The organism is Paenibacillus sp. J31P190 (assembly GCF_059692075.1).
The window spans coordinates 288,358-403,700 of sequence record NZ_JCAUAS010000003.1 but is presented as its reverse complement, the minus strand read 5'-3'; the positions used below and the strand labels follow the sequence as shown (position 1 = coordinate 403,700).

General features: G+C 44.3%; 99 protein-coding genes, 1 pseudogene and 1 other annotated feature (2 of these 101 only partly in view). Of the genes and pseudogenes, 71 read left to right on the top strand and 29 right to left on the bottom strand.

Translation table 11 applies throughout. The features are described 5' to 3' along the window. On the bottom strand, nucleotides 1–494 hold the 5' portion of the coding sequence (locus tag AC58U0_RS08915) for a MerR family transcriptional regulator (RefSeq protein WP_497378652.1). Its footprint begins 607 nt before the window's first position; only the first 494 of its 1,101 coding nucleotides appear in the window; it begins with the start codon at nucleotides 492–494; its stop codon lies off the left edge, out of view. A gap of 148 nt (nucleotides 495–642) precedes the next feature. On the opposite strand from AC58U0_RS08915, the gene AC58U0_RS08910 reads away from it, so the two are divergent. Then, nucleotides 643–1,725 carry a Gfo/Idh/MocA family protein gene (locus tag AC58U0_RS08910; protein WP_057307299.1) on the top strand — a complete coding sequence of 361 codons (1,083 nt, stop codon included), beginning with the start codon at nucleotides 643–645 and terminating at the stop codon, nucleotides 1,723–1,725. A 185-nt stretch (nucleotides 1,726–1,910) separates the two neighbouring features. On the opposite strand, the gene AC58U0_RS08905 is transcribed toward AC58U0_RS08910, so the two are convergent. Continuing rightward, nucleotides 1,911–2,783 (bottom strand): helix-turn-helix domain-containing protein, encoded by an 873-nt coding sequence (locus AC58U0_RS08905; RefSeq protein WP_497378650.1) that lies wholly within the window; start codon nucleotides 2,781–2,783, stop codon nucleotides 1,911–1,913. Nucleotides 2,784–2,950: 167 nt separating this feature from the next. Between AC58U0_RS08905 and AC58U0_RS08900 the strand changes: the two genes are divergently transcribed. Next, nucleotides 2,951–3,802, top strand: coding sequence for a phytanoyl-CoA dioxygenase family protein (locus AC58U0_RS08900; protein WP_497378648.1), 852 nt, complete (start codon nucleotides 2,951–2,953; stop codon nucleotides 3,800–3,802). Nucleotides 3,803–3,859: 57 nt separating this feature from the next. On the opposite strand, the gene AC58U0_RS08895 is transcribed toward AC58U0_RS08900, so the two are convergent. The 4 genes from AC58U0_RS08895 to AC58U0_RS08880 form a co-directional block, all read right to left on the bottom strand. Continuing rightward, nucleotides 3,860–4,138, bottom strand: a complete 279-nt coding sequence (locus AC58U0_RS08895; protein ID WP_497378647.1) for a DUF6171 family protein — start codon at nucleotides 4,136–4,138, stop codon at nucleotides 3,860–3,862. A gap of 14 nt (nucleotides 4,139–4,152) precedes the next feature. Continuing rightward, complete coding sequence (locus tag AC58U0_RS08890) at nucleotides 4,153–5,631, bottom strand: alpha-N-arabinofuranosidase (RefSeq protein WP_497378646.1); 1,479 nt, start codon at nucleotides 5,629–5,631, stop codon at nucleotides 4,153–4,155. A gap of 9 nt (nucleotides 5,632–5,640) precedes the next feature. Next, on the bottom strand, nucleotides 5,641–6,669 hold the full coding sequence (locus tag AC58U0_RS08885) for a GntR family transcriptional regulator (RefSeq protein ID WP_497378645.1): 1,029 nt from the start codon (nucleotides 6,667–6,669) through the stop codon (nucleotides 5,641–5,643). A gap of 428 nt (nucleotides 6,670–7,097) precedes the next feature. Continuing rightward, a complete protein-coding gene (locus AC58U0_RS08880; protein ID WP_497378644.1) occupies nucleotides 7,098–7,967 on the bottom strand; it encodes a helix-turn-helix domain-containing protein in 870 nt (289 codons plus the stop codon). 138 nt (nucleotides 7,968–8,105) lie between these two features. Here AC58U0_RS08880 and AC58U0_RS08875 point away from each other — a divergent pair, with 138 nt between their 5' ends. From AC58U0_RS08875 to AC58U0_RS08865, 3 genes are all read left to right on the top strand, one after another. Beyond that, on the top strand, nucleotides 8,106–8,879 hold the full coding sequence (locus AC58U0_RS08875; protein ID WP_497378642.1) for a phytanoyl-CoA dioxygenase family protein: 774 nt from the start codon (nucleotides 8,106–8,108) through the stop codon (nucleotides 8,877–8,879). Between the two features lie 389 nt (nucleotides 8,880–9,268). Next, nucleotides 9,269–10,843 (top strand): phytoene desaturase family protein, encoded by a 1,575-nt coding sequence (locus AC58U0_RS08870; protein ID WP_497378641.1) that lies wholly within the window; start codon nucleotides 9,269–9,271, stop codon nucleotides 10,841–10,843. Nucleotides 10,844–10,938: 95 nt separating this feature from the next. After that, nucleotides 10,939–11,694, top strand: coding sequence for a DUF975 family protein (locus AC58U0_RS08865; protein WP_497378640.1), 756 nt, complete (start codon nucleotides 10,939–10,941; stop codon nucleotides 11,692–11,694). Between the two features lie 626 nt (nucleotides 11,695–12,320). On the opposite strand, the gene AC58U0_RS08860 is transcribed toward AC58U0_RS08865, so the two are convergent. Beyond that, nucleotides 12,321–13,115: an HAD family hydrolase gene (locus AC58U0_RS08860; RefSeq protein ID WP_497378638.1), complete on the bottom strand. Its 795-nt coding sequence runs from the start codon at nucleotides 13,113–13,115 to the stop codon at nucleotides 12,321–12,323. Nucleotides 13,116–13,390: 275 nt separating this feature from the next. Between AC58U0_RS08860 and AC58U0_RS08855 the strand changes: the two genes are divergently transcribed. The 7 genes from AC58U0_RS08855 to AC58U0_RS08825 all read left to right on the top strand — a co-directional run bounded on the left by AC58U0_RS08855 (nucleotide 13,391) and on the right by AC58U0_RS08825 (nucleotide 19,729). Beyond that, nucleotides 13,391–14,407: a hypothetical protein gene (locus tag AC58U0_RS08855; protein ID WP_497378636.1), complete on the top strand. Its 1,017-nt coding sequence runs from the start codon at nucleotides 13,391–13,393 to the stop codon at nucleotides 14,405–14,407. A 92-nt stretch (nucleotides 14,408–14,499) separates the two neighbouring features. Next, complete coding sequence (locus AC58U0_RS08850; protein ID WP_497378634.1) at nucleotides 14,500–15,222, top strand: DUF8832 domain-containing protein; 723 nt, start codon at nucleotides 14,500–14,502, stop codon at nucleotides 15,220–15,222. Between the two features lie 275 nt (nucleotides 15,223–15,497). After that, on the top strand, nucleotides 15,498–16,163 hold the full coding sequence (locus AC58U0_RS08845; protein ID WP_497378632.1) for a Crp/Fnr family transcriptional regulator: 666 nt from the start codon (nucleotides 15,498–15,500) through the stop codon (nucleotides 16,161–16,163). A 26-nt stretch (nucleotides 16,164–16,189) separates the two neighbouring features. Then, nucleotides 16,190–17,029, top strand: coding sequence for an ABC transporter ATP-binding protein (locus tag AC58U0_RS08840; protein WP_497378630.1), 840 nt, complete (start codon nucleotides 16,190–16,192; stop codon nucleotides 17,027–17,029). Next, nucleotides 16,962–17,717 (top strand): ABC transporter permease, encoded by a 756-nt coding sequence (locus AC58U0_RS08835; protein WP_063870883.1) that lies wholly within the window; start codon nucleotides 16,962–16,964, stop codon nucleotides 17,715–17,717. The genes AC58U0_RS08840 and AC58U0_RS08835 overlap by 68 nt, the downstream gene beginning before the upstream one ends. Before the next feature lie 35 nt (nucleotides 17,718–17,752). Then, nucleotides 17,753–18,781 carry an ABC transporter substrate-binding protein gene (locus tag AC58U0_RS08830; RefSeq protein WP_497378629.1) on the top strand — a complete coding sequence of 343 codons (1,029 nt, stop codon included), beginning with the start codon at nucleotides 17,753–17,755 and terminating at the stop codon, nucleotides 18,779–18,781. Between the two features lie 27 nt (nucleotides 18,782–18,808). Continuing rightward, entirely contained in the window at nucleotides 18,809–19,729 is a 921-nt protein-coding gene (locus tag AC58U0_RS08825; protein ID WP_497378628.1) for an MBL fold metallo-hydrolase, read from the top strand. Between the two features lie 570 nt (nucleotides 19,730–20,299). Here AC58U0_RS08825 and AC58U0_RS08820 read toward each other — a convergent pair. Beyond that, nucleotides 20,300–21,982 (bottom strand): DUF2339 domain-containing protein, encoded by a 1,683-nt coding sequence (locus AC58U0_RS08820; protein WP_497378627.1) that lies wholly within the window; start codon nucleotides 21,980–21,982, stop codon nucleotides 20,300–20,302. A 132-nt stretch (nucleotides 21,983–22,114) separates the two neighbouring features. Between AC58U0_RS08820 and AC58U0_RS08815 the strand changes: the two genes are divergently transcribed. The 7 genes from AC58U0_RS08815 (at nucleotide 22,115) to AC58U0_RS08785 (ending at nucleotide 30,110) form a co-directional block, all read left to right on the top strand. After that, nucleotides 22,115–23,224, top strand: a complete 1,110-nt coding sequence (locus AC58U0_RS08815) for a GerAB/ArcD/ProY family transporter (RefSeq protein ID WP_497378626.1) — start codon at nucleotides 22,115–22,117, stop codon at nucleotides 23,222–23,224. Nucleotides 23,225–23,239: 15 nt separating this feature from the next. Beyond that, complete coding sequence (locus tag AC58U0_RS08810; RefSeq protein ID WP_497378625.1) at nucleotides 23,240–24,808, top strand: spore germination protein; 1,569 nt, start codon at nucleotides 23,240–23,242, stop codon at nucleotides 24,806–24,808. Nucleotides 24,809–24,826: 18 nt separating this feature from the next. Further along, nucleotides 24,827–26,026 carry a Ger(x)C family spore germination protein gene (locus AC58U0_RS08805; RefSeq protein WP_497378624.1) on the top strand — a complete coding sequence of 400 codons (1,200 nt, stop codon included), beginning with the start codon at nucleotides 24,827–24,829 and terminating at the stop codon, nucleotides 26,024–26,026. A 287-nt stretch (nucleotides 26,027–26,313) separates the two neighbouring features. After that, nucleotides 26,314–26,592 carry a hypothetical protein gene (locus tag AC58U0_RS08800; RefSeq protein ID WP_497378623.1) on the top strand — a complete coding sequence of 93 codons (279 nt, stop codon included), beginning with the start codon at nucleotides 26,314–26,316 and terminating at the stop codon, nucleotides 26,590–26,592. A 178-nt stretch (nucleotides 26,593–26,770) separates the two neighbouring features. Then, nucleotides 26,771–28,528: a glycoside hydrolase family 2 protein gene (locus AC58U0_RS08795; RefSeq protein ID WP_497378622.1), complete on the top strand. Its 1,758-nt coding sequence runs from the start codon at nucleotides 26,771–26,773 to the stop codon at nucleotides 28,526–28,528. 173 nt (nucleotides 28,529–28,701) lie between these two features. Then, on the top strand, nucleotides 28,702–29,256 hold the full coding sequence (locus tag AC58U0_RS08790; RefSeq protein WP_497378620.1) for a PadR family transcriptional regulator: 555 nt from the start codon (nucleotides 28,702–28,704) through the stop codon (nucleotides 29,254–29,256). Between the two features lie 2 nt (nucleotides 29,257–29,258). Then, entirely contained in the window at nucleotides 29,259–30,110 is an 852-nt protein-coding gene (locus AC58U0_RS08785) for a CPBP family glutamic-type intramembrane protease (protein ID WP_497378846.1), read from the top strand. Nucleotides 30,111–30,160: 50 nt separating this feature from the next. Here AC58U0_RS08785 and AC58U0_RS08780 read toward each other — a convergent pair whose 3' ends face one another. The 5 genes from AC58U0_RS08780 to AC58U0_RS08760 form a co-directional block, all read right to left on the bottom strand. Beyond that, nucleotides 30,161–31,036, bottom strand: coding sequence for a carbohydrate ABC transporter permease (locus tag AC58U0_RS08780; RefSeq protein WP_497378619.1), 876 nt, complete (start codon nucleotides 31,034–31,036; stop codon nucleotides 30,161–30,163). A gap of 16 nt (nucleotides 31,037–31,052) precedes the next feature. Continuing rightward, nucleotides 31,053–31,982: an ABC transporter permease gene (locus tag AC58U0_RS08775; protein WP_497378618.1), complete on the bottom strand. Its 930-nt coding sequence runs from the start codon at nucleotides 31,980–31,982 to the stop codon at nucleotides 31,053–31,055. 69 nt (nucleotides 31,983–32,051) lie between these two features. Beyond that, a complete protein-coding gene (locus tag AC58U0_RS08770; RefSeq protein WP_497378617.1) occupies nucleotides 32,052–33,704 on the bottom strand; it encodes an extracellular solute-binding protein in 1,653 nt (550 codons plus the stop codon). A gap of 531 nt (nucleotides 33,705–34,235) precedes the next feature. Further along, complete coding sequence (locus AC58U0_RS08765) at nucleotides 34,236–36,605, bottom strand: AraC family transcriptional regulator (RefSeq protein WP_497378616.1); 2,370 nt, start codon at nucleotides 36,603–36,605, stop codon at nucleotides 34,236–34,238. 123 nt (nucleotides 36,606–36,728) lie between these two features. After that, complete coding sequence (locus AC58U0_RS08760; RefSeq protein WP_057307369.1) at nucleotides 36,729–37,994, bottom strand: MFS transporter; 1,266 nt, start codon at nucleotides 37,992–37,994, stop codon at nucleotides 36,729–36,731. 155 nt (nucleotides 37,995–38,149) lie between these two features. Between AC58U0_RS08760 and AC58U0_RS08755 the strand changes: the two genes are divergently transcribed. From AC58U0_RS08755 to AC58U0_RS08745, 3 genes are all read left to right on the top strand, one after another. Next, nucleotides 38,150–38,383: a cold-inducible protein YdjO-related protein gene (locus AC58U0_RS08755; RefSeq protein ID WP_052229221.1), complete on the top strand. Its 234-nt coding sequence runs from the start codon at nucleotides 38,150–38,152 to the stop codon at nucleotides 38,381–38,383. Between the two features lie 120 nt (nucleotides 38,384–38,503). Beyond that, nucleotides 38,504–38,950 carry a DUF2663 family protein gene (locus tag AC58U0_RS08750; RefSeq protein ID WP_497378615.1) on the top strand — a complete coding sequence of 149 codons (447 nt, stop codon included), beginning with the start codon at nucleotides 38,504–38,506 and terminating at the stop codon, nucleotides 38,948–38,950. A 21-nt stretch (nucleotides 38,951–38,971) separates the two neighbouring features. After that, nucleotides 38,972–39,595: a carbohydrate-binding family 9-like protein gene (locus AC58U0_RS08745; RefSeq protein WP_497378614.1), complete on the top strand. Its 624-nt coding sequence runs from the start codon at nucleotides 38,972–38,974 to the stop codon at nucleotides 39,593–39,595. 159 nt (nucleotides 39,596–39,754) lie between these two features. Here AC58U0_RS08745 and AC58U0_RS08740 read toward each other — a convergent pair whose 3' ends face one another. After that, nucleotides 39,755–40,954 carry an ornithine--oxo-acid transaminase gene (locus AC58U0_RS08740; protein ID WP_497378612.1) on the bottom strand — a complete coding sequence of 400 codons (1,200 nt, stop codon included), beginning with the start codon at nucleotides 40,952–40,954 and terminating at the stop codon, nucleotides 39,755–39,757. 523 nt (nucleotides 40,955–41,477) lie between these two features. Here AC58U0_RS08740 and AC58U0_RS08735 point away from each other — a divergent pair. Together AC58U0_RS08735 and AC58U0_RS08730 are read left to right on the top strand one after the other, a co-directional pair. Further along, nucleotides 41,478–42,896 (top strand): aspartate ammonia-lyase, encoded by a 1,419-nt coding sequence (locus tag AC58U0_RS08735; RefSeq protein ID WP_497378611.1) that lies wholly within the window; start codon nucleotides 41,478–41,480, stop codon nucleotides 42,894–42,896. Between the two features lie 208 nt (nucleotides 42,897–43,104). Continuing rightward, on the top strand, nucleotides 43,105–43,542 hold the full coding sequence (locus AC58U0_RS08730) for a hypothetical protein (protein ID WP_497378609.1): 438 nt from the start codon (nucleotides 43,105–43,107) through the stop codon (nucleotides 43,540–43,542). 130 nt (nucleotides 43,543–43,672) lie between these two features. Here the strand turns inward: AC58U0_RS08730 and AC58U0_RS08725 are convergent, their stop codons facing one another. The 3 genes from AC58U0_RS08725 to rocF form a co-directional block, all read right to left on the bottom strand. Continuing rightward, a complete protein-coding gene (locus tag AC58U0_RS08725; protein ID WP_497378607.1) occupies nucleotides 43,673–44,050 on the bottom strand; it encodes a glyoxalase superfamily protein in 378 nt (125 codons plus the stop codon). Next, complete coding sequence (locus tag AC58U0_RS08720; protein ID WP_497378606.1) at nucleotides 44,047–44,754, bottom strand: DUF1361 domain-containing protein; 708 nt, start codon at nucleotides 44,752–44,754, stop codon at nucleotides 44,047–44,049. Before AC58U0_RS08720 ends, AC58U0_RS08725 begins: the two co-directional genes overlap by 4 nt. Before the next feature lie 195 nt (nucleotides 44,755–44,949). Beyond that, entirely contained in the window at nucleotides 44,950–45,867 is a 918-nt protein-coding gene (gene rocF / locus AC58U0_RS08715) for an arginase (protein WP_497378604.1), read from the bottom strand. Between the two features lie 360 nt (nucleotides 45,868–46,227). Between rocF and AC58U0_RS08710 the strand changes: the two genes are divergently transcribed. The 5 genes from AC58U0_RS08710 to AC58U0_RS08690 all read left to right on the top strand — a co-directional run bounded on the left by AC58U0_RS08710 (nucleotide 46,228) and on the right by AC58U0_RS08690 (nucleotide 51,294). Beyond that, the gene (locus AC58U0_RS08710) at nucleotides 46,228–46,917 is read left to right on the top strand and encodes a GntR family transcriptional regulator (protein ID WP_497378603.1); all 690 of its coding nucleotides are present in this window, start codon (nucleotides 46,228–46,230) and stop codon (nucleotides 46,915–46,917) included. Nucleotides 46,918–47,040: 123 nt separating this feature from the next. After that, a complete protein-coding gene (locus tag AC58U0_RS08705) occupies nucleotides 47,041–47,787 on the top strand; it encodes an ABC transporter ATP-binding protein (RefSeq protein ID WP_497378601.1) in 747 nt (248 codons plus the stop codon). Then, nucleotides 47,784–48,665 (top strand): ABC transporter permease, encoded by an 882-nt coding sequence (locus tag AC58U0_RS08700; protein WP_497378600.1) that lies wholly within the window; start codon nucleotides 47,784–47,786, stop codon nucleotides 48,663–48,665. The genes AC58U0_RS08705 and AC58U0_RS08700 overlap by 4 nt, the downstream gene beginning before the upstream one ends. 47 nt (nucleotides 48,666–48,712) lie before the next feature. Then, on the top strand, nucleotides 48,713–49,840 hold the full coding sequence (locus tag AC58U0_RS08695) for an ABC transporter substrate-binding protein (protein ID WP_497378598.1): 1,128 nt from the start codon (nucleotides 48,713–48,715) through the stop codon (nucleotides 49,838–49,840). A gap of 83 nt (nucleotides 49,841–49,923) precedes the next feature. Further along, on the top strand, nucleotides 49,924–51,294 hold the full coding sequence (locus AC58U0_RS08690; RefSeq protein ID WP_497378597.1) for an allantoinase: 1,371 nt from the start codon (nucleotides 49,924–49,926) through the stop codon (nucleotides 51,292–51,294). 67 nt (nucleotides 51,295–51,361) lie between these two features. Here the strand turns inward: AC58U0_RS08690 and AC58U0_RS08685 are convergent, their stop codons facing one another. Further along, nucleotides 51,362–51,796, bottom strand: coding sequence for a hypothetical protein (locus AC58U0_RS08685; protein ID WP_497378595.1), 435 nt, complete (start codon nucleotides 51,794–51,796; stop codon nucleotides 51,362–51,364). Nucleotides 51,797–52,023: 227 nt separating this feature from the next. Then, nucleotides 52,024–52,284 (top strand) — a binding site (T-box leader). A gap of 78 nt (nucleotides 52,285–52,362) precedes the next feature. Here AC58U0_RS08685 and ileS point away from each other — a divergent pair. Continuing rightward, nucleotides 52,363–55,443: an isoleucine--tRNA ligase gene (ileS, locus tag AC58U0_RS08680; protein WP_497378594.1), complete on the top strand. Its 3,081-nt coding sequence runs from the start codon at nucleotides 52,363–52,365 to the stop codon at nucleotides 55,441–55,443. Nucleotides 55,444–55,508: 65 nt separating this feature from the next. Here the strand turns inward: ileS and AC58U0_RS08675 are convergent, their stop codons facing one another. Together AC58U0_RS08675 and AC58U0_RS08670 are read right to left on the bottom strand one after the other, a co-directional pair. After that, on the bottom strand, nucleotides 55,509–56,741 hold the full coding sequence (locus tag AC58U0_RS08675) for an aminopeptidase (RefSeq protein WP_497378593.1): 1,233 nt from the start codon (nucleotides 56,739–56,741) through the stop codon (nucleotides 55,509–55,511). Between the two features lie 68 nt (nucleotides 56,742–56,809). Next, on the bottom strand, nucleotides 56,810–57,583 hold the full coding sequence (locus AC58U0_RS08670) for a helix-turn-helix domain-containing protein (protein ID WP_497378592.1): 774 nt from the start codon (nucleotides 57,581–57,583) through the stop codon (nucleotides 56,810–56,812). Nucleotides 57,584–57,751: 168 nt separating this feature from the next. Here AC58U0_RS08670 and AC58U0_RS08665 point away from each other — a divergent pair, with 168 nt between their 5' ends. The 3 genes from AC58U0_RS08665 (at nucleotide 57,752) to uxaC (ending at nucleotide 61,203) form a co-directional block, all read left to right on the top strand. Further along, nucleotides 57,752–58,561 carry a phytanoyl-CoA dioxygenase family protein gene (locus AC58U0_RS08665; RefSeq protein ID WP_497378591.1) on the top strand — a complete coding sequence of 270 codons (810 nt, stop codon included), beginning with the start codon at nucleotides 57,752–57,754 and terminating at the stop codon, nucleotides 58,559–58,561. 115 nt (nucleotides 58,562–58,676) lie between these two features. After that, nucleotides 58,677–59,609 (top strand): VanW family protein, encoded by a 933-nt coding sequence (locus tag AC58U0_RS08660; RefSeq protein ID WP_497378590.1) that lies wholly within the window; start codon nucleotides 58,677–58,679, stop codon nucleotides 59,607–59,609. A 193-nt stretch (nucleotides 59,610–59,802) separates the two neighbouring features. Further along, nucleotides 59,803–61,203 carry a glucuronate isomerase gene (uxaC, locus tag AC58U0_RS08655; RefSeq protein WP_497378589.1) on the top strand — a complete coding sequence of 467 codons (1,401 nt, stop codon included), beginning with the start codon at nucleotides 59,803–59,805 and terminating at the stop codon, nucleotides 61,201–61,203. A 60-nt stretch (nucleotides 61,204–61,263) separates the two neighbouring features. Here the strand turns inward: uxaC and AC58U0_RS08650 are convergent, their stop codons facing one another. Then, the gene (locus tag AC58U0_RS08650) at nucleotides 61,264–62,085 is read right to left on the bottom strand and encodes a helix-turn-helix transcriptional regulator (protein ID WP_497378588.1); all 822 of its coding nucleotides are present in this window, start codon (nucleotides 62,083–62,085) and stop codon (nucleotides 61,264–61,266) included. A gap of 169 nt (nucleotides 62,086–62,254) precedes the next feature. On the opposite strand from AC58U0_RS08650, the gene AC58U0_RS08645 reads away from it, so the two are divergent. The 3 genes from AC58U0_RS08645 to AC58U0_RS08635 all read left to right on the top strand — a co-directional run bounded on the left by AC58U0_RS08645 (nucleotide 62,255) and on the right by AC58U0_RS08635 (nucleotide 65,426). Beyond that, entirely contained in the window at nucleotides 62,255–63,538 is a 1,284-nt protein-coding gene (locus AC58U0_RS08645) for a Gfo/Idh/MocA family protein (protein WP_497378587.1), read from the top strand. A 25-nt stretch (nucleotides 63,539–63,563) separates the two neighbouring features. Further along, entirely contained in the window at nucleotides 63,564–64,589 is a 1,026-nt protein-coding gene (locus AC58U0_RS08640) for a dienelactone hydrolase family protein (protein ID WP_497378586.1), read from the top strand. Between the two features lie 219 nt (nucleotides 64,590–64,808). Next, nucleotides 64,809–65,426: an SLOG family protein gene (locus tag AC58U0_RS08635; RefSeq protein ID WP_497378585.1), complete on the top strand. Its 618-nt coding sequence runs from the start codon at nucleotides 64,809–64,811 to the stop codon at nucleotides 65,424–65,426. Nucleotides 65,427–65,495: 69 nt separating this feature from the next. Here AC58U0_RS08635 and AC58U0_RS08630 read toward each other — a convergent pair whose 3' ends face one another. Next, nucleotides 65,496–66,086: a TetR/AcrR family transcriptional regulator gene (locus tag AC58U0_RS08630; RefSeq protein ID WP_497378583.1), complete on the bottom strand. Its 591-nt coding sequence runs from the start codon at nucleotides 66,084–66,086 to the stop codon at nucleotides 65,496–65,498. A 159-nt stretch (nucleotides 66,087–66,245) separates the two neighbouring features. Here AC58U0_RS08630 and AC58U0_RS08625 point away from each other — a divergent pair. Then, nucleotides 66,246–66,907: pseudogene (locus AC58U0_RS08625) on the top strand (DUF2306 domain-containing protein). 353 nt (nucleotides 66,908–67,260) lie between these two features. Then, the gene (locus AC58U0_RS08620; RefSeq protein WP_497378582.1) at nucleotides 67,261–68,466 is read left to right on the top strand and encodes an MFS transporter; all 1,206 of its coding nucleotides are present in this window, start codon (nucleotides 67,261–67,263) and stop codon (nucleotides 68,464–68,466) included. A gap of 7 nt (nucleotides 68,467–68,473) precedes the next feature. On the opposite strand, the gene AC58U0_RS08615 is transcribed toward AC58U0_RS08620, so the two are convergent. From AC58U0_RS08615 to AC58U0_RS08605, 3 genes are read right to left on the bottom strand one after another with little or no spacing between them, the layout of a single operon-like run. Next, the gene (locus AC58U0_RS08615) at nucleotides 68,474–69,553 is read right to left on the bottom strand and encodes a mannose-1-phosphate guanylyltransferase (RefSeq protein ID WP_057307390.1); all 1,080 of its coding nucleotides are present in this window, start codon (nucleotides 69,551–69,553) and stop codon (nucleotides 68,474–68,476) included. Further along, a complete protein-coding gene (locus AC58U0_RS08610) occupies nucleotides 69,546–70,652 on the bottom strand; it encodes a glycoside hydrolase family protein (protein ID WP_497378580.1) in 1,107 nt (368 codons plus the stop codon). Before AC58U0_RS08610 ends, AC58U0_RS08615 begins: the two co-directional genes overlap by 8 nt. Beyond that, nucleotides 70,652–71,872, bottom strand: a complete 1,221-nt coding sequence (locus tag AC58U0_RS08605) for a glycosyltransferase family 4 protein (protein ID WP_497378579.1) — start codon at nucleotides 71,870–71,872, stop codon at nucleotides 70,652–70,654. Before AC58U0_RS08605 ends, AC58U0_RS08610 begins: the two co-directional genes overlap by 1 nt. A gap of 207 nt (nucleotides 71,873–72,079) precedes the next feature. Between AC58U0_RS08605 and AC58U0_RS08600 the strand changes: the two genes are divergently transcribed. The 16 genes from AC58U0_RS08600 to AC58U0_RS08525 all read left to right on the top strand — a co-directional run bounded on the left by AC58U0_RS08600 (nucleotide 72,080) and on the right by AC58U0_RS08525 (nucleotide 91,390). Further along, the gene (locus tag AC58U0_RS08600) at nucleotides 72,080–72,379 is read left to right on the top strand and encodes a helix-turn-helix domain-containing protein (RefSeq protein ID WP_497378578.1); all 300 of its coding nucleotides are present in this window, start codon (nucleotides 72,080–72,082) and stop codon (nucleotides 72,377–72,379) included. Then, nucleotides 72,345–73,286 carry a DUF1861 family protein gene (locus AC58U0_RS08595; RefSeq protein WP_497378577.1) on the top strand — a complete coding sequence of 314 codons (942 nt, stop codon included), beginning with the start codon at nucleotides 72,345–72,347 and terminating at the stop codon, nucleotides 73,284–73,286. The genes AC58U0_RS08600 and AC58U0_RS08595 overlap by 35 nt, the downstream gene beginning before the upstream one ends. A 98-nt stretch (nucleotides 73,287–73,384) precedes the next feature. Then, nucleotides 73,385–73,954, top strand: a complete 570-nt coding sequence (locus tag AC58U0_RS08590; RefSeq protein WP_497378576.1) for a 50S ribosomal protein L25 — start codon at nucleotides 73,385–73,387, stop codon at nucleotides 73,952–73,954. Nucleotides 73,955–74,671: 717 nt separating this feature from the next. Continuing rightward, a complete protein-coding gene (locus AC58U0_RS08585) occupies nucleotides 74,672–76,741 on the top strand; it encodes a bifunctional aldolase/short-chain dehydrogenase (RefSeq protein ID WP_497378575.1) in 2,070 nt (689 codons plus the stop codon). A gap of 32 nt (nucleotides 76,742–76,773) precedes the next feature. Next, on the top strand, nucleotides 76,774–77,994 hold the full coding sequence (rhaI, locus tag AC58U0_RS08580; RefSeq protein WP_497378573.1) for an L-rhamnose isomerase: 1,221 nt from the start codon (nucleotides 76,774–76,776) through the stop codon (nucleotides 77,992–77,994). Continuing rightward, nucleotides 77,991–79,490, top strand: coding sequence for a rhamnulokinase (rhaB, locus tag AC58U0_RS08575; RefSeq protein ID WP_497378572.1), 1,500 nt, complete (start codon nucleotides 77,991–77,993; stop codon nucleotides 79,488–79,490). The genes rhaI and rhaB overlap by 4 nt, the downstream gene beginning before the upstream one ends. Nucleotides 79,491–79,499: 9 nt before the next feature. Continuing rightward, nucleotides 79,500–80,267, top strand: coding sequence for a DeoR/GlpR family DNA-binding transcription regulator (locus tag AC58U0_RS08570; RefSeq protein WP_307440221.1), 768 nt, complete (start codon nucleotides 79,500–79,502; stop codon nucleotides 80,265–80,267). Nucleotides 80,268–80,379: 112 nt separating this feature from the next. Then, nucleotides 80,380–81,123 (top strand): (Fe-S)-binding protein, encoded by a 744-nt coding sequence (locus AC58U0_RS08565; RefSeq protein WP_497378571.1) that lies wholly within the window; start codon nucleotides 80,380–80,382, stop codon nucleotides 81,121–81,123. After that, nucleotides 81,110–82,627, top strand: coding sequence for a LutB/LldF family L-lactate oxidation iron-sulfur protein (locus AC58U0_RS08560; protein ID WP_497378570.1), 1,518 nt, complete (start codon nucleotides 81,110–81,112; stop codon nucleotides 82,625–82,627). The genes AC58U0_RS08565 and AC58U0_RS08560 overlap by 14 nt, the downstream gene beginning before the upstream one ends. Continuing rightward, nucleotides 82,620–83,363: a LutC/YkgG family protein gene (locus AC58U0_RS08555; RefSeq protein ID WP_497378568.1), complete on the top strand. Its 744-nt coding sequence runs from the start codon at nucleotides 82,620–82,622 to the stop codon at nucleotides 83,361–83,363. Before AC58U0_RS08560 ends, AC58U0_RS08555 begins: the two co-directional genes overlap by 8 nt. A gap of 853 nt (nucleotides 83,364–84,216) precedes the next feature. Beyond that, nucleotides 84,217–85,650, top strand: coding sequence for a PTS mannitol transporter subunit IIBC (locus AC58U0_RS08550; RefSeq protein WP_497378566.1), 1,434 nt, complete (start codon nucleotides 84,217–84,219; stop codon nucleotides 85,648–85,650). A 64-nt stretch (nucleotides 85,651–85,714) separates the two neighbouring features. Then, nucleotides 85,715–87,754, top strand: coding sequence for a BglG family transcription antiterminator (locus tag AC58U0_RS08545; RefSeq protein ID WP_497378565.1), 2,040 nt, complete (start codon nucleotides 85,715–85,717; stop codon nucleotides 87,752–87,754). Nucleotides 87,755–87,781: 27 nt separating this feature from the next. Further along, the gene (locus tag AC58U0_RS08540; RefSeq protein ID WP_497378563.1) at nucleotides 87,782–88,219 is read left to right on the top strand and encodes a PTS mannitol transporter subunit IIA; all 438 of its coding nucleotides are present in this window, start codon (nucleotides 87,782–87,784) and stop codon (nucleotides 88,217–88,219) included. After that, a complete protein-coding gene (locus AC58U0_RS08535) occupies nucleotides 88,216–89,373 on the top strand; it encodes a mannitol-1-phosphate 5-dehydrogenase (RefSeq protein ID WP_497378562.1) in 1,158 nt (385 codons plus the stop codon). Before AC58U0_RS08540 ends, AC58U0_RS08535 begins: the two co-directional genes overlap by 4 nt. A 29-nt stretch (nucleotides 89,374–89,402) precedes the next feature. After that, nucleotides 89,403–91,130: a phosphoenolpyruvate--protein phosphotransferase gene (ptsP, locus tag AC58U0_RS08530; RefSeq protein WP_497378845.1), complete on the top strand. Its 1,728-nt coding sequence runs from the start codon at nucleotides 89,403–89,405 to the stop codon at nucleotides 91,128–91,130. Next, nucleotides 91,127–91,390 (top strand): HPr family phosphocarrier protein, encoded by a 264-nt coding sequence (locus tag AC58U0_RS08525; protein WP_497378561.1) that lies wholly within the window; start codon nucleotides 91,127–91,129, stop codon nucleotides 91,388–91,390. The genes ptsP and AC58U0_RS08525 overlap by 4 nt, the downstream gene beginning before the upstream one ends. Before the next feature lie 201 nt (nucleotides 91,391–91,591). Here the strand turns inward: AC58U0_RS08525 and AC58U0_RS08520 are convergent, their stop codons facing one another. Beyond that, nucleotides 91,592–92,458 (bottom strand): aldo/keto reductase, encoded by an 867-nt coding sequence (locus tag AC58U0_RS08520; protein WP_497378560.1) that lies wholly within the window; start codon nucleotides 92,456–92,458, stop codon nucleotides 91,592–91,594. Nucleotides 92,459–92,766: 308 nt separating this feature from the next. Between AC58U0_RS08520 and AC58U0_RS08515 the strand changes: the two genes are divergently transcribed. The 9 genes from AC58U0_RS08515 (at nucleotide 92,767) to AC58U0_RS08475 (ending at nucleotide 101,093) form a co-directional block, all read left to right on the top strand. Then, nucleotides 92,767–93,225: a MarR family winged helix-turn-helix transcriptional regulator gene (locus tag AC58U0_RS08515; RefSeq protein ID WP_497378558.1), complete on the top strand. Its 459-nt coding sequence runs from the start codon at nucleotides 92,767–92,769 to the stop codon at nucleotides 93,223–93,225. A gap of 24 nt (nucleotides 93,226–93,249) precedes the next feature. Beyond that, nucleotides 93,250–94,044 (top strand): flagellar motor stator protein MotA, encoded by a 795-nt coding sequence (gene motA, locus AC58U0_RS08510; RefSeq protein ID WP_497378557.1) that lies wholly within the window; start codon nucleotides 93,250–93,252, stop codon nucleotides 94,042–94,044. After that, nucleotides 94,041–94,847 carry a flagellar motor protein MotB gene (gene motB, locus AC58U0_RS08505; protein WP_497312225.1) on the top strand — a complete coding sequence of 269 codons (807 nt, stop codon included), beginning with the start codon at nucleotides 94,041–94,043 and terminating at the stop codon, nucleotides 94,845–94,847. Before motA ends, motB begins: the two co-directional genes overlap by 4 nt. A 154-nt stretch (nucleotides 94,848–95,001) precedes the next feature. Further along, nucleotides 95,002–95,850, top strand: a complete 849-nt coding sequence (locus AC58U0_RS08500; RefSeq protein WP_497378556.1) for an MBL fold metallo-hydrolase — start codon at nucleotides 95,002–95,004, stop codon at nucleotides 95,848–95,850. A 161-nt stretch (nucleotides 95,851–96,011) separates the two neighbouring features. After that, nucleotides 96,012–96,344 (top strand): metal-sensitive transcriptional regulator, encoded by a 333-nt coding sequence (locus tag AC58U0_RS08495; protein WP_235549480.1) that lies wholly within the window; start codon nucleotides 96,012–96,014, stop codon nucleotides 96,342–96,344. Nucleotides 96,345–96,361: 17 nt separating this feature from the next. Next, nucleotides 96,362–96,565: a copper chaperone CopZ gene (copZ, locus tag AC58U0_RS08490; protein WP_497378554.1), complete on the top strand. Its 204-nt coding sequence runs from the start codon at nucleotides 96,362–96,364 to the stop codon at nucleotides 96,563–96,565. 96 nt (nucleotides 96,566–96,661) lie between these two features. Beyond that, nucleotides 96,662–99,091 (top strand): heavy metal translocating P-type ATPase, encoded by a 2,430-nt coding sequence (locus AC58U0_RS08485; RefSeq protein WP_497378553.1) that lies wholly within the window; start codon nucleotides 96,662–96,664, stop codon nucleotides 99,089–99,091. A 217-nt stretch (nucleotides 99,092–99,308) separates the two neighbouring features. After that, nucleotides 99,309–99,623: an ArsR/SmtB family transcription factor gene (locus tag AC58U0_RS08480; RefSeq protein ID WP_497378844.1), complete on the top strand. Its 315-nt coding sequence runs from the start codon at nucleotides 99,309–99,311 to the stop codon at nucleotides 99,621–99,623. A gap of 96 nt (nucleotides 99,624–99,719) precedes the next feature. Continuing rightward, nucleotides 99,720–101,093: an NAD(P)-binding domain-containing protein gene (locus AC58U0_RS08475; RefSeq protein WP_497378552.1), complete on the top strand. Its 1,374-nt coding sequence runs from the start codon at nucleotides 99,720–99,722 to the stop codon at nucleotides 101,091–101,093. 119 nt (nucleotides 101,094–101,212) lie between these two features. Here the strand turns inward: AC58U0_RS08475 and AC58U0_RS08470 are convergent, their stop codons facing one another. Continuing rightward, nucleotides 101,213–103,231, bottom strand: coding sequence for a methyl-accepting chemotaxis protein (locus AC58U0_RS08470; protein WP_497378551.1), 2,019 nt, complete (start codon nucleotides 103,229–103,231; stop codon nucleotides 101,213–101,215). A 296-nt stretch (nucleotides 103,232–103,527) separates the two neighbouring features. Here AC58U0_RS08470 and AC58U0_RS08465 point away from each other — a divergent pair, with 296 nt between their 5' ends. The 5 genes from AC58U0_RS08465 to phoU all read left to right on the top strand — a co-directional run bounded on the left by AC58U0_RS08465 (nucleotide 103,528) and on the right by phoU (nucleotide 107,835). Then, the gene (locus tag AC58U0_RS08465; RefSeq protein WP_497378549.1) at nucleotides 103,528–104,439 is read left to right on the top strand and encodes a phosphate ABC transporter substrate-binding protein; all 912 of its coding nucleotides are present in this window, start codon (nucleotides 103,528–103,530) and stop codon (nucleotides 104,437–104,439) included. Between the two features lie 156 nt (nucleotides 104,440–104,595). Then, nucleotides 104,596–105,531, top strand: a complete 936-nt coding sequence (gene pstC / locus AC58U0_RS08460; RefSeq protein ID WP_057307417.1) for a phosphate ABC transporter permease subunit PstC — start codon at nucleotides 104,596–104,598, stop codon at nucleotides 105,529–105,531. Continuing rightward, nucleotides 105,528–106,385, top strand: coding sequence for a phosphate ABC transporter permease PstA (gene pstA, locus AC58U0_RS08455; RefSeq protein WP_057307418.1), 858 nt, complete (start codon nucleotides 105,528–105,530; stop codon nucleotides 106,383–106,385). The genes pstC and pstA overlap by 4 nt, the downstream gene beginning before the upstream one ends. Then, entirely contained in the window at nucleotides 106,386–107,150 is a 765-nt protein-coding gene (gene pstB / locus AC58U0_RS08450; protein ID WP_156390264.1) for a phosphate ABC transporter ATP-binding protein PstB, read from the top strand. A 25-nt stretch (nucleotides 107,151–107,175) separates the two neighbouring features. Then, nucleotides 107,176–107,835 (top strand): phosphate signaling complex protein PhoU, encoded by a 660-nt coding sequence (gene phoU / locus AC58U0_RS08445; protein ID WP_057307420.1) that lies wholly within the window; start codon nucleotides 107,176–107,178, stop codon nucleotides 107,833–107,835. A 53-nt stretch (nucleotides 107,836–107,888) separates the two neighbouring features. Here the strand turns inward: phoU and AC58U0_RS08440 are convergent, their stop codons facing one another. Then, nucleotides 107,889–109,466: a response regulator gene (locus AC58U0_RS08440; RefSeq protein WP_497378548.1), complete on the bottom strand. Its 1,578-nt coding sequence runs from the start codon at nucleotides 109,464–109,466 to the stop codon at nucleotides 107,889–107,891. 190 nt (nucleotides 109,467–109,656) lie between these two features. Here AC58U0_RS08440 and AC58U0_RS08435 point away from each other — a divergent pair, with 190 nt between their 5' ends. Further along, nucleotides 109,657–111,399: a GGDEF domain-containing protein gene (locus tag AC58U0_RS08435; protein ID WP_497378546.1), complete on the top strand. Its 1,743-nt coding sequence runs from the start codon at nucleotides 109,657–109,659 to the stop codon at nucleotides 111,397–111,399. A gap of 11 nt (nucleotides 111,400–111,410) precedes the next feature. Here AC58U0_RS08435 and AC58U0_RS08430 read toward each other — a convergent pair whose 3' ends face one another. After that, complete coding sequence (locus AC58U0_RS08430; protein WP_060647770.1) at nucleotides 111,411–112,160, bottom strand: HAD family hydrolase; 750 nt, start codon at nucleotides 112,158–112,160, stop codon at nucleotides 111,411–111,413. 133 nt (nucleotides 112,161–112,293) lie between these two features. On the opposite strand from AC58U0_RS08430, the gene polA reads away from it, so the two are divergent. Together polA and mutM are read left to right on the top strand one after the other, a co-directional pair. Next, nucleotides 112,294–114,954: a DNA polymerase I gene (polA, locus tag AC58U0_RS08425; RefSeq protein ID WP_060647782.1), complete on the top strand. Its 2,661-nt coding sequence runs from the start codon at nucleotides 112,294–112,296 to the stop codon at nucleotides 114,952–114,954. A 189-nt stretch (nucleotides 114,955–115,143) separates the two neighbouring features. Then, nucleotides 115,144–115,343 carry the 5' end (the start) of a DNA-formamidopyrimidine glycosylase gene (gene mutM / locus AC58U0_RS08420; protein WP_497378544.1) on the top strand. Its footprint extends 661 nt past the window's final position, so 200 of the gene's 861 nt are visible here — the first part of the coding sequence; its start codon is at nucleotides 115,144–115,146; its stop codon lies beyond the right edge, outside the window.

Genomic DNA, 115,343 nt, shown 5'->3' with positions numbered 1-115,343 from the left:
GCGACATCTACAAACGAGGAAGCAGGATGCAGCAGCTCGTCAAACTGTAGGGCCTTTCGATCGAAATCCCAATGGTCGCGCCAGCTTCCCCTTAGGTCGCGCAGCTCCTTGCTTTGCTGGGCTAGCTCGTAAAGCAGTTCAGTCGGCAGTTTGCTGCTTCCTTGAGCGGCTTGGATCATCTGATCCATGGTTCCGATAATTTGTTTCATTTCTGTCCACTGTTGAAATAGCATCGAACGCTGCATTTGCAGAGCGCTTAGCACTTCCTCTTGTTGATTTAAATCAGTTTGTGCTAAGGTCTGACGAATATCTTCAAGTGTCATTCCGACTTCCCTTAGAGAAATAATCGTTTGTAGTCTCCACGCATCTTGTTCCGTATAGGTTCGGTAGCCATTCTCTTTCTGCTTTGCAGGAGTTAATAGTCCTTTCTGCTCATAGAAGCGAATTGCTCTGGCTGTGATGCCAAGTTTGCGGGAAATTTCGTTAATAAGCATATATGGTCCTCCATCATGGCACAATTGCATACAATTTTCGCCAGATCAGAAATTTTATTTTTGTGGGTTTTTGTTATACTCTTATATAGTACTAGCTATGAGCAATTGTGAGAAGCCTAACGGTTATACATATCTAAGGAGGATTATCATGTCAAAAACGTATCGTATAGCAATTATTGGATGTGGCGGTATTGCCAATGGCAAGCACATGCCAAGTTTGAACAAATTAAAGAATGTAGAGATGGTTGCTTTCTGTGACATAATTTCTGAAAAAGCGCAGGAAGCTGCTGCTAAGTATGGCAAAGAAGACGCTCGCGTTTATGAAGATTACCGCGAGGTTCTGAAAGACAGTTCCATTGACATCGTTCATGTCTGTACGCCAAATGATTCACATGCGGAAATCACGATTGCTGCATTAGAAGCAGGCAAGCACGTGATGTCAGAGAAGCCGATGGCCAAAACAGCTGCAGATGCACGCCGTATGGTGGAAGCAGCTAAGCGTACAGGTAAGAAGCTGACAGTTGGTTACAACAATCGCTTCCGTGGCGATAGCCAGCATTTGCACCATTTGTGCTCGGAAGGCGAGCTGGGTGAGATTTATTTCGCTAAGGCTCATGCGATTCGTCGCCGCGCAGTACCTACTTGGGGCGTTTTCCTTGATGAGGAGAAGCAAGGCGGTGGCCCGCTGATCGATATCGGTACGCATGCACTTGATTTAACGATGTGGATGATGAACAACTATGAGCCGAAGGTCGTACTGGGTACTTCTTATCATAAATTATCCCAACGAGAAAATGCAGCTAATGCTTGGGGACCTTGGGATCCTTCGAAGTTCACTGTTGAGGATTCCGCGTTTGGTATGATTACAATGAAAAATGGTGCTACGATTATTCTAGAATCGAGCTGGGCGCTGAATACACTTGAAGTGGATGAAGCGAAATGTACACTTAGCGGAACTGAGGGCGGCGCTGATATGAAAGGCGGTCTTCGCATTAATGGTGAGAAGCACAGCCGTTTGTACACGACCGAAGTTGAATTGAATGCTGGCGGCGTAGCCTTCTACGATGGTGAAACAGAAAGTGCGCCGGATTTAGAAATGCGCTTATGGATTCAAGCGATCGAGAATGATACAGATCCGGTTGTAACTCCTGAGCAAGCATGTGTCGTATCCGAAATCTTAGAAGCCATTTATGAATCAGCCAAAACAGGGAAAGCCGTTTATTTCGACTAGTTTCGACTATTTCCTGGGAAATGAAGGATCCCCTTCTTCGATATGTTATCGGAGGAAGGGGATTTTCTTGTGCTACCATATAGGAAAGTATAAGTTTTCTATTCCGGAAAATGACTTTCCTATTGGCGATAAAAACTACATCTAAACGCGGTCGCTCATCTTAAATGGCTTCGATAGAGGTTTTCTCATAAAATGCTCTTGTTAGCTTTCCGATATTCACCAGGTGTAGAGCCCGTTCTTTTCTTGAACATTTTAGAAAAATGGTGTAAATCAGCGAAACCGCAATAGAGTGCTATAGATTCGAGACTAAGATCTGTGTTTGTGAGCAGTTCCTTGGCGTGATTAACCCGCATGTTGATTAAATACTGGTGAGGCGAGATGCCATATCGCTGCTTGAACATGAAACTGAATCTGGAAACAGAAAGGCTGGCTCGATTCGCCATGTCCTCTAATGAAATGGGTTCGCTTAGATGATTGGAAAAGTAAGAAGTAATCCAGTTGAACGAATGTACAGGTGTCTGTGTCGCCTGATAGTAAGTCTCAAGTAGAGAAATGATAATTTCCGTAACGAGATGTTGGGTTTTCAGCTGTATGAGCAGATCCTGTTGCTGGGCATACTCAATAACCTGAAAAAGCGTTTCTTTCAATTTAGAAGGGTTAGACGGATGGACATGCACCGGCATTTGAATCCCATACAGATCGTTGATTGTTGGCTGCATCAGGTTCATATAAGCTGATAAATCAATCTGACCGGGTCGGGTGGGGAAGCTTTTTTCACGTTCGGAATTATAACATAAATCAAAATGAATAAAAGGCGTAACTGTGTTAGTCAGTCCTTCGAGTGTTAGTAAGCTTCCCGGCTGTACGAGGCAGAATTGACCAGATTGAAACATATACTTCTTATGATCTACCCAAAAACAGCAAGTGCCCTCTTGAACATAAACGAATAGGTAATCAAGCAGCCTTCGCTCCGGATATGACCACGGCTTACGAACAGCAAACTCACTTTGCCTAACAAAAGGAACAATCGCATGTTGTTTCAATAATTCGGTGAGCATGCAGAATCCTTTCTTGTACCAATAATTCTTTCTTATGTCTTATTGTAGTACTTCATGGAACATCAAATCCAGTTGTTTTTGACAATAATAAAACCTTGTTTGACAAAGATTTTGCACCATTTGCCTCCTATAATAAAGCTATAATTATACAATGAGGTGAGCAGAGAATGAGCCTTCCGGAAACCAATAATAGTCATGAATTACCCTCCATGGAAGACAACTATGAATTGTCTGAGCAGCAGAAAGAAAGTTATCAGAAAAAAGGACATATTGCTCTTAGACAGGTGGCAATTAAGTCAGAAATCGCTTCTTACGAGCCTATTATTAGTCACTTGGTGAAAGAGTTGAATAAGCATGATAAGCCGCTAGAGCAGCGAGATACGTATGGTAAAGCCTTTATCCAGATTTCAAATCTGTGGGAGAAAAGTGAAGCGATAAGGAGATTCGTGCTAGCAAAACGATTTGCCAAAATCGCAGCTGATTTAATGGGGGTGGATGGGGTACGAATTTATCATGATCAAGCCCTGTTTAAAGAACCTCACGGTGGCCATACACCGTGGCATCAAGATCAAATTTATTGGCCGCTAGATACAGATAAGACGATTACCATGTGGATGCCGTTAGTTCCCATTTCCCAAGAGGTGGGATCTATGACCTTTGCATCGGAGTCTCATCTTATGGGCTACATTAATAAAATGGTCATCTCCGACGAATCTCACCGAACACTTGCCGGATACATTGAAGGCAAAGGCTTCGAAACGATGTCTCATGGCGCCATGGAGGCAGGCGATGCAACGTTCCACTCCGGGTGGACACTGCACAGCGCGCCTGGCAACCCTACGGACACCATGCGTAAAGTGATGACCGTGATTTATTATGCCGACGGAACGAGAGTAGCCGAGCCAGATAGTAAAGCGCGTGAGAACGATTTGAAAGCGTGGTTTCCTGGCATTCAACCAGGCGATGTGGCGGCAACTGCGTTAAATCCTTTGGTTTACAGCCGTAGTAGCGCAAATTAAGAAGGCTCGCTCCCCCTTATATTTTGAGAAGGGGAGCGAGCTTTGTTATGAAATGAGCTACCATTTGCTCCCTTGCGGAGCCGGGCAACGGGCAGCCGTTAGTTTGGCCTTGATGGCCATGAGACAACCACACCAACGGCATGTTGTACCGAATTGATAGTCTTTACAGCCATTGCATATCGCGATCCGCCGATCATACTCTTCTTCCGTAGTCAGCTTTAGATTACGTACTTTGAGCGTTTCGCCGAAAAGCTTAGCGATCTCTTCAGGTGTCACATGTACCGTTGCGGAACAACCTTTGCATGCAGGTGCATCTTCCATTTTATGGATTACCATATTGGATATGCTCCTTAAGAAAGACGAAGCGTGACAACAGATTTGGCAGGAAGTGTAACGATAAGCTGATCATTTTCAAACCTGAAATTGGTGAAATCCGTTAGGTTTACTGTTTCAGGCTCGTCGAAGGTATTATGAGATTGTATGGTATCCGAAGTTAGAATTTGACCCGCGACTGATCCCACCGTACGTCCGCGAACGTCACAGTTTACTTCGAGTTGGTCGGAATGGTGCAGATTACATAGCGAAATATGTAATTGGTTAGCCGTATCTAAGGAGGCGGATACGCTGAGTTGATCGATTTTTTTACCATCCATCTCATATGATGGGCTCTCTGCATGAGTGCTAATGAGGCTAGCACCTTGATGAACCTTGTACATATCAAAGACATGATAAGTAGGTGTAAGAAGCATGTCGGCGCCTTCGGTTAATATGACAGATTGCAAGACATTGACGACCTGAGCAATGTTTGCCATGCGAACACGATCACTATGCTTATGGAAAATGTTTAAATTAATTCCAGCGACGAGCGCATCACGCATCGTATTTTGTTGATATAAGAAGCCAGGATTCGTTCCAGGCTCTACATTGAACCATGTTCCCCACTCATCGACAATGAGGGCAACTCGTTTCTCAGGATCATATTTGGTCATAATGGTATCATGGCGTGTGATGAGTTCGTCCATAAATAAGGTTTTCTCAAGGGTTTGGAACCATTCTAGTTCCCCGAAGTCGGTAGCGGAGCCTTTATCCTTCCAATTCCCAGTAGGAAGGGTATAGTAATGAAGACTTAAGCCATCCATATGCTTAGCAGCTTCTCTCATTAATACTTCCGTCCAGTTGTAGTCGGCACTGTTTGCACCACATGCTATTTTGAAAATACGGTTATCCCCATAATTTCGTACATAACACGCATATCGGCGATAAAGATCAGCGTAATATTCCGGACGCATGTCACCGCCGCAACCCCAGTTTTCATTACCTACGCCAAAATAGGTAAGTTTCCACGGTTTTTCACGCCCATTTTCTTGACGCCAGTTCGCCATGGGTGACTCGCCATCGAAAGTCATATACTCAACCCATTCGGACATTTCAGCTACGGTACCGCTTCCAACATTTCCACTAATGTAAGGCTCCGCTTCAATTAGCTCGCATAAACGCAAAAATTCATGTGTCCCGAAATGATTGTTTTCCAAGACACCACCCCAGTGTGTGTTAATCATCCGCTTACGTTTCTCAGCTGGACCTACGCCGTCTTTCCAGTGATACTCATCGGCAAAACACCCGCCTGGCCAACGCAAAACAGGAATTTGCAGTTTTTTCAAAGCTCCGATCACATCGTTACGCATACCTTCCGTGTTCGGAATCGGAGAATCCAGACCTACCCAGATTCCCTCATAAATACAGCGTCCCAGGTGCTCAGAGAAATGACCATAAATATTGCGATCGATCGTGCCTTTCGGTGAATCCGCGTTTATAATCAGCTTGGCCATAGTGAGTATCTACTCCCTTAACTGTTTAATATTGGCAACCGACTCGCGACTAACGTAAGCAGCCGAAAGTACGATTTGTTCCCTAGAATCAGTCTGATTGGAAAGGTTCCGATGAATCGCTGAAAGCAGCTCTTCAACTAAATGCTTAGCATCCAAACTAAAAGTCGTAAGTCGTGGAGAAATTTGCGCAGCGAGTGGAATATCATCACATCCGATAACGGAAACATCCGCTGGGACTTGGTAACCATTTTCGCGCAAGCCTTGAATAAATCCAGCAGCCATCCAATCGTTGACGGCAAAGACGGCATCTGTAAGACCGCTTGAAAGCAAAGTGTCAGCTGCTCGCCGCCCGCCTTCCCAATTCATTTTCTCGGTAAAGACCTCTACATGGACACCTTGCTGCTGGCAATACTCTAGAAAGCCTTGTTTCCTTAAGCGCGACGAGTCGTATTTATCAGGTCCTCCAAGAAGGGTGAAGGTACGGTGACCGCTATCATAAAGTGTTTTGGCTGCTTTGCTGCCGATGCGATAGTCATCAAAATAAATTTGGATGATATCATCACGATGTGCATAACGTTGAATGGCAAATAACTGCCCGGATGCTGACTTGATCTCATCCAATGTCTCGTCATCGATTTGACCGATGATAACAAGCGGACTAGGAATAGAAGATTCCATAGGATGCTCAGGATTAACCATAGAGATCTTAATGGCTTGTTTGGCAGCCAAGTTGGTAATCTCAACAAGGAAATTCGTAAAGAAGGGGTCATTTCCTTTAATATCCCGAGAGCACAATAGATATAATGTGTCTAAGAGGACAGAAGGGACAATATAAGTTCCTTTGCCGCGCAGTTGGACCAATAAGCCCTCGTTAGCGAGAATTTTAATCGCAGCACGTACGCTGACTCGGCTAGCATCAAAGCTTTCGGCCAAATCACGCTCAGAAGGAATCTTAACAAGTTGATCGGTTTGTAAGGATTGAATCTGATGGCGCAGCTGTTCGATCAGTTTTTCTTTGACAAGCGGAGATTTTTCCATGCAAGCAGGACCACCATTCAATACCAGATTCGAAACTATTTAATACCAATAAGATACCACGTGGAGTGTGGGTAGTCCATCTTTATTTTTTTTCTTTCTCTTCTTCTTTCTTCTTCGAATCTATTTGTTTTGCTTATCAATGAATCCGTACTCACGGTAGAATGTTGTTGCAGAAAGTGCAACAATTGCTGCCAAGTTCCCACCGCTTCCCCTTTGTTGTTGCATAAAGTACAACAATCGGAGCTTAAACAGGCTATTTTGCAACAAATGGGCTCGAAATGTTGCACGAACTACAACTTCAAGTTGCAAAATAGCCTTTGGGAGTGCGAATTGTTATAGTAATTACAACAATGGTAAACATGTTAGCCCATAACCCTTTAGCAATGTTGCTGGAAGGTACTCATTCAAATTTTGGAGCTGTTCAAAGCTTACAAACGATTCTTTTCCTGCTGGCGGAACTTGCCTGGCGGCAGTTTCTTCTCTTCCATAAAAGTACGAGAAAAATAATGGACAGAAGAAAAGCCGGTGACTTCGGCAATTTCTTTAATTGAAAGCTCACTTGTCAGAAGCAAGTGGGCTGCTTGACGTATGCGTTCACTTCGAATGAAGTCAGTAAAAGTCTCATGTATGCCCTCAGAGAACAAGCGGGATAGATGACGTTCTGAGACGTTGAGATAACCAGCAACATGTCCAAGATGAAGCGGCTGGGATAAGTTATCACGGATATAAAGCTTGGCGCGCTGCAGCAGAATATGTGTATTTTTACGGTGAAAGTAAGGTTTAGTCATGTCTTTTCCGAATAATGAAAGAAAGGATACTAGAAGTGCGTAAGCAAGCGAGGGAATCGCAGCAGGCGGCAAGCTCCCTTTCCCTTCTTGGATCAAAAGTGACTTCCACAAGTGAGCAGTAGGGTGATTGTCAGCTTCATGAATGCAAACCTCGGCATGCTCAGCTAGATCGTTGAAGGCTTCACGCATCGTATCGTCGCTCAGTGTTTCATCTAATTCGAATGCGACATAAACTATAAATAAGCCCTCTTTCGTACGAATTTGATGATTAATCCCCGGTCTCGAACAAAAGTGTGTACCTGCCCTGAGTGGATAGACAACACCTTTTTCCGTATACTCACCCTCACCACTAATAATAAAACAAACCTCAAAGAAAGAATGCTTATGGGGCTGATTATCGAACAGGCAAGGGTTAACTCCCCAATATTGAATTTTGAAGCAAGCAGCGGGTCCGTGAATGACGTTTAGGACTTCATTAAGCATGGAATCGGTTTCTTTACATAGATACATAGGCTTCATCCTTATATTTAAATGTCCTTATTCTGCAAAAAGGTGTCCTTTAGAGAAAAAGACAGAATCCATTGGTTTTCCTATAATTATAAATAAGAAAGCGAATAAATATCAATGAGACAAATGGAGGAATGGCCTGTGATCGAACAAAAAGATGTAGATTTTTATAAAGAAAATGGGTATTTGCTCGTTAAGGGAGTTTTCAATCAACAGGAAGTTGAAGAAATGAGACAAGGTGTAGAGGGGATCATTAGCCGTGCTGCACAATCAAAGGCTGATCATAATTCACAATGGCAGGGGGACTTTCTTCCGGCAGCGGAGCTGAAAAAGCTTGTCTTAAAAGGCTTTCATGATGTGCATTATCACGATGCTGCGTTTATGCGAGCTGTGATTCATCCGAATATGACTGCTGTGCTGACGCAAATTATTGGTCCAAACGTGCAGCTGCACCATTCCAAAATGCTTGTTAAACCGCCAGAGAATGGCGCAGCTTTCCCGATGCATCAAGATTACCCTTATTTTCCGCACGAAAAGCATTCCATGCTAGCTGCAAGTGTGCATCTGGATCACGCCGATGAGGAGAACGGCTGCCTGCGTGTCATTCCGGGTTCGCACCGCACTGGCTCCTTGCCACATGTAGGCTCTTATTATTTGAATCATAAGGAATATCCGATTAATGAGGGGACGCCTTGCGTAGCAGAAGCGGGGGATGTTCTGTTCTTCAATTACTTGACCATTCACGGCTCAGAGTCGAATAAGAGCTCTAGAACAAGAAGGAATGTATTGTTCCAATACCGTGATGCCAGTGATTTTCCGACCGAAAATACACATTTTGACTGGGGAATGGGTCTGATGGTTAGCGGGAAGAATCCGAATTTCACGAAGGTGAAACCTGATTATAAAATCATCTAATAGAAGGAAGTAAGAGGCGCCCTAGGGTGGCCTCTTTTTTTCTCATTGCTGCTGTTTGGAGTCCGCTTTAGGTTCAAAGTTCATACAGGGCTTGCCAGAAGAAGAAAGTACACGAAGACTGGGCATTGTCTGTGTTTTGAAGCCGTATGCTTTGCAACCTCTAGGGAAATTGGCATCCCATGTAATGTAGAAATGTTGGCATTTTATGCAGTTGATACGTTGTGATTCCGTCATATTTGTCCCTCTTATTTTAAGATAAATCTATTATAACGTATTAAAATAGCGAATGGATAATAGGATTGAATCTGTCGACAAGAAGAGGCAAACCTTTCACAGCCATTCGGTTAGTATTATCCATGATGGAAGTCAATGTGAGGAGGGATTGGGAGTTGAAAACGTTCGATGTCATCCTAATTGGGAGTGGCCACAATGCTTTAATTACGGCTGCCTATTTAATACGCGCTGGGAGGAGTGTGCTCGTTCTGGAGAAAAATGATCGTCCAGGCGGTTTCCTGCGTACGGAGGAGCTCACTTTACCGGGTTTCAAGCATGATGTCTATGCTGCGGCACATCCTCTTCTATTGACAGGTCCGGCCTATGCCGATCTTGGCGAAGCTCTTGAGGCCCGCGGGTTACGCTATTTAAACACGGACCTGCCAACTGGAGTCTCCATGGAGGACGGGCAAACGGCTGTATTCTCACGATCGTTCGAGGCGTTAATTGCAGAGGCCGAACGACTTGCTCCTGGCGATGGAGCTGCTTTAGCGGCCATGTTCGAGGCATTTAATCCTTATGCAGCGGATGTTTTTGCTTTATTTAATTTGGATCTATCACGCTCCAAAGCCTCAACTATCATCGAGAAACTTTTACATAATAAGGGAAGTAAAGGATACTCCGAATTTGCGGCATCCATCTTCTCAACCGCTCGCAATACCGTAAGTTCCTTTCAATCACCTGTACTTCGAGCTATGTTGGCACCGTGGGTATCTCATCTTGGGCGTACGCCTGATGAAGTCGGCAGCGGGATTTGGGTGCCTCTTACAGCAATGGCTTTAATGGGAGGGGGAATGCCAATTCCCGAAGGTGGAAGCGAAAAGCTTGCCCAAGCACTTGCCCTGCTCATTCAGGACCAAGGCGGTATCATCCTCACGGAACAGGAGGCGGAGCGAATTGTAGTGAAAAACGGACGCGCAGTTGGTGTGCAGACTTCAAGGGGAGAGGAGTATCGGGCGAAGCATGCCGTCGTTGCATCAACAAGTCCAGATCGGCTATATCTCTCACTTTTGGCTGATGCTGAGATTAGTACTCCGCTGCGTGAACAAGCGAAGCGGTTCCGCTATGGCAGGGGTTGTGTGCAGATCCATCTTGCTCTGAGTGAACCGCCGCAATGGCCAGATGCTCGCTTTACTAAGGTCGGCCAGCCGCATCTAACGGATGGGCTCGATGGATTCACACAAGCCATTGCACAAGGAATGGCGGACTTGCTTCCAGCCAAGCCTACTTTCACTGTGGATTGTTCCACGAATCTGGATCCGTCTCGTGCTCCTGAAGGAAAGGCTATCATGCGTATTCAGGTGCTCGAGGTACCTTGCCGTCCTCGCGGCGATGCCGCTGGTCTTATTGATGTCGGTGATGGCAGTTGGACACCAGAGCTTACAGAGCGTTTCACTGAGCGAGTACTTTCGATAGTAAGCAAGCATATCCCTAATATCCCGAGTGCCATTATTGGCCATGCCGTTGTCACGCCAGACACGATTGCCAAATTTAATCCTAATTCCGGCCCAGGTGATCCGTATGGCGGGGCGCATGATTTGGCGCAAAGCTACCTGTTTCGCCCCCTACCGGGGCAGCCGAGTCATCAAACAGAAATTCCAAACGTATATATGTTGGGTGCGGCTACCTGGCCAGGGCACGGGATCAATGGAGGATCGGGTTATATCGTCGCGCAAAAGCTGTTGAAATAAAAAGGAATAGCGAAGTGTCCTGAGGGTATATCGCTTTTCTGATTTATGCTGTACGATGGGTAGTGGTAAATATAGTAAGTTTAGGGGGAAATAATTTGTATTGGACGCGTAGAGATTTAAAGACCAGAGCCAAGAACGTTCTGCGGACATCGTATTGGAAAGCTTTTCTGGTTAGTTTGGTATTGGCCGTGGTTAGTGGCGGGGTATCAAGCTGCTCATATAATTCGGGTGGAAGTACATCGATGAGTCTTCCCGGGTTTAGCGGCGGAATGGGTGATGTCTCCGACGGAGCAGGTCTTGCTATTATCCTTATCATTGCCTTTTTGGCAGCCGTGATTGGACTAGTGGCGTTAGCTTTTAATATCTTCGTTGTATCTCCGCTAAAAGTGAGCGTACAGCAATATTTTAAACAAGCTGCACAAGATGATGTAAACATGAACTATCTCGTGTATTCGTTTACGAAAGGCAATTACATTGCAATTGTTAAAGGTATGTTTTGGAGCGGCCTGCTTAACTTCTTATGGTTTTTGCTGCTCATTATTCCAGGTATCGTGAAGTCGTATGCATACAGCATGACGCCTTATATTTTGGCGGACAATCCTGGGATTGGGATGAAGAGAGCTGTTGATCTCAGTAATCAAATGACACGCGGGCAGAAGTGGAAGATGTTTGTGTTGGATCTTTCCTTTATTGGTTGGTTTATTCTAGGAACGATAGCACTGGGAATAGGTGTTTTATTCGTACTGCCTTACTATAACTCAACGAAAGCGGAGCTTTACTTGGTCCTTCGCGGGCAGGCGTTGCATGATGGGATCAGCAGCAGCGCGGAGTTGAATTTGCCTTATGTTTAAAAAGAGACACTTATGAGAGAGATAGCAAAAAGGAGCCTGTCGATGAAATCGATAGGCTCTTTTTGTGTATCTCCAAAAATAAAATTCCTCTTCAAGAGCCTCTAAAGTACTTAGCTGGGAGAGAAATATGTGTTCCAAGAGCAGCACTTAGCTTGAGCGGTTGGGGTTAATAGGATTAAATCCATTGGAGGAAATCCAATGAAATTCAACATGCTATTCGTGAATACATGATTCCATTGGACAATATGCAATGGGATTTTCTCTTAAGCCTACTCACGAGCCATTTTCGGAAAAAACATTGTATTTCCTCCAATGGAATTGCTTATGAACACTTCCTTTATGGTATTCCATTGGATATTGTCCAACAGAATAAGTTTGGACATCTATTCTTCTTATGCAAAACAAACTCACAAACTAAAAACAAACTCAATATCACCCTAATAAACACACAAACCCAAAACAAACTTCTTCTGTAGTCGACGGAATTCCTGAGTCAGCCGTAGCACGACCCTAAACGGGTTATTTGGCGGAAAATCAGTGCTTTAGAAGAACGTGAGTGAGGTATTTGCTCCAATTAGTGGGTGTAGCACATGAAGCGGCATACCTCAGCTCATCCTTCGTTAACACTATTCAGGTTTCAAAATACCCAGCAGTTCAGGTAATGTAGCGATCTCATAACTTGGGCGATTGTGAATCGGCGCCGTGCGGTTATGATGATTGATCCAAACATTCCGCATGCCAACCCCTATCGCCCCTCTAATATCCGTATCTAAATTATCGCCAACCATGATAGTTTCTTCCACAGTGGTACCAAGCAAATTCAAGGCATACTCAAAAATAGTCGGATCAGGTTTCCCTTTGCCGAAGGAGCCGGATATAAGAATATGATCAAAGTAAGCCGCTAAACCAGGAATGCTGTCTACTTTCTCCTGCTGCAGGTCTGGAGCGCCGTTCGTCATTAGCAGTAGTTGATAATTGTGATGCAAAGCATTCAAGACCTCGAAAGTTGTCTCATAAACCAAGGGACGCTCTCTTCGCTCACGAGCAAATCGCTCGGCAAGCTTCTCCCCTAATAAGGGATCATCGATACCTAATTTGAGCAAGCCCTGTGTCCACGATTCCTTCTGATAAATAGGGGCGAACTGTTCCAGTTCCAGAAAGGATGGATGCTCTTTCGAATCGAAGCGTCCCCAGAGTGCTTCCAAATGAGTAACCTCAATCATTTTGGCAAATTCATAACAAGCAATTGTACGAAATAGGTGTTCAGATGACTCTCGTACCGCACTTTCAAGTGATTTAGGATCAACGTTGGCTGATTCAGAGGCTGCTTGGCAGGTTGCTTGAAAGGCTTCATTTATACTTTGTTCATCCCACAGCAACGTATTGTCTAAATCAAAAATAATCGCTTTGATAGGTTTCATTGTCCACAATCCTCCCTATGTCCTATACATAATTTGCTTCATAAATAAAAGGAAGTCAACCGTAAAGTAAGGGGAAATCATTTAATAAATTGTAAACAAACAACTAAACCAAACGTATTGTGCTGGGTTTTCTCCATAGCGATCTTGATGCCATTATTCCGTTAAAGTGTTGCCGTAGATCCTGCCTTGCATGGTCTCATATCCATTATCCTGTCTATGTCATTAGCTATGACATATAATATGTGTAAAGAGACAAATTTGAGGAGATGATGGGTTTGTCAGTCCTGGTACCAATGCCGCAATCGAAAGCGAATATCGGTAATTTCAAGCATACGATCACGATGTTGATGGGGATGTGGCTTATCATTGGTTTGTTTATTGACGGCTTTGCTCATAACCATGGTGCGGTTGAAACCTTTTTCACGCCTTGGCATGCCATTTTGTATTCGGGATATCTGGCTTGCGCAGTGTGGATTTTCTATCTGACTTATCAGAACAAATCTAAGGCTAATCATGTAACTTGGGTGCAGGCGATCCCGACTGGTTACGAGCTTGGCGTAGCAGGAGTCATCATCTTTTTCTTAGGCGGCCTTGGTGATATGTATTGGCATACGGTGTTTGGAATTGAGAAGAATATCGAAGCATTGCTAAGCCCAACACATTTGATCTTGTTGACAGGTGCACTTATGATCCTGACCAGTCCGTACCGTGCGATTAGTCACGCTGAAGATAAGGTCTCACCTACCTTTCGCCAATTGCTGCCTGCTTTGACCTCGATTGCGTTAACCTTTGCTGTCATGGCCTTCTTTCTCATGTATGCTTGGTCATTCCGTCAAAATCTATGGATGGCTAGGGAAGAAGATGCGGTCGCAAGAGCCGTCGTGGATTTCCTGATTACAACGATGCTGTTAGTCTTACCTGTCATGCTGGTTATAAGGAGATGGAAGCTACCATTCGGTACCGTCACTTATTTCTTTGTTTTCCAAGCGGTGCTAATGGCGATACTGGATGGCTTTTCTCAATACGGATCTATTGTGATTTTATTGATTAGCGGGATTGCTGCTGATTTGATGTTTAGGTCTATTAAACAGAGGGAAGCGAGCGATTGGCGATATAAGGTTGTTTTCTTTCTTATTCCTGTTTTAATCTGGGGCTTATACTTTGCGGATTTGAGCATTTATCATACATTGGATTGGGCGCCGGAGCTTTGGGGAGGGACGATGTTCATCTGCGGACTCTGTTCACTGGGGTTAAGCATTCTCGCGGCTCCAATTGTGCATAGAAAAAGCTAATGAAAACAACGCAAATTGTCCTTATAAGTATGACACTCCTTTTAACCGCATGCGGTACGCAGCCCTCAAAACATGACATGATGGGGATGCCGATGCCGACTACATCTCCTGCAACACATGTCCATCCAAATGACGCGATTGCTCATTTTTCAGTCGCGTCGAAGCAATATTTGCCTAATGAGGATGCATCTGTGACGATTCTCATCCAAAATAAATGGAATAAACCGATTGATCAATTCGACATCATGCATGAAAAGCTGCTGCACTTGATTGTTGTCAGCAAGGATCTCACCTATTTTGACCATCTTCATCCCGAATACGTCGGTGAAGGACGATTTGAAATCAAGACAAAGTTCCCGGCAGGTGGCCACTATCAGCTGATCGCCGATTTTACGCCGCAAGGCATGGGGGAGACGATTCAAACCCACTGGGTCACGATTAACGGGCAGCAAAAGAAAGAAGAAAAACTTCTACCTGATACGAATCTTACGAAAAGAGTCGGCGACAAAGAAGTCAATCTTTCCTTCGACCATTTGATGGCTGGGATGGATTTAAAAATGAACTTTGCCATTAGAAGTGCTGTGACGAAAGAGCCTGTAACTGATTTGCAGCCTTATCTAGGCAGTCTTGGTCATGTGGTGGCTATAAGTTCAGATGCGAAGGAGTTCGTCCATGTGCATCCGAATGATTCGAATGCTTCCGGGCCCGATGCAGCTTTCACTATCCACTTTCCCAAGAGTGGCATATACAAAATCTGGGGTCAATTTCAGCATCATAATGAAGTGTTCATTGTCCCTTTTATCATAAAAGTATAATTTGTAATCAAAAAGAAATGTGTTATTCATCTGGGCTTAATGAAACAGGCTTATAATAGAACTCGACCCCCTTTAAAATATATATACCTTAAGACCCACGGCCCGTTGCTGTGGGTCTCTTTTTGCGTTTAGACGTGCATAGTCTAAGAATTTTTTGTATTTGTCGGGAATCCGACATTCTAACATGTTATCATGTGGTAATATAACTATAACACATCGGAATACTCAACATTAAAACATAGCGTAAAAGGAACTTGGCAAAGGGGTTTTCACATATGGACCAATTGAATGAACTTGCTGATCTTCAGGAGAAGGACCCTACCAAGGAAGTCATGATTGAAGCATTTCGTAAACATGGGGTTATCCAAACCTACAGGAAAAACGAGTTTGTTTTTCAAGAGAATGATCAACCGAGCGGTGCTTATTATGTCGAGTCGGGATTAATTAAGATTTCCCAGTCCTCTGAAGAGGGGCAAGGGATTACCTTATTTCTACGCTATGAGGGAGAAGTATTCGGAAATGCGGAAATTTTGACGAACATTACCAGGAAACGTTACGCCAAGTGTTTGGTAGACAGCCAAATCATTACGCTAGACAGGCGTAAATTTCTCGAATTGGCCAAGGAGAATGCCGAGTTTTCTTATTCTGTAGCCGTTCTAGGAGCTCGCCGACTTCTGCAAACACAGAAGATGGTTGAAACGCTCATTTCCCGCCCCGTAGCTTGGAGGCTAGCCTGGTTCCTCATGCAGCTGGGCAAACAGACGGACGCTAAGCTTGAAGTTCAGGTGCCGCTCAGTCATGAAGAAATCTCTTATGTCATTGGCTGCAGCAGACAAACGGTCACAGAAACACTCAATAAATGGCGCGATAAAGGGCTCATCGACTACGCCAAAAAGAAGATCGTTATATTTAACCCGAACCGTTTCTTCACAGACATATGACGGACAGAGGTCTGGAGGGTATTCAAATGATTACGATAAACAATGTGAATAAATCCTTTTCGCAGCGGAAAGGCACTACCTATACGGCGTTGGATCACGTTTCGCTCACGATTAAGAAAGGGGAATTCGTCTCCGTGGTAGGCCCCTCAGGCTGTGGGAAGTCAACGCTTTTGAACCTGATAGCTGGGTTTGAAAAAGTAAGTGGCGGCACCATTACCGTGGGTGGGCAAAAGGTTACGGCACCCGGGGCTGATCGGATCGTTGTTTTCCAAGAGCACGGCCTATTTCCCTGGCTTACGGTGCTCGATAATGTCGCCTTTGGTTTGAAGCAAAAGGGGTTATCGAAGAAAGAACGCTATGCACTCGCTTTTGAGCAGATTAAAGCTGTTCACTTGAGCAAGTTTGTCGATCGTTATCCACACGAGCTATCCGGGGGAATGAAACAAAGAGTAGCCATTGCCAGGGCACTCGTTATGGATCCCGACATCTTGTTGATGGATGAACCTTTTGCCGCCTTGGATGAACAAACGCGGTTTATTTTACTGAAGGATTTGGAAGAAATTTGGCTGAAAACAGGTAAAACGATTTTATTTATTACACATAACATTCGCGAAGCTGTCATTTTGTCAGATCGGGTTATCGTGATGGCGACGCAGCCAGGCAGGGTCAAGAAGGAATTTGCCGTACAAGCAGCAAGGCCTCATCAAAGCGGCGATCCGCTCATTCATGCCTTGGAAAATAAAATTATGGAAGCTCTGACGGATGAGCTCGAGAAGGTAGTCAGAGAGGAGCTCGGCCATGAATACAGCCTTAAGAAGAACCCTATTTCTAATTCTTCTGCTGATCATATGGGAGTTGGGATTTAGGGTTTTTCAGTGGGGGTGGAAGTTTCCTTCACCTCTGCAAACCTTTCAAGCCTTTTATGATGGCTTTACCCAGGGGCATCTCCTTAACGCGATTGCAGCTAGTCTACGTCGCTTGCTCATTTCATTCGCGATTTCAATTGGACTTGGTACGATTTTAGGCTATTTATTTGCCCGTTATCGGTATTTTGACGAAACCTTCGGCTTTGTGGTTGTTGCCCTTCAGACGGTTCCGAGTATAGCGTGGCTTCCTTTCGCGATTATTTGGTTTGGACTTAATGATACTTCCGTCATTTTCATTACAACGATTGGTGCGACTTGGACGATGTCCATGGCGAGCAGGACGGGGATTTTGAACATTTCACCGATTCATCTAAGAGCTGCGCAAATGCTAGGAACAGGCAGCGGATATCGTTTGTTCTTTCAAGTTCAGCTGCCGGCGGCATTTCCCCATTGGATCACAGGAATCCGAGTGGCTTGGGCCTTTGCTTGGCGGGCACTTGTAGCTGGGGAGCTTATTGCTAAGGGAGTGGGTCTCGGGCAAATGCTGCAGGATGGACGCGGGCTTGGGGATACGGCATCCATTCTGTGCGTGGTCATTATTATCGCCGTTATAGGTACAATTTCGGATCATTTTTGTTTCAAACAGTTAGAAGATAAAATCGTGCTTCGCTTTCAGCTTAAGAAATAAATAGCATTTCATAGAACAAATAAGGGGGAATTAATTTGAAAAAATTAGGATGGGTCATGAGTTTGATATTAACCGGAGCACTGCTGTTGTCAGCTTGCGGACAGAGTAAAGAAGCCGTTTCAAGTGCTTCGAGTACAACCGTGAAAATTGGTATTTTGAAAAATGTTACACATGCTCCGGGATTTGTAGCACTGCAAAATAACTACTTCCAACAAGGCTTTGGCCAAAATGCCAAGATTGAAGTCACGGCTTTTGACAATGGAGCGGACTTCGCAACGGCGATTGCGACCGATCAGATTGATCTTGGTTATGTAGGCCCGGGACCGGTCATTAATCAATATTTGAAAAGTAAAAATATCAAGGTGATCTCTGGCGCGAATAATGGTGGAGCGGTATTGGTGGCTCGTAAGGATGCTGGCATCCAGTCGGTTAAGGATCTCGTAGGTAAAACTGTGGCTGTTGCGGCCAAAGGCGGCACACCTGATCTATCACTTCGCTTGCTGCTGAAACAGGAAGGATTAAAAGTATCCACAGATACTTCCGGTGTACAAATCGTTACACGAGCTCCAGCAGATACATTAGTTGCGATACGGCAGAAAGAAGTGGATGCCACATTAATTGCAGAACCTTGGGGGACACAAATCATTCAAGAAGGTTCCGGAACGATTTTAGTCGATTGGAATAAAATCCCGCCAAAAGACGGGAATTACCCGTTAACGATTCTCGTAGCGAGCGATAAATTTCTCAAAGAACACCGTGATTTGGCCAAAAAAGCCGTGAAAGCCAACAAACAAGGTATCGAATTCATTCAGCAAAACCCGAGTAAAGCCTATGGTCTGATTAGCGATGAATTAAAGCAGTTAACCGGAAAAGGGATGGATCCGGCGCTCATTAAAGCGGCCATCGATCATTTGAAACTAACGGAAGATATCACCTTAGAGGATATTAACGAGCAGGCTAAAGCCTCATTTGATGCTGGATATTTAAAAGTGAAAGCGGAAGAACTGGACTTCAGCAAATTTCTGGATCTAACGCTTTTGAATGAAGTGAAAAAAGAAAAATAATTATAGTTTACTTAGGAGGTCATTCATTTGCATATACAACCGCAGGAAAACCTATTGCCTGATTTTCATGAGCATATCAAAGTAGTGATACTAGGCACGGGTACACCGAGAGCCTTCTATGGTAGAGCCAAAGCAGGCGTCGCCATTCTTGCAGGGGATAAAACCTTCCTGTTCGATTGCGGCGGTGCGACCGTTGATCAACTGATTAAGGCGGGTATCATGCCGCAGCGGATCTCGGATGTCTTTTTCACCCATCATCATAGCGATCATAATTCCGGATTTTTCGATGTATTCATTACTAGCTGGCGAACACACGTAATTGCGGATCGGGTATTTGAAGGGCGTAAAGGTCCAATGAATGTGTATGGACCAACGACGACGAAAGCGATCATAAGTAAAATGAGAGAGTCTTTTGATTTCGACGTGAATCTACGGGTGAATTATAATTTCTCAGCCGGGGCAGGGGCGGACATTCAATACTTTGAAAGCAATGAGGGTATTGTTTACGACCAGGGTGGTGTTAAAATTTCCGCTTTCGAAGTGGATCATAAGCCTGTTTATCCAGCTATTGCTTATAAATTCGAATACAACGGCAAATCGGTTGTCATTTCGGGGGATACGATTCCTGTTGAAAATATGGTCAAACATAGTCAAGGTGTCGATTTACTTGTACATGAATCTTACAACAAAACGTGGCTGGACGCGCTTATTGCCAAATTTCCCGAGCAGACGATTGGCTTGTCCAATCCTGCAAAGTATCATTCAACTACGCTGGAGGTCGCTGAAATCGCTCGTGCAGCTGGGGTTGCCCATCTGGTGCTCACCCACCATATCCCTGCGCCTGCGGCTAATTATGAAGCCGAGGCCGATTATACCGAAGGTATGCGAGATATCTACTCGGGTCGGATCACGATGGCTAGAGATTTAATGGCATTTGATCTTTCATAGTTTTGTTGAAAAGCCGCCTCGAGTATTGGCTCGAGGCGGCTTTTTTTTGTTGTATAGGAAATAATGATAGATGCCGATCTTTGGATAAGTGTTGTAAAATGAAAACGGAAATGGAAGGGGATCCCAAACTCAACACGCACCCGGCATCACCAGATTTTAGCGGAACGTAGAAGCTTTATTTTTCTCAAAACCGCGTAATTCACGTTTTCACGGAACGAGGAGCCTCTATTTCCCGCTTTCGAGGTGGAAAAACTGGTAAAACGGCAAAATAAGGCTCCTACGTTCCGCGTGCGGGTCCCGCATCGACTTAATCACCGAAATAACGCCTCCTCGTTCCCCTCGATCCTCAGATTTGCAATCTAAATGTTCGAAATCACTCCACAGAGCTTCGCTTTCAAGCAGACCTATAATCCAGTGGATTTGCCCACCTTTTTATATGTATTTGAACAAATTTGTTCTATTACCTGCCCTCGCACCAAACTTTACACTACCCTCCAATAAAGGAGCACGTCACATGGTTTCCCACCTATCAAACAATGAATGTTCCCACCTGGCAACCATTTTAGCCCATCATTCCTTACGCTTATAAAACAATCTTGAAATACCAACGCCAATGGCTCCAAGTCCAATGAACAGGATGGCGCGAACAGCCGTTGATACATCAGGTAAATCGATGAAAATAATTTTGAGTAAGGTTACGAATAAGAAGATGATACCTACAAGCCTGGCTTTAGGCTTTTGGACAATGAGTCCAAAGACAATGAGCAGAATGGCGTAAACAACCCACACAGCTGAAAGTATCAAATGCTGGTAATCGTAAGTGATCGATCGTGTTAGTGAATTGGTCAGTTGTGAGAGATAGACAAGTAAGAGAATTAACTCCATCCATAACAGGATAAGACTAATTTCAGTTCGAGCGCGGCCTTCTTCAAGTGTAGCACGGTAGAAAGCATACAGGCCGCCAATTGTTGCCACGAGTACAAGCCACGCAAAGGATTCGTCTGATACTAGATGACGTATCGGATGAGTGAGGACGAATAACATCCCAATGAAATAAGTGATTACCCCGCTAATTTGCTGCAGCTTGCTTTTGAATTTAGCCCCTAAACATAGCGCAATTGCACCCTCTACAAGAATGGCGGAGCCGGCTTGATCCGCGTGCAGCACGTAAATGAGCCAAAGGAAAATGCTAAATGTTGCAATGGATAGCTGAGCGGAAAAAGCTCTCTTTTGACGAAACAGCCAGAAAGAAGTACCGCTATAGAGAAGCGACCATATCGCTAGCATCCATTCATAGAAGATACGATCTTTGGAACCGCCATATAGGCCGTACGTCCACGCTGCGAGCAGGCCGAAACTTAGGAATAATGTGATTCGCTGCCCAATCAGGCTGTCTTTGGAACGGAGAATTGAAATCGCAAAAAGGAGCAAATGCTGCAAAATAACGACGGTAAGGATCGCGGGTCGGCTGCCGGTGTCATCTGTAAACAGAGTTGAAAAGAGTAATGGCAGATGAAGGACTCCAAACGCAGTAAAATAAGCGCCACGAAAGGAATAATGTAACGATAAAACGATCATGACCATTGAAAATAACCCTTCATAGCCTGCAAATACCCAAATATTTGGTTTGGCTGAGTCGACTAGAAAAGGCACAAGATAACCGGCGAGCAGGGTAATGATCATGAGTGCTTGTGAGCGATGACGGACTGCAGTAAATACGCTTGCAGCAATAGAAACGACATATAGAACGAACGCAAGTGTGGGCGGAATCAATGTGAATAGCATATGCGCTGCGAAAAGAGATAAAATAAGGACCCCGCTGGATCCGCCGAGCAGCACTTGCCCCAAAGCCATGCGTTTGCGGCGAATTTGGACTTCTCCTTGCCAATACATGAAGCCAGCGACGATGACGCCCAGTATGCAGCGAACTGGTTCGGTGATAATTCCCGCATTAACGGCAGCTGTAAAGCCCCATAGGACACCTAACAGAAAGACGACAATGAAAATCCGCGGCAGCCAGACGCGAGCGATCAAATGCTCCCAATCCCTTGGTGGCGCCGGTTGCTTGATGGGTATTGTCACCTCATGCTGACGGTGCTGCTGCGTAGATGGAAATTTTTGACCAAATGTCGGTTGCGTCGTATGTACTTGCTGATCTTGTGACTTGGTGGTTTTTTCAATCAGGATGCTCAGTTGTTCTTCGAGTTCTTTGACCTTCATTTCCAGTGCTTCAACGCGTAAATCCAAATTCATACAAGCCCCCCTTTTATTTATACTTTAATGCTAATCAGGATGTGAAACAATTAGAAAATCCATATCTTGCTAATGATTTATGGGAATATGGGAATAGTATCAATAAATGGAATCGCTAGGTGAGGGAATTATATGTTGAAAGACGTTAAAATATCCGTACGCCAATTTGCTGTACTTGTGATGATATACACGATTGGGACTACAATCTTAGTTATTCCATCGGGACTTGCAGCTGATGCTAAACAAGATGCCTGGCTCGCAGCAGTTATTGGGGTTAGCTTAAGTTTGTTAATCGTATGCTTATACAACAAGGTTGGTAGTTATTTCCCAAACATGACCTTAACTGAATATAATGAAAAACTGTTTGGAAAATGGTTAGGGAAGTTACTGTCCCTATTCTTTGTTAGCTTTTCTTTTATCGGAGCTGCCACGGTCTTGTTTTATATGGGGAATTTTGTGAACACACAAGTCATGCCTGAGACACCCATTCAATACATCAATATTATTTTCGCCATTGTGGTTGTAATGGGTATACGACTTGGACTCGAAACTTTAATACGAGCGGCAGAGATTTTTTTCCCATGGATCATACTACTTTTTATTATTCTGGTCGTAACGTTATTGCCAGAGATTCAATTTGAAAAATTGCAGCCTATATTTTCAGTGGGAAGTAAACCTTTGATCAAGGCAGCCCTATCCTTTATTGGGACTTCTGCACTTCCCTTTATCGTGCTGCTCATGGTATTCCCGGCACATGTCAATCACTTTCAAAAAGGAAAAAAAGCGTTCCTGATTGCTACATTATTAGGTGGAGCTTGTATAGTAATTATTACCTTTTTGTGTATATCGGTATTGGGAACTAAAACGACCTTAAGACAAATGTTTCCAAGCTATGCATTAGCCAAACAGATAAGCATTGGTGATTTTTTTGAAAGAATTGAAATTCTTATCGCGGGAATATGGTTTCTAACCGTTTATTTCAAGACAACCTTTTATTTTTATGGTTTCGTTATGGGACTAGCTCAAATTTTGAATGTAAAAGATTATCGCCCGCTTGTTCTTCCTTCAGGAATGATTCTGGTTGTTTATTCGCTCGTTGTATATCCGAATGTTGCTTATATGGCAGAATTTGATAGCAAATCTTATATCCCTTACGCTCTAACGATTGGACTTCTGTACCCTCTCCTCATCTTAGGGGTTTCAGCAATTCGAAAGTCAATGACAAAAACGAAGATCACTTGAATAGGTTGGGATACCGTGGAGTTCATCAAGAAAATTTTTCGGAGTAACGATAACCGATCAACGGACACAAGGCTCTACCAAAGTGGCTCAACGATCTCAAAGGAATCACTTGAGGAGTCAATAAAACTTAACTTTGACAAGATCAAGAAAGATTTTGGAAATAGTAACGATATTGTTATGCAGACCATGCTTCTGAATGGAGCAGATCCGATTCATATTGGCGTCATTTACATCAATGGACTGATTAGTCCAACTTCCATTCAAACCCTGCTCACCGAAAATCTAAAAGTGGATTCAAGTGAGTTCCCGCTTAATGCTTTAAGAAATGCCATGAGCACACTCGGTCAAGTTCACGAAATTCCCAATTTTGAATCCTTATATCAGTCTATTTTATCGGGGTCAACGGTTATTTTGCTGGATGGCAGTGTACGGGGGTTGGCAGCGAATACACAAGGCGGGGAGCATCGATCCGTCGAAGAACCAACCACCCAATCGGTTGTGAGGGGACCGCGGGAAGGGTTTACCGAGCTAATAAGCACCAACACCGCACTTATCAGACGTAAAATAAAAGACCCTAACTTATGGATGGAATCCATGACAATCGGACGTGTGAGCAAGACGGAGGTCGCCGTCATGTATATGAATGGCATTGTGAATGACAAGCTAGTGGAGGAAGCAAGAATTCGGCTCGGACGCATCGATATTGATGCGATTTTTGAAAGCAACAATATCGAAGAGTTGATCCAGGACGAAACATACACCCCTTTTCCTACTTTGTACAATACGGAACGCCCCGATGTTATCGCAGCCGGCTTAATGGAAGGGCGTATTGCTATTCTTGTCGATGGCACTCCCTTTGTTCTTATGGCACCTGCTTTATTCACTCAATTTTATCAATCTGCAGAGGATTATTACCAACGAGCGGATTTTGCAACACTTCTTCGTTTTCTACGTTACATATGTTTTTTTATATCTTTGTTGGCTCCCTCCTTATACATAGCCATAACCACCTTTCACCAAGAACTGCTGCCATCCACTCTTCTGATCAGTTTAGCCGCTCAAAGAGAAGGGATCCCTTTCCCCGCTTTTATCGAAGCGGTCGTCATGGAAATAACGTTCGAAATTCTTCGAGAAGCGGGTGTGAGGTTACCGAAGACGGTCGGACAAGCCGTTTCAATTGTAGGGGCGCTAGTCATCGGCCAAGCGGCAGTAGAAGCTGGTTTGGTGTCTCCTGCGATGGTGATTATAGTTGCCATTACGGCCATTTCTAATTTTGTCATTCCCTCATTTAATATGGGGATTACGATTCGGATTTTAAGATTTCTTTTAATGCTTATTGCAGCTTCCTTCGGTTTGTATGGCGTTACTGTGGGGGTTATCGCAATCGTTCTTCATTTGTGCAGTTTAAGGTCCTTCGGTGTTCCTTATATGTCTCCAGTGGCACCGTTTATTTCTGCGGATCAGAAAGATACGATATTTCGCTTACCGCAATGGGCGTTAACTACTAGGCCTCGACTCATCAGTCAGAAAAATAACATTCGAGAAAACAATGCTTCCTCGAATAAGCCTGAAACCAGGCCCTAGATAAAGGAGTCATCTATAATGCGGAGATGTGTCATACCGTTTGTTGTTTTGCTCCTCATGATTGTATTACTCACGGGATGCTGGAGTCGGAGTGAACTTAATGATCTTGCCATATCGGTTGGTATGGGTTTTGACAAAAAAGATGATCAAGTGCAGGTGACGATTCAAATAGTTAACCCTGGTGCAGTCGCTTCAAAAAGGGGCGGAACGGGAGTGACAATACCTGTAAGCACCTTTAAAGCTACATCCCAGACCATCTTTGAAGCTTTAAGAAAAATAGCCACACAAAGTCCGAGGAAGGTATATTCATCTCATCTTCGGATTCTTGTGATCAGCGAAGAATTGGCAAGGGAAGGCATTACGCCTATTCTGGATGGGATTTCTAGAAATCATGAAATGCGAACTGATTTCTATATTGTCGTAGCCAAAGGAACAACGGCTGAGAATATATTAAAAACGCTTACCCCCCTCGAGAAAATTCCCTCAAATAATTTGTTCACTACGTTAGAGGTGTCAGAAAAGACTTGGGCGCCTACGGTAAAAGTAAGATTAGATAATTTAATTTCTGATCTGCAGACAGAGGGAAAAGATCCTGTGTTAACAGGCATACAAATCAAGGGTGATCCTAGAAAAGGTCATACATTGAGTCATGTGAACCGAACAGACCCTACTACTTACCTTCAATATTCAGGTGTAGCAATTTTTAAAAATGATAAGCTTGTCGGCTGGCTTAATGAACAAGAAAGTAAAGGATACAATTACATTTTAAACAACGTTAAAAGCACAATCGGACATATTACTTGCCCAAAAGGCGGTATTTTAGCAGTAGAAGTGGTGCGAACTAAGTCGAAAATGAAAGGGAAAGTGGAGAATGGCAAACCGCAAATTGATGTTGATATTTCCCTTGAGGAGAATGTGGGCGAAGTCCAATGCAAAATCGATCTTATGGATCCCAAACGTGTAGAGGAACTGGAGAAAATAGAGGGAAAAGAGGTGGAAAAGATTGTTGATTCCGCTATTCAAAAAGCTAAAAAATATGATGTGGATATTTTCGGCTTTGGCGAAGCGATGTATCGCGCGGATCCTAAATATTGGGACAAAAACAAAGGCAACTGGAAGGAGACATTTCTTGATTTACCCGTACATTTGAATACAAAAGTGAAGATTCGTCGTGTGGGCACCGTGAATGATTCACTGGTACAAAAAACAAAGGAATGAGCTAAATGTGGAATATTGCTGCGATACTTTCGATAACTACAGTTATCGCGATACTGGAAATTCCATCGCTTCTGAAGAAAAGGAAGGTTAAAGAGTTCGTAATTGTTTGTTGTTTATTATTATTAGGTACAGTACTAAGTATTGCCCAAAGTTTACATATGAAGTTGCCTAACCCCTTAGATTTCATTACTTTTGTTTTTCAACCTTTTAGCAAGTTAATACTCAGGCTTCTGCAATAAGGTTTTGTGCTACAATAGTCATAAACAACCATTAGGAGATGACATCATATGACGGAGCAATTAAACGAACAAGAGCTATTACAATTCATCGTAGACAAAACGAAGGCTGATCCTAAGCAAATTCAATTGGTATTGAAGTATGAGAAGGATTTTATTGTCAAAGCAGAAGAAAATACCAAAGGGGAAGTTGATATTGATAGCGATGAACTGATCGATCATATTCTGGGCAGACCCGATGTGAAATTGACAGAACTGGCGGTAGATAGCATTTTGGAAGCTGAGATGGACTATTTAATGAAAAAGGGATTTGCCGGATACATCGATTAACTATGTAATAAAAAGGAACAGATCACCTCTGAGAAGAGGTGTTCTTTTTTTTATTAACTTAAAAGTTAATTGAATAACGCATATTGACAATGTGGAAGCTTGATTAGATAATAATCTAAGAGTTATTCACGTTATTTAGTTAACTTTTAAATTAATTATATGGAGGCAATGATGAACGATGACGAACCAACCACGAGCTGAATATCCTAGACCTCAATTTGTAAGAGATAGCTGGATCAATCTGAATGGCGAATGGGAGTTTGAATTTGATGATGATCGTGTGGGCAGTAAAGAGAAGTGGCATTTAGGGAATAGAAAGTTATCCAAGACCATTCAAGTGCCATTCGCTTTTCAAAGTAAATTGAGCGGCATCGGGAGTAATGAGTTTCACGATGTTGTATGGTACCGCCGAGATCTAACTCTGCCCGAAGCATTCCAGAATAAACGGATTCTGCTTCACTTTGGAGCGGTGGATTACGAAGCTTCGGTTTGGGTAAATGGGGTGCTGGTTGCTAAGCACGAGGGCGGGCATACCCCTTTCCATGCGGACATCACGGATGCGCTTCAGGCTGGAACGAACAAGCTGGTTATCAAAGCAGTTGATTATAGCAAAGATGTTACACTGCCGAGAGGGAAGCAATATTGGCATACGGATTCGGCAAGTATTTTCTATACTAGAACAACAGGTATCTGGCAAACCGTATGGATGGAAGCGGTATCTGCCGACGGCTACTTGGATAAAGTGAAAATTACCCCGGATATCGATGAGAAACAAGTGGAATTCCAATTCTTTATCCAGGGTTCTGACGCAAATGCCAAGCAACAGCTGAAAGTAGAGATTTCATTTAATGGAGAACTCGTTTCTGAAGATACGTATGGGATGAGAAGCAGCTCTGGGGCGAGAAAAATTCGTCTGAATGATTTCAACGATCATGGACTTGGTGCCTGGTGGACACCGGAGCATCCAAATCTATATGACGTCACGTTCACGCTGCTGGTTGATAATCAAGCTGTAGATGTGGTAACGAGTTATTTCGGCATGCGTAAGGTATCCATCGAAGACGGTAAATTATGCTTGAACAACCGCCCTTATTTTTTGAAAATGGTTCTGGATCAGGGTTATTTCCCAGATGGCAATTTGACGCCGCCTAGTGATGAAGCGATCAAGCAAGATGTCGAGTTAACGAAGGCAATGGGCTTTAACGGCGCGCGGAAACATCAAAAGCTGGAGGATCCAAGATTTCTCTACTGGTGCGATAAGCTCGGACTTGTCGTTTGGAGTGAGGCGGCTAATGCGTACGAATATACAGAGAAGTATGTGAGTCGATTTACGAATGAGTGGATAGCTTCTATGGATCGCGATTACAACCATCCTTCCATTATTGCTTGGGTTCCTTTGAATGAGAGTTGGGGGGTGCCTAATATTCAAATCGATAAATTGCAGCAGCAGCATGCGCTGACCATGTATCATTTGACCAAATCGCTTGATCCGATGCGTCCAGTTGTGTCTAACGATGGGTGGGAGCTAGTGAAAACGGATCTGTTCACCATTCATGATTATGAGTGGCGTGAAGATGTGTTGGAAGAGCGCTACAGTTCTAGCGATAAAGCCGTTCATGCGATGCCAGCGAATCGCCGCTTATTTGTTGAAGGCTTCCCTTACGAAGGACAACCGATTCTTGTTACCGAATTTGGCGGTATTGCGTACAAGAAAAGCGAATGGGAAGGTTGGGGATATTCCGGGGCGGATAATGACGAGGATTATGAGAAAAAGCTGCGCGCTGTCATACGTCCTCTGCTAAACTCCGGTGTTGTACAGGGATACTGTTACACGCAGTTAACTGACGTTGAGCAGGAAATTAATGGCCTTCTAACCTATGATAGAAAGCCGAAAATTCCTGTAGAAATCATTAAAGCTATTAATGATCGTAAGTAATCTGGCTTACATGATTGAATACAAGGGAATCCTCAGGGGTTCCCTTGTTTGCTTGTGTGATGGTGTAGGGTTTAAAAGTGTAACTATGTTGACAGAAGCGAAAAAAGGGAATAATATCTATTTTATATATGTCTAGTAGACATGTCTGTTAGAAATAAAAGGAGGTGTCCATCATGCAGGATAAAATCATTCTGGGTTTGCTGCTGGACGGGGATAAGTCGTCCTATGATCTTAAGAAAAGCATGGAGGCAAGCACCGGATTTTTCTATAATTCCAGCCAAGGAAGCATACAACCAGCATTAAAGAAACTCGTTCAGAATGGGCATGTTCATCTTACGGAGGTGCGTCAGGGGGGGAGGAACAAGAAGGTTTACTCGATCACAGAAGAAGGAGAAAAGGAATTCCTAAGTTGGGCTGGTGAGCCGATTGCTTTAGACAAACCAAGGGATCCGGCACTTGTCAAAATGTTCTTCTTCAACTACGTCGAAGATTCCAGAAAACTAGAACTCATCGAAGCGTACTTGAATGAGATCGAAACAGTCCGGTCCACATTGAAGATGTTTCAGCAAATGAATCGGGAACAACTCGGGAAAAACCAAGAGCTTCTCAACAACCCGAAGGTGAAAAGCAGGCTGGATACTTTGGAGTTCGGAAGTGATTATTATGAATTCTTGAAGGCGTGGTACGAGAAGTATGCGCAGAAAATAAAAGAGGAGCTGGGATCTTGAAAATGAAAGATAACAGGACGCTGAGGAACGTGATTATTTTCTCGCTTGTTGCGTTATGCTGCGGTTGGGTCGGACGACTGGTTGATTTGCAGGCTGGAACGGATGAGAATGGGAGTCTGGGGCAATTGATTTGGATTGTGTCTCCCCTCCTAATCATGGTCATTTTGCGCTGTTGGATGGGAGACGGGTGGAAAGATTTCGGCATCAAACCTCGAGTCAAAGGAAACGTATTTCTCTATGTATTCAGCCTGTTATTCTTTCCTTTAATGACAATGGTGATTGTCGGAATCAGTTCAAGCTTGGGGTGGACGGATGTGTCGCCGATGTCTTCTCATTATTTAACGGCAGTCGGCTTAGCTCTTGTACCAAGCCTCATCAAAAACATTTTTGAGGAATTAGCATGGAGGGGCTATTTGGCTCCAAAGCTATATTCGCTTGGTTATCATCGTTTTATCGTTCATATTGCCGTGGGGTTAATTTGGGGCGTATGGCATTTTCCTTATTTATTTCTATTCGTGGATACCACGGAAAGCATGATCACCTATATCCCTCGCATGATGCTTGGCGTAATCGTTATGGCGGTTCTATACGGTGAGATTCTGCTGATGACTCGAAGCGTTTGGCCTGCCGTCTTCATGCACATGGCTGGAAATGCCTTCATTGATACGTTGATTCTGAAAAAGTTCATACTCGTGCAAGCAGAATTTAGTTATTTGGCTATGCCTAGTCCGGAAGGAATCATCGCCATTGTCTTAACGGCACTTGCCGGTCTATGGATGTATAAAAGAAGAAAAAGAGCAACGCATCGGCAAGGACCTCATGGCTTCCCAACACAGCCGCAGCTGCCGGTCTAGAATAAAAGAAATCGCCGTCACCTCATTTAAGAGGCGAACGGCGTTTTGTTTTACCCTTTGACAGCGCCAATCATGACGCCTTTGACGAAATACTTTTGCACGAAGGGATACAAGATTAGAATAGGCACCGAGGCTATCATGATAGTTGCATATTTGATCGTTTCCCCTATTTGAAATTGCTCGGCCGCATTAGCCCCTGATGACATGGAATCGGTATTATTCGCTATTAATATTTCTCGCAAAGTGAGCTGGAGCGGGTAGAGGTCACGATCCTTCAAGAAGATAGAGGCATAGAACCACCCGTTCCACTTCTCAACGGCATAGTACAAGATCATCACGGCAATGACAGGCATGGAGAGTGGGATGATGATACGAAAAAGAATCACGAAATGATTGGCCCCATCCATTTTAGCAGATTCCTCCAAGCTTTCTGGGACTGCCATGAAGGCCGTGCGCATGATGATCAGATTAAATGTGTTGACGGCAAAGGGCAAAATGGTCGCCCAAAGCGAGTCAATTAAACCAACGCCTTTTACAACCAGATAGAGCGGTATAAGTCCACCGCTGAAAAACATCGTTAATACAACAACGAAGATGAAGACACGATTCCACATCACATTTTTACGGGAGAGCACATAAGCGCCTAGAGCAGTAACAATAAGGTTTGTAATGACGCCGAAGAAAAGGATAAACAACGTATTTTGATAGCCTTTTAGAATAGCAGGGTTATGAAAAACACTTTTGTAAGCTTCTAAACTGAAGCCCAGAGGCTTAAACAGGAACCCTTTATGCGTGATCAATTGACCAGCGTTGCTAAACGAAGCAAAGGTGACATAAAGAAGAGGATACAGGGTAACAACAACAAGCATAAGCAACAAGATGTGGATTAACGTGACGAATAATCTGTCCGAATAGCTCGTTTTCATCTCAACACCACCTCCATCACCATAAGCTGTTTTCACTTATCTTTTTACTTATTTTGTTTGCTGCAATGAGTAAGGCTAGATTAATCACAGAGTTGAATAAACCAACCGCTGAGCTGTAGCTCCAACCAAACTCTATGAGCCCTTTGCGATAAACGAAAGAAGAGATAACGTCCGCCGTATCGTAGGTGCTGGGGTTATAGAGCAAAATGATTTTCTCAAAGCCTACGTTCAATAAATTCCCCATGCGTAGAATGAACATGATCGCAATAGTTGGTAGAATGCCCGGTAAGGTAATATGCCAAATTTGCTTGATTCTGTTGGCTCCGTCCATTTTCGCCGCTTCGTATTGCTCCTGGTCAATGCCCATGAGTGCGGCTAGATAAATAATGGATTCCCATCCGATTTTTTGCCATATTTCTGATAAAATATAGATCGTTCGGAACAATTCGGGTTTCTGCAGCATTGCCGTATCATTGAAGCCAAAGTAAGTCAGAAAGTTATTAATTAAACCGCCGTTATTTGTAAAATCTTTGATCATCCCGACAATAACGATGAGTGAAATAAAATACGGCATGTAGGTGACCGTCTGAACGAAGCGTTGAAACTTTTTATTCGTAAGCTCATTAATAAGAATCGCCAAAATAATCGGAGCTGGGAATTCAAAACATAGCGAGTAAAGGGAAATAATAACAGTATTCTTGAGAATTCGCCAGAAATAATAGCTGCTGAAGAAATCATTAAAGTGTTGGAAGCCAACCCAGCTACTACCCAGAATGCCTTTATTAGGGGTATACTCTTTAAACGCAATCAAGGCTCCATACATCGGCGCATAATGGAAGATAATATAGTAAGCCAGAACGGGAACCATCATCAGGTATAAATATTTATTCAGCAGAAAATCGCGCTTGAAGCGTATTTGGAAGGTTGCTTCCCCTGCTTTACGCATGATATCTCTCCTTTCGCCGTGAGATTCTAGTAAAGTGGGGAGAGCCGCTGCCCTCCCCCTGGCTGTCATCTACCTTTTGTTATAACGATCTAAGGATGCCTTTTTAATTTCGAGAGCACGGCTTAGCTTAACGGATTTGAATTTTTCCATGTATTTATCAAAGCTATCCACTGGCTCTGTTCCTAAAATAATTTTGAGCGTCATTTCATCGACTAGTGTATTGAGGTCAGTCATGATTTTGGCAAGCTCTGTGCTTTCTTCCGGTGTAGCTGTAATAGGAGGCAATTTGTGTTTATCAACATCCGTTTTTTGCCAAGTGGTAACAGCATCGCGTTGTGTTTGCAAAGCCAGATATTGCTCGATATAGCGTTTATCCTGAACGAAAGGACCATTATAGTTACCACGAATGTACAGTGACAGAGCTTGTGCCGGAGCCAATTTATCCGGATTTTTCATGAGAAGGTCCGTATATTTCGGGTAGCCGTTTTCCATTTTATACGAAACGCCTTCGGTTCCAAAGTTGAAATAATTATGGCCATCTTCAGAGTAACCATAATCAAGAAGCTTTGCTGCGGTTTCAATATTTTTGGAAGAAGCTGTAATAGCAACCATACCTCCAGGCGAATTCGCTGGATCCTTCTGACCATACATCGCGATGTCGCCTTTTTTGAGAACCGGATATGGAGCCCCGATGAGAACGCCTTTAGCATCTTTAGCTGTAATTAGCGGCTGCCATTTACCGATACCGCCACCCGCATTTTGTACGGTAACACCTGTTGCGCCGGAGGCCATGTTGGCATCTAAGGCTTTGCCATCCGCTGTTGCGAAGTTTTTATCGATAAGTCCTTCTTCATACCATTTGTGGAAGGTAGCCAGGAAGTCTTTGTAGCCTTTCTCAGCTGGACCAAATTTAATTGTTCCATTATCGATGTAGAAATCACGTGTCACACCGAAGGCACCGGCGAAAGCGCCGTTTCCTAGCTCGTTAAAAGGTCTGGGAACACTTACGACAGAGAATGCGGCTGTAGCGCCTTTTTTCTCCTTAAAGGCTTTAAGTGTTGTGTACCATTCATCAATGGTTTGAGGAACAGGCAGACCTAGATCTTCAAGCCAATCTTTCCGAATGATAGGACCTTGGTACACACGCAGATAATCATCGCCGCGGATAAAAGGGAAGGAATAATAGCTGCCATTATCGGTTTTTACTTGTTTATCAACATCCGGATGCTCTTTGAGGAATTTTTTTAAATTTGGAGCAAATTTATCAATCGTATCGTTTAGTTTCAAAATGTAACCGTCTTTGATCGCTTTTTCAGGTCCGCCAGGGAATGCTCCCTGCCAATCAAACTCAATCATATCGGGCAGATCACCTGATGCTAACATAACATTCAACGCCTGAGCGCCCTGGTTCGTAGGCGGTGCTAGGAATTTCAATGGAACGCCGGTTTTCTTCTGCCAATCTTGGAAGAAGGGAACATCTGCATGCGCTGCTTTTACACCCGTTAGGTTACCGGGAAGCTCGCCCCAGTAGGTCAATGTTTTGTCCGCTTTTAGCGGATAAGTGACAGCACCAGTACTAGGAGCGGTCGTTCCACCGGCAGTTGCTTTGGGACTAGCGCTGTTGACTGTAGTCGGGGTGTTGGATGAGCATGCGACGACTAAGCTCCCCATCAATGATGTTGCAACCAGCATGGTGAACATTTTTTTTCTGTTCTTTTTCATAGGTTGACCTCCTAAGCGTTTTTCGCCAGAAAAACTGGCATCGAAAGCATTACTGAGTTTTTCACCAGAAAAACTGGCCGTGTAGGCATTGCCGAATTTAGAAAACTGGTATCGAAGCTACACGGAGCTTCCCTGGAAAACCGTTTTTAAAATTGTGTGAGGTGAGTAGCTGTATGTCTATCCTAACTATATGATAGCGCTTCCAATTTAACTATCTGCAAAATATCCAATTGGTTCTCGAATTCTGTGCGTAGACTCTTCAAAATATCCAATTGCTTCATCAATTTAGCCAATATTACTTGTTGTACGGCAGTAAGTTGCAAAAGAATAAATAGGCTCACGTTGTCTTCGGGGAAAGCCTGGTGATTGTTCCGGATGGATGAACCCTACTCTCTTCAACTAAACCATTAGCAGTTTAGTAAGAACAAACCAGCGAACTTGGTTGTAAGCTGTACAGCTTTCACTATGTTAAAGAAGGGACAGCCCAGCGGCTATCCCAATTTAAATGTGTGCGTTATTGCCTTAGCTCATTTATTTTTCAATCAGCTCTTTGTATTTCCCCGGTGTGATGCCCTCCACCTTTTTGAAAACACGAATAAAAGCATTAATATCATTGAAGCCCACCCCGTATGCCGCATCGCCGACCGACTGTTCTTGCCGCCCCAGCAGCTGCTTGGATTTCTCGATTCTGACCTTATTAATGCGATCGAGCAGCCCCTCTCCTACATAATCCTTGAATAGCTTCGAGAGGTAGGTGGCTTTGCGGTTAAAATGACTGCCAATCATCGTGACATTCAGATTGGCATCTGTGTAATTATGTTCGATGTAGTCTGTCACTTCATTTACCAATTGCTCCAGTGCTTTCTGTCGTGTAAGTGAAATCGTATGCTGCCGTTTGGCTGATGTATAGGCACACACTTGCTCGAGCATATCACTGAGCTGGACCTGCATGTCTTGAACGGTTTTGCTGCATAGAAGGCGGTCGAGCAGTTTGGGGTTGCGTATAAAGAAGCTTTCCTGGATATCTCCGGTTTCGCTAAGGCTTTTCATCATGGTGGTTACCAGGTTGAGCATGAGGCACTTCATTAAGGAGATTGAAATGCCAGGATTATCAAAGTTTTTATTCATAATCTCCGTAAGAATCATCTGTGCTTCTTCAAGCTCCCCCAGCTTAACGGCATACATGAATTGCTGCTCAATCTGCGTTGGATAATAATAGCCGGTATTAGACTCGCAAGTGGTATTTGATTGCAAATCGTCATACGATAGAATCTCCGGTCCACCCATAACAAGCTTGAAGGCCATGGAATCTAGAGCTTCTAAGAAAGCTTGCGGTACATTAGCGATACGATCATGGATACTGCTTATTGAAATTGTTAAGTTAATGTCGTAGGTGGAAGAGAGGAAAGTTTGCGCTTTGTCTGCAATTCTAAGTAACTCCAGCTTGGAGCTATTTCCATCTTCCGTAGTTAAATTGACTAAACAGGCGAGGGTATCATCAATCTCAGATGCATAGCCGCGGTGCCGTTCCGATATTAGTTCCTCCACGACATTCATAATAATAAATTGAAGAAGCTTCCATTTATCCCCTTCAGGCGTATGGTTAATCCGCTCAAAGAAGGGTGTACTCTTATCGACAACAAATAGCATAACGGCAAAATCCTGCCGGTCCAGCTTCATTTCAAAGGTCGTTAAGGCCTCATCGATCGGAAGCTGGCTGTCCAGTTTTCCTTTTAACAGCTTTTCGATAAAGTGAGAGCGGACAATGTGCCGCTGCTGCTCCATTTTACTTTTGAAATTGGCAATTTCGATCAACGTACTGTCCACGGCTTCTTGGAGGAAATGAAATTCATTGTAGCGTTTACTAGATTGTAAGGTTTGTTTTTTGGAAAATGCATGAACCAAGCGACGTACTGGGTTGTAATTTCTTCTTAGAAATACGTAGGTTAGAATACCCCCGCCAAGCAAACTGATTGCCATGCTTGTATAAGTCAGGTTACGGATGTGAGCGGCTTTTTTCCAATACATGGTGCTGGGCATCATAGACACATATTTTAGTTTGGAACGTGGTGACTGAATGTTGAAAACTTCATATTTCTCGCCACTAGAGTCGGTATAAAAGAAGTTGGACGAGCTCTCTAATTGATCAAAAGGAAAATCAGTTGGAAGCGAATCTGTGGAGTTGGATGCCAAAATTTGATTTTCATTATTAAGGATGAGTACGTGACCTTTGTTGAAAATTTCCATATTTTGAATGGCGCCGATAATACGAGATTGATCAACCATAATGACATTGGTAGCTAGCGGTTTATTATGCTCTTCGGGGTATGTGCTGATGTAGGCTACCGTTTTTCGCAGCTTATTATCGTCGCCAATTCGGTACATGGGAATAAAGCCTTTGAAATTGCTTCGAGTCACAATAGCTTGCCAAGCAGAGAACGAGAATTCATCGCTCATATGTAAAGTTTCATAGGCAAAGCTATTTGTTCTAACGGTGGTAGGAAGAATAGTGGATTGATCTTTATTCAAATAAATATAGAAAGAATCAATCAGCGGGTAGGAGGTTTTGTACATGGAAAGGATACGTGAAATTTGATAAGCATCATATCGATATTCTTTGGGAAATGCCTCATACTTATTCGAATAAAGCAGCTCCTGGACGCTTACATTCCACGTAATCTCGAAGTTCAGCTGCTCCATGGTTTTAAACTGATTGTCCATAATTTCCCGAACTTGTTTTAAAAGAGAATCATTGGCTTGCTGAATTTCTTCCTTCAGTGTTTTGCTGGATTCCATATACAATAATAAGCCGATTGCCACGGGTAAAAGTAGAATGACGATATAGGAAATCATCCAGGTTAAGACAATACTTTGTCCATTAAAGAAGATTTTATTCCGCATAAGCAAATTCATCCCCTCACAATCGATCATCGATAAGGAGCACTAGGATATTGAATTGAATGCGCTCTCATGTATTGTATTTCCTTTCCATCGTTCAAGTCAACGACAGAAAGAACCAATTTTTTATGCAGATTCCTCAACGGGTTTAAACCGATTTTTCCCGAAAAAGAAGTAGAATAAATAGGAGATTACTGTATAGACTACAGCTGTGATGCAGAAAGCATACGCGTAGCCGTAGTAAGAGCCATAGCGGAAAACAAGGCCCGTACTTACTGGTGAAGCAAGGAACCAACCTAGATGAAAAACGGCTTCTCCTGAACTGGATGCTAAACCCCGGAGCGATCGGTTGACGTAACTCATTTTGATCGAATTATAAAAAGGATTAGCGGCGTTCATTAAGGCTTGCCGGAACAAGTACCCACCCGATGATAAGTAAAAGTTAGCAGAAAAAGCGGTCAGGAGGAGAAATGGGATTGAACATAACTGCAGGTAGACGACAGATTTAACCTCTCCGAATCTCTTTACAATCATGGGTCCAATGAGAAAAGCAACCGCTGTTGCGGCTTGACCTAAAGCTACAACGATACCAATTGCAGATTTCGAAGCGTCAAAGCGATCTTCAAAATACACATTTAAATAAGGGACAATCATGCCCCCGCCCATGGATGACAACAAGCCTAATAAACAAAAAATACCAATAACCTGTAAGGATGGCTTATGTACACTCCACACTTGTTTCCAATTTAATGATTCGCCACGCGGCTGTATTTCTTGCTCACTTTTCTCAAATAAAGCCATAGGTATAAAACCAAGTGCTGCGATACCAACTCCAATTAATAAAGTAAATCTTAAGCTTCGAATTTCGTCTAAGCCTATAATGAATTGAAAAAAGTCACAAAGAACGCCCCCCAGTGCAATACCAACTACATTCGCTAGCATAACAAGAGCCATATTAAAGCTGAATAGGTGAACGCGCTGCTGTGGGGTAGAGTTGTTGGCCATAAACGGTAGAATGGTTGCAGAAACAACAGCAAGAGCCATACCGCCTAAGAATGACGAGATGAGCATACCCTCTTTGACTTCAATAAGAGAACGAGCCGTCAAAGTTACAATGGTAAAAATGAGACCAAATGTAATGACGCGCTTAGGTCCGAAGCGATCATTCATTAAACCCGCAGGAATGAGAATAATGGCCGCTGCCAGTGATGCCATTCCAACCATGCTGCCAACAGTCGTTTGGTCATAGCCGAGACTTCTGACATAAAGGTTATAGACGAGACCAAACATACCTAAACCTAAGTTCCATACAAAATTAAACCAAAAGAAGAGCATAATATTTCGGCTGTATCCCTGAAATTGTGACTTCCATTCACGAAGTAAATTTGTCATTTATATTCCTGCCTTTGTATTCTGTGTCTAAATTGTAACCGCCTTATCCATTCTACCACTGGTAAATAATTTTGAACACGGGAAAGACTTGATATTCGATCTGATCTGTATAATAATAAGTAGTCTAATCTACGAAGCAGGGAGCACATAACTGAATGTCTACACCAACGAGTACCGTGACCGAAGATCAAAAGCCAGAAGTCGAACAGATAGAAATTTGGAAATGTAAAGAGACAGATTGTAAAGCATGGGTTCGCAAAGAATTCGTTACGGAAGCTTTACCAACTTGTCCATTATGTAAAAATCCGATGGTTCGCAGTTATAAGCATGTGCCTGTGACAGCCAAAAAAGGAAATAAAAAGTTTTTGGTTGGTAAAAAACGATTCTAGTAAAATTCAAAAGACCAGTAGCATCTTCGCCCTAGCGTGAAGAGAGATGCTCTTGGTCTTTTTTTTTGGAAAGAATGGCAGTGTCCAAGCATAAGATGGTAGAGAGGGGGAGTGTGCCTAATGCAATGGCCTGAACTTAATCTAAGTGACGATGCGACCAAGATACTTTACAAACTTCGGGATAGGAAGCAGGAATGGGACAAGCTCAAAGATACGCAACCTTTATTCGCCATTCTGACAGGTGGCCTGATTCTCTATTTCATTATCTCTTTCTATCGAAAGATCATATTGGTTTCAGGCGGCAATGCATTAGCCATCCTCGATTTGCTTATTTCTAATAAGCTTCTATCAGGTTCGCTTCTGGCTTGTATATCATTGTTCCTATTTACACAGAATCGTGTGTCTAGGATTGAAAAAGCGAAGACAAAATACGAAAATTTAAGAATAGAAGTCATCGAGAAGTTTGACGCTTCCTGGTTAAAGGACGTGAAGTCGGAATCTCGGGATCAAATTTCTAGCTTTCTAGATAACGAATATGATATTAATATTGTGTACAAGAGTAAGTAGGGAGCGAGGATGACAGAACGAATGAGATATGAATGTCGCTATGTAGATGCAGAGAACGGAAAATTGAAGTGGGAAGATATTGAGGTTGAGACCCCTTATTTAAGGGAAGTTGTAACGGGAGAGAAGCCGCGGCTTAAGACTCGCTTTCGCGCATGTTGGACAGCTGATGCCTTGCACATACGATTCGAATGTGAGGATGATCATGTCGTGGCAACGATGGAGCGGCGAGATGATCCTATTTATTTGGAAGATGTGGTTGAGGTGTTTATTGATAAAAGCGGGACCGGAGCAGTATATTACGAGTTCGAAGTGAGTCCGCGAAACGTCGTATTCGATGCTTTGATCCATTATAACGGTGGAGATAAAGAGGTTGATGTTGCATGGGATGCGAAGGGAATGCATACTCAAGTTTTGGATGGGGCCGATGGGTGGAGGACTTACGATCTGCAGATTCCTTTTGCTAACTTGGACTGGGAGCGGGAGGAAAACTTTACACCCCATCATGGTGTTGAGTGGCGTTGGAATGTATACAGAATTGATGATGATCAAGAAGGGAATCGGCATTATTGGGCTTGGTCACCCACAGGTAAAGTCGATTTCCATATGCCGCACCGATTTGGGACACTTGTTTTTGTGAAAGAATAGATAGAGTAGAATAGTTGGGGGGCTATAACGATGTTTTACATCGTTAAAGTTGCAAAGGTGCGCGAAAGTGGAACGCTAACGATGAAAAACATTCTTAAAACAAATTTTAAAAAAGCCCTCCAGCTTAACTAAAGCTAGAGGGCTTATTCCATTTGAGCGCTAAGCTTCATTCAGCACGTCATTTACCTGCTGCCAAGCCCAATCGAGCTCTTCCTTTGTAATCGTAAGAGGCGGAGCCAAACGAATAATGTGCTCATGTGTCTCCTTGCACAGCAGACCCTTCGCTTTCAGCTCTTCACAGAATGGACGCGCTGGAACCTTAAGGTCAATGCCAATGAACAGCCCCCGGCCGCGAATCTCCGTAATCTGCGGAGATTGAATTTCCTGAAGCCGCTTCAGGAAATAAGCGCCAAGCTCATCCGAGCGCTCTGCGAGCCGCTCGTTAAGGGTGACCTCCAGCGCCGCGATCGCGACGGCGCAGCCGAGCGGATTACCCCCGAACGTCGAGCCGTGGGAGCCCGGCTCGAAAACATCAAGAACCTCTCGATCACCGGCGACCGCCGAGATCGGGAACACGCCGCCGCCGAGGGCTTTGCCCATAATGTACAGGTTCGGCGTTACGCCTTCCCAGTCGCAGGCGAAGCGGCGACCCGTACGGCCGAATCCCGTCTGGATTTCGTCCGCGACGAACAATACTTTATTCGCCCGACATAGCTCATAACATTCCCGCAGGTAACCGGCCTGCGGAATCACAATACCAGCTTCGCCTTGAATAGGCTCGCATAGGAATCCCGCTGTGTTCGGCCCGATGGCCTCACGCAGTGCCGCCGCATCCCCGTAGGGAATAATGCGGAACCCAGGCGTAAAAGGCCCGAAGCCGCGTTGATATTCCGGCGACGATGAGAAGGAAGTGATCGTCACCGTCCGACCGTGGAAATTTCCTTCACAAACGATAATTTCCGCTTGATCGGCGGGGATTCCTTTCACTTCGTAGCCCCAACGACGAATAGCCTTTACAGCGGTTTCGACCGCTTCTGCCCCAGTATTCATCGGTAAAATCATCGGCTTACCGGTGTAATTCGCTAATTTTTCATAAAATGAACCTAACGTTTCGCTATGGAAAGCTCTAGATGTCAGCGTAACCTTCTCGGCTTGCTCATGAAGCGCTCTCAGAATGTGCGGATGACGATGTCCTTGATTTAAGGCGGAGTAAGCACTAAGCATATCCATGTAGCGGTTGCCTTCTGGATCCTCGACCCATACGCCTTCCGCTTTCGATATCACGATAGGCAGCGGATGGTAATTGCGTGCCCCGTATTTTTCCGTTTTTTCAATAATCATCGCACTCTTCGTATCCATAAGTATTCCTCCCTGACGTGCAGCTTGTAAGCCAAACTCGCCGGCATTCACTGTATCTTTCTAATTGTCTCACATAGCGAGCTTGTTTAATCCATTGTATTCTTCAACTCAGGAACGTTGCAATATTAATCCTATGAGGTAAATCCACTATGCGTTTGTGCTGCTCCTAGCATATATAAATACATAGCTGTAGACAGTGATACAAGTCTTCACGAAATTGGCCAAGTTCAATCATTATATCCAAATCCTATTGTCTGTTTGAGAGTAGGAGAAGACTTGAATTGTTAAAATAGGAAATATTATTAGAAGTGGGCAAATTGATCATTGGTCAAAAATTTATTACAGAACGTGTCAGATATTTGCAGGATTCTTGAAAGCGGTCGCGAATTCTTCAGATGAGCGCTAATGAATGCCATGCATGGCATTCAATTGTTCTAGAGGCAGAGAGTTAGAAGGAATTTCGGAACACCTACTTCGCAACGTCGAGCAATATACTTTGTAGAAAAAAGGAATGGTGTCTACGATGACTCATCGCATTGAAAAAGACTTTATTGGTGAAAAACAAGTTCCATCCCAAGCTTATTACGGCATTCAAACGATGCGTGCATTAGAGAATTTCCCGATTACGGGTGTTAAAATTCATGCAGAGCTCATCACAGCTTTGGCAGAAGTGAAAAGGGCAGCTGCAATAGCGAATATGGAAACACATATGCTCCCTAAAAAAATCGGCGAACAATTAGTCAAAGCAGCCGAAGAAGTGCGACAAGGTCAGCTCCTTGAGGAGTTTATTGTTGATTCTATTCAAGGCGGAGCGGGAACCTCCATCAATATGAACATGAACGAAGTGCTTGCTAACCGGACGTTGGAGCTGCTTGGCGAGGAAAAGGGCAATTATTTCCATTGTAATCCGAACAATCATGTCAATATGTCGCAATCCACAAACGACGTTATCCCTACCGCCATCAAAATTGCCGCTTACCGTTTATCTGAGCAGTTGACAGAGACTATGACTTCACTCCAGAGTGCTTTTGCCCGTAAGGAAACGGAATTTGATGATGTCATTAAAATGGGGCGAACGCATCTCCAGGATGCAGTTCCTATTCGTATGGGCCAAGAATTCGGCGCTTATGCACGTGTCATCCAGCGCGATATCAACCGTATTCGCCATGCTTCTAAGGGGCTTTTGACCGTTAATATGGGGGCTACTGCTGTAGGAACAGGTCTTAACGCAAAGCCTGAGTATGTGGAACGCGTTATGTTTCATCTAAAAGGACAGGTGGGAATCCCCATTGAACTAGCCGAGCATTTGGTCGATGGTACCCAAAATATGGATGCCTACACGGAGCTATCCGCTTCCTTGAAAGTATGCGCCGTTAACCTTTCGAAAATATGCAATGATATCCGATTAATGGCTTCAGGTCCTCGCGTAGGATTAGGGGAGCTGAAACTGCCGCCTAGACAACCAGGATCTTCCATAATGCCGGGTAAAGTAAACCCTGTTATGCCAGAGGTTGTGAATCAGGTGGCGTTCCAAGTCATTGGCAACGATCACACCATCTGCTTGGCCTGCGAAGCAGGTCAATTCGAACTTAACGTAATGGGTCCCGTACTTGCGTTTAACCTTCTACAATCGCTGAAAATACTGCGGAACGCGGCCGACGTGTTCGAACGTTTTGCGATTGAGGGCTTGGAAGCCGACCGCGAGCGCTGCAAGACATACGTTGAGCAAAGCTTTGGCATTGTCACAGCTTTGAACCCGCATCTTGGCTACGAAGTCGCCGCGCAATTAGTGAAAGAAGCTGTGCGCACTGGCATGACGCTCAAAGAGCTCATCCTAGAGCGTGGGCTGCTTACAACTGAAGAGATTGAAGAAATCCTCAATCCAATTCAGATGACTACGCCGGGCATCGCTGGTGAAAGATTGCTGCAGCCTGCCGATTAAAGCTGGGTGAAGGAAGCTTCTCAGTCTACGACTGTTGGCTAAAGCCTGCACATTAAAATAACGCCCCCGACCCATCGCTTGATGAGTTGGGGGCGTTATTTTTGGATTTCATAAATGAGGAAGAAGTGAAACTATACTCCTGATTGGACAACCCACACCCTATTAGACAAGATAGAATATACTATCACATGAATATGGAGGTGATAGTATGTCCCAGTTTCTTGATACACGAACTTCCCAAAATGCCAGCAGCGGTGGATCCATTGACATCGCACTGCTTCCTGCAACACCGACTGCGATAGGGGTTGTCGGACTTAATGTTACTGGAGCGGCTGGCGTAATCAGAGTGACTTTTAGCGGTATCGCGGCTATTAACCTGCCAGGCGAACCACCGCCCGAAGGTTCGGTTATAGTTATCGCTGTTGTACGTGGCACAACGTTAGACGCATCAGCGTTAGTCGGTGATGTTTTTATTCCATTACTCCCAACGGATACCGGTTTGAAAATCCTTAATATAACTATATCTGATTATAACGTGCCTTATCCATCTTCTAACGAGCTTGTTTATACGCTTGGCGTGTTTTCCTCTGTTGGAGGCACACGAGTAGGTCCGGAAAGTTTTTATGCCCAGGCCTTTTCGGACTAGTAGTTTGGTCAAATCAATGAATGGATAAGGTTGAGTTAACGCAGAACGATAGCTCAATATAACAACGGTAGTCTATGACTTTATTTTCTCGTCCGAGGCTGCGGCTGTTTCTTTTTTTGGTGAAAGTGGACTAAATATGACTCTCATAAAAGGTCAGCTTATTCCCGAACGGATCCGTGACGCAGACTTCTTTGGTCTGCCATGGGCTCATTTCTATGCCGGGGCGAGAATAGGTATATTTTTTATTTATCAAGCTAGTATGAAAGGCTACTAAATCCACGATTTCTATCCGAACCGCTGCACCCGGGCTGCAATCCCCATAATGCTCAGATAGGTGCAATTTACATTCGCCTAAACGGACCTCCATGTATAGCGGCATATCACTCTCAAAGCGATGCTCCCACTCTAACGAAAAACCCAAATAATCGATGTAGAATTCCTTTGCCTTCTTCTCGTCGAACATTCTAAAAATGGGCGTGACACCTTTAATGGTTGTTATAGCAATCATCTCCTGGTTTTTTCGTTTGTGTAAGGACTTGAATGTTTTGAGCCGCTTATAGCATTTACAAGTACATAAAAGGTTACGTAAACCGTCATGATAACAAATCCGACTAATATGCAGAAAACGAAAGCTTCTTGATGCAAAGTTTCTCGCAGGATTTCCAGTATTCTATTCGTGTGTAAAGCATCCCAGCTGTTTAGGCGATATTCTCTTCCCAAAAGTATGCCGTACCCGCATAGAAATGCGGTCAATGCGATGATCAGCCAAGAAACAAAGTGATTGAATCGCTCTTTCCATATCTTTTGAATGATGTACATGGAGCTGCATCCTAGCAATAGACCGTTCCATGCAAATAAGAAGATGATGAAAAAATCATACCAATAGGTAAAGGAGAGCGTTCCCTTTTGTACATAAGAGTCTTTCAAAATCGTTAAATGAATGAAATCTGTAAGGACATATGGAGAGTTGGGCAGGAATAACAACCAGGCTGAACCGACCATGATTAAAATGAACTTTTGCAAGATCGTAGATTTTCGAGTGTGTATAAAATAGGCTGCTGCAGCAAGGATATAAGGAATCCAAGCAAGGAATAAGTTCCAAATTAGAAATTCAAAGTAGGTTTGGTTTTTGAACAAAAAGTAGACCCCAATTGTGGAAAGCGAGAGCAAGATCAGAAAGAGATGCAGGTACCAGTGATTCAAGGTTTTCATTGTAGCTCCACACTTGGTCTATGTATTTGGCAGTGAGTGATGCCGCCCTACCCAAGATTATGTCTATATCTTACATTTATTTCCTAACTGTAACAAGCAAATAACCCGTTATCCTCGCAGCTTGGCGGAGAGTAACGGGTTTTGTACATTCGATATGTGGTGAGCCTCGCGAAATTGTCTGTCAATGGTTTCAAGCTACAGAATCTGCTTGCCCAACAAGGAGCTAATTAAGCCGACGGCTAATTGTGATGTTTTGTTGTTGTCGTCGAGTAGAGGATTCACCTCAACAAATTCGGCTGATGTTACAATCCCTGCTTCATGCAGCATCTCAACAGCTAAGTGAGCTTCGCGGTAATGAAGTCCACCTTTTACAATCGTGCCTGTTCCAGGTGCTTCAATCGGATCCAGAGAATCGACGTCAAAACTAACATGCACGCCGTCTGTTTTACTGCTTATATAGTCAATGGCATCTTGCATAATGTAAGCCATTCCTTTGCGATCTATATCATACATGGTATAGCATTTGATTCCCAAAGAGCGAATGAGTTTCTTCTCGCCTTCATCGAGAGATCTAGCTGCAATAAGGACGATATTCTCCGCTTTCACTTTATCATGGCTGCCCATAATGTTGGTTAATAAGGGATGCCCCATCCCTAGACTGACGGCCAATGACATCCCATGAATATTACCGGATGGACTTGTATCGGCTGAATTTAGGTCGGAATGAGCATCGATCCAAATGACGCCCAAGTTTTGATAATGGCCGGATAACCCAGCTAACGTCCCGATAGCTATGCTATGATCGCCGCCAATGACGAGAGGAAAACGTCCTTGTTCCACGACCTGAGAGACTTGCTTAGCCAGAAGTGTATTTACTTCGATAACCTCCGCCAAATACTTGAGGTTCGTTTGATCAACTTCAGCTGCCAAGGGAGTCGCTTTATCGTCCGGCAGACGGATATCAGCAATATGATCGACTGTGATATCCATTTGCTGTAGACCTCGAATTAAACCTGCTTGCAAAATGGCTTTCGGTCCTTTGCTGGCTCCGCGTCGACCTGCTCCAAGATCAAATGGCACAGTAATCGCAGCAATAGTCGGTTTGGTACTCATGCGATCAGCTCCTCTTGTTTGGGCTTCAGATAAAGCTTCTTTTGTAATTAGATTATCATAACCCAGCTTATAATTGGAGATTTTAATTTGGATTCTGTGGCAATTGCTGCCGTAAACAACTTCTTAACTCATTTACCAACTTAGTTGTATGTTAGGTAATATAACACAATATGAACAATAAATATAAAATGCAAGTTCAAACAGCCATTATTTATCATTAAAAACAAAACAAAAGTGATATATTGTATTGAATCCTAAAAGATAGTGTTTTGTGTGTTATGTATATTGACATGAAATCTAATTTTCATTACGATCATGGTGAATTAAACAATTCATCATGGGATTGGAGAACAGGTCCTTATGTTACAGGCGAATGAATTAGACATGTATACCGCGATTAAGGATGCCATTATCGAACAAAAGCTTCGTCCCAATATGCAGTTAGTCGAAGAGGTGCTGGCAGAGTCTTTTGGAGTGAGCCGCACTCCTGTGCGCAATGTACTCCGCCGACTGGCGAGTGAGAAGTTGGTAACTGTCATTCCTTACAAAGGAACTTTCGTTGCTTGCCCATCCACACATGAGGCTAAAGAAGTGTTTGAAATGCGCAGAGTGATTGAAGCGGCGGCGATCCGCAAAGTATGCGGTACGTTGACAGATGATCAGTTTCAACAATTAAAAATAATGCTGGATGATGAGCATGAAGCACATCAGCAGGGTGATCTACTAGGAGCCCTAAGAATTACGGGTGATTTCCATCTCCGCATTGCTGAGTTAGCGAGCAATTATTATTACTATCGTTATTTGGAAGAATTGGTTGCTCTTACTTACGTGATTATCGCCTTTTATGGGATGAAGAAAAATAGGTATTGCCATGATCATGAGCAAATTTTAGCGGCCATTAAGCTAGGGGATGCGGATTTAGGTGAACGATTGATGGTTGAACATTTAAGCGAGATTGAAGCATCTTTGGATTTCGAAGAACATAGTACGAAGCCGCATTCACTTACTGATATTTTCAAGTCCAGAAGTTATGCAGCTGTCAAAAGATAAAGGAGCGGAGTCCATTTTTTTTACGGTAGATTGTATACAATCTTGTGTGTGATGTTGAATGCTAATTGCATACAACATGTGAAAGCTTCGAACAAAGTTGAGAACTACGGAAGGGGCGAGGGAATGAAATTAACGGCGAAGCAAGTGGGGAAGAGCTTTGGAGATCGAGTCGTGCTTAAACAAGTTGACTTGACGGTGTATTCTCATGAATTTATTTGCATCTTAGGGCATAGCGGCTGCGGTAAATCAACACTTTTGAATATGGTGGCCGGATATTTACTCCCTGATGAAGGTGAAATAAAGGTCGATGGTGAGATGATTAAAGGCCCATCGAAATCAAGGGGAATGGTCTTTCAGGATCATGCTTTGTTCCCTTGGTACAACGTTCTCGAAAATATTTCATTTGGGCCTGAAGTACAAGGCGTGTCCAAGGCAAAAGCCAAAGAAATCGGCAAGGAATTCCTGAGTCTGGTTGGACTTGAGGCTTATGCGAATCATTATCCAGCTGAATTGTCTGGCGGTATGAAGCAGAGAGTGGGAATTGCTAGAGCACTTGCGAGCTCACCGGACATATTGTTGATGGATGAACCGTTCGGTGCTCTCGATATTTTGACCAGGGACATGATGCGTAGAGAACTTAGACGCATATGTGCGAAGCTAAGGCCGACTATCCTATTCGTTACACACAGTATTAGCGAAGCGGTCTATTTAGCTGATCGGGTTGTTGTGATGAAGGATGGCGAAATAGCAGAAACGTTTTCCATCCAAATTGAGCATCCCAGAACGTTTGAATCCCCTGGATTTAGTGAAGTGATGAGCAGCATTGAGCGAATTCTGATGGAAGATGAAACAGAGGAGGCAATCGGATGAGTAAAACATCGGTAACGGTCGTTGCTGACAGTGATTTGCTTCCAACTGAGACTAAGTATGTCGAGCAGCCAAAGAAGCGCAAAAGGTTCAAAGAAAGTGTTGTGCAGAGTTGGAATATCATGCCGTTCGTTACCTTCTTCGTCCTCTGGGAACTATTTTCTCAACTGAATGAGAGATTTGCTTGGTTTAATCCAATATTCCTGCCTCCACCATCCCTGATTGTGTCGGATGCCTGGGCATTGGCGAAGACGGGGATTGTGTTAGAAAGTTTAGTTTCCAGTTCTATTCGTATAGCTTTAGGATTCGTCATAGGCTGCTTATTCGCCGTATTGTTCGGAGTGTTAATGAGTAAATTTCGAACGTTTGAACGATGGATGTCGCCAATCCTCAATCTCGTAAGCCCGATTCCAGCCTTGGCTTTGCTGCCGCTATTCATCATCTGGTTCGGTATTGGAGAGTTTCCTAAGGTACTCCTCATTGCTTGGACAACATTCGTTCCTGTACTTGTTTATACGGTTGACGGTTTTAAATCCGTGCCGTCTACACTCATTCGATCAGCCCTTAGTTTAGGCGCTTCAGAGAGGCAAATCTTTACCCGGGTTATGATTCCGTCGGCGATTCCGAATTTTATAGTAGGTGCGCGGGTCAGTCTGGGTCTGTCTTTCTCGGCTTTAATTGTCTCGGAAATGATGGGTGCGAAATCAGGGCTTGGTTATATCATCGTGGATGCCAGAAATTATTTCAAAATTTCCAACATGTTTGTCGCCATTATTTTAATTGGCTTGTCATACAGTTTGTTTTCAGGTTTAGTGAAAATTTTGGAGAGGAGGGTCTTGGCGTGGCGTAAGGGAGGCATGAGAGATGCTGTTGAGAAATAGAAGCAAATGATGACCCAAAAAAAGAGAAGAAAAGTGGAGGGAAACACATGAAAAACAAAAGAATATGGGCTCAATCTTTCATGGTATTCATAACGGCAGCTATGGTAGTGACAGCATGTAGTTCCAAACAAACGACGACAAGTACAACGGCTCCTGTGGCAACAACAGCTGTTGCGGCAACGACAGCACCACCAACTGTAACTGCGGCTGCTGCGGCGTCCGCTATAGTTCCGGAAGTGAAAGATATTACATTAGTCGGCGTACGCGATGCACAGATTTCCTCACAACAAATTATTGCAGATAAGCTTGGCTATTTCAAAGAAACGGGACTGAATGTGACCAGTCAATTGATTGAAAGCGGCCCGGATATCGGACCGATGGTTGCCGGCGGCAGCGCGCCACTATCGATTCAAACAAATTTTATGGACATTATTCTAAAATCATCGAATGTTCCTGTGAAAATTGTTACACCCCTAGCGCAAATTGCGGGTACGCAAGCTGTAGTCGGTTCCAAGAAATTAGAACTGAAGTCATCCAAAGACTTAGAAGGAAAGACAATTGGGATTCCTAACGGAGCAGATGTGAAGATCGCCATTGATAATATGGGCAAAGAACTTGGTGTAGATGTGAGCAAAATAAAATACGTCAACATAGCACCGAGCGATGCGGTAGTTGCTTTGCAAAAAGGGGATATCGATGCCCTAGCTTGTTGGGAACCGTTCGTTACCAAGGCGATTCAAGGTGGAGGCAAATTCTTGTTTAGCGGTACGAAGAGTGAGCTGCCTGACAAAAAAGGCGATGTGAAATGGATGAGTGTACATACAACCATGCAGGTTTCTGACGATTTTATTAAGAAAAATCCGAATACGATTAAAGCCGTGCTCGCAGGCCTCAAAAAAGCAACAGATTATATGAACAAGAACCGCGATGAAGCGATCAAGATTCTTGCTCCTGAGCTTCACTTAAGCGTTGAAGAACTGACGCAAATTATGAGCCGAAATGTATATTCGATGGAAGTTGATGATACTTACGTGAATGGCAGCAACGGAGCGGCAGTGGGTGAATATCTAAAAGCTGTTGGTAATATTAAAATCATTCCAAAACCAGATACTTACCATGATTTGAGCTTGTTGAAAGCCGTAGATTCTACACTAGTTAAAGTTGAATTTAAATAAGTGAGTTCATCTTCAGGGCCGAAACAGCAGTGCTTGTTTCGGTTCTGATCCTTATGAATGTGAGTACAGTTGAGGTGAACAGGATGAGCGAACGATTAGATATGATCATTCGAAACGGATCCGTTGTTTTGCGAGATGAAGTCCGTTTATTGGATATAGGTATTAAGAATGGCAAGATTTCGCAATTGGATGAGGGGATAACGCTTGAAGCAGAGCAAGTTGTTGATGCTTCTGGCATGGTCATCATGGCTGGTACGGTTGATGTCCATGTCCATTTGAATGAACCGGGATTGGGAGACTGGGAAGGATTCGCCACGGGTTCTGCGGCATTAGCAGCGGGAGGATGTACCACATACATCGACATGCCGCTTAACGGCGTTCCGCCAACCGTTACCGTCTCCGCGATGGAGATGAAGCTGGAAGCCGCTCGCGAACAATCATCAGTTGATTACGCCATATGGGGTGGACTGGTGCCAGGGCATCTGGATGATTTGGAGCCCATGAGCGAAGCTGGTGTCATTGGCTTCAAGGCTTTCATGTCTTCGCCGGGTGACCCGGGCGAGGATGCATTTCGCGAGGTGGATGACCTCACCTTGTGGGAAGGGATGAAGCGAATTGCGCGAATGAACCGGGTGCTGGCGCTTCATGCTGAAAGCGAGTCGCTTGTTTCGCGCTTAGGGCGGGTGAAGCAAGCAGAAGGCAAAGTCACGGCCAAAGACTATACGTCCACACGCCCGATTCTTGCTGAGCTCGAAGCGGTGAATCGAGCACTGTTTTATGCTGAGCAGACAGGGTGTCCGCTGCATTTCGTTCATATCAGCAGCGAGGCTGCAGTGATGATCATTATGGAAGCGAAGAGGCGCGGCGTTAACGTGACATTGGAGACTTGCCCGCACTATCTGATCCTAACGGAAGATGACTTAGAACGTATAGGGCCTACAGCCAAATGTGCGCCTCCGCTGCGTAGTGAAGCGGAGAAGGAGCGGTTGTGGGAAGCTTTGCGACTTGGTTATATTGATATGATTTCATCAGATCATTCCCCTTGTCCAAGCGTATTGAAGGAATCCCGCAATTACTTTGAAGCCTGGGGCGGCATATCGGGAGCGCAAAGCTCGCTAGAACTTATGATTGATGAAGGACACTTGAAGCGGGGAATCGGGCTTAGTCAGTTAAGTCATATGCTGTCTTACGCGCCGGCTGAGCGATTCGGTCTTCTTCCTAACAAAGGAGAGATCCGTCTAGGCGCTGATGCCGATCTTGTCATGATTTCACTGAATACCCCATATGTGCTGCAAATGGAGCATTTATTGTATCGACATAAGCATAGTCCTTATGTAGGGAAGGAATTGGGGTGCAAAGTGCTGGCTACCTGGAGCAGAGGGAATCTTGTCTATGAAGAAGCGAAGGGGATCAGTGATGTGAAGGCTGGTGAGTGGTGTCAAAGGAAAATATAGGAGGTACGTCAAATAAAGCAGGCGCCGCGGCGACCTGCTTTATTCATTTAGGTATTATATCTTTGGCTTAATCTGAGAACGCAATTGCATTGAAACTTTCCATTCCAATTCGAGTGGCTTCTATTGTACTGAATAGAAACAAGGTATATACGAGTTCATTTGTTGTTGGGTAAGGAACATTGTAATCGGAAGCATTGATAGTGACGACTTGGATAGGAGAAACCGTGTTTCCAGTACCATAAATAGCATTAGCGACAGGCACGCCAGTCAAATCTGTTCCACGAACAATAATAATAACAATTACTGTATCTATTGTTAATGGCTCTGGGAGCTTTAGTTCAGCAATTCCTGTGAATTGTACACGAATGACTCCGCTTGCTCCGCTGACATTTAAGCCAACTACCCCGATAGGCGTCGGTGTATTCGCTGGTAATATTGTCGTTGATTCGAGGTCGCTGTAACTTTTATTTTGAGATGTTCTAGCATCCAATAATTGTGTCATTCATAGATACCTCCTTTTTAGTAGAATACAACATTGTATGAGTACAAGCAGGATACAGCTTGTGTATATGCTGACTTCGTTGCAAAACAATGAAATTATTGACGATATTACACGAAAATGATTTGTTGAACGAAGATTGCGGTGATCCCGAAAAAATCATATTTTAGTAAACTTGACATTCAAAGAAGATGATGTGAAAATGAATTAACTGATTGTTCTTAATTAATTTAAATTCATTGACGAGTACGAGTACGCTAATCCCCTTGAATTCCAGAGAGTTGGCCTAGAGCTGAAAGCCAACATTCGAGACTTAGCAGAAGATCCACTCTGAGAAGGAAAGCTGAAGGTATTCTAGTAAGCTGACCCGGGATCCCGCCGTTACAAGGGCCGCGTATGATCGTACGTAGAACGAGGAGCCATAATGATCATAACTTTTATGAACATTACGGAACTAGGGTGGTATCGCGAGATGTAATCTCGTCCCTTGCGGGACGGGATTTTTTTGTTTTCTCATAACAACGTTTCCGGATTTGCCCCCATTATTTTAATAGAGGAGTGTGTTAGACATGAGAAAAATTGATGTGAAAGAAAAAGCGAGAACCCGCGAACTGCGCGTTTTAGAGCAATGGAGATTGAATGGTACGTTCCGCAAGTCGATCGAAAACCGCAAAGGTAAAGCGAATTTCGTCTTTTACGAAGGTCCGCCGACGGCAAACGGATCACCCCATATCGGACACGTGCTTGGTCGTGTTGTGAAAGATTTCATCTGCCGATATAAAACTATGTCAGGGTACCAAGTCATCCGCAAAGCGGGTTGGGACACGCATGGCTTGCCCGTCGAGCTTGGTGTTCAGAAGCAGCTTGGTATCTCGGGGAAACAAGAGATTGAAAAATACGGAGTAGCCGAATTTGTAGAGAAATGCAAAAGCAGCGTATTTGAATATGAAAAGCAGTGGCGTGAACTAACCGAAGCAATCGCATACTGGACGGATATGGATAACCCCTATGTTACGTTAGATAACGGCTATATCGAGAGCGTTTGGCATATTTTATCCGAAATCCATAACAAAGGACTGTTATACAAGGGGCACCGTGTGAGCCCTTATTGTCCGGACTGCCAAACAACGCTCAGTTCTCACGAAGTGGCACAAGGCTATGAAGATGTCAAAGATTTAAGCGCCACTGTGAAATTCAGGAGTAAAAACGGACCGGAAATCTTTCTGGCTTGGACGACGACCCCGTGGACACTGCCTGCGAACATAGCGTTGGCCGTAAATAAAGACATGGATTATGTCAAAGTGAAACAAAATAGCGAAGTGTACATTGTCGCAAAAAATCTTGTGGAAAAATTATTCAAAGAAGACTACGAAATCTTATCTGTGCATAAAGGCTTGGAATTCGTCGGCACCGCCTACGAGCCGCCTTTCGGCTATATTAGCCCAATCAAAGGACATATCGTCGTAGATGCTGACTATGTCATGGATACGAGTGGTACGGGTATTGTCCATATTGCTCCGGCGCATGGTGAAGATGATTACCGAACAGCCCGTCGACACGAGCTAGATTTTGTGAATGTAGTGAACTTGGCAGGTCGTTACAATGAACAGATCACTGACTTCGCCGGACGCTTCGTCAAAGATTGCGACGTCGATATCGTGAAAAACTTGTCTGAACGCAGCCTGCTATTTTCCAAAGAGCGCTATGAGCATAGTTACCCTTTCTGCTGGCGCTGTAAATCCCCGCTGCTCTATTATGCGATGGAGAGCTGGTTTATCAAAACGACCGCAATTAAAGAGCAATTGATCGAAAACAACAGTAAGATCGACTGGTATCCTTCCCACATCCGCGAAGGGCGCTTCGGCAAGTTCCTTGAAGAGCTTGTCGATTGGAACATCAGCCGTAATCGTTATTGGGGTACCCCGCTTAATGTTTGGCTATGTGGGGATTGCGGAGCGGAATATGCGCCGGGAAGTCACAAAGATTTGCGGGAGAAATCAGTAGAGCCAATTGACGAAAGCCTGGAGCTGCATAAGCCCTACATCGATGAGGTGAAACTGCGCTGCACTTGTGGAGGCACCATGGATAGAACCCCTGAGGTGATCGACGTTTGGTTCGATAGCGGTTCTATGCCTTTTGCACAGTATCATCATCCATTCGGAGACGAGACGTTGTTTAATGAGCAGTACCCAGCGGATATGATCTGCGAAGGGATTGACCAAACAAGGGGCTGGTTCTTCAGTTTGCTTGCTGTTTCAACGTTGTATAATGGCAAATCACCTTACAAGGCCGTTCTTTCTACCGGGCATGTATTGGACGAGAACGGACAGAAAATGTCGAAAAGCAAAGGTAACGGCATCGATCCATGGGAAATCATAGATGAATTTGGAACGGATGCGTTTCGATGGGCCCTGCTGTCAGACAGCGCACCTTGGAACAGCAAACGGTTCTCTAAGCAAATTGTTGCCGAAGCGAAATCCAAATTGGTCGATACGATCAATAACACACATGCTTTTTATGCGTTATATGCAACGATTGACCAATATAAGCACGAAGACCATCCGGCTCAAAAGCACACGAACGAATTGGATCGCTGGATACTTTCAAGACTGAACAGCACATTGCAAAATGTATGTAAGGGCTTGGAAATTAACGACTTCCTAAACCCCGCGAAGCAAATCGAGATGTTTGTCGACGAGCTGAGCAATTGGTACATCCGTCGCTCTCGCGATCGTTTCTGGGGAAGTGAAATGACCGTTGATAAAGTGTCAGCGTATCAAACACTGCGTGAAGTGCTGCTGACGCTCTCGCGGATGATAGCACCATATGCGCCGCTCATTGCCGAGGACATTTACGGTAACCTCGGAGGAGAAGGCAGCGTTCATCTGGCTGATTATCCAAGCGTGATCCATTCAGCCATCGACATAACGCTTGAGAATGACATGGAAACCGCAAGGCAGATTGTTGAGTTGGCTCGAACTATTCGGAATGATACAGGTATCAAGACGCGCCAGCCTCTCTCCGAGTTGATCGTTTCGCTCGATAACCATTTCGATCTAAGTCGTTTTGAGGAAATCATTAAAGATGAAATAAACATTAAAGGAATCCGAGTAGAACAAAGTGATAGCGGCTTTGTTGACTTCAACTTGAAGCTGAATCTTAAGGTGGCTGGGAAAAAGTATGGCAAATTCGTTAGCCCTCTGCAAAACCACTTGAAGCAATTGTCTACTTCAGAAACCAAACAAGCGGTCGATAACGGTTTTCTTGAAGTAACAATCGATGGAGAGGAATTCCATATCCTACTTGATGAGATGCTTGTGGAAAAACAAGCCAAAGAAGGATTTGCTTCAGCTTCCAATAACCAGATCACGGTAGCCTTAAACACATTAATAACGGAAGAATTGGAGCAAGAAGGTCTTGTACGGGAAATCATACGTGCCGTTCAGGATTATCGTAAAAAGCTTGAGCTGCCTATTGATAAACGAGTTGATCTTGTTCTCGATGTCAATTCGACGTTAAAAGAAGCGTTGGAGCGTTTTGATCATGTTCTGCAAGAGAATGTACTGCTTTCCAGTGTAAAGTATGCTAAGGAAGAAAAAATGGAATCCATTTTGATTGGGGACAACAATTTCCGCTTGCTTATAGAGTAACTGAAAAAAGGGTAGCACCGAGAGACATGGTTATCATGACTCTCGGTACTACCCTTTTTTAATTTCTAGAATGCCCAATTCCCCTTACGGAAAATGGGTTCAATCGTGCCGTCTGCGTGTTCGCCATCAATATCCATCTCGGCAGAGCCGATCATAAAGTCAACGTGAATCAGACTGTTATTAAGGCCAGCTTTCTCTTGCTCTTCCTTGGACATCGAAGTACCGCCTTCGATGCATGTAGGAAAGGCTCTGCCAAGGGCCAAATGATTAGAGGCGTTCTCATCATACAGTGTATTAAAGAAGATCAAGTTGGAGTTCGAAATTGGCGATACATGCGGCACGAGTGCGATTTCACCCAGATATTGTGCTCCATCATCCATTTCAATCATCGCTTGAAGCGACTCGAATCCTTGTTCAGCCTTGTAGTCAACAACACGTCCGTTATCGAAGGTGATCGTGAAATTGTTGATCAAATTACCTTGATAGCTTAATGGTTTCGTGCTGCGCACTGTACCCTGAGTACCCATTCGATGAGGAGAAATAAAGACTTCCTCCGTTGGGATATTCGGATTGAAATCGAAGCCTCCTGTCCCATTGGTGGCGGAACCGCCTCGCCATATATGCTTAGCTGGCAGCTCGACGGTTAGTTCTGTGCCTGGGGCACGGTAATGGATCTTACGAAATTGCTTCTCGTTCAGCTGCTCTCTTTTGCTCCGAAGCGTCGCGTTGTGATTGATCCAAGTCTGGATTGGATTTTCTTGATCTACGCGTGTGGCTTGGAAAATGGCATCCCATAGCGCGCTGATCGCTGCTTCCTCTTCCAAATGAGGAAACACTTTCTTCGCCCAAGCAGAAGAAGGCGCGGCGATGATCGACCATGTCATATGATAGGAGGACATGCTTTCTCTCCATTTAACTAATTTCGCGCCTGCGGCTTTGGAATTCGCAGAAATGCGACCTGGGTCGATATCCTTCAGCAATTCAGGATTATCGGCATCGATCCATAAATAGGCTCCGTTATTATCGGCTAACTCATCCAGCGCTTGCGCTCTCCATGAAGGATATTCATGGAACGCTTCATCAGGTGCATAGGTATATTTGATTTGTGTGCAGATTTCATCCTGCCATTCAATATGTACGTGTTTGGCTCCAGCTTGATAAGCTTTACGGACAATGAGTCGAACGAATTCGGGATGATGAATGGGGGCATTAATCCAAAGCGTTTGGCCGGATTGAATATTCAGAGCTACGCGGACGGTTAGCTCCGCATATTTATCAAGATTACTTTCAAAAGACATAGGAATCCTCCCTTTTTTCTAATCTTGCTTGCAGTTTATCCTGCAAAGTGTCAACTGTCAAATAAATTTTACCGTCGTTCTTTCATGAATGTACTTGGGTTCATGCCATACCATTTGCGGAACTGATTCGTGAAGTGATTATAGTTTTGAAAGCCCACATCATAACAAACCTCCGAAGCGCTCCGCCCGGTATGTTCTAGCATTAGTACGGCTTGTTGTATCCGCATCCGATTGAGCGTATCGATAATGGAATACCCTGTGCTGGTTTTGAAAAGATGGGACAATCTCGAGGGGGAGAGCCCGACGGTCTGAGCCAGATCTTCGATCCGAATAGGTTGACGCATCTGTTGGGACAGCAGGTGGAGAACCTCCTCAATTCGCGCATCGACTTTTTTGTTTGTTTTCTGAGCCATGATAAGGAGGATTTCCCGCAAAGAGCTGCTGCACAGTTCGAACCAATATTCACCGCGTTCACGGGAATCCTCCATGATGCGAATGAAAGCTTGATAGATGCGCTTGCGAATCGACTCACTTTCGATGGTAAGGATGAGCTGCTCTGTATCCGGCAATAAATTAGTTTCTGTGAAAAGCGAAGGGAAATGTACCCAGACAAACTCCCAGGTATGGTCTTTTTTCGTACCGTAGTGCTGCGGTGTTCCTGGCTTCAGCAGAGTGAGATCACCAGGCTTGCAGCTTCGCTCATTGCCTGAGTTGTTAAAGAAGCCTTCACCTTCAAGTGTGAAAGTAAGGAGCCAATCGTTTCGTCCCTGCGGCCGCTTCGTTACATACGTATCTTGCTCGATAAAATGTCCGGCTAAAAAGGTAAAATCGTCGAATATCATGGTCCTGTGGTTCCTTTCATCTTCTGCAGCAATTTACTACAAGTATATCAGGAAATAGCAGGATTGTATGAGTAATTAGCATCATTCTTACTTCAATGTCTGCGGAGCTTTCGATATGATTAAGTCATAAGCGAATACAAACCTAACTTATTCATGGAGGGGACCAACATGTCACGGACGATGCTTAAGCTTTCAAATGAACAAAAACAGCAATTCGAGTCAGATGGTTATTTAATCGTACAAGGACTGTTTTCAGAGCAAAATTTGGCCGAAATCGATGATACCTTTGAGGAGATTAGCCACCATACGGTACCAGGCTTATTTGAACCGGATTTACAAGCGGATGGATCTGATCCGTTAAAAAGATATCCGCGAGTCATGCATCCGCACCGCTTTAATGAGACGGCAAAGAAATATATGCTGCACAAGCCGGTTATGGATGTATTAGCAGATTTGTATGACGAAAAGGCGCTAGCCGCACAAAGCATGTTTTATTACAAGCCGCCGGGCTCCCGCGGCCAAGCGCTTCATCAGGATAATTTCTATCTACAGGTAGAACCTGGTAATTGCATAGCGGCATGGACGGCCATTGATGCTGCAGATGATGAGAATGGCGGCTTACTCGTTGTGCCCAAAACGAATGCATTAGAAATCGCTTGCCCGGATATCGCGGATGCCAAAGAATCATTTACGACTCATTACGTGAAGCCGCCGAAAGATGAAAAAGCCGTGCCGGTCATCATGCAGCGAGGCGACGTTCTCTTTTTTAACGGGAATCTCATTCACGGTTCTTATCGAAATAAAACGAAGGACCGATTCCGTCGAGCGTTCATTTGTCATTATGCGAACCAATCGGCAACCCATATTAGCGATCATTATCGCCCTTTGTATCGGCAGAATGGAGAGACCGTTGATTTAGAGGTTAACCCTAAAGGTGGGCCTTGCGGCGAAGAATTCCAAGTGGTTTATCCTCACTAATCTAATATTTAGCCATATGGGACCGGTCTGACATTCATGGATGTTAGCTGGTCCCATTTTACATAGTATGGAATCATTTCAATTGTTTACACTAGAGGAGGGGGTGATAGCGTTCATGAGTTATAGTTGGATAATGGGTTTGTTACTTCTTGCGCAGCAGAGTGAAGTCCCATTTCGAATAACGAATGACAATATGGGTCATAGCATAGCGAATGTGCAGCGTGAATTGTACACAGTCAATCTTCTGGATATGCCGATTATTGATAATGGACGATTAGATCAGCTTACGAATGAACTCGATAAGAACATGTATCGTAAACCGATCAATGCAACCATTAATGCTGAGGGGACAATTGTGAAGGAGATTGCAGGTTCGAGGTTGAATCGTCAAGCTTTTGTTGAGCAATTTTATGAGCATTATTATCGTGAGGGACCGATGCAATTTGAAGTGCCTCAGTTAGCTGTATATCCCAAAGTAGACAGTGAGCTGCTAGCGAATATTCGTGTGCGTCCTATTGGTTATTATGTAACCTATTTTAATTCGAATAATAAATATCGTTATACGAACATCAAGCTTGCAGCCCAAGCGATTAATAATTATGTCGTTCAACCCAATGAAACGTTCTCTTTCAACCATGTTGTTGGTGTTCGGACACGAGGAAAGGGGTATATGCCGGCAAAGATTATTGTAAGGGGAGAATTCTCTGAAGGGATTGGAGGAGGCATTTGCCAAATTTCTTCTACGCTGTATAACGCTGTGGATCGCGCGGGTCTCAAAATCGTAGAAAGATATTCGCATAGCAGATCTGTCCCCTATGTTCCGCCAGGTAGGGATGCAACTGTGAATTGGGGAGGTCCTGACTTCACCTTTAAGAACAACTATAATCAGCCTATCTTGATAAGGGCACAGGCTTTACCTGGCAGGGTATACGTTAGCATTACTTCCTCTGATGTCATTAACTATAAGCCGCGGCATGTTCCGAGTGCATCCGATAATCTGCCGGAGGAAATACAAGCAGGAACAAATGTCGGTCAGCCTGTTCCATAAATGATAAGCTCCGTTCCAACGTGATTGTTGGTGTATGGGGCTTTTTGTTTGTTTGAGACTGAGATATGCCAAAGATGAGGTCAATATATGCATATTTTACAAAATGAAAGCAAAAAATCACAAGATTTTCGGATCACCTTTCGCTAGAATAGAGGGCAGATCATTCAGCTTGAGAAGGGTGGAATTTTGTTTTATGAAAACTTTTTTAGATGAGAATTTTATGCTTACCAACGATACCGCGGTTCATCTATTCCACAAATTCGCCAAAGATCTGCCGATTATTGATTATCACTGCCATCTAAGTCCTAAGGAAATTTATGAAAATAAACAATTCAATAACATAACGGAAGCTTGGCTGTACGGCGACCATTATAAATGGAGAATGATGCGTGCCAACGGTGTGGAGGAAGCGAAAGTCACTGGTGATGCTAGCGATTACGATCGTTTCTTGGCATGGGCTGGAACAGTTCCAATGGCTATTGGCAACCCGCTGTACCATTGGTCTCATATGGAGCTTCGAACTTATTTTGGTGTTTATGACATTATTAACGAGCAGAACGCGCCTGCCATCTGGGAAAAAGCGAATGCGAAGCTGGCAGAGGGCGGTTCACGCGCCAGAGATCTCATTACGAATTCCAAAGTAACCGTCATTTGCACCACGGACGATCCGGTCGATTCACTGGAATATCACATCAAAATTAAAGAGATCAAAGATTTTAATACGCAAGTCCTGCCTTCGTATCGTCCTGACAAAGCGCTTGAAATCAATCGCGCCACTTTCCTTCCATGGATCGGCCAATTGGAGCAATCCGCTGGCATCACGATCAGCTCGTACGATGACCTGCTGGCAGGATTAGAGAGCAGAGCACAGTTTTTTGATTCGGTTGGTTGTAAGGTGTCTGACCATGCCTTGGATTATGTGCCGTATGCGGCAGCAACCAAAGAAGAAGTGGATCAGATTTTCAAAACGGCTTTGGCTGGCAGCGCGGTTAGTTTGGAAGACGAGAAAAAATATAAAGCATACACCTTGCTATTCTTAGGAGGCGTGTATAAGAAGCTGGATTGGGCGATGCAGTACCATATTAATGCTTCCCGAAACAATAACGGACGAGCTTTCGCGAAGCTGGGCCCGGACACCGGATTCGACTCTGTTAATGATAGCCCGGTAGCAAGCGCCTTGACAGGTTTGTTATCCTCACTTGCTGTTGCTGATTCGCTGCCTAGAACGATTCTGTACTCCCTAAATGCACGCGACAATGAAATTCTCGCTTCCCTCATGGGCAGCTTCCAAGGCGATGGTATTCCCGGCAAAATTCAATTAGGATCCGCTTGGTGGTTCAACGATACCAAAGATGGTATGGTTTCGCAGATGAAATCGCTAGCGAATTTTGGACTGCTTGGCCGATTCGTAGGGATGTTGACCGATTCCAGAAGCTTCTTGTCCTATACAAGACATGACTACTTCCGCAGAATCCTCTGTAACATGTTAGGCGAATGGGTCGAAGCGGGAGAATTCCCGAACGACGAACAGCTGCTGAAACAGCTGGTTCAAGGGATTTCCTATCATAATGCTAAGCAATATTTCGGTTTTTAAAATAGAAACCTTCGTGCGGGTTGTTGCCTGCTCGAAGGTTTTTAGGTATCTCGGCACTTATTACATACTATGTCGCATCAATTTGCGGCATTCCAGTGGCGTCTGTTTGGTCACTTGTTTGAACACACGGCCGAAATGAGCCACACTATCGAAGCCGGATTGCTCGGCGATGTGGATGACTTTCAACTTCGTTTCACGCAGCAGTCGCTGAGCCTCGCGGATGCGAACGTTGTTCAAGTATTCGATGAACGAAAAGCCAGTCGTTTCTTTGAAAGAACGGCAAAAGTAGCTTGGACTGATATAAAAGCTTTCGGAAATCGAAGCTAACGTCAAACGGTTTCTATACTGTTCGTTAATATAAGCGACAATCTCGAATATTTTGGGATTGTGTGCTTGCTGGTGTTCCTGAGTGGAGCTTATCTTATCTGTGAGACGCGAGCAGAAGATGAGTAGCTGTGTTAGTAGGGCTTTGCTGTTCAGCTGCCAGCCACCTAAAGTCTGTTGCTGTTCGCGCAATAAGCTGAATAGAAGGTTCTCAACAAAAGTGCGATTCGCACCTGTTAGGGAAAAGATATGCTGTTTCTGCCCAAAAGGAACGAGTAAATGTGTCGATGCATCCTCATCGATAGAACGTATCCAACTATCATCAAAGCTAAGAAGAATCCGCTCGTGATGAAGGACATCCGCATTTCGTGTTTTGTGAAGCTCATTTTTATCGATAAAGACGAGGTCGCCTTCTTGAATCAGATAGGAACGGTCCTGTATAAAATAATAGCGTTTCCCGCTGAGTAAATAATAGATTTCATAGTGATCATGAAAATGATTCACTGTCATAGAGTAGGGGCGATCTCTGCGCAGTCTTTCAATTTCGTAGAGTACCAAAAGTGGACACCTCATCGTTCGCTCTTTTATGACTATTATATAGCAAGATATGCAAGGAATAAAAGTCATTAAGCAAGATTTGATTAGAAACACAACAAATATTGTATTACTCTTGAATTAGGAAATTTGAACTTGAAGACATATCCATACTCGAGAGGGGTTCACTTTTATGAAAAAGCGTTATGCACTAGTCGGTACCGGAGGAAGAGCAGAATTTTTCTATGGCGCTATCGTGAAGGATTTTCAAGAAACGTCAGAATTAATTGCGATTTGCGATATAAATCAAACGAGAATGAATTTTACGAATGGCTTACTCGTCAATAAATATGAATATAACGCTGTTCCCACTTATAAAGCGGATCAGTTCGAAGAAATGATTCGTAGAGAAAAGCCCGATTATGTCATTGTCACCTCTGTTGATCGTACACATCATACTTACATAATTAAAGCAATGGAGCTTGGCTGCGACGTCATTTCGGAGAAACCAATGACTGTGGATGAAGAGAAATGTCAAGAAATTCTCGATACCATTAAACGCACTGGGCGGCAGCTTCGTGTGACATTCAATTACCGTTATGCACCGCATAACACGAAAATTCGTGAGTTAATCATGGATGGGACGATAGGTGATGTTCATTCTGTCCATTTCGAGTGGCTGCTGAATACCGAGCATGGGGCAGATTATTTCCGCAGATGGCATCGCGATAAACGTAATGGCGGAGGCTTGCTTGTACACAAATCAACGCATCATTTTGATCTCGTGAACTTCTGGTTAGGGACGCGTCCGGAGACAGTATTTGCGCTGGGCGGCTTGATGTTCTATGGCAGAGAAAATGCCGAGAAGCGCGGCGTGACCAACTTCTATCAACGTGCGACAGGGAATGAGAACGCGAAGGGTGATCCTTTTGCACTTCATTTAGATAAAAATAAAAACCTCAAGGGTCTGTATTTAGATGCGGAACACGAAGATGGCTACCAACGCGATCAGAGTGTTTTCGGCGATGGAATTAGTATTGAAGATACAATGGGCGTTATGGTTCGATATAAAAACAAAGCCATTCTCACCTACTCGCTTAATGCTTATATGCCTTGGGAAGGCTTTAGTGTACAAATCAATGGCAGCAAGGGTCGTATTGAAATGAAAGTTGTTGAGAAATCGTACGTAAATTCCGGTGGTCTTAAAGAGGATGAAGGTGCATTGAAGGAAAAGACGATCAGGGTATTTCCGATGTTTGCGGCTCCTTATAAAGTAGAAATTGAAGAAGGTGTCGGCGGCCATGGCGGCGGTGATCCTGTGCTCTTGAAAGATATTTTTGATAAGCCATCCGATGATCGCTTCGAGCGAGCTGCTTCACATGTTGACGGGGCGATGTCGATTTTGACTGGTATTGCCGGGAATATTTCCATGCGTACGGGGCAACCGGTTGCTGTGGATAAATTGGTTACTTTTTAAAAGGGTAGACGGGGGTGGGAATTACTTGTGGAATCCAGATTCAATCATGGAAAATCTCTATCACTCCTACGAGAATAAACGTCTACTGCAAAAGCGGGCTGAGAATGCGGAACATACCAGGGTTAGGTTGAAGCAGGGCCTAATCAAATCTCTAAGTGCAGGTATGGAAGAACGAGATGAGCTTCGTCCTGTTCTCCTAGAGCGCACTGAGCTCGAAGATCATTTTCGAGAGCGTATCGAATTCGGTACGCTCTGGGGATTTCGAGTTCCGGCCTATGTGTTGTTACCTAAAGGGTTGACTGAACGAACAGCAGCTGTGCTGGCTCTACACGGACATGGTTACGGTAGTCGGCAGATTGTTGGACTCCATCCGGATGGAACTGCAAACACAGGTAAGTCAGATCTGCACGGCAATTATGCCTTGGAATTAGTGAGACGCGGCTTCATCGTGGTCGTACCTGAGATCGTCGGATTTGGAGATCGGAGATTGGCTGCGGATCAGAAGGATGGGCAAGTCGGAAACTCTTCCTGTCAGACACTTGCATCACATCTGCTTTTATATGGAATCTCGCTGGCAGGATTGCGTGTGCAAGAGGCGAGGCGGGCGCTCGATTATGTGTTGTCACGCGAGGATGTGGATCCTGTAAGAGTGGGATGCTTCGGTTTCTCGGGAGGAGGACTTATCGCCGCATATACCGCGGCGATAGATGAACGAATCAAAGCCACTGTCCTCTGCGCCTTTGTGAATACATTCAAAGGAAGCATTATGCAGATCCGCCACTGCATTGATAATTATTTGCCTGGGGTTTTGGAATATTCGGAGCTCCCCGAATTACTCGGGTTACTTGCTCCTCGTCCGCTGTTCATTGAATCTGGGCAGCAGGATCCTATTTTTCCGATAGAAACAGTAGAAGTGGCGATTCAGTATTTGAGGCAGGCGTACGCTGAAGCGGGCGCTGGTGAAAAGCTGGGGGTTCATCTCTTTGAAGGTGTTCATGAAGTGAATGGGAGTCAGGCCTACCCTTGGCTGGTTGAGGCTTTAGAAACTTAATAGTATAGCAAAAGAAGAGCTGCGGCTCTTCTTTTTGCTGTATTTGTCTAACAATGCGCGATGGTTCGATTTCTTATTCCGTCCCGTTCATTCTCAATGAATCATATTTGCGGATCTCTTCACGCCAAGCGAGAAATCCGCTCTTCATGGCCTTACCTTTATATCGAGGCCTATCTATGCTAACCTGATAGGTAGAGTCAACAAGGTGGTGTACCTCTTTTGAAACGAGTCTTAATAACGGGTTATAAAGCTTCTGAACTTGGCATCTTTTCATTAAAGCACCCAGGCATTCCGATTATCAAAAAAGCGATCAAAAAGAGACTCATCGCACTTATGGATGAAGGTTTAGAATGGGTCGTTGTGAGTGGACAATGGGGAGTTGAATTGTGGGCGGCTGAGGCTGTGCTTGAGCTTCGAGGAGGCGCCTACCCAGAGTTGAAATTAGCTGTCGTCACCCCTTTTCTTGAGCAAGAAGAAAAATGGAGCGATGATAAGAAAAATAGCTATAATAGCGTCATGGAACGCGCGAATTACGTGAACAGCGTGACAAAAACCAAATATGAAGGACCTTGGCAGTTCAAGGAACGAGACAAGTTTCTGCTCCGTAATTCGGACGGCATCATTCTTGTTTATGATGAAGATACGGAGGGGTCACCCAAGTTTATGAAACAGCAGGCTGCACAGATTGCTGCGAATCATGCCTACCCGATAATCACGATTAATGCCTATGATTTGCAAAATATCGCCGAAGATGAACAGGGGGACCAGTCGGGAGATCTGGCTGGAGATTTCGATTTCGCCGATGTCGGTAGCAATACGGATTTTGATGAGATATAAACAATAAATAGCCGTCTCAAAAGGTTATAGACCTTGAGAGACGGCTATTTTTTCATAATGGCATATAGCTTACTTTTTAAAAGAAGTCAGCAGCAGTTCGATATTCTTCCTGGCGTAGCCGACATGCTTGTTGTCTCGAGTCAAGCGGCTTGCCATGATGCCGCCTTCAATGGATGAGAAGAGGAAGGAAGCGACGGATTCCGTGTCGATGTCTGATCGGAATTCACCGTCTTCGGCTCCCTTTTGCAAAATCTCCTGGATGAAGGCCAACATTTGCTCGTAAGCGCCCAACGCACGATCTCGCAGAATGGGATAGGAATGATCGCTTTCTACCGCTGTATTGAGAAAAGGGCATCCACCTTTAATAGGGGGATTATGCACGGTATCGCTGTACACGTCACACATCGCTAGTACTTTATCCGTTGCTGTAGACGCACCTTCAATCGCCTCAGCGAAATGTTCCCAGAGCACTTGTCCAGCGTAGGCGAAAGCTTCAAGCGCAATCTCATCTTTATTCGCGAAGCTGCGATAAATCCCGCCTTTGGTTAGGCCGGTTACCGTCATAATATCCTGTATGGTTGAACCCGCGTATCCCTTTTCGTTGAATAGTTCAGCGGATTTCATAATAATATGCAATCTTGTTTTTTCACCTTTACGCATGCGCAAAATCCTTTCACAGAGACAATGACTTTCTCGTAATATTGTAACATTTTATTAGTGAATCATAGCATAGAACATTGTATAATTTTAAAAAAACCGTACGGTTCGGTCTCTAAACATCTAATCAGCATACATATTAACGAAAAGGATGAGGTTTCTATGTCTAAAATGGCAAAACCGACTAAGAGCTACGCGTATCCGCTGCTCCTGTCAGCAATAATTATTTACATGGCATACATTTTGTTGACTAATTTATTTTTTGATCCGCAAGCAACGGCTTTTTTGACTCATAAAATGAATCTCAAACGTCCTATGAATCTCCCAATTTGGTTAAGCGTGATGCATATTCATGTAGGTGCTGCATGTTTGGCTATGCTGACAGGCGCGCTTAATTTCTCAAGCAAGATCTTACGCAACGCTCGCAAATTTCATAGAGTCAATGGTTATCTATACGTTATTTTTGTTTTTGTCGTTGTGCTGACCTCAGGTTACATGGCTCCGTATTCAACAGGCGGAAAAATCAATAGCATGGCTTTCAATCTGGTGAGTATCGTCTGGCTCGCATGACTATTACAGCGATTATCCAAATTAAACGCAAGCAAGTCAGCAAACATCGGAAGTGGATGGTTCGCAGTTATGCTTTCTGCTTCACAAATCTGTTCATTCATCTTATTAGTTTTATTCTCCATGAAGGAGTTGGTTTGAGGTATGTGTCGAGTTATACGTTTGGTGTTTACGGAGCAATCCTGCTAAATTTCATTCTAGCGGAACTTGTGATTCGTTATGTGTACGTCAAAGCTCCGAATGTAACAGTTAAATAAATCATAGAGGAAACTTATTATGCCTATACAAATTGTGTTATTTGATGGTTTTGATCATAACGGTCGAGAGCAACAGTATGATTGGCATTGCCAAGGCCGGCGTGCTGCCAGCCTCCCGTTTAGTGGGAGAAAGAATTGTGAATCAACCAGATTGAGTAGGCCAAAAGAGGTTGGTTGCTTGTACTTTTATCGTGTACAAAGCAACCAACCTCTTTTTCTATTCCTAACGTGGGCATTCTCATGATGTAATTTCTAATCTTCAAGCACTATGATAAAATATACATATCATAGCACGGTTGTCGGGAGAACTTTGTATCTGGTCGTTCAGTCATCAAGCATCAGGGGGTAAATACATGGAATTTTCCTGGAAACGTAATCTCATCACTTTATGGATCGGTGTATTTTTCTGCGGAATGGCGTATACGATTTCGGTTCCTTTCTTACCTATCTTTCTGCACACGGAGCTCGGCATTGATAAAGGACTGGAAGCATGGTCAGGTATTACGTTTGGCATCACCTTTTTGGCTAGCGCTTTAATCGCACCTTATTGGGGCTCTTTGGCGGACAAGTATGGCCGCAAACCGATGCTGATTCGCTCAGGCTTCAGCCTAAGTGTTCTTTATTTTGCGACCTTTTTCGTCCATGATCCTTACATATTTCTTTTCGTTCGGATTCTTCAGGGGTTGCTTGCCGGTTTTGTTCCTGCTTCCATTGCCTTAGTAGCCACGAACACGCCTGAAAAAGAAGTGGGTTATGCGCTGGGGGTTATGTCAACGGCAGGAGCCGCCGGAAGTGTCATCGGTCCGCTGGTTGGCGGATTCGTCAGCCACTGGGTGGGAAACCGAGAATCATTCCTAGTCTCGGGGTGTGTCGTCTTAGTCGCAGCCTTTATCGGGCTGTTTGGGGCTAAGGAAACGAACTTTAACCGCTCGGCTACGAGATCGGGTGTTATGGATGATTTGAAGTCGGCTGCTCATAATCGCCCTTTCATGATGATTCTAGGTGTCACCATGTTGGTAGCAACTTCAGTCATGATTGTCGAGCCGCTCCTTACCATCTATGTGCTGCAAATGGGCGGCAGCCAAAGCTCAGCTTCGCTGAGTTCAGGAATTATTTTCTCAGCGGTGGGCATCGCAACCGTCATTGCAGCACCGAGATGGGGGAAACTCGGACAGAAAATCACCTACTCCAAAACATTATTCATCGGCCTAATTGGCGGTGGAATAGGGAATCTTCTTCAGTTGGGCACTCACCACCTGCTGGCCTTTGGCATTCTGAGGTTTAGCTATGGGTTGTTTTTTGCTGCCGTCTATCCGGCGTTAAACGCGCTCATCGTTAAATTTACGGATTCCAGCTTTAGAGGCCGAGCGTTTAGCTTAAATCAATCCGCTACGCAGCTTGGAACCATGAGCGGTCCGATTATCGGTGGCTTTTTGGGCGGCTGGATCGGTATTCCGCTCGTTTTTGCCATCAACGGCTTGGCGCTAATCTGTGTGGCCTTCTTCTTCAAATATCGCGGTCCCAAAGTGGCGGCTGTCCCATTATCTTCACCAGAGTAAGGGCTGGCTAGATATACTCCGTCATTCCTTTTTCCTTCAGCAGGTCGACGATATCTTTAACAGATTGTGCTTTGTCTTTGGGACATATTAGAAGTGCATCCCCCGTATCTGCAATGATGAAGCCGTCTACGCCAATTGTCGTGATTAGTCTGCCATTTCCATAAATGATCGAATTTCGTGTATCTATGCCCATATGATTTGCTTTAATAATGTTTCCCGATGGATCTGGAGGGAAGATCGCGCCGAGTGCATCCCAGCTGCCAATATCGTTCCAGCCAAATTGACCAGACAGCACAACGACTTCATCGGAGCGCTCAAGAATCCCGTAATCAATCGAAATGTTTTGAAGCGTTGGATAAATGTTATTAATGATTTCCTCTGCCTGATCCGTACCCAGATAATCGCTGATTGGAAGCATGGTCTTATACAACCGAGGCAGGTAACGCTTGAAATTATCAATGATGACGGAAGTTTTCCAAATAAAAATGCCGCTATTCCATAAATAATTACCGGACGACAGATAGCCTTGTGCTTTCTGGAAGTTCGGTTTTTCTACAAATTCAGCTACTTCGTATACGGCTACAGGATTTGAAGAGATAGGTTCCTTGTCAAAAGCGATATAACCGTACCCGGTAGAAGGAAATGTCGGTTTAATTCCGATGGTAACGATTTTGTCCGTCTTCATCGCGACCGTACAGGCTTCGTCTAACGTAAGCCGAAATTGTGCTTCATCCGTTATATAATGATCGGAAGGCAATACAACCATTAAGGAATCACCATGTGATTTTTCTATAGATAACGCCGCGAAAAGGATGCTTGCAGCCGTGTTTCTGGCGACGGGCTCGATCAAAATGTTGCTTTTTGAAACACTGCTATGCATGATGCTCTCCAGCAGAACCGCTTGAGAGCGATTCGTTACAATAACGGTATTTTCTTGAGGGATAATGCCTTTGAATCGTTCGATCGTATCGTTTAGCATAATATCATTTCCGCTAATATTTAGAAGCTGCTTTGGAATCTCTTGTCTAGACAGCGGCCAGAAGCGGGTTCCTCCCCCGCCTGCAAGGATGGTAGCAAATTTATTCATGATGCATCACCAAATGGGCAATAGAGAAGGAAATGATACTTTCGGAGCCTTGATTAAGGTTCAGCCCTGTGGCATGGATGCCATCATAACAAGCTCCTGTTTGAGGATCAATGAGAGAGATTTGTAATGAATTATGGCCTAAATACCATTCGTAGCATAAGGCTGCTATTTTCAGATAGTCTGGGTCTTGGAGTACGACCGCGGCTTCTTTACAAGCGAGAAGCATTTCACAGGCCTCAATCGGCTGTTCGTCGTAGAGAGCGGCCTTTTCACCTCGCAATTGCCAGCCATGGCTGCCAATCGGCTTATAATATCCTTCTTTTGCAAAGGTTTTGGATACTAGAAAATCCAAGCTTTCCTTGGCTGTTTCCTTCAAACTAATGTTTTCCGCGATATGTGATGCTTTTAAAAGTGCCCATGGCAGCATGGAGTTTCCGTAGGTAAGGCTGTCTTCAAACCAATGCCAATCGTTACCCTTATTGCGAACATATTGATTGTGCAGTCGGACCGCTATTTTTTCGATCAAATTGATGATGAATGCTCTTGGTAGAAAAGCCTTTTCTTCTGCGGTGCTTGGCGTGTGGGGATAGGGGAAGGAGTAAGTTAGAGCATCAGAGGTTTCTATTAAATAACTTAGACCGATTATCGCATAGGCTCCAGCACGAGGAGAACCTAGCTTTTCGATATGCGGTAATGCCTGATTGATTAAATAACGGCAGGTATTAAGTACATTATCAGGCAGAAAGGAGGAATGGGCGAGCGCGAATCCTAATGCCCATAGTGTGCGTCCTTGACAATCCTCAGAGCCGCTTTCCTCCATGAATGAACGGTTATAATCCATAAAGTTTCTAAAGTTTCCATCTGTATTCTGTGCGTGGTGAATGAAAGAAACATAAGTATGAATGAGGTCTAACGTGCTGGAATCTTTTTGGCTGCTGTACAATAAAACGGCTGCGATTAACGCCCGTGCGTTATCATCCGTCGTATAACCTTTCGACCGGTCGGGTACTCCAAACTTGGTATGTTGAAAAATGCCTGTATCATCGGTTATCCTGCGCATGTAATCGGACTTAAACTGCCGTATCGTTTGTACTTGCATTAAATCACTCCTAAGTGTTTTGCTTTAGCAAAACTGGCATCGTAAGCCTGTACTTTTGTTGACTCTGAATCTAGTATTTTTTCTTGGAAGATGGCGGCATAGGTTTTGGCAATTTCGTTCCACAGCATGGTTCTTCCGAGTTCGAGCGTACGATTTTCCATTTCAGTTATTCTAGCAGGGTCATTCAGTAATTGAAGGATGCAAGCTTCCAAGGAGGCTGAATCGCGGAAGTTTGCCAGTAAGCCCCTGCCCTCTGCCAGCATTTCCTCGGCATATCGGTAAGGTGTGGAGACAATAACCCTTCCGTAACCGACTCCATAGGCCAAAGTTCCGCTAACGGCCTGATCCTTGCCTAAATAAGGAGTCATATAAATATCTGACATGACCAGCGATTGAATGACCTCATCCTGCGTTAGTAGCTTGTCGACGAAGTGGACGTTACGCGTTAAATCAAATTCTTCCACAAGACCCATCAGCTTTTGTCTGTATACCTCGCCTGTTTCTTGTTTAACGACCGGATGAGTTTTCCCCCAAACAATATAGAGAGAATCCGGATGCTGTTTAACCACTCCCCGCATGGCTTCAATGCTGTATTCAATTCCTTTACCAGGACTTAAAAACCCGAAGGTGGATAAAATTTTCCGATCTGCAAAGCCATACTGCTCTTTAAGATCTGATCTTGAACCGGTTTGGACATGAGGCACGCCATGATGAATGAAAGCGATTTTGGCGGCATCAACGCCATAAATGGAGATCAAATCGGTTACTGTAGACTGCGCCATCGTAACAACTTTAACACTTAGCTCGGCTACTCGATTCATGATGTGCAGCTGCTTGGCAGAAGGTTTGGTTAACACAGTATGAAAAATGACAACATAAGGAATGGTCAGTCTCTCGACGAATGGAATCAAGTATTCACCGCTTTCTCCGCCGTAAATACCGAATTCATGCTGGATAACGAGAAGATCAACATCTGATGAGCTAAGATAATCCGCTGTTTCTATATAATCGGATTGCTTATGTTGGTCAATTTCCCTCATCACCTGCTCCTGATAGTCGTAAGTTTCGTTGTTATTGATTGCAATGATACGAGGCTTGTTAAAGCCTTGGATGTGCTGGAGTTCATCTAATAAATCTTGTGTAAATGTAGCTATGCCGCATTCCCTCGGCAGGCTAGTGCCAAGAAAAACGATATTCCGATTGCTGTTTGTATACTTCATATAATAAGCCTCCATGTTGGTTTGCGATTTTTGGAACACAAAAAAAAGAATCTAAAGATAGATCTTTAATTCTTTTGGGGGAAGGGGTATTTTATTTTCAGAAAATTCCAAATTATTTCCTGTTTTCACTATAACATGACCATTTTTTCTTGTCAATTCATTGACTCTCCTTTGCGTACCCTATATATTTATGGAGGGGGTGTATGTGTGTCAGTCATACGCAGTAAACTAAAAGAAGTCATGGAAAATCACGATCCTAAATTATCGATACGCAAGCTCGCTAAAGAAATTAACTACCACTTTGACTCCGTTCGGCGTATGTATAAGGATGAGATGGTACAGTATCCTAGGGATTTATTACTGAAGCTTTGTCTGTATTTTAATGTCCAGCCTGGGCAGCTCATTGGCATCGAAATGGATGTGGAAAGTGATTGGACGATAGATGCATCGATGCATTATCAGGAGGACGTCAATGACAAGGAAATCGATAACAACAGAGAGCTGTAAACAGCTTCTGGAAACCTTTTATGCAAACCCCAGATTAACAAAAGTTCAGAAACTAGTGTTCTCTGGGGTTGGAAATCGCGATGTATACAATATAACGGCCCCGTTTCTGTATGACGGGGAGGAAGTCATCTTAGGAAGAGTTGAGGAACGGGATAGTGAGTTCTCTCAAGTCTTCTTTTTTACATGCAAGAATCAGGTTTGGAGTCCACGAATACATACACACACTTATAACTTGCAGGATCCATGTATGACCATCATCAAAGGTGAACTAATAGTTGGCGGAGTTGAAGTCATTACGGCTGTCGACAATCCGAGTAAGATTGTGTCGTGGGTTACCCAATTTTATCGTGGGTTTCACATAGATTCCTTATGTCACTTCTCATCTGGACCCGGAACGATGAAGGATATTCGTCTAATTGAGCTTAATGACGGTAGAGTAGGTGTATTTACTAGACCGCAGGGAGCAAGAGGCGGAAGAGGGCAAATCGGATTCACAATTATCAACTCGCTGGAGGAGCTCAATGAGCAAACCTTCATCCATGCAGAAATTCTTAGTGAGCAATTTGTCTCCGAAGAATGGGGCGGTGCGAACGAAGCACATTTACTGGGGAATGGACATGTGGGCGTTCTGGGGCATGTGGCCTGCTTTGATAGCGTAGGAAACAAGCATTATTATTCCATGGTCTTTTCGATAAACCCTGAGACCTGTGAGAAAACCCCCATGAAAATTATTGCTGCAAGAAGTGATTTTCCAAGAGGCCCTGGCAAACGGCCTGATCTTGAAGATGTTATTTTTAGCGGTGGGCTTATACGGTTAGGCAATGGGCGAGCCGTACTTTCTGTTGGCGTTAGTGATGCTGAGGCTTATCAGATTGAGATTCCTGATCCATTTATGGAGTATGAATAATAACGAATGGGTATTCAACAAAGTTTGACTAGATTTTATGGTCATGTTATAATCATTTTGACAAGAATTTATGGTCAAAGAGAGCGGGAAACAAACAAATGAGTAAATTTATTCAATTGAACAAGCGCACTGGTGAAACAAAGTCCCACATGAATCAAGCAAGAAAACAGGGACGCATCCCGGCTGTGTTGTATGGGATTGGTAAAGATACTTTATCATTAGAAGTAAATGAAAAAGAAATGCTGGATATTTTGAAAAAAAATCCACGAGCTATCTTGCAAGGCAATACATCCGATGAAAAAGTAATTCCGGTCATTGTTCAGAGCGTTCAAAGGGATGCGATGTCGGGCAATTTGCTGCATATTGACTTTCATCATGTGAACATGACTGAAATCATGGACAGCAAAGTTACCATCCAGTTTTCTGGAGAGGCAATCGGCGTAAAATCCGGTGGGGTTCTGCAGATCGAAATCTATGAAGTAGAAGTCCGTTGTATGCCTGGTGATTTACCGACTTCAATGGAAGTTGATATCAGTGGTCTTGATGCTGGTGATAAGCTTCTTGTTTCCGATCTGATTTTCAAGGATGGCATTGAAGTGTTGACGGATCCGAATACGGTTATGATTCAAATCAAAACCGTGCATGAGGAAGTCGAAGCAACAGCCTAAAATCCTCGATATATCATATATTTAAATCCCCTTCTAGCAGAATGTGTGAAGATTCATGGTTCCATGAATTTAATCACGCTGCTGGAAGGGGATTTTTTTATTTTCTAGGACGATAAGCGTACCGCGACACTTACGCGAGATCATCTTTAGCTGTAAAATGTGCACCTAATTTTTTGCCAATAGCGATTTTCAGCAAATTAGCTGCATTTCCTACACATAAACGTGCCAGAAAGGTAGGAATTGAGCTTTTTGGCTGGATTTAGCTGCACTTTTTGCAGCTAAATCCCTCAAAAACCACTCAGGAAGCATATGAACTGCACAAAATGCAGTTCATGTATCACGGGTGTCTTTCAGCACAATTGCGAGCAGCAAGAAATGCTGATTACAGCATTTTCTCCAGTTCTCATTATGTTTGTTTTATGCCCGTTTCATTTTTGTTTCCGCATTTATTCAAATTATTAATGTAATATATCACATTCACGTATTTAAATTCTTTCAAACAAAAACAAAAATAAATATTCAAAAATAAATAAAGATGTGTTACGATGAATCCATCAAGAACAAACACATACTCATGGGATGTAAATGTAAGCGGAGAGACTTTGAGCTAAAACGCTCAAAGATCCCAAAGCGGAGAGACTTTGAGCTACGCTCAAAGATCCCAAAGCGGAGAGACTTTGAGCTACGCTCAAAGATCCCTATATTAGGAGGATACGTATGGTTGCGAATTTGTGGGAAGCGGAAAAAGCGAATGCAGTATCGAAAGGCGTAGAGGAATTGGTGTACCGTTCCAATTTATTAGGGACAGATCGCGCAGTTGCCAACTGGGGCGGCGGTAACACATCGTACAAAACAATCGAGAAAGATTTCCGCGGTCGTAATGTAGAAGTGATGTGGGTAAAGGGCAGCGGTTCTGACCTTGCTACAATGAAAGCAAAGAATTTCACAGGTCTTCGCATGGAAGACATTCGTCCATTGTTCGAGAGAGATGAAATGTCCGACGAAGAAATGGTTGCTTATCTTGTGAATTGTATGATCGACAGCAAACATCCGCGTGCTTCTATTGAGACGCTTTTACATGCATTTTTGCCATTCAAAAACGTTGACCACACGCATCCTGATGCGATTATCGGTCTATGCTGTGCACACAATGGTCGTGAGTTGGCAAAAGAAATTTACGGCGACCGTTTCGTGTGGGTACCTTATGTGCGTCCTGGTTTTACACTTTCCAAAATGATCGCAGAAGGCGTAAGAAACAATCCAAAGGCTGAGCTCGTGCTGATGGAGAAGCATGGTCTGGTTACTTGGGGCGAAACGTCGGAAGAAAGCTACCTCAAAACTTTGGCTATCATTCAAGAAGCAGAAAGCTTCATTGAAGCTCGAGTGAACGAGAGCAGCCTTTATGGCGGAGCGAAGTACGAGTCTCTATCTGAATCCGAGCAAAAAGATATTTTGGCACAAGTCCTGCCTATCGTTCGCGGAGCAGTGAGCAATGAGAAGAAAATGATCATGACCACTGACAGCGCGGATGATGTTCTGAAGTTCGTTAATAGTAAAGATGCTGCTGTGCTATCCCAAGTTGGAGCGGCTTGCCCGGATCACTTGGTTCATACGAAAATGAAGCCTCTTTACATTGATTGGAATCCAAACTCCCGTGATGTGGCCTCCTTAATTGAAGCTTTAAACGCTGGAATCGCGGCTTACAAGGAAGAGTACAAGGCTTATTTTGACCGCAACAAAAATGAAGGCGACGTCATGAACGAAGCGGCACCTCGCGTTATTCTGATCCCAGGTATTGGAATGATTAACACAGGCAAAAGCTGGTCCAATGCACAAGTAAGCGGAGCTCTCTATCACCGTGCGATTGCCGTAATGAGAGGCGCAACGGCTCTCGGAACGTTCGTTTCTTTAAGCGAAAATGAATCTTTTAATGTCGAGTACTGGCCTCTTGAACTTTATAAATTAACTTTGGCTCCGGCTGAAGCAGAGTTTTCTCGTAAAATTGCTTTCATCACAGGCGGCGCAGGCGGAATCGGAAGCGTAACGGCTCGTCAATTTTTAAAAGAAGGCGCGCACGTCGTTCTAGCTGACCTGAATCTTGAAGGCGCACAAAAATTAGCAGACGAACTGAACGGGCAGTATGGCGAAAACAGAGCCATTGCCGTTAAAATGGATGTAACGAAAGAAGAGGAAGTGGAAGCCGCTTACCGCGACTCGATTCTCAGCTATGGCGGTATCGATATTATCGTGAATAACGCAGGTCTTGCTACTTCTAGTCCTTTTGACGAAACATCACTTAAAGAGTGGAACCTGAACATGAACGTGCTTAGCACAGGTTACTTCCTCGTAGCTAGAGAAGCTTTTAAAATTATGAAAAAACAAAGCATCGGCGGCAGCATGGTATTCGTCGGCTCCAAAAACTCGGTATTCGCAGGCAAAAATGCCTCCGCCTACTCGACAGCCAAAGCGGCTGAAATTCACTTAGCGCGCTGTATCGCCGCTGAGGGCGGGGAATTCGGCATTCGTGTAAACTCGGTATTGCCAGATGCGATTCTTCAAGGCTCCGCGATTTGGAATTCCGGCTGGCGCAATGAACGGGCTGCAGCTTACGGTATTGAACCGGATCAGTTGGAAGAGCATTACCGCAAAAGAACGACGCTGCTTGTCAACATTTTCCCGAAAGACGTTGCAGAAGCCATCGTGTATTTCGCTTCTTCCAAAGCAGACAAAACGACAGGTTGTATGATCACAGTTGACGGCGGCGTTCCGGCTGCCTTCACTCGCTAATTACTTCCACAACCAAAAGGAGATATAATCCGATGAGCGATAAAGCATACGCCTTGTTCGAAGAGCTGCAAGCAAATAGAGGCATTGATCTAGCAGCTGTTAAAGCTAAGCTAAAAGCCTTTAAAGTAGAAACCCCATCATGGGGCTACGGAGATTCAGGAACTCGCTTCAAAGTGTATAAGCAAAATGGCGTTCCGCGTAATCCCTTCGAGAAATTCGAAGACGCTGCGCAGGTGCATAAACTGACGGGTGTTTGCCCGTCGGTTGCGATCCATATTCCATGGGACAAAGTGGACGATTACGCAAAGCTTAAGCAGCATGCAGCTAATCTCGGTGTTTCTATTGGAGCTGTAAACCCTAACCTTTTTCAAGAGGATGATTACATCTTTGGTAGTGTGACGAATTCGAACGAAGCCATTCGCCGCAAAGCGACGGATCATTTGCTGGAGTGTGTGGACATCGCTAAGACAGTAGGTTCTGATGTACTGAGTCTATGGTTCGCAGACGGTTCCAACTACCCGGGGCAAGTTGATATTCGAGCTCGTAAAACATGGATGTATGAAGCGCTTAAAGAAATGTACGGAGCAATGACGCCAAGCATGCGTATGCTGATTGAATATAAGTTCTATGAGCCTGCGTTTTATCACACGGATCTAGCAGACTGGGGGATGGCATTCAATTTGGCGAACAAATTGGGGCCTCAAGCTGAAGTGTTAGTTGATACAGGGCATCACCCGCAAGGAACGAACATTGAACATATCGTGACTTATTTGTTAGATGAAAATAAACTGGGCGGCTTCCACTTCAATTCCCGCAAATATGGGGATGATGATCTGATTGTTGGTTCGGTCAATCCGTATGAGTTGTTCCTTATTTTCTACCAAATCATTGATGCAGCGAACGATAAAAATCCACAAATCCGTCAGGCTGCTGACAATATTGCCTACATGATCGATCAAAGCCACAATATCGAGCGTAAAATTCCAGCGATGCTGCGTTCCGTGCTTAATGTACAAACACAGTATGCAAAAGCTTTGCTGATCAACCTCGATGAAGTTAGAGACGCTCAAGAACGTCAAGATGTTCTAGGCGCAGAAGACGCTGTGCGTAAGGCATTCGAATTCGATGTTACTCCGCTTCTTCAAGCAGTACGGGAAGAGATCGGTGTACCGGTAGATCCGATGAAAGCTTACCTGGAAAGCGGCTACGACGAAAGCATTAATGCTCGTGGCAAAGGCGGTGCCAGCTGGTGAGTAAACCCTCCTGCGTACTGGCCTTTGATTTGGGAGCAAGCAGCGGCAGAGCGATCGTCGGACGACTTGATTCCGAAGCAGGCATCGTAACGATCGAGGAAATTCACCGCTTTTCGAATGATCCGGTGAAGGTGGGAAACCACCTTCATTGGGACATTTTGAGATTGTTTCATGAATTGAAACAAGGCATTTTACAGATGAAGCATCTGGGTTATACGGATATCGAGAGCTTGGCCATTGATTCATGGGCGGTAGATTTCGGGCTGCTTGCAGCAAATGGTGAGCTTCTCGGTAATCCCTACCACTATCGGGACCATCAGACGGACCATATCATGGATAAGGTCATTGATCTTGTTGGTCGTGAAAAGCTGTATGCCAAAACAGGTCTTCAGTTCCTTCAATTTAATTCGATTTTTCAACTATATGCGTTAAAAGAAAGAAATCCAGAGCTTCTGCAGCGTGCAGATACGTTCTTGATGATTCCTGACTTGCTCAGATACTTCTTAACGGGAGAAAAACACAGCGAGTACACCAATTCCACAACGACGCAGCTGTTAAATGCGACATCTCAAATGTGGGACACAGAGCTTTTAGATCAGCTTGGTCTTCCTAATAACATATTACTGAAACCAGTTTCGTCTGGGACTAGAGTTGGCGCGTTAAGCCAAGAGATTTGTGATGAACTTGATGTTCCTTCGATTCCTGTCATTGCCGTAGGCGAGCATGATACAGCATCTGCTGTTGTCGCGGTTCCCGCTTTAGATGAAGATTTCGCTTTCTTAAGCTGCGGTACTTGGTCACTGCTCGGAACGGAGACGTTGGCGCCGGTGCTAAGTGAACAGGCATTAGCTTGGAATTTCACCAATGAAGGCGGCGTTTATGGTACGAACCGATTGCTCAAGAACATCATGGGCTTATGGTTAATTCAGGAATGTAAGCGTACATGGAACAAGGAAGGGAAGAACATCAGCTTTGCTGAGTTAGTCAAGCTTGCCGAGCAGGTGAAGCCTTTCCAATGCTTCATCGATCCGGATGATGACATGTTCTTGAATCCTGAGCATATGCCAAAGCAAATTCAGCAATACTGCCGAGAAACGGAACAGGTTGTACCGCAAACGGAAGGCGAAATTGTTCGTTGTATGTTGGAAAGCTTGGCTTTGAAGTATCGGTTTGTTTTAGAAAGAACAGAACTGCTATCGGGGAAGAAGTATCGAGGTCTTCACATCGTTGGTGGCGGCATTCAGAACGAGCTGCTTTGTCAGTTCACGTCAAATGCTATACAGCGCGAGGTTTGGGCCGGTCCTGTTGAGGGTAGTGCCTTAGGTAACCTTGTAGTACAATGGATATCACTAGGGTATATCGCGAATTTGCGCGAAGCCAGAAAGCTGATTCGGAATTCGTTCCCGGTCAAAACGTACGTCCCTCAGGATGGAGCGGGTTGGCAGGCAGCGTATGCAGCATTTTGTAAGGTGGCGTCCCGATCGACGGTGAAATGAGGGAATACGATGCTGGTAGCGGAAAGATGGCAAAGAATCGTTCAGTTGGTGAATGAAAGAGGAAGTATTCGCGTAACGGAGCTCAGCGAGCTGTGCCAAGTAACAGAAGAAACGATACGACGTGATTTGGATCGGCTAGAAAGCGAAGGAAAGCTGATGCGCAGCCATGGCGGCGCTGTAAGTGTGAAGGAAGCGCAGTCGGAAGTCCCTTTCATGGAAAGGGAAACGGCGCAGTCGGATTTCAAGAACAGCATCGCGAAGGAAGCGGTATCGCATATTAGGGAGCATGATCGGATCATTTTAGATGCAAGTACAACGGCTTGGTATATGGCCAAAATAATTCCTGATATGCCGCTGACGATCATCACGAACTCGATGAAGGTTGCGCTTGAGGTGAGCGGTAAGGAGAAAATTCAGGTCATATCTACAGGTGGACTCCTTTCGCCAAAATCGTTGTCCTATGTAGGACCACTAGCGGAAAGATCCTTGGATATGTATCACGTTCATAAGCTGTTCTTGTCATGCAAAGGGGTTCATATCCAGCGTGGAATTAGCGAATCCAACGAGCTGCAAGCGCTCATTAAACGCAAAATGATCAGTATTGCTGATGAAACGTACTTGCTTGCTGACCATAGTAAATTCGGCATGCAATCTTTAACGCAAGTAGCCGGCTGGCCTGAGATCAAGCACTTGATTACAGACGGGCAAACCAACAAGGAGGATGTGGACCAGATTCGCGATAAAGGTGTGCACGTCCTCCAATTAGATAAAGGTTAAGAATGATGTTCCTCCCATCACCAGTATGTTCTCTCTCGTACTGAGGATGGTTTTTTGTATAACCAAATGCCTCTGAGGAGGGAACGATGAAGGAAGGGAGTTAGCTGAAATCATGAAAGTATCCTTATTCATTACGTGCTTGAGCGACCTTGTTTATCCCAAGGTTGGTGAGTCTATGGTTCATTTACTTGCAAAATACGGAGTCAAGCTAGACTTCCCTGCGACTCAGACATGCTGCGGTCAACCTGCCTTCAATAGTGGCTATTGGGATGAGGCGCGAGGTGCCGCGTTGACACTGCTGCATGCGTTTGAAGATAGTGATTTTGTGATATCACCATCGGGTTCATGCACAAGTATGATTCATCATTATTATCCGAAGCTGTTTGAAAATGACCCTATCAATCTAGCAAGAGCTAACCGATTAGTAGAAAAAACATATGAATTCACGCAGTTCCTCGTGCAAGTATTAGGTGTGACTGATTTGGGAGCCGTGTTCCCGCACAAAGTGACCTATCATCCGTCCTGCCACGGCAGTCGATTGTTAGGCGTCAAAGAAGAACCGATGCAGTTGATGCAAAATATCCGTGATTTGGAGCTTGTCCCCCTTCCTCATGCGGAGGATTGCTGTGGATTTGGCGGGACTTTTGCGGTGAAAATGTGCGATATTTCAGGTGCTATGGTTTCTGAGAAATCGGATCATGTGCTGGAAACGGAAGCAGAAGTACTTGTTGGACTGGATATGGGATGTTTAATGAATATTGCAGGCAATTTATCCTACCGTGGAAAACCCGTGAAGGTCATGCATCTAGCGGAATTACTGGCCGAAGGAGTGAAGCTGGCGCATGAGCGATCATAAACCTAGTGGGACCGTCAAGGAAAGATCCAAAGTCGCGCTGAACAATGACTTTCTTCGCAATGCGGTTAAATTCACGACCGAACGGCTCAAAAACGGTAAACTTGGTGCCTCCGAAGAGCTTGGGAATTGGGAAGAGTGGCGTGAGCGAGGCAGGCAAATTAGGCTGCATACGATTGCACACTTGGACTACTACCTTGGCAAATTCGTTGAAAATGCGAGAGCCCAGGGCGTGCACGTTCACTTCGCAGCAGATAGCGCAGACGCTGTTCGTTTGACGATGCAAATCGCCGAGCACAAGAAGGCAAAAAGTGTTGTAAAGTCAAAGTCGATGGTTTCAGAAGAATTGCATATCAACCATGCGCTTGAACAAATCGGTGTCGAGGCGATTGAAACAGACCTTGGCGAATATATTATTCAGCTGGCAGGAGAGACGCCTTCGCATATTATTATTCCGGCGATCCACAAAAATCGCTATCAGATCGCCGATCTGCTTTCTGAGGATGCAGGCGAGAAGCTTGAGCCGGACACGGGGATATTGGCTGGTTATGTAAGAAGGAAGCTTCGCGAGAAGTTCCTTGAAGCCGACATTGGGATGACGGGCTGTAATTTTGCGATTGCAGAGACGGGGTCTATCGTTCTTTTCGAAAATGAAGGCAATGCGCGGATGGTTAGTACCATCCCTAAGACACAGATCACGTTCATGGGTATGGAGCGAATCATTCCTACTTTGGACGATCTCGAAGTGATGGCGACTTTGCTGCCGCGTTCGGCTACTGGACAGAAACTTACGGTGTATATGTCTGTGATTTCTGGACCGCAACGGGAGCAGGACGGCGATGGACCGGAAGAAATGCACGTCATTATTTTGGATAATGGACGTTCCTTGCAGCTTGGAGATCCGCAATTCCAGGAATTGCTGAACTGTATTCGCTGTGGTGCATGCTTGAACGCTTGCCCGGTTTACCGTCACATCGGCGGTCATGCTTATGGCGGTGTGTACAGTGGTCCAATTGGTGCCGTGCTTACACCTGCACTTAACAAAAACGTCGACCAATGGGACGACATCGCGAGTGCTTCGAGCCTGTGCGGTGCCTGCTATGAGGCATGTCCGGTGAAAATTCCGCTGCATGATATGCTCATTTATCTTCGTCAACGCAAAGTAGAGCGCGGTTCGACGGATTTTGTTGAGAAGACCGGTATGCAAGGCTTTAATTTCTTGATGTCCGACGCGAAGCGGGTTAAAGCGTTAATCAAAATCGGTCGCATTGGGCAGAAATTGTTAGTTCGCGATGGTCATATCAAAGCGAAGATAGGTCCGTTAAAAGGTTGGAATTCGTACCGATATGCGCCAAGTATAGCGAAGAAGACATTCCGCGAATCGTGGAAAGACATTGAGCAGGGATTAGAAGGTACCTTCCCTGAACTTGATTCCGTGATGAAAGCCCGCATGGAGAAACTTGTGGCTGATCGCAAAGACGGCGGAGGAGGACATCATCATGGCTAAATCAGATGCAGTATTTCTCCAGAAGCTTCACCAAGAAGCCTTGAAGGATCAAGAGGCCTTCTTTGCTAATATTTCGAATCGACTAGGCAGAGATAAGCCGTTGCAAACAGCTCCTTCGCACCCTATGAAGGGGGCTCCTGAATTCTGGGAGCAGGTGGATCTCCCGCTCGAACAGCGCATTCAGTTGTTCATGGCGAACTGGCAGAAAGCTGGAGGCCATACGAAGCGTATTGCTAGCATGGCTGAAGCAGAGGAGTTCATTGCTAACTTCATCGCAGAGACACAGGCAAAGCACTTGATCATTCAGGATCAACCGGAGCTAGATTCCCTTCGTGCTGCGCTTGCTGGTACGGAAACGGACATCACGGTGTGGAACGCAGAAGGTGCTGACCCTGCCGCCAAAGATGAGCTTGTCGCTAAAGCGGCAGGAGCGGACATCGGCATAGTGGCCGTTGAGCACGCAGTTGCATATACAGGTTCACTAGTGGTTACATCAGATGCGACTAGAGGCAGAAGTGTCAGCTTGCTGCCAACCACGTTCATTGCGATTATCCCGGTAGATCGTATAAAAACAAAGCTGGGCGAAGTTTTGCGCCCATTCGATGAACTTTCGGCCGAAGATAGACCGGCAGGTATTCATTTCATCTCGGGTCCAAGCCGCTCAGCCGACATCGAGAATGATTTGACCATTGGTGTCCACGGACCCGGCATCGTTTATGCACTTATCATTGAGTAACCAAAGACAAAGAGCTGTAAGGGGATGATTTCTCTTGCGGCTCTTTTTTATTTATCAATTGAGGTATAGCCTTGTTTTGTATAGTTAGCTGTGGAAGTTGCTGAATTGAGATTGTGGATACAACAGCATCACTTGGGAAGTGATGCTGTTTTCGTGTTTCATTGTTTGCTGGATTGTCTAGTGGGAGTGCTGGAATTGCTGGAACTAATGGAAGTGGGAAGTGTGGGGAAGTGGTAGAAGTTAGTTGAATTGCTGGAAGGTGTTGAGAGTTTTAATAGTGTTGAAGGTGATGGAAGTTTTAAGTAGTAGAACTTGTGGAAGTGTTGGGAGTGTTGGAAGTGATAGAAGTGGAGGGAGTAGGAGAAATAGAGAACAAAATGGTAGGGAAGTTGTACTCCGTACAACAATTTCCTTGATTTCTTCTTAGAAAGCTCAGGATGTTGTATTTGATACAACAATTTAGCTGTTTTTCTTGCTATTGAGCTAGATTCTCGTGAAATTGTTGTATTATTTGCAACATTCGCGGGAATAACGTGGATTAGCTTGCTAAATGTTGTACAAAATACAACTCCACACGGATGGAGCTATCGAATACAACGAATATTAAAACAAGTGTTGACCACCGCGCCAACCGGCGGTGCTACAGCGCTTGTCCTCGCGTCTGTTTGAGAATTATCTCGGCGTAACTTGCCTTGCATCAACAATGAAAAACTCGCTCGTCCATGGACGGCTTAAGCCGAGGTTAAAATGTTGTCAACATTGTTCATGACGAAAAGGGATTTTGATTTGATTGAATATGTAAGCGCTTTTGCATTACGATAGTAACATGAAACAGACAAAGGGAGGTTATCCTATGAGTGCAACTGCTGCACAAAAGCAAGCATCCTCCGGAGGATTCCGGGTGAAAGTTCAAAGTTTCGGTCGTTTTTTGAGCGGCATGGTGATGCCTAATATTGGCGCATTTATCGCTTGGGGATTAATTACGGCTTTATTTATTCCGACAGGTTGGATTCCAAATGAGTATTTGGCTAAGCTCGTCGGTCCCATGATTACTTATCTACTCCCTATTTTAATTGGTTATACGGGAGGTACGATGATACACGGAACACGCGGCGGCGTCATCGGTGCTGTAACCACGATGGGGGTTGTCATCGGAACGGATATCCCCATGTTTCTTGGGGCGATGATTGTAGGTCCGTTCGCCGCTTGGGTGCTCAAGAAGTTCGATAAATCGATTGAAGGAAAAGTGAAATCCGGCTTCGAAATGCTCGTCAACAATTTCTCTTCAGGCATCATCGGCGCTATACTTGCCGTTCTTGCTTACACGGTAGTCGGTCCTGCGGTTCAGGTCGTTAGTAAAGCTCTTGCTTCCGGAGTTCAAGCACTTGTGAATGCCGGTCTGCTCCCGCTTGCGAACGTTTTGATTGAACCAGGTAAAATCTTGTTCTTGAACAATGCGATTAATCACGGTGTGCTAAGTCCGATTGCTTTGGATCAAGCCTCCAAAACAGGCAAGTCGATCTTGTTCATGCTGGAGTCCAATCCGGGTCCAGGACTTGGTATCCTGCTAGCGTATTGGATAGTAGGACGCGGTGCAGCGAAGCTTTCAGCCCCTGGTTCAGCTATTATTCACTTCTTTGGCGGTATTCATGAAATTTACTTCCCGTACATTCTCATGAATCCGCGTCTGATCCTGGCTGTAATCGCAGGTGGCGTAACAGGAACGTTCACGTTCTCCCTGTTCAATGCAGGTCTGGTTGCTCCGCCGTCACCGGGAAGCATTTTCGCTTACATTGCCATGGCTCCTAAAGGCGGTATGCTGCCGATTTTCACTGGGGTTATCACATCCACGATTGTCTCTTTTGCAGTCGGTGCCTTGTTATTGAAAACGACGAAGCAAAGCGAGAACGAAGAAGATTTGGAGCAGGCTACAGCGAAAATGAAAGAAATGAAACAAGCTCCCGCCGCTGCAGCAGCTGAAAAAGTTAGCGCCTCAACGTTGACGCCAGCTTCCGAGGTGCAAAAAATTGTGTTCTCCTGTGATGCCGGCATGGGTTCAAGTGCGATGGGAGCTTCCATTTTAAGAAAGAAAATGAAAGAAGCTGCTATCGACGTCATCGTGGTCAACACAGCAATTAGTGAGATTCCACCTGATGCAGATATCGTAATCACCCATAAATCATTAACCGATCGAGCACGTAATAAGGCTCCGGAGGCTGAACACATTTCCATCGATAATTTCATGAAAAGCCCAGAATACGATGAACTTGTCAAACGATTAAGTTAATATACCTTTCTAACGCTGGCTATTTGCCGGCGTTATCTCCATTTTGTTCGTGAGGAGAAATATCATGAGCCTGTCTAACAGGAATCGTCAAATCCTAGAGCTGTTAATGAATCGAATGGATGATATTACAGCAGGAGAAATCGCTGCCGAAATCAATGTAAGCACAAGAACGGTTCATCGGGAGCTGTCCGAGTTGGAGACGATTTTGGCAGCTTATGGATTAACTTTGCAAAAAAAATCGGGGAAAGGGATTCAATTACAAGCAGAACCTGAAAAACTTGAGGCGTTCCGGCGCTTGTTATATGGGATGATGGACATTGAATTTTCTGCCGACGATCGCAAAATCATGATTCTTTGCACCTTGCTGCAAGAAGAGGAGCCTGTCAAACTATTCAGTTTGGCTCATGATTTGGGCGTAACGGTTCCCACCATCACTCACGATCTCGATGAGCTGGATAGCTGGATACAGAAGTCTGACCTAATCCTTGTACGTAAAAGAGGGTATGGCGTTGGTTTGAGCGGTTCCGAGGCGAATAAACGCAGGATGATCGTAAAGCTTGCCAAAAATGGTCTCGATGAAGCTGATCTATTTGGGAAAAATGTGAACTCGCATTCGCCAGTTACACAAAGACTGTTGGAGCTCATTGGGAAAGAAAACTTTACGAAGGTGGAAGCAGCACTTTGGCTTGCTGAAGATGAAGGTTTAAGTGAACTATCGGAGCAGGATTACACCAATCTGCTCATTCATATTTCAATAACTATCGCTAGAATTCAGCAGGGTAGACAAATCGAGCTGCATCCTGAACCGTACTCGCTTCGCCCAAATAAGCTGCTTACACATACAATTGAACACCTATCTAAGGTAATTCCAATTGAATTAACAACACCAGAAATTTTCTATATAGCCGAATTACTGGAGCCCAATTCACTGAAACATCCGAATCAACTGCTTCCTATGGAAGAATTAAGTTATATGGAAATTGTATGGAAGCTCATCCGCAACATGGAGAGCAGTTTCTCGGTCCGTTTCAGCGATGATCGTTCATTACGAGAGGGGCTGCTGAGCCATTTGGAGTCCGCTTTGAAGCGGCTTCAAGCAGGAGCGACCATTCGTAATCCGCTTTTATCGCAAATCAAGAAAGATTATGAGGCTCTATTTGATGCTATACGGAGAGCTGTAGATAAAACAATAACCGAAATTGCCGTGCCAGATGAAGAAATTGGCTTTCTAGTCATGCATTTCGGTGCTTCTATCGAGAGGCAAAAGCAATTTAGGCGTAATGTAAAAGCGATTCTCGTATGTACAAGTGGGATCGGGACTTCCAAAATGTTAGCCGTAAGACTTACAAAGGAACTTCCGCAAATTGATATTATCGGTCATGCATCTTGGTTTGAAGCAGCGCGCATCCCCGAAAAGGAATACGATTTGATTATATCAACGGTAGATTTGCCTCTGGATGAGGATCAGTACTTGAAGCTAAGTCCGTTATTAACGAAGGAAGAAGCTGAGCGACTAAGACTATTTATTCAAAATGTTACGCTGCAAAAAGAAGCTGGAGATCGCAATGAATCGCTTCAAGACGCTGATTCAACGGACAGATTACATCGCATTCAACACTATATAAACGAAATTGTCAGCATCATCGATCAATTCATGGTGTATCCCATCGATCAATCCTTTCACAGTCTGAGAGATACGTTGGAAGTTATTTGTGGATATGTGAGACAATCAGGTGTGATCGACGATGTTGAACCCATTGTCAACCTGCTGCTTGAAAGAGAACGGTTAAGCAGTCAAGTGATCCCAGACACGGGCCTCGCTCTCTTTCACATTCGAAGCGAACAGGTTAAGAAGCCATCTTTCACCTTGTTTCGATTAAAGGAAGACCTGCTGTTAGACCAAGGTATGGGGTCAGATGTAAAGCATTTGCTTCTCATGCTTGGTCCGATAGAGCTTCCGAAAGAAAGCCTAGAAGTGCTCAGTGAAATAAGTTCTTTTCTATTGATTCCAGAAATGATCGACCTGTTGAAATCGGGGACTCAATCAGAGATCAAACACTTTCTATCCCAGGAACTTGCTGCCTTTTTAGAAAATAAAAAATAAATCGGATATAGGGAGAGACAAACAACTATGACAATCTTATCAACGAATAAAATTAAACTAAACGCTAAGCCCAATGATAAATTCGAGGCCATTCGGATGGCAGGTCAATTATTAGTAGAAGCGGGTCATGTGTCAGCTGCTTACATCGATAAAATGCTGGAACGAGAACAAACTTTATCCACCTATATGGGGAATGGTTTGGCTATCCCGCACGGTACGCAGGATTCCAAATCACTGATTTTATCGACAGGATTGTCGATCGTACAAATTCCGGAGGGTGTGGATTTCGGTGAAGGCGAAAAAGCTAACTTAGTCATTGGTATTGCAGCCGCGGGTAATGATCATCTCGATATCTTAACGAATGTCGCGATGATTTGTTCCGAAGATGAGAACATGGAGCTGATCATGAAAGCGGCGACGCCGGAAGAAATGGTGAAAATTTTTGAAAGCGGGATGGCGTCATGAGGGCTGTCCATTTTGGTGCAGGAAATATCGGCAGGGGGTTCATTGGTTTAATTTTGTCTCAAGCCGGTTATGAGGTCATCTTCTCCGATGTGAATGATAGCTTAGTTGAGCTGCTTCAGGAGAGAAAGTCATATACCGTACGATTAGCTAATGAGGAGCAAGACACGTTCACGGTTTCAAATGTTACAGCGATTAATGGGAAGAACTTGGAGGATGTAGCTAGGGCCGTTGCTGAGGCTGATCTGGTTACAACCGCAGTAGGCGTAAACATTTTGAAACATATTGCCGCTGGCATCGCCAAGGGGATTGAAATGCGGATCGAACGCGGAGCGGCGCCGCTGCACATCATTGCCTGTGAGAATGCAATTGGTGGAAGTACGCAGCTGAAAGAGCATGTATACGTTCATCTAAGTGAAGATCTGCGAGCTAAAGTAGACGGAAGTATCGCATTTCCTGATGCTGCTGTTGATCGGATTGTTCCAATCCAACATAATGAAGACCCGCTGCAAGTCACGGTTGAGCCATTCTATGAATGGGTCGTTGACGAGTCCCAAATGCTCGAGGGCTTCCACCGTATTGAGGGTATCCATTATGTGAAGCATTTGGAGCCGTATATTGAGCGCAAGCTGTTTACGGTCAATACAGGGCACTGCAGCGCTGCGTATCTTGGATATTTACATGGCTTTACGACGATTCAAGATGCGATGGCGAACTCGCAAATCGCCTCGCTAGTGCGTCATGTGATGCATGAGACTGGCGCCCTGCTTATCAAAAAGCACGGCTTCGATCTTGCTCAGCATGAGCAGTATATCGATAAAATATTGAACAGATTCATAAACCCCCATTTGATTGACGAGGTTACTCGGGTAGGAAGATCGCCTATTCGTAAGTTATCGAGCAATGATCGTTTAGTTCGTCCAGCTTTACAAGCATTTGAGCTTGGGATGAAACCGACCTATTTAGCTATGGCAATGGCCGCTGCCTTCTTATTTAAAGATCAGGAAGATCCAGAAGCGGTAGAGATTCAAGCTGATTTGCTAAAGCTCGGAGTTGCTCAAACAATAACGAAGTATACGACCATTGGTGAAGATCACCTGATTCATGAGATGATAAAAACGCAATATGAACAATTACAACATTCAGATCTATCTTGAGAAAGGGGAGTTCCCAATTGGCTAAAATGATGACAAAACGACTAACTGGCATTGCTGCTTCCCCCGGCATTGCGATAGCGAAAGCTTTTCGGTTAAACAATGATCATTACGTACCTGCCCGTGAGAAGGTGGCAGACGCTCTTATAGAAGTAGAACGTTTCCGTAAAGCTGTTGGAGAAGCGAAACTAGAGTTAGAAGAGATTAAAGATTTGACTGAACAGCGCATGGGTGCAGCGAAAGCTGAAATTTTCGAAGCACATTTGATGCTTTTGGAAGATCCCGATTATATCGATGCTATTATCGAGGGCATTGAAGACGAAGGCTTGAATGCTGAATTAAAGCTGCATGAAGTTGCGAGCAGCTTCATCGAAGTGCTTAGCTCTATGGATAACGAGCTGCTCCGGGAACGCGCTAGTGACGTGCGTGACGTCACCGGACGGATCATGAGCCGGCTTCGAGGTTTATCCTATGCGGCGATTGCGGCCATCAACGAGCCGTGCATTTTGATAGCGGAAGATTTGACGCCGTCCGATACCGCGCAGTTAAATCTCGATTATGTGCTTGGCTTTGTAACGGAGATCGGCAGCCGTACTTCTCATTCGGCGATCATGGCTCGCTCGCTTGAGGTCCCAGCTATTGTTGGAGCAGGAGCAGCGGCCGCGGAAATCAAAACAGGCACAATGATTATTATGGATGCCGTAGAGGGCGCCGTACTCATCGCTCCAAACGATGAAGAGATGGAGACCTACAAAGCTCGTAAAGCAGCATACGACCAACGAAGAATCGAATTGCAGAAGCTGTTGGATCAACCTACGATCTCAGCAGACGGGCGCCGCGTAGAATTGGCTGCCAACATCGGCAGTGTGGAAGATTTGCAAAAGGTTTTAGCTAACGGGGCGGAAAGTATCGGTTTGTTTAGGACGGAATTCCTTTATATGGGGCGCAGCTCAATGCCTAGTGAAGAAGAACAATTCCAGGTCTATAAGCATGTGTTGGAGCGAATGGACAATAAGCCTGTGGTGATACGAACACTCGATATAGGTGGAGATAAAGAACTCCCATATATGAAGCTCCCTGTTGAAAGCAATCCATTCCTCGGCTTGCGCGCGGTGCGTTTATGTCTGAGCAAGCAGGATCTGTTTCGTACACAGCTAAGGGCGCTTCTGAGAGCAAGCAGTTATGGACAATTGAAAATCATGTTCCCAATGATTGCCGTTGTAGATGAGCTGCTGGCTGCCAAACAATTGCTTCAAGAAGAGAAAGAGAAGCTAGTTCAAGAAGGCATTGCCGTGTCCTCTAATATAGAGGTCGGTATTATGATTGAAGTGCCGGCGGCAGCGCTAGCTGCGGATTTCTTGGCGAAAGAGGCCGATTTCTTCAGTATTGGAACGAATGATCTTATCCAATATACGATGGCGGCTGATCGGATGAACGAGACCGTTTCATACTTATATCAACCCTGCCATCCAGCTATATTACGATTAATTCAAATGGTTATTAAGGCAGCTGCAAAAGAAGGAAAATGGGTTGGCATGTGCGGAGAAATGGCTGGTGACGAAACGGCTATACCGATTCTCCTTGGCATGGGACTCCATGAGTTCAGCATGAGTGCCAGCTCGATTTTGCCAGCGAGAGCTTTAATTAAACAAACTTCACATAGGGAGTGGGCAGGCTACACGGAGCAGATTTTATCCATGAGCAGTCAGACCCAAATTAAACAATTCGTAGAACAGAGAACAAGGAGTGACTTGAAATGATATCTCAAACATTTACTGTCCTTAATCCATCTGGTTTTCATGCCCGTCCGACGAAAGTATTCGTCCAGAAGGTTGGCACATTTCCTTGCAAAGTGAATGTGATCAAAGGCGATAAGAAGGTCAATGGCAAAAGCTCGCTTAGTATGCTCACACTTGGCATTCAACAGAATGACCAAGTCACTTTGGAAGTGGACGGCGAGCAAGAGGAGCAGGCAATCAAAGAGTTAGGGGCACTGCTGACTCACATCTTCGAAGAATAAGCGAGTGACAAAACTCAATCCTTTTCAATTGAAAAAGCCAGCAGGTTAGTGCCGATAATCGTGGCACTTAACTGCTGGCTTGTTTAACCACATAAGAAAGTATAAGTTTTCGGTTCACGATAACCGTTTTCTTATTGGCGATAAAACCTACCTCTAAACGCGGTCGCTCATCTTTGAATGGCCTCGATAGAGGTTTTCTCATTAGTTACGAACGTACCATTCACCGGATACCCAATCGGTTGTTTTCCAACGCAGTACATCGGGGGTAGCAAGATGGGCAATTTCTTTGAGGAACTCGAGCTGCTCAAGCTCAGTCATTGGCTTGAAGCTTTTAGCAATGGCCAGATTTTGTTCCAACTGCGCCATGGATTCCATGCCGACAATCGCCGTAGATATTGGCAGCGAGAACGTATATTGGAGCGCTTTCTCGTACCAGGGAGCCAGCTTACCGAGCGCCATAACCTTCATGCCAATGACAGCGACACCTTTCTCGTTGGCTTTAGGTAAAAACTCATGTGCGAAGCTATAGATGAGATGATCCGCTGCTGATAAAGCAACAAGTGCACTGTCAAAAGGGAATCGTTCAATCGCTTCCAGCTGAACTCTAGGGTTCGTGTGACCGCTGATCGAGATATGCTTGATGATCCCTTGTTCCTTGGCCTCAAGAAGCGCTTCTAGCGCTCCGCCTTTGGCGAAGCACTTATCGAGCTCCTCCATGGTCATGATATTATGCAATCGCCATTCTTCAACGTGATCCGTTTGCAGACGCTTCAGACTTGCTTCCAGCAGCTTCAAGGAACCGTCTCTTGTTCGATCATGCGTTTTGGTAGCAATCCATACATCATTCCTTCGTCCATCGCGTGCTAATGCTTTACCAAGTCGTTCCTCGGATTGTCCATCCGAGTAGCTTGGTGCTGTATCGAAATAGGTGATCCCTTCGTCAATCGCACGATTCACAATTTGAATCGCTTCCTCTTCTGTACATTGGTGTTCGTCGACAATGCGCTGAGCGCCAAAGCTCAGGACAGGAAATTGCTGGCCGGTCGAACCAAACGAACGATTCTCCACATGATTCACTCCTCGTATGTAAGATGGCGACTTTCATTCTTTCCTATCGTTTCCAAAAAGGATACCTGGTCATACCAAATTGTATTATGAAACATGTTTCCTTCCTACTGATATCGGTTCAAGCAGGAATTCGTTCTCCTCAAGTATAAAATAAGTAAGAGAAGGACGCTAGTATTCGTCAAATTGCTAGCATATTCACAAAAAAAACATGACTTTAGTCCTAGTTTTCGACAAAAAATGATGTATAATAATAAATAAACTTATTATATGTACATATACAACTTTCTTGTTGAAATATTGGAGGGTCAATGACATTTGAACACTTAAAGCCTTATGACAGCCCAGGATTTCATCTTTGGCAGGTTACGAATCTATGGCAAAAAAATCTTCGTCATGCCCTGCATGATTTGGATCTTACGCATGTTCAATTTATTTTGCTAGCCACCACAGAGTGGTTAAATTCTCAGTCCCCTTTTGGGGATGTGACACAGGTTCAAATTGCCATGCATGCGCACATTGATCCCATGATGGCCTCACAAGTACTTCGCAACTTAGAAAAGAAAGGGTTCCTCATTCGCAAGGAACATCCAACGGACACTAGAGCCAAGTCAATCACTTTAACTCCAGCTGGAGAGAGTTTGATATCCAAGGCCTTAGACATTGTCGAGCAAGCCGATCGCCGTTTTTTTTCTAAACTGGGGGAAGAACAGGAAACGTTGGCATGCTTGTTGAGATCCTTAGGAAGCTTGACAACTCATGAAAATTAGATCATAGGGAGAGGTGCCTTGAATATGGAGAAGTCATCACTAATCGGAATCGTTTTAGCTTTTATATCCATTGGTGTGGGTATGGTATTGAAAGGGGCAAGCCTGGTAGCACTGTTGAATCCTGCAGCTGCCTTAATTATTTTCGGCGGTACAGCATCGGCCTTATTTATCGCTTTTTCAATGGATGAAATAAAGAAGATTCCGACCTTATTGAAAATTATCTTTACCGAACAGAAATTAATGCCTAAAAAAGAGCTGATTGAGACATTCATCGATTGGGTGTCCATTACACGCCGTGAAGGCTTACTTTCCTTGGAGAAGCAAGCAGAAGAGCTGTCAGACCCTTTTATGAAAAGCGGCATGCGCCTTATTATTGATGGGAATGACGCAGATTTTGTACGTGACGTATTGCTCGAAGATATTGCTGAAATGGAATCAAGACATAAGAAATTTGCAGGTATTTTTACGCAAGCTGGTACATATGCACCGACACTCGGCGTACTTGGCGCGGTTGTTGGACTCATCGCAGCTCTTGGTAATTTGAGTGAAGTAGAGAAACTAGGCCATCTGATTTCAGCGGCATTCGTTGCAACGATGTTCGGGATTTTCCTTGGATATGTTATTTTTCACCCATTCGCTAATAAGCTGAAGCAGAAGTCTAAGAAAGAAGTTGAAATTAAGCTAATGATCGTAGAAGGGTTGCTCTCCATTCAATCCGGTGTATCCGCCAATTCCGTGAAGCAAAAAATGATGATCTTCGTTGCCAACAATGAACGTGCGTCGTATGACGAAGATTCGAAGGAGGCCGCTCCACAGTGAGTAAAAAGAAGAAGCATGAGGATCATGAAGAACATATTGATGAAACCTGGCTCATTCCCTATGCGGATTTGCTTACCTTGCTTCTAGCCCTCTTTATCATTCTGTTTGCATCCAGTCAGTTGGATTCTAAGAAATACGACTCGATTATGCGGTCCTTGAACAATGCCTTTACCGGAGGGGAAGCGCCCTTCGCCATGTCAAATTTGATTCCGATTGATGATGCGGCGAATTCTACGAAAAACAATAACAAGAACCAGAATCCGCCAACGAAAGAAGAAAGTAAAACCGACAGCCAGCTGGCTGCTAAGCTGCAGAAGGAAGAGAAGGATCTCAAAGAATTAAAGCAAAGCATGGATGCTTACATTAAAGAAAACAACATGAGTGAGCAGCTAACCACGAAGCTGGATAATGAGAAGCTGACCATTACGATTAGTGACCGTGCACTGTTCGATTCAGGGTCGGCTACTATTAAACAAGAATCACAAAAGCTGGCTGTTTCGATGTCTAATCTGCTGGGTAGTTATCCAGGATATGAGGTTCAAGTCGCAGGTCATACGGATAATATCCCGATTCACCGAGCTGACTTTGAAACGAACTGGGATCTAAGCGCCAAGCGTGCGGTCAATTTTATGAAAATACTTCTGAATAACAGTAAAATTGAGCCTGCTTCCTACTCTTCAGTCGGATTCGGTGAATACCGGCCGATTGCACAAAATGATACAACAGAAGGTAGAGCGAAGAACCGACGAGTTGAAGTGAGCATCTTGCGCAACATTAAAGCGACGGATGAGATTGCGAAATAAGAGCAATTACCAATGAAGACTAATTAGGCTAAGAGTCGCAAGACTCTGGTCTTTTTTTTGTTCAAAAATACATTTGATATCGAGAAATACGGATTAATTTAACAGCGAAATGGGGATAGTAAGATGGAATTTGCAATGATGAGGAGAGGTTACCATGGAGCCCACAGAACATACATATGAGCATACGTATATCCCGTTAACTACATTATCCAGCGGTGAAGGCAAGGAGATAGCCATTGATATATATGGTTACTGCATTCAGATCGTGAATATTTGTTTCATTGGCAATCCAACAAGCAAGGATAAAGAATGGTTTTTAGTTGACGCTGGTATGCCGCAATCGGCAGATGAGATCATTCGTGTCGCTGAGGAGCGTTTTGGAGCACATAAGAAGCCTACGGCGATCATTTTGACGCATGGACATTTCGACCATGTCGGGGCCATTGAGAGTCTTTTGGAGTACTGGGATGTTCCGGTATATGCGCATGAGTTGGAAATCCCTTATTTGACGGGGAAATCCAATTATCCAAAAGGGGATTCTACGGTAAATGGCGGGCTTGTAAGCGAGCTATCGCCACTATTTCCAAACCACGGTATTGACATAGGTAATCATGTACATCCTTTGCCCGCTAAGGGTATCGTTCCTGGATTGATGGGATGGCAATGGATTCATACGCCGGGACACACACCAGGACACATTTCTCTTTTTCGCGCCAAAGATGGTTCATTAATAGCAGGAGATGCCTTCGTTACCGTTAAGCAGGAGTCGCTTTACAAGGTGTTCACGCAAGAACAAGAAATAAGCGGACCGCCCAAGTATTTCACGACAGACTGGCAAGCAGCCGGCGATTCGGTTAGAAAGCTTCGAGATTTACATCCATCTTTAGCGCTAACGGGACATGGAAAACCGATGAACGGTGAAGAACTCAGTCGCGAATTAGGCCGTCTGGCGGAGGATTTCGAGAAGATAGCGATTCCGGAGGAAGGTCGGTTTGTGCATTAGGCTGCATGAATGTATGTCTTCAAAAAGTATGGGGCTATCCCAAAAGCCGTGAAAATGGCTGAGGGAAGCCCCACATTATTTTTTATCTGTGTAAATGTAACATTAGGCTTGATATAGGGTATGGGGGTATGGTATATTCAAAATGTGAGGAGGTAATGTTAATGGAACAACATGATAAACAAGAATTACATGAGGACAGCTGCCATTCGGGCAGTGCTCGAAAAAGTCATCATTCTGATAAAACAAAAAACAATTTGATTTCTAGGCTCAATCGCATCGAAGGACAAATTCGCGGTGTGAAAGGTCTTATTGAGAAGGATACGTATTGTGACGATGTGTTAAATCAAATCGCCGCGGTTCAATCAGCTTTAAACGGTGTTGGGAAACTGCTTCTCGAGCATCATCTAAACAGCTGTGTGATCGAACGCATTCAAGAAGGCGATAATGAGGTTATCAAAGAACTCATGATTACCATGAATAAATTAATGAAATAATAAAGGAGAGATTAGATATGCAAACAGTTACTCTTAAAGTTGAAGGTATGTCCTGCGGTCATTGTGTAAACTCCGTTGAAGGCGCAGTTAAGAAACTTGGAGCTTCCGGCAAAGTTGATTTGAGCGGTGGTTCCGTTACTGTAGATTTCGATGCGTCTAAAGTTTCTTTGGACGCTATTAAAGAAGCTATTGAAGATCAAGGTTATGACGTCGTGAAATAATGATAAATGAGCCGCTGCATGCGGCTCAAGTGTAACACTTATTTTTTTTCAAAAAAATATACCCCATAGGGGTATTTGTAGCGAGGGGGAAATGAAATGGCGAAACAATTAGAGCAGCAACAGGCAAGTCTGCAAATTGCTGGCATGACTTGTGCGGCATGCGCGAACCGGATCGAAAAAGGCTTGAAAAAATTAGAAGGTGTTTCAGATGCCAATGTAAATTTTGCCCTCGAGAAGGCATCTGTGATTTATAATCCGACTCAAATCAGCGTATCTGCCATAGAAGAAAAAGTACTGGATCTGGGTTACAGCACCGTAAAGGATGCAGTAGATTTTAATATCGTTGGTATGACATGCGCAGCGTGCGCCACACGTATTGAAAAAGGATTAAATAAAATGCCAGGTGTTAGCAAGGCAGTTGTAAACCTTGCATTAGAAACTGCTCATGTTGAGTTTAGCACGGCCGAAGTTTCGGTAACCGAAATGGTTAACAAAGTAGATCAGCTGGGATACAAGGCGATTCTTAAAGAGGAAGAAGCAACTGCAGGCGATTATAAGCAAAAAGAGATACGCCGCAAAAAAAATCAGTTAGCTGTATCGGCAATCCTTTCGTTTCCGCTTCTGTGGGCAATGGTGAGCCACTTTACATTTACATCGTGGATTTACTTGCCGGAGTTCTTGATGAATCCTTGGGTACAGCTTGTGCTGGCCACACCGGTACAGTTTATTATCGGTCGTCAATTTTATGTAGGGGCATACAAAGCCCTTCGTAATAAAAGCGCCAATATGGATGTGCTTGTTTCTCTCGGAACATCAGCCGCGTACTTCTATAGTTTATATCTAACACTTCAGTGGGCAGTTTCTACAGATGTCCACCGTCATGCGCCGGATATGTATTACGAAACAAGCGCAATTCTTATTACTTTGATTATCTTAGGGAAGTTATTTGAAGTGTTGGCAAAAGGGAGAACTTCTGAAGCCATCAAGAAATTGATGGGGCTCCAAGCGAAAACAGCATTAGTCATTAGAAATGGTGAAGAAATGGCTATTCCTGTTGAAGAAGTTGTCATAGGGGACATTGTTCTTGTAAAACCGGGTGAGAAGATCCCAGTCGACGGTGTAGTTGTAGACGGTTTGTCCGCTGTTGATGAATCCATGCTTACTGGGGAAAGTATCCCTGTCGAGAAGAAAGCCAGTGACGCTGTTATTGGCGCTACAATTAATAAAAACGGCAGCTTAAAAATAAAAGCAACCCGTGTTGGAAAAGAGACAGCTCTCGCTCAAATTATCAAAGTTGTAGAAGAAGCCCAAGGCTCTAAAGCGCCTATTCAGCGTATCGCTGACGTGATTTCCGGTATTTTTGTCCCAATTGTTGTAGGAATTGCTGTTGTAACCTTTCTGATTTGGTATATCTGGGTTGCTTCTGGTGAGTTTGCAACTGCGCTGGAAAAGGCTATTGCTGTCCTTGTCATTGCTTGCCCTTGTGCTTTAGGTCTTGCAACACCAACATCGATTATGGCCGGATCCGGTCGCGCGGCGGAATTCGGCATCCTATTTAAGGGCGGGGAACATTTAGAATCGATGCAAAAAGTGCAAACCATCGTGCTTGATAAAACGGGTACGGTAACGAAAGGCAAACCGGAACTTACAGACGTTCATATTGAAAACATGGATGAAGAAGATACAATCCTTAGATTAATCGGCTCTGCCGAAAAACAATCAGAGCACCCGCTTGCTGAGGCAATTGTTGATGGGATTGTTGCTAAGGGTATCCTACTCACCGCTACTGAGCAGTTTGAAGCCATTCCCGGCTACGGCATTCGAGCCATTGTAGAAGGCAAGGAAGTGCTGGTTGGAACCCGTAAGCTCATGCAGCGTGAAACCATCGACTTTGGAAAAGCAGATACGACTATGGAAAAGCTCGAATCCGAAGGTAAAACTGCTATGCTCGTAGCGGTAGATAACAAGTACGCAGGTATGGTAGCCGTAGCGGATACGATCAAAGACACATCGAAAGAAGCGGTCTCTCGTTTAAAACAAATGGGCATCGAAGTCATTATGATGACAGGTGACAACAATCGGACGGCGCATGCTATCGCGCAGCAAGTTGGTATTGATCATGTTCTTGCTGAAGTGCTTCCGGAAGGTAAAGCTGAGGAAGTGAAGAAGCTTCAAGGGCAAGGAAAAATAGTGGCGATGGTTGGCGATGGCATCAACGATGCTCCTGCTCTTGCGACTGCAGACGTCGGCATAGCTATTGGCACCGGCGCTGACATTGCGATGGAAGCAGCAGATGTGACACTGATGCGCGGAGAACTTACAAGCATTACAGATGCTATTTATATGAGCCGTAAAACGATGACGAATATTAAACAAAACCTGTTTTGGGCGCTCGGTTACAATACGCTCGGGATTCCGATTGCGGCACTTGGCCTATTAGCACCCTGGGTAGCCGGTGCTGCTATGGCACTAAGCTCGGTATCCGTTGTGTTAAACGCCTTACGTTTGCAGCGAGTGAAGTTATAATCGGCGTACATGGGAGTGGAAAAAAGGCTTCGGCAAATCTTTTTTTTGCTGAAGCTCTTTTAATAAAGGCGTTTAATCTATAAGCAATTACTTAATCAAAATTAATTGATTAAGTAATTGCTTTTTAACTTGTAATGCTATATATTGTTAATAAATCAAAAATAATTGATTAATGAAGCGGGTGAAATAAGTGAAAACAATCATTCCATTACAAACGATACATACAAATTCCACACCTGATGATTCTTTTTTTGAAACGTATGAAGCAAAATTTAAAGCACTAGCTGATCACAAAAGACTACAGATCATGTATGAGTTAACACAGCGCGGAAAAACCTGCGTATGTGACCTTTGTGATATCTTTGATATGGCCCAGTCTAAACTGTCTTATCATTTGAAGATTCTTTTGGACGCGAAATTAATCACCAAAGAGATTATTGGTACTTGGAGTTACTACGAGATAAACAACTCTGAAGTAAACGGATTACTCTCAGCTGATCTTTGCTGCATATTTAGACCTACTCGTTCTTAATTTTTTTTATTTTTAACATCAATTTTTTTTGATTAATAAATCAATTTAATTTGATTAAGCAGTGTATAGCATGATATTGAGAGGGAGGTATATGCAATGAATAATAATAAGTTACCGGTGGCTATCATAGGTGCAGGGCCTGTTGGCCTTGCCGCGGCAGCACAGCTAGTTATGAGAGAAGAACCTTTTGTTTTGTTTGAGGCGGGGGAAGAAGTGGGGGCTAATGTACGCAGTTGGGCTCAAGTTCGCATGTTTTCCTCTTGGGCATACAATATTGATAAAGCTGCTAAGCAATTGCTTATTTCTCATGGTTGGCAAGCTCCGAATTCTTTAGGAATCCCTTCAGGTCAAGAGATGATTGATAAATACTTCAATCCTTTTGCTGAATTGCCTGAAATCAAACCTTATCTATACTTAAATACCAAAGTTATTGCTGTTAGCCGTAAAGGTCTGAGCAAAGTGAAAACACATGGCCGTAAAGATCTTCCGTTTGTCCTGCATGTTGAGAAAAATGGGGAACGAATCCTTATTGAGGCTAAGGCTGTTATTGATGCATCCGGTACCTGGTCGAACCCGAATCCCATACTATCAGAAGGGATATGGACGACAGAAGAGCAGGCTTTAAATAAGCAAATTTACTATGGAATGCCTGATGTTCTGGGTAAGCATAAGGAACGATATAGCGGCAAAAAAGTTATTGTTGTCGGGAGTGGTCACTCTGCAATCAATACCTTATTAGAATTAGGTAAACTGAAGGATCAAGTTCAAAGTACAGAAATCGTTTGGATTTTAAGGAAATCTAGGCTAGATGATGTTTATGGCGGTCAGGAGCAGGATCAACTTCCTGCAAGAGGAGAACTTGGTACGCGTATTCAAAAGCTAGTTGATTCAGGAAAAGTTAAGGTTCTGACGTCATTCCACATTCAAGAATTGAAACAGGAAAAAGATAAAATGGTTGTGATTGGCTCTTTAAACGGTTTATTGGTTCATCTAGATGCAGTCGATGAAATCGTGTCGAATACGGGATCTCGTCCAGATTTGTCTTTTTTACGAGAAGTTAGAGTGATTGCCGACCCAACATTGGAGAGTGTTATGGAGTTAGCGCCATTGATCGATCCAAATGTTCATAGTTGCGGTACGGTAAGACCGCATGGCGAGAAGGAGCTGCGCCAACCTGAAAAGGATTTCTACATTGTTGGTTCCAAAAGTTATGGAAGAGCACCAACATTCCTAATGACAACAGGATATGAACAAGTGAGATCCGTCGTAGCTGCTCTTGTCGGGGATCTGGCAGCAGCTGAACGAGTTGAGCTGGAACTGCCGGAAACGGGTGTTTGCGGTATCGGGAGCCAAGAATGTTGCAGACCTGAAGCTAGTCAAGAGCTAGTAAGCAAACAAGTAGAAATTAGTGTTTGCTGTTCAGCAGTACCAAAACCGCAGGCTGTGATTAAATCATCTTGCTGCAGCTAACGGTTACGCCGCCAATCTCGCCTTAGAGTGCGTTAGGTTCGCTTTTGTCGTATTACTAGAAATTTAAAATCCCTCTACACTTCCGATTAGGAGGAGTAGAGGGATTTTTATGCTAACTATTATTTTCCTGCGAGAGCAGGCTCTTTGTTTTCTTTCGTAGATTCACCTTTGTTCAGGTCGTTCTGTGGTTTTTCTGTCGATGACTTATCTTTCTCTTTTTCAAATAATTCCATTTCAGTTTGAGAAGGAAAGGCATTGCTGTTATTTGGTGTCAAACTTTCATTTGTATCCGCTATAAGCTCATTATGTTGGGTATGGCCATATTGATTATCTTCAAAAACCTCGGATTGCACTTCAATCCTGGCATGAACTGGCTCCGATTGAGCATCAAATATTTCCTGATGATTTTCCATAGCAGTCTCACCAATCTGGAATTTGCTAATCTCAGCGAATAACTGCTGAGAAAGAACAAGGATATCATCTGACTCTTCAGCAATACGGCGGATGGATGCATCTTGCTGAATCGAGGTTGAGCTTACTTCCTCGACACCAGCAGCTGTTTCTTGCGCGATGGCTGCTACGAACTGAACGGAATTTACTAATCTGTCATTCTTGGATTGTACGTGTTCAATTTTTACATGGATTTGTTCAATTTGCCCGATAATACCCTTCATCGATTGTTCGATGCCTTCGAAAGAACCGAGTGTGTCTGCTACCCGATGGTTTTGTGCAACTGCAGATTCGCGAGCTTCGATCAGTGAGCTCTGTAATTCTTTGATTTGCTTCTGAAGCGCTTGAATAATGCCGCCGATTGTCTTGGAGGAATCATTCGTCTGCTGTGAAAGCTGACGAACTTCATCCGCAATCACAGAGAAGCCGCGGCCGTGTGCGCCGGCTCTGGCCGCTTCAATCGCTGCGTTCAAGGCAAGCACGTTCGTCTGTGTAGAAATCTCCGTGATCGAATGAATAATAGCGCCAATTTGCTTGGAGCTGTCAGACAAGGACATCATGGCAGTATCGACCTTCTGCAGGACAGCCTGGGACTGATCTGACGATGATTTCAGTGCTCTTACGGATGCTGTCCCTTGTAATGTACCAGACGCAGCCTCTTCGCTAGTGCGCTTCATTTCATATGTATAAGCGGTAATTTCACGAATCTCCGCTTCCAGTTCTGCAATGATCATCGAGCTTTGCTCCGTTTTCATGGCTTGCTCATCAGCACCGGTCGATATCTCTGTAATTGCCTTCAAGATATCTGTGTTGGCCGATGCCGTAAGCTTAGAAAAGCGGTGAAACTCATGGGAGTGCTCGGATAGTGACGATGCAATCTGCATCGTAGCATTCAGCATCTTGCGAACTTGAATGATCATATGGTCAAAACTGTTACTTAGCTTACCTAACTCATCTCTGGATGTAGAATTTATCGTATGGGACAAATCTCCTGCGGCAATAAGCGACACGGCATTTTGTAAAATTTTGATAGGCCTTGTGAAGGAGCTAATGATTAGAAAAGCGATAATAATGGTTACAATAACGACAATTGCGAATGCAATCAACATGACTCTACTGCTTTCATTAAGTGCTTTCGTTGAGTTGGCTATTGCTTGTTCGGCAGCCTCAGCATAGGTGATATAGAATTTATCAACAAGTTCAAAAATCTTATCCTTCAATTCCTGAGACTCATTATATAGGTAAAGGAGGTTAATTTGCAGATCCGTCGGCTTCAAGTTAGGATCCTGGACCATTTTGCTGGCAGAATCGAAGTTAGTTATGTAATCAACAGATAATTGAATTAATTGGCTTCGCCACTTCTTTTGATCAGCAGTTGAAGCCGTATCGCCAATCTTTTGAATGAAATCGTTGTAAGGCTTTCGCTTTTCATTGTATTTTGCGATGTATTCCGGTTTCTTGGAAATCTCCAGCCCTGAGGCAATGATGTTCATTTCCTGTACCATATTTTTAAGCTCTAGCGCTAGCACCTTAAGTTCGACTTTTTCGTTCTGGTCCGTCATATGTCTCTTGATTTGATTCACTTGATTCAGATTAAACAAAGCAACGGCAAGGAAAATGAGAAGCACTCCGCTGAAACTGGCAATTAATTTTAATCGCATGGTCATATTGATTTTGATCTTCTTCATAAGTCATTCCTCCTATATATTACTTGACAATATTCGACTGTTTTCGTATTGATACTTATTAATATAGGTTGCTTCTATTAACTAAAGCATCTAACTATGTTAAAGAAATGTAAATTTACCCAAATTTTTAACGAATGAAAGAAGAATTAAAAGTTTTACATTACGTTTACGTTTCGTGGGTTTGGATTTTACATTCGGTTGTTACGATAGGGAAGTAAGTTAGTTCGACAGACAACAAAGTGGAATCGAGACTAACATAACAAGTAACATACAAATCAAAGGAGGACATGCTAACTATGTTTAAGTTCATGTCGAAAAAAGGAATTACATTCACACTTTCCGCGGTATTAATGATGGGGTCATTGGTTGGTTGCGGCGCAAAAACAGATACTAAAAATGCTGCTTCTCCAACACCTGCTGCTAGTGCAGCTGCTTCTGCTGCTCCAACAAAAACAGAACTAAGCGGTACGGTTACTGCTTCAGGTTCAAGCGCGCTTCTTCCATTAGTTAAACAAGCAGCTACTGAGTTTATGGAAAAAAATCCAAAGGTAACGATCAACGTTACTGCAGGCGGATCAGGCACAGGAATTAAAAACGTAGCGGACGGTACTTCAGACATCGGTAACTCCGACGTTGAGCCAGCTGCTGAATATAAAGATAAAGGTCTTGTTGATCACCAAGTAGCGATTGCTCCATTCGCATTGATCGTAAACAAAGATGTTAAAGTTGATAATGTTACAAAACAACAAGCAGCAGACATTTACATGGGTAAAGTTACGAACTGGAAAGAAGTTGGCGGCAATGACGCGAAAATCGTTCTTGTTCACCGTCCAGACAGCTCAGGTTCCCGTACGTTAGTTAAACAAATCATTCTTGATGGCAAAGAATTCACGAAAGACGGTATTACACAAGAAAACAGCGGTGCAATGAAAACGGCTGTTGCTGGTCAGTCCAGCTCCATTGGATATGTAGATACACCTTATGTAGATGACACTGTAAAAGCATTGAAAATTGATGGTGTAGCTTTCTCTGAGGAAAACATTAAAAACGGCACTTACAAATTGTTTGGTGTTGAGCATATGTACACGAAAGGTGAAGCGAAAGATCCTGCTAAGGCATTCATCGCTTACATCACAAGCAAAGAATTCCAAGGTAAACAAGTTCGTGATTTGAAATTCTTGCCAGCAGACTTATTAGGTAAAAAATAATAAATAGAACAGACTAAGAGCGTTGGCATCCTATGCCGCGCTCTTTTTTTACTTGAAACGAAACTTTTACATTCCCTTAACAATTCATTGACGATCCAATTACAATCATGCTCTATCATAAAAGTAATGTGATTTAAGAGAAAGGGGAATAGCCCATTGAATTCCGTAGCAGACAAACTAACGAACGCGAAATCAGACGAAAGTCGTCCAATCGTCACGAAATGGACCCAAGGACAACATAGACAAGATAACATCATGAGGTGGGTGTTTGTTGGAAGTGCTGCCCTAGTGTCTGCCATCATTTTTTCTATCATTGTTTTTGTGGGGATGCAGGGGATTAAGACTTTCCAAGGAGTCAGTCCTTTAGAATTTTTCTTTTCAACGGATTGGACGCCAGGTCAAAATAAATTCGGTGCTCTTCCTTTTTTATACAGCACGCTGCTCATGACATTGGTCTCGGTTGTGTTTTCAGTGCCGCTTGCTTTGTCCGGGGCATTATTCATGGCTAAAATTGCGCCGAAATGGATGCGTGAAATCATGCGTCCTGCGACGGATCTATTCGTAGGTATCCCTTCGGTTGTTTATGGCCTAATCGGCTTGACGGTTATCGTTCCTGCACTTGGTAAAATTACAGGCGGGGTTGGTTACGGTATTTTACCAGCTTCCATCATTCTCGCTATTATGATCTTACCAACCATTCTCTCGATCTCAGAAGATGCTATCCGCGCATTGCCGAGCCGTCTGGAAGAAGCATCACTGGCTTTAGGAGCAACACGTTGGCAAACCATGTGGCGTGTCCTTTTGCCTGCAGCTAGACCTGGTATTCTAACAGCAATCATTCTTGGCATGGGGCGTGCAATCGGGGAAACTATGGCTGTATTCATGGTTATTGGTAACTCTCCGCAAATGCCGAAATCACTCCTTGACTCAACCACGGTATTAACGACCGCGATTGTGAAGGATATGGGGAATACGAATTACGGCAGCACTTGGAATAATGCGCTCTATTTGATGGCGCTTCTTTTACTCGTGATCTCCTTGTCCTTAATTCTTATAATCCGTATCGTAGCCAAAAGGAGTGAACTTAAATGAAAAGTAAAACAACGGATCGTTTGGCCACGTTGTACTTCTGGGCTTCGGGCATTGTAATCATATTGATTCTGGCTTGGTTTTTATTTCGAATATTAGGTGATGGAGTTCCACATTTATCATGGAATTTCATCTTCGGAAAGTCTGAGGAGATCAAAGCTGGAGGCGGTGTAGGTCCGCAATTGTTTAACTCCTTCTATGTCCTATTCTTATCTCTGGTGATATCCATTCCAATCGGTTTATTTTCGGGGATATACTTGGCGATTTACGCACAAAAAAATTGGTTTACTGATCTCGTACGTATCTCCGTTGAAGCCCTGGCTTCTGTTCCTTCTATCGTTTTTGGTTTGTTCGGATTCTTACTATTTGCCAATTTGTTAGGTCTGAAGTTTTCCATTATTGGTGGGGCCGCGACAGTCGCCCTGCTTAATTTACCTGTTATGGTAAGGGTCACAGAGGTGGCTATCCGAACAGTTCCTGAATCTTATTGGGAGGCAAGCCTTGCACTTGGCTCAACCAGATGGCAGGCCATTCGCAAAGTGCTCATCCCTGCGTCGCTGCCAAGCTTAATTACGGGGATTACTTTGATTGCAGGACGCGCGTTAGGCGAATCTGCCATTCTCATTTACACGGCCGGATTATCGGTTTCTCGCTTCTTTCCGGATTTCAATCCGCTGAAGATGGGAGAGACGCTATCCGTTCATCTGTGGTACGTTGGCGCTGAAGCATTAGTTCCAGATGCCAAGGAAATTGCTAAAGGAAGCGCGGCGCTGCTCCTGATCGTTGTACTCATCTTTAACCTGCTTGTCAGTATTCCAAGCCGAATTTTACAAAAAAGACTTTCCGGGGGGAAATAAATCGTGGCGACCAAGCATAAGATTAAAGCGGACAAATTAAATTTATTTTACGGAGATAATCATGCTCTCCACGATATTGAATTAGCCATTGAAACGGGTACAATTGCCGCTTTGATCGGTCCTTCAGGCTGTGGGAAATCCACCTTCCTGCGCACCTTGAACCGTATGAATGATCTCATTGATAGTGTACGTATTACTGGAAAAGTTGCCGTTGATGGTCACAATATCTATGATTCCGATTCCGATGTTGTTTCACTGCGTAAGCGCGTAGGGATGGTATTTCAACGTCCAAATCCATTTCCCATGAGCATCTATGATAACATTGCCTATGGCCCTCGCATTCATGGAACTAAGAAGAAAGCGGTTCTAGATGAAATCGTAGAGCGCAGTCTTGTACAAGCAGCTTTGTGGGATGAAGTAAAGGATCGTTTGCATAAATCTGCTCTAGGGCTATCCGGTGGACAACAGCAGCGTTTATGCATCGCCCGTTTACTAGCTGTTGAGCCCGACGTACTTCTTATGGATGAGCCTACATCAGCGTTAGATCCAATCTCAACGCTCAAAGTTGAAGAGTTGACACAAACACTGAAAGAGAAATATACCATCATTATCGTTACGCACAACATGCAGCAGGCGGCAAGGATTTCGGATATGACCTCCTTCTTCCTCAATGGATACTTAGTGGAAACGGACAAGACGGATAAAATTTTCACCAATCCGAATGATCAACGTACCGAAGATTACATTACGGGAAGATTCGGTTAACTACAACTGAGGGGAGAGACGTAAAATGGACGCAAGACCTGGGTTTCATCAATCATTGTCAGTTTTGCAAAGTGAATTGCAGGATATGGGGGAAAGAGTTAAGGATTTGATTCTTAATTCCGTAGAGTCGTTGGCCAAGTTCGATGAGAATATGGCACGGCAAGTCATTAAGAATGATGATCACATTGATGATTATTTAACGACAATCGATGAGCTTTGCCTTCGATTAATTGCATTACAACAACCTATGGCAAGTGATCTGCGAATCATTGGAACGGCTATGAAAATCGCTACAGACTTGGAACGAATTGCTGATCATGCTGTAGATATTGCCAAGATTACGATCCGTCTCGCTGGAGAAGAGCTTGTTAAGCCGCTGGAAGTCATTCCTGAAATGGCCGATATTGCCATTGAGATGCTGCATGAGAGCCTCCTTTCCTATACGGAGCGCGATGTTCATAGGGCTGCATCGCTTGCCGAGAAAGATGACCGTGTGGATAAGCTATACAGCTCGGTGATGCAGGAATTGATGGGGATGATGGGTTCGGATTACAATCGTAACCGTCAGTTGACCCATTTATTGTTTGTTGCGCATTTCTTAGAGCGTGTAGCTGATCACACAACGAATATCGGTGAAGGTGTTATTTATATGGTCACAGGGAAACGCAAAGACTTGAATGTGTAAGTAGATCCAAAAGGGACGCTCCTAAGTCATCATGACTTGTGAGCGTCCCTTTTTCATGTGTGTGTGGCTGTAATAGGAAAACGAATAAGGAAGGTTGTTCCGTTCTCGCTTGACTGAACTTCAATCGAAGCGTGATGCCTGGCAGCTATGCTGTAGCAAATAGCTAAACCGAGCCCTGTACCTTCATCTTTGGTCGTGAAGAAAGGTCTTCCAAGCTTCTCCAGATGTTCCTCATTAATTCCTATACCTTCATCAGCGATCAGAAGGACAACATGTTCTAATTCGGTATAGGTTTCAATTCTCAGCTTACCACCGAGGCTCATGGCTTCCAGACCATTCATACACATATTCAATATGAGTTGACGCATTTCTTTATCGTCGAGTTGAATGACAGGACAATCCTTGAATTGGAAATGGACATGCTTGCCGGACATGACGGCTTCTGCTTGGATGAGGGGGAGGAGCATTTCAATAATACGGTTGATGCTTTCAGGCTTTTGGTGGGACTGTTTATTTTTGGCTAGGGATAAATATTCGGTAATAATTTCGTTCGCTCGGTCCAACTCTTCCAGCATGATGGGGATGTATTCTTTTTGCATATGACGATCGTTCTCGCGAAATAATTGGAGGAAGCCGCGAATGGTCGTCATCGGGTTGCGAATCTCGTGGGCAATACCGGCGGCCATTTCCCCAACTAGATTGAGTTGAGCTAAACGAGCCATTTCGGATTCAAATCGCAAGCTTTCCGTGATATCGACGGCAACTTCGAGCAAGCATCTTTCATTTTCTATATCAATGATTTCCGTTGAAAGCAGGGCCGTTCGAATTTCCTTGGACTTGGTTTCGTACTTGACCTTGCAATTATGGATGACATCATTAAAGTCCCTTGAATCACCAACTTCAATTCGTAAGAGATCTAGTGTTGTTCCAATGATTTCATCGCCGTAGCCTGTATATTGTTTCCAGCTTTCATTGATTTCGAGATAGGTGAGGTCTGATAGGCGGCGAATGGCCATCAAAGAAGGAGAGAGCATGAACATTTTCTTGAAATGTTCTTGTGATTTTATCAGCTTTTCATGAGCATCCACTAATTCGGAGGTTCGCTCTTCCACCCATTGTTCCAAAAGAAAATTTTGCTGCTTTAATTTCTCTTCCGCTTCAGCTAACTTGCGATTCGTCTCTTCGAGATCCAGCGTTCGCTTATGCAGCAGTTCGCTTTGATATTTAATTTTTTGATGATTGAGGTGCATGTTAACGAAGCCATCGACTTTCATTCGCAGCATTTTAGGGTGAATAGGTTTGAATAAATAATCAATAGAGCCCACATGATAGCCCTTCAACACATGCTCGATAGAGGTGCTTAGAGCCGTAAGGAAGATGATGGGAATATCCTGACAAGCTTTCCGCTGCTTGATCAGTTCGGCCGTCTCGAAGCCGCTAAGTCCAGGCATTTGCACATCCATCAAGATGACAGCGATGTGATCAGCGGGTTCTTTTAATAAATATCTCAGAACTTCCTCGCCCGATTGCAGAGAAATAACGTCATAGTTGGAAGAGGCCAGAATGCTATTCAGAGCCAGCAAGTTCTCGTAGCGGTCATCTACCGCCAAGATTTTTACTTGTTGTTCCATTTCAAATCCTTTCCGTGCTTGTACAAGCTTGTACGCACCTAACAATCCATCCCTCTCTTTTTCGGGAAAAAGATTGAATTCCCTCTTTTTTCTTTGAAGTCTTTACATACATTTTACATATGGATAATAAAGCCAGTCATTTGATTTGATAGACTAGAGTAATAAGTATATTCAGGTAAGGGATGATGACATGAATGCTCAGTCAGAAATGCTGGAACAATTTTATAATATGATAGATAAAGAGTACATTTATTCCGTTTATCAACCTATCATCTCACTGCAGGACGGTCAAGTAATGGGGTATGAAGCGTTAACGCGAGGTCCCAAAGATAGTCCATTTCATACACCTTTGGCCATGTTTCAATTCGCAGAGCAGCAAGGTGAGCTCTATATGCTTGAGCAGCTTGCTCGTGAACAAGCGATCAAAGGATCCATTTTGGAGCATTCGCAGCAATTGCTTTTTATTAATATTTCATCCCAAGTGCTTTACGACCCAGGTTTTGTTCCTGGTAAAACGCTTGAGATTTTACAGAGATACGGACTCCGCCCAAGCAATGTCGTTTTTGAAATTACGGAAAGAAGTTCGATTGAGGATTTCTCCTTAGCGCAAAAGATTCTGGAGCATTACCGTAAGCAAGGTTATCGAATTGCCATAGATGATGCTGGTGCGGGATACTCCTCTCTTCAAGCGATTGCGGAACTTCAACCGGATTTTATTAAAATTGATCGTTCCCTCATAGAAAATATACATAAAAACAAAGTAAAAGAGTATATCCTTGAAACGTTCGTAACTTTTGCCCATAAAATGAACATTTCCCTTATTGCTGAAGGCATTGAACATGCGGATGAACTAACCAAATTAACACGGCTCGGCGTGCATTATGCCCAAGGCTTTTTGCTTGGAAAGCCCAATGAATCTCCCGCGAAGGTGCAGGATATCCATAAAATGTTGATTTGGCAGCATCGCAAAGTACAAGGAGGCAGTATGACTTGGAGCATTGGCGACCTGAAAACTCCTGTGAAAGTGTTTGACAAGAAAAAACTGATTTCGGAAGTGGCTGATTACTTCAAAAAAAATCAAGAGGCCGTGGGTGCTGTCATCGTGGATGATGAAGTGCCGGTTGGCCTCATGATGAGAGACCGCTTATTTCAGCAATTAACCGGCCAATACGCCTTCTCCTTGTTCTGGAATCGAACCATTGACAACATCATGGATGAATCGCCGCTAATTGTGGACGAGTTCATGCCTGTTGAGGAAGTATCGCAGATGGCTACCTCACGCGCAATCAAGCACTTATACGACCTAGTCATCGTTACAAACAATGGCAAGTTGGGAGGAGTAGCATCCATCAGAACGATTCTTGAGAGTATAACGAATGTACGAATGGAGTCTGCGCGTGTGGCTAATCCACTAACTGGACTGCCAGGGAATTTGCAAATCAATCGCGAATTGAACAAGAGGATAAGTGAGAACAAACCGTTTCATGTGGTTTATGCGGATCTGGATTACTTCAAATGGTTCAATGATCGGTTTGGATTTCAAAAAGGGGATCAATTGATTCAATATACAGCGGATGTTATGCAGCAATCCATTGCGGTTTGCGGGACACCGCATGATTTTGTCGGGCACGTGGGAGGCGATGATTTTATCGCGATCTCTGCCACTTTATCTCCCAAACAACTGTGTCAGGAAATCATTCGCCGCTTTGAACAAGGTGTGCAGATGTTCTATGAGGATGAGGAGTGGGAGTATGTATGGGACCGGAGCGGCAATAAGGTAAAGAGCGAGGGAGTTACGCTTTCGCTCTCTTTAGTCGTCTGTGTCTGCGAATCTCCCATTTCACTCGAACACATTTCCCAAACAGCCGCCTTACTCAAAAAGAAAGCCAAAGCACATCAAGGAAGTATTTATTATTTCGAAAAAATTGGCTGAGGAACTTTGAATTAGAAAGTGTGTAACAATTGTTTAAAAGAACGGATAATGATGACCTTCTGTTTGCCGATTCGGCGCTCGGATATTTTCTTGATATTTCCCGGATGTATCCAGATTGCATCCATACCGCTTGACGCGGCCCCCACCACATCATTACGCCACGAATTTCCAACCATAACACTTTGGTTTGAAGCCGTGCTCATCGTCTTTAGGGCTCTCTCAAAGATAGCTGGGTGCGGCTTTCGCGGTCCATCCTTCTCTGAACTAAACAACCGATCTTGATCGAACCACCTGGTGAGTTTCATTTTCTCCAAATTGCTCTGCAACCTTTTCCGATTTCCGTTACTGATAATAGCCAGTTTATAGTTATGTGATAACGCCTCAAGTGTTTCTTCAACGCCGGGAAAGAGGGCAACGAAGTTGTCTTCCTGTTCTTCTACCTGTTCGAAAAAAGACCGTGTAAAAGCAGGACTGACGTTCACCGGCATAGGCTGAAGAGCTTTGCGTAAACAAATGTGGCGCAGCTCATCAGGGGATATGGGACTCCTTATCGGTGCCTTTCGGTGACGGCTCCACTCCATCTTATAGCTTTGCAGGGCTTCTTGGCTGGTGAAAAGCATTTCGCCCGGATCCCATCTCGCCGTAAAGTCGTTCATGACTTCAAGGAAAGCCGAATCAAAGCATTGTCTGCGATCCAGAATCGTATTATTCATATCGAAAAAAATAACCTTTTTGCGTATTGGTGAGAAAAAAGGGCTCATATGGAGAACCTCCTTCTGAAGACCGGCCCATTGAATAATGGATTCCATACATGTTTATGTGCGGAACCGTTTTTTTATTTTAATTTCGTATGCTATGATGAAGGAAGTATGTCAAAAATCGGGGTGCGAACTTATGGATAAGCTTATTATTATTGATGGTAACTCTATTGCTTTTCGAGCCTTTTATGCTTTACCGCTGCTAAGCAACTCAAGCGGACTGCACACAAATGCAGTCTATGGCTTCACGACCATGTTGTTGAAATTAATTGAGGAACAAAAACCTACCCATTTTCTTGTCGCATTTGATGCAGGCAAAATTACGTTTAGACATAAAGAATATACCGAATATAAAGGCGGACGTGCCAAAACGCCGTCTGAGCTCTCCGAGCAGTTTCCGCTGATCAAAGAGCTGCTTAAAGCTTTCAAGATTCCACAGTTTGAGCTGACAGGCTATGAGGCTGACGATATTATTGGAACCTTGACCAAGGCAGCTGATGAAAGAGGCGAGAAGGTGCTTCTCGTTTCTGGAGATAAGGATATGCTGCAGCTGGCTTCCGAGCATGTGACCGTTGCGATCACACGTAAAGGAATTAGCGAAGTTGATCTTTATAATCCTGCAGAAATCAAAGAGAAATACGGCCTCACGCCTGCGCAAATTATCGACCTCAAAGGGTTGATGGGCGATACGTCGGATAATATCCCAGGCATTCCGGGTGTTGGGGAAAAAACGGCACTCAAGATGCTGCATGAGTTTGGAACCGTAGAAGAAGTGCTTGCTAATGCATCAAGCCTCAAAGGCAAAATGAAGGAAAAAGTCGAGGAGCATGCGCAAAGTGCTATCATGAGTAAAGAGCTAGCGACCATTTTCCGCGAAGTGCCGATGGAAACGGAGTGGGATGTTTTCCGTTACGATGGCTTTGATGGACAAGCTTTATCCAGTATGTTCCGCAAGCTGGAATTCAAATCCCTTCTAGAGAAGATGGATTTCGGCCCAAGCAGTGTCGATGAGGAACGAGTTGTCGAGAGTTTGGATGCGGTTGTTGTAACAGAAGACAACATGGATGAGTTGATTGGCAAAATAGGCGATAACGCTGCGATCCATGTTGAGGCGATAGGGGAAAATCCCCATCAAGCCGTGATGGTAGGCGTTGTCTGGTTTACGTATGATGGGGAAACAAATACATCTTACTTCGTACCCATAGCGCTGCTGAAGAGCGAAGCGGGTGAGCCGCTGCGTACTTGGCTAAGCGATGATTCCAAGAAGAAGCAGCTCTTTGACCAGCATCGTGCCCAGCTGGTGCTGGCTTGGCAAGGCATCCACCTCAGAGGTGTGGATTTCGATGCTCTGTTGGCCGCTTACTTACTCGATCCGACAGAGTCGAATCTTAGCTTGAGCGGCTTGACGGGCAAGTACAGCCTGCCGGGCGTTAAGACCGACGAGGAAGTGTTCGGCAAGGGAGCGAAGTTTCGCTTGCCTGAGCTTGCTGCGCTTAGCGACCACTTGGGTCGCAAAGCGATGGCTATTGCGCGCATCGTGCCGGTGCTGCGCGAAGAGCTGGAGAAGAGCGAGATGCATAGCCTCTTCTACGAGCTAGAGCTGCCTCTCGCGGGCGTGCTCGCGGAGATGGAGCTGCGCGGCATCGCACTCGATGCCGAAGGGCTTAAAGCGTTCGGCGTGGAGCTTGCAAGCAAGCTGGATGCGATCATGACCCGCATCTACACACTCGCCGGCGTGGAGTTCAACATCAACTCGCCAAAGCAGCTTGGCGAGATCTTGTTTGAGAAGCTGGGGCTGCCAGCTTGGAAGAAGACCAAGACCGGCTACTCGACGGATGCCGAGGTGCTGGAGCGCCTTGCGCCCTACCACGAAGTCGTAGGGGAGATTTTGAACTACCGTTCGCTAGCGAAGCTGCAATCGACGTACGTCGAGGGGCTGCTTAAAGAGGTGCGGCCGGAGACCGGTAAGGTGCACACCTATTACCGGCAGACGATTGCCGCCACGGGCCGGCTCAGCAGCCAGTTCCCGAACCTCCAGAATATTCCTATTCGTCTGGAGGAAGGCCGTAAGATCCGCAAGGTATTCGTTCCATCCGAGCCTGGATGGTACATTCTTGCTGCGGATTACTCGCAGATCGAGCTGCGCGTGCTTGCGCACATCTCGCAGGATGACAATCTGAAGGAAGCGTTCCTTCAGAATATGGACATCCACACGAAGACGGCCATGGATGTCTTCGGGGTGGAAGAGAGCGCCGTCGACGCGAACATGCGCCGCCAGGCCAAAGCCGTCAACTTCGGGATCGTTTACGGCATCAGCGACTACGGCTTGTCCCAGAACTTAGACATTACCCGCAGGGATGCAGCTCAGTTCATTGAACAGTATTTTGCTGTTTTCCAAGGGGTTCGCAAATATATGGATGAGATCGTGAAGGATGCTCGCAGGGACGGTTATGTCACGACCTTGCTGCAGCGCCGCCGCTATCTTCCCGAAATCACGGCATCGAACTTTAATCTGCGTTCCTTCGCCGAACGAACAGCGATGAATACGCCGATACAGGGGACAGCCGCAGATATCATTAAACTAGCCATGGTCCAAATGGCCGACCGTTTGAAACAAGACGGACTCAAGAGCCGCATGCTGCTTCAGGTACACGATGAGCTCGTCTTTGAAGTCCCAGAAGAGGAACTTGAGACCATGCGCAGCTTAGTACCGGAAGTCATGGCTGCAGCGCTTAAGCTGGATGTCCCGCTGAGCGCGGATGTTGACTTCGGCCTTACTTGGTACGATGCTAAGTAAGTCATGATCGGTTTGTAAAGTGATTTTCATCACCAGTTTCTGCAATACCGGCGAATATTAGCTTGAATTTTGATTACTTTGAGTAGTTAGCTGGCAATGCTTTATGCATCTAGTTTTTATAAGGGAGTTCCGCCATACTGCTGCTGCAGCAAATCGGCTCCAATCATTACACAAAAGAGGTGAACATCCGTGCCTGAACTACCTGAAGTCGAAACGGTCAGACGTACGCTGAATCAATTAATCACCGGAAAAACGATTGAGCATGTTCAGGTCAGACTGCCTCGCATTATCCAAAAGCCGGACGATATTCATATGTTTGAAGTTCTGCTGCAAGGTCAGACGGTTGAAACCATAGAACGCAGAGGGAAATTTCTGCGCTTCATTCTTAC

What these genes read in the sequence shown, in the direction of transcription:
- phoU (WP_057307420.1), top strand. Translation starts at nt 107,176, where the DNA reads ATGGACGCAAGACCTGGGTTTCATCAATCATTGTCAGTTTTGCAAAGT.
- AC58U0_RS08735 (WP_497378611.1), top strand. Translation starts at nt 41,478, where the DNA reads ATGACTCATCGCATTGAAAAAGACTTTATTGGTGAAAAACAAGTTCCA.
- AC58U0_RS08780 (WP_497378619.1), bottom strand. Translation starts at nt 31,036, where the DNA reads ATGAAAACGAGCTATTCGGACAGATTATTCGTCACGTTAATCCACATC.
- AC58U0_RS08770 (WP_497378617.1), bottom strand. Translation starts at nt 33,704, where the DNA reads ATGAAAAAGAACAGAAAAAAAATGTTCACCATGCTGGTTGCAACATCA.
- AC58U0_RS08495 (WP_235549480.1), top strand. Translation starts at nt 96,012, where the DNA reads ATGGAACAACATGATAAACAAGAATTACATGAGGACAGCTGCCATTCG.
- AC58U0_RS08805 (WP_497378624.1), top strand. Translation starts at nt 24,827, where the DNA reads ATGCGGAGATGTGTCATACCGTTTGTTGTTTTGCTCCTCATGATTGTA.
- AC58U0_RS08675 (WP_497378593.1), bottom strand. Translation starts at nt 56,741, where the DNA reads ATGTCTTTTGAAAGTAATCTTGATAAATATGCGGAGCTAACCGTCCGC.
- AC58U0_RS08690 (WP_497378597.1), top strand. Translation starts at nt 49,924, where the DNA reads ATGAGCGAACGATTAGATATGATCATTCGAAACGGATCCGTTGTTTTG.
- AC58U0_RS08800 (WP_497378623.1), top strand. Translation starts at nt 26,314, where the DNA reads ATGACGGAGCAATTAAACGAACAAGAGCTATTACAATTCATCGTAGAC.
- AC58U0_RS08565 (WP_497378571.1), top strand. Translation starts at nt 80,380, where the DNA reads ATGAAAGTATCCTTATTCATTACGTGCTTGAGCGACCTTGTTTATCCC.
- AC58U0_RS08765 (WP_497378616.1), bottom strand. Translation starts at nt 36,605, where the DNA reads ATGCGGAATAAAATCTTCTTTAATGGACAAAGTATTGTCTTAACCTGG.
- AC58U0_RS08665 (WP_497378591.1), top strand. Translation starts at nt 57,752, where the DNA reads ATGTCACGGACGATGCTTAAGCTTTCAAATGAACAAAAACAGCAATTC.
- AC58U0_RS08570 (WP_307440221.1), top strand. Translation starts at nt 79,500, where the DNA reads ATGCTGGTAGCGGAAAGATGGCAAAGAATCGTTCAGTTGGTGAATGAA.
- AC58U0_RS08775 (WP_497378618.1), bottom strand. Translation starts at nt 31,982, where the DNA reads ATGCGTAAAGCAGGGGAAGCAACCTTCCAAATACGCTTCAAGCGCGAT.
- AC58U0_RS08905 (WP_497378650.1), bottom strand. Translation starts at nt 2,783, where the DNA reads ATGCTCACCGAATTATTGAAACAACATGCGATTGTTCCTTTTGTTAGG.
- AC58U0_RS08850 (WP_497378634.1), top strand. Translation starts at nt 14,500, where the DNA reads ATGCCGACTACATCTCCTGCAACACATGTCCATCCAAATGACGCGATT.
- AC58U0_RS08900 (WP_497378648.1), top strand. Translation starts at nt 2,951, where the DNA reads ATGAGCCTTCCGGAAACCAATAATAGTCATGAATTACCCTCCATGGAA.
- AC58U0_RS08540 (WP_497378563.1), top strand. Translation starts at nt 87,782, where the DNA reads ATGACAATCTTATCAACGAATAAAATTAAACTAAACGCTAAGCCCAAT.
- AC58U0_RS08835 (WP_063870883.1), top strand. Translation starts at nt 16,962, where the DNA reads ATGAATACAGCCTTAAGAAGAACCCTATTTCTAATTCTTCTGCTGATC.
- AC58U0_RS08890 (WP_497378646.1), bottom strand. Translation starts at nt 5,631, where the DNA reads ATGGCCAAGCTGATTATAAACGCGGATTCACCGAAAGGCACGATCGAT.
- AC58U0_RS08535 (WP_497378562.1), top strand. Translation starts at nt 88,216, where the DNA reads ATGAGGGCTGTCCATTTTGGTGCAGGAAATATCGGCAGGGGGTTCATT.
- AC58U0_RS08550 (WP_497378566.1), top strand. Translation starts at nt 84,217, where the DNA reads ATGAGTGCAACTGCTGCACAAAAGCAAGCATCCTCCGGAGGATTCCGG.
- AC58U0_RS08710 (WP_497378603.1), top strand. Translation starts at nt 46,228, where the DNA reads ATGTTACAGGCGAATGAATTAGACATGTATACCGCGATTAAGGATGCC.
- AC58U0_RS08515 (WP_497378558.1), top strand. Translation starts at nt 92,767, where the DNA reads ATGACATTTGAACACTTAAAGCCTTATGACAGCCCAGGATTTCATCTT.
- AC58U0_RS08595 (WP_497378577.1), top strand. Translation starts at nt 72,345, where the DNA reads ATGACAAGGAAATCGATAACAACAGAGAGCTGTAAACAGCTTCTGGAA.
- AC58U0_RS08525 (WP_497378561.1), top strand. Translation starts at nt 91,127, where the DNA reads ATGATATCTCAAACATTTACTGTCCTTAATCCATCTGGTTTTCATGCC.
- uxaC (WP_497378589.1), top strand. Translation starts at nt 59,803, where the DNA reads ATGAAAACTTTTTTAGATGAGAATTTTATGCTTACCAACGATACCGCG.
- AC58U0_RS08695 (WP_497378598.1), top strand. Translation starts at nt 48,713, where the DNA reads ATGAAAAACAAAAGAATATGGGCTCAATCTTTCATGGTATTCATAACG.
- AC58U0_RS08475 (WP_497378552.1), top strand. Translation starts at nt 99,720, where the DNA reads ATGAATAATAATAAGTTACCGGTGGCTATCATAGGTGCAGGGCCTGTT.
- AC58U0_RS08840 (WP_497378630.1), top strand. Translation starts at nt 16,190, where the DNA reads ATGATTACGATAAACAATGTGAATAAATCCTTTTCGCAGCGGAAAGGC.
- AC58U0_RS08440 (WP_497378548.1), bottom strand. Translation starts at nt 109,466, where the DNA reads ATGGAACAACAAGTAAAAATCTTGGCGGTAGATGACCGCTACGAGAAC.
- AC58U0_RS08545 (WP_497378565.1), top strand. Translation starts at nt 85,715, where the DNA reads ATGAGCCTGTCTAACAGGAATCGTCAAATCCTAGAGCTGTTAATGAAT.
- AC58U0_RS08605 (WP_497378579.1), bottom strand. Translation starts at nt 71,872, where the DNA reads ATGAAGTATACAAACAGCAATCGGAATATCGTTTTTCTTGGCACTAGC.
- AC58U0_RS08470 (WP_497378551.1), bottom strand. Translation starts at nt 103,231, where the DNA reads ATGAAGAAGATCAAAATCAATATGACCATGCGATTAAAATTAATTGCC.
- AC58U0_RS08700 (WP_497378600.1), top strand. Translation starts at nt 47,784, where the DNA reads ATGAGTAAAACATCGGTAACGGTCGTTGCTGACAGTGATTTGCTTCCA.
- AC58U0_RS08750 (WP_497378615.1), top strand. Translation starts at nt 38,504, where the DNA reads ATGCAATGGCCTGAACTTAATCTAAGTGACGATGCGACCAAGATACTT.
- AC58U0_RS08720 (WP_497378606.1), bottom strand. Translation starts at nt 44,754, where the DNA reads ATGAAAACCTTGAATCACTGGTACCTGCATCTCTTTCTGATCTTGCTC.
- AC58U0_RS08630 (WP_497378583.1), bottom strand. Translation starts at nt 66,086, where the DNA reads ATGCGTAAAGGTGAAAAAACAAGATTGCATATTATTATGAAATCCGCT.
- AC58U0_RS08585 (WP_497378575.1), top strand. Translation starts at nt 74,672, where the DNA reads ATGGTTGCGAATTTGTGGGAAGCGGAAAAAGCGAATGCAGTATCGAAA.
- AC58U0_RS08730 (WP_497378609.1), top strand. Translation starts at nt 43,105, where the DNA reads ATGTCCCAGTTTCTTGATACACGAACTTCCCAAAATGCCAGCAGCGGT.
- AC58U0_RS08785 (WP_497378846.1), top strand. Translation starts at nt 29,259, where the DNA reads ATGAAAGATAACAGGACGCTGAGGAACGTGATTATTTTCTCGCTTGTT.
- AC58U0_RS08610 (WP_497378580.1), bottom strand. Translation starts at nt 70,652, where the DNA reads ATGCAAGTACAAACGATACGGCAGTTTAAGTCCGATTACATGCGCAGG.
- AC58U0_RS08590 (WP_497378576.1), top strand. Translation starts at nt 73,385, where the DNA reads ATGAGTAAATTTATTCAATTGAACAAGCGCACTGGTGAAACAAAGTCC.
- AC58U0_RS08745 (WP_497378614.1), top strand. Translation starts at nt 38,972, where the DNA reads ATGAGATATGAATGTCGCTATGTAGATGCAGAGAACGGAAAATTGAAG.
- AC58U0_RS08670 (WP_497378592.1), bottom strand. Translation starts at nt 57,583, where the DNA reads ATGATATTCGACGATTTTACCTTTTTAGCCGGACATTTTATCGAGCAA.
- AC58U0_RS08815 (WP_497378626.1), top strand. Translation starts at nt 22,115, where the DNA reads ATGTTGAAAGACGTTAAAATATCCGTACGCCAATTTGCTGTACTTGTG.
- AC58U0_RS08705 (WP_497378601.1), top strand. Translation starts at nt 47,041, where the DNA reads ATGAAATTAACGGCGAAGCAAGTGGGGAAGAGCTTTGGAGATCGAGTC.
- AC58U0_RS08435 (WP_497378546.1), top strand. Translation starts at nt 109,657, where the DNA reads ATGAATGCTCAGTCAGAAATGCTGGAACAATTTTATAATATGATAGAT.
- AC58U0_RS08755 (WP_052229221.1), top strand. Translation starts at nt 38,150, where the DNA reads ATGTCTACACCAACGAGTACCGTGACCGAAGATCAAAAGCCAGAAGTC.
- polA (WP_060647782.1), top strand. Translation starts at nt 112,294, where the DNA reads ATGGATAAGCTTATTATTATTGATGGTAACTCTATTGCTTTTCGAGCC.
- pstA (WP_057307418.1), top strand. Translation starts at nt 105,528, where the DNA reads ATGAAAAGTAAAACAACGGATCGTTTGGCCACGTTGTACTTCTGGGCT.
- ileS (WP_497378594.1), top strand. Translation starts at nt 52,363, where the DNA reads ATGAGAAAAATTGATGTGAAAGAAAAAGCGAGAACCCGCGAACTGCGC.
- AC58U0_RS08795 (WP_497378622.1), top strand. Translation starts at nt 26,771, where the DNA reads ATGACGAACCAACCACGAGCTGAATATCCTAGACCTCAATTTGTAAGA.
- AC58U0_RS08820 (WP_497378627.1), bottom strand. Translation starts at nt 21,982, where the DNA reads ATGAATTTGGATTTACGCGTTGAAGCACTGGAAATGAAGGTCAAAGAA.
- AC58U0_RS08555 (WP_497378568.1), top strand. Translation starts at nt 82,620, where the DNA reads ATGGCTAAATCAGATGCAGTATTTCTCCAGAAGCTTCACCAAGAAGCC.
- AC58U0_RS08790 (WP_497378620.1), top strand. Translation starts at nt 28,702, where the DNA reads ATGCAGGATAAAATCATTCTGGGTTTGCTGCTGGACGGGGATAAGTCG.
- AC58U0_RS08895 (WP_497378647.1), bottom strand. Translation starts at nt 4,138, where the DNA reads ATGGTAATCCATAAAATGGAAGATGCACCTGCATGCAAAGGTTGTTCC.
- AC58U0_RS08740 (WP_497378612.1), bottom strand. Translation starts at nt 40,954, where the DNA reads ATGGATACGAAGAGTGCGATGATTATTGAAAAAACGGAAAAATACGGG.
- AC58U0_RS08645 (WP_497378587.1), top strand. Translation starts at nt 62,255, where the DNA reads ATGAAAAAGCGTTATGCACTAGTCGGTACCGGAGGAAGAGCAGAATTT.
- AC58U0_RS08615 (WP_057307390.1), bottom strand. Translation starts at nt 69,553, where the DNA reads ATGAATAAATTTGCTACCATCCTTGCAGGCGGGGGAGGAACCCGCTTC.
- AC58U0_RS08485 (WP_497378553.1), top strand. Translation starts at nt 96,662, where the DNA reads ATGGCGAAACAATTAGAGCAGCAACAGGCAAGTCTGCAAATTGCTGGC.
- AC58U0_RS08910 (WP_057307299.1), top strand. Translation starts at nt 643, where the DNA reads ATGTCAAAAACGTATCGTATAGCAATTATTGGATGTGGCGGTATTGCC.
- AC58U0_RS08885 (WP_497378645.1), bottom strand. Translation starts at nt 6,669, where the DNA reads ATGGAAAAATCTCCGCTTGTCAAAGAAAAACTGATCGAACAGCTGCGC.
- AC58U0_RS08760 (WP_057307369.1), bottom strand. Translation starts at nt 37,994, where the DNA reads ATGACAAATTTACTTCGTGAATGGAAGTCACAATTTCAGGGATACAGC.
- rocF (WP_497378604.1), bottom strand. Translation starts at nt 45,867, where the DNA reads ATGAGTACCAAACCGACTATTGCTGCGATTACTGTGCCATTTGATCTT.
- AC58U0_RS08880 (WP_497378644.1), bottom strand. Translation starts at nt 7,967, where the DNA reads ATGTATCTATGTAAAGAAACCGATTCCATGCTTAATGAAGTCCTAAAC.
- AC58U0_RS08560 (WP_497378570.1), top strand. Translation starts at nt 81,110, where the DNA reads ATGAGCGATCATAAACCTAGTGGGACCGTCAAGGAAAGATCCAAAGTC.
- ptsP (WP_497378845.1), top strand. Translation starts at nt 89,403, where the DNA reads ATGACAAAACGACTAACTGGCATTGCTGCTTCCCCCGGCATTGCGATA.
- AC58U0_RS08725 (WP_497378607.1), bottom strand. Translation starts at nt 44,050, where the DNA reads ATGATTGCTATAACAACCATTAAAGGTGTCACGCCCATTTTTAGAATG.
- AC58U0_RS08860 (WP_497378638.1), bottom strand. Translation starts at nt 13,115, where the DNA reads ATGAAACCTATCAAAGCGATTATTTTTGATTTAGACAATACGTTGCTG.
- AC58U0_RS08465 (WP_497378549.1), top strand. Translation starts at nt 103,528, where the DNA reads ATGTTTAAGTTCATGTCGAAAAAAGGAATTACATTCACACTTTCCGCG.
- AC58U0_RS08500 (WP_497378556.1), top strand. Translation starts at nt 95,002, where the DNA reads ATGGAGCCCACAGAACATACATATGAGCATACGTATATCCCGTTAACT.
- AC58U0_RS08845 (WP_497378632.1), top strand. Translation starts at nt 15,498, where the DNA reads ATGGACCAATTGAATGAACTTGCTGATCTTCAGGAGAAGGACCCTACC.
- rhaI (WP_497378573.1), top strand. Translation starts at nt 76,774, where the DNA reads ATGAGCGATAAAGCATACGCCTTGTTCGAAGAGCTGCAAGCAAATAGA.
- AC58U0_RS08685 (WP_497378595.1), bottom strand. Translation starts at nt 51,796, where the DNA reads ATGACACAATTATTGGATGCTAGAACATCTCAAAATAAAAGTTACAGC.
- AC58U0_RS08660 (WP_497378590.1), top strand. Translation starts at nt 58,677, where the DNA reads ATGAGTTATAGTTGGATAATGGGTTTGTTACTTCTTGCGCAGCAGAGT.
- AC58U0_RS08620 (WP_497378582.1), top strand. Translation starts at nt 67,261, where the DNA reads ATGGAATTTTCCTGGAAACGTAATCTCATCACTTTATGGATCGGTGTA.
- AC58U0_RS08430 (WP_060647770.1), bottom strand. Translation starts at nt 112,160, where the DNA reads ATGAGCCCTTTTTTCTCACCAATACGCAAAAAGGTTATTTTTTTCGAT.
- motA (WP_497378557.1), top strand. Translation starts at nt 93,250, where the DNA reads ATGGAGAAGTCATCACTAATCGGAATCGTTTTAGCTTTTATATCCATT.
- copZ (WP_497378554.1), top strand. Translation starts at nt 96,362, where the DNA reads ATGCAAACAGTTACTCTTAAAGTTGAAGGTATGTCCTGCGGTCATTGT.